The organism is Polaribacter sp. YIW18, from assembly GCF_057219325.1.
Map to the genome: position 1 here is coordinate 1 of NZ_JBXVVE010000001.1, position 115,343 is coordinate 115,343.

At 31.5% G+C, this 115,343-nt stretch carries 79 protein-coding genes (1 of these 79 running past the window's edge); 23 read left to right on the forward strand and 56 right to left on the reverse strand.

Annotated elements, in window-relative coordinates; all coding sequences use genetic code 11:
• The first annotated feature begins 359 nt into the window (after positions 1-359).
• The gene (locus AC2D6T_RS00005; protein ID WP_298945815.1) at positions 360-1,406 is read left to right on the forward strand and encodes a GntR family transcriptional regulator; all 1,047 of its coding nucleotides are present in this window, start codon (positions 360-362) and stop codon (positions 1,404-1,406) included.
• A 41-nt stretch (positions 1,407-1,447) separates the two neighbouring features.
• On the opposite strand, the gene AC2D6T_RS00010 is transcribed toward AC2D6T_RS00005, so the two are convergent.
• The 36 genes from AC2D6T_RS00010 to AC2D6T_RS00185 all read right to left on the reverse strand — a co-directional run bounded on the left by AC2D6T_RS00010 (position 1,448) and on the right by AC2D6T_RS00185 (position 69,160).
• Positions 1,448-3,928: an endo-acting ulvan lysase-like protein gene (locus AC2D6T_RS00010; protein ID WP_484680012.1), complete on the reverse strand. Its 2,481-nt coding sequence runs from the start codon at positions 3,926-3,928 to the stop codon at positions 1,448-1,450.
• A 3-nt stretch (positions 3,929-3,931) separates the two neighbouring features.
• The gene (locus tag AC2D6T_RS00015) at positions 3,932-4,978 is read right to left on the reverse strand and encodes an alkaline phosphatase family protein (RefSeq protein WP_484680013.1); all 1,047 of its coding nucleotides are present in this window, start codon (positions 4,976-4,978) and stop codon (positions 3,932-3,934) included.
• Between the two features lie 515 nt (positions 4,979-5,493).
• Positions 5,494-7,911 (reverse strand): glycoside hydrolase family 2 protein, encoded by a 2,418-nt coding sequence (locus tag AC2D6T_RS00020; RefSeq protein WP_484680014.1) that lies wholly within the window; start codon positions 7,909-7,911, stop codon positions 5,494-5,496.
• 9 nt (positions 7,912-7,920) lie between these two features.
• Positions 7,921-9,351: a sulfatase gene (locus AC2D6T_RS00025; RefSeq protein ID WP_484680015.1), complete on the reverse strand. Its 1,431-nt coding sequence runs from the start codon at positions 9,349-9,351 to the stop codon at positions 7,921-7,923.
• A 128-nt stretch (positions 9,352-9,479) separates the two neighbouring features.
• The gene (locus tag AC2D6T_RS00030) at positions 9,480-10,265 is read right to left on the reverse strand and encodes a DUF1961 family protein (RefSeq protein WP_484680016.1); all 786 of its coding nucleotides are present in this window, start codon (positions 10,263-10,265) and stop codon (positions 9,480-9,482) included.
• A 2-nt stretch (positions 10,266-10,267) separates the two neighbouring features.
• Positions 10,268-11,683, reverse strand: coding sequence for a sulfatase (locus AC2D6T_RS00035; protein ID WP_484680017.1), 1,416 nt, complete (start codon positions 11,681-11,683; stop codon positions 10,268-10,270).
• Complete coding sequence (locus AC2D6T_RS00040; protein ID WP_484680018.1) at positions 11,676-13,331, reverse strand: sulfatase-like hydrolase/transferase; 1,656 nt, start codon at positions 13,329-13,331, stop codon at positions 11,676-11,678. Before AC2D6T_RS00040 ends, AC2D6T_RS00035 begins: the two co-directional genes overlap by 8 nt.
• A 157-nt stretch (positions 13,332-13,488) precedes the next feature.
• Positions 13,489-14,814: a family 43 glycosylhydrolase gene (locus AC2D6T_RS00045; protein ID WP_484680019.1), complete on the reverse strand. Its 1,326-nt coding sequence runs from the start codon at positions 14,812-14,814 to the stop codon at positions 13,489-13,491.
• Between the two features lie 24 nt (positions 14,815-14,838).
• Entirely contained in the window at positions 14,839-16,335 is a 1,497-nt protein-coding gene (locus AC2D6T_RS00050; RefSeq protein ID WP_484680020.1) for a sulfatase, read from the reverse strand.
• An 11-nt stretch (positions 16,336-16,346) separates the two neighbouring features.
• The gene (locus AC2D6T_RS00055) at positions 16,347-18,170 is read right to left on the reverse strand and encodes a glycoside hydrolase family 2 protein (RefSeq protein ID WP_484680021.1); all 1,824 of its coding nucleotides are present in this window, start codon (positions 18,168-18,170) and stop codon (positions 16,347-16,349) included.
• 27 nt (positions 18,171-18,197) lie between these two features.
• Positions 18,198-20,114 carry an ulvan lysase-like protein gene (locus AC2D6T_RS00060; RefSeq protein WP_484680022.1) on the reverse strand — a complete coding sequence of 639 codons (1,917 nt, stop codon included), beginning with the start codon at positions 20,112-20,114 and terminating at the stop codon, positions 18,198-18,200.
• A 49-nt stretch (positions 20,115-20,163) separates the two neighbouring features.
• Complete coding sequence (locus AC2D6T_RS00065; RefSeq protein WP_484680023.1) at positions 20,164-21,492, reverse strand: sulfatase-like hydrolase/transferase; 1,329 nt, start codon at positions 21,490-21,492, stop codon at positions 20,164-20,166.
• Positions 21,493-21,518: 26 nt separating this feature from the next.
• Positions 21,519-24,671 (reverse strand): T9SS type A sorting domain-containing protein, encoded by a 3,153-nt coding sequence (locus tag AC2D6T_RS00070; RefSeq protein WP_484680024.1) that lies wholly within the window; start codon positions 24,669-24,671, stop codon positions 21,519-21,521.
• A 14-nt stretch (positions 24,672-24,685) separates the two neighbouring features.
• Complete coding sequence (locus tag AC2D6T_RS00075) at positions 24,686-26,002, reverse strand: BNR-4 repeat-containing protein (protein WP_484680025.1); 1,317 nt, start codon at positions 26,000-26,002, stop codon at positions 24,686-24,688.
• 101 nt (positions 26,003-26,103) lie between these two features.
• Positions 26,104-29,586, reverse strand: a complete 3,483-nt coding sequence (locus AC2D6T_RS00080) for a glycosyl hydrolase (RefSeq protein ID WP_484680026.1) — start codon at positions 29,584-29,586, stop codon at positions 26,104-26,106.
• Between the two features lie 6 nt (positions 29,587-29,592).
• The gene (locus AC2D6T_RS00085) at positions 29,593-32,976 is read right to left on the reverse strand and encodes a glycosyl hydrolase (RefSeq protein WP_484680027.1); all 3,384 of its coding nucleotides are present in this window, start codon (positions 32,974-32,976) and stop codon (positions 29,593-29,595) included.
• A gap of 13 nt (positions 32,977-32,989) precedes the next feature.
• On the reverse strand, positions 32,990-34,114 hold the full coding sequence (locus AC2D6T_RS00090; protein ID WP_484680028.1) for an alginate lyase family protein: 1,125 nt from the start codon (positions 34,112-34,114) through the stop codon (positions 32,990-32,992).
• Positions 34,115-34,223: 109 nt separating this feature from the next.
• Complete coding sequence (locus tag AC2D6T_RS00095; protein ID WP_484680029.1) at positions 34,224-37,253, reverse strand: glycoside hydrolase family 2 TIM barrel-domain containing protein; 3,030 nt, start codon at positions 37,251-37,253, stop codon at positions 34,224-34,226.
• Between the two features lie 90 nt (positions 37,254-37,343).
• Positions 37,344-41,390 (reverse strand): hybrid sensor histidine kinase/response regulator transcription factor, encoded by a 4,047-nt coding sequence (locus AC2D6T_RS00100; protein ID WP_484680030.1) that lies wholly within the window; start codon positions 41,388-41,390, stop codon positions 37,344-37,346.
• Positions 41,391-41,532: 142 nt separating this feature from the next.
• Positions 41,533-42,573, reverse strand: a complete 1,041-nt coding sequence (locus tag AC2D6T_RS00105) for a GntR family transcriptional regulator (protein WP_484680031.1) — start codon at positions 42,571-42,573, stop codon at positions 41,533-41,535.
• A 120-nt stretch (positions 42,574-42,693) separates the two neighbouring features.
• Entirely contained in the window at positions 42,694-44,139 is a 1,446-nt protein-coding gene (locus AC2D6T_RS00110) for a sulfatase (RefSeq protein ID WP_484680032.1), read from the reverse strand.
• A 12-nt stretch (positions 44,140-44,151) separates the two neighbouring features.
• Complete coding sequence (locus tag AC2D6T_RS00115; RefSeq protein WP_484680033.1) at positions 44,152-45,648, reverse strand: sulfatase family protein; 1,497 nt, start codon at positions 45,646-45,648, stop codon at positions 44,152-44,154.
• 23 nt (positions 45,649-45,671) lie between these two features.
• Positions 45,672-46,634 (reverse strand): family 43 glycosylhydrolase, encoded by a 963-nt coding sequence (locus AC2D6T_RS00120; protein ID WP_484680034.1) that lies wholly within the window; start codon positions 46,632-46,634, stop codon positions 45,672-45,674.
• Positions 46,635-46,638: 4 nt separating this feature from the next.
• A complete protein-coding gene (locus tag AC2D6T_RS00125; RefSeq protein WP_484680035.1) occupies positions 46,639-49,389 on the reverse strand; it encodes a family 78 glycoside hydrolase catalytic domain in 2,751 nt (916 codons plus the stop codon).
• A 4-nt stretch (positions 49,390-49,393) separates the two neighbouring features.
• Positions 49,394-52,114 (reverse strand): family 78 glycoside hydrolase catalytic domain, encoded by a 2,721-nt coding sequence (locus AC2D6T_RS00130; RefSeq protein ID WP_484680036.1) that lies wholly within the window; start codon positions 52,112-52,114, stop codon positions 49,394-49,396.
• A 129-nt stretch (positions 52,115-52,243) separates the two neighbouring features.
• Positions 52,244-54,889 carry a DUF4955 domain-containing protein gene (locus AC2D6T_RS00135; RefSeq protein ID WP_484680037.1) on the reverse strand — a complete coding sequence of 882 codons (2,646 nt, stop codon included), beginning with the start codon at positions 54,887-54,889 and terminating at the stop codon, positions 52,244-52,246.
• Positions 54,890-54,913: 24 nt separating this feature from the next.
• Complete coding sequence (locus AC2D6T_RS00140) at positions 54,914-55,624, reverse strand: fibronectin type III domain-containing protein (RefSeq protein ID WP_484680038.1); 711 nt, start codon at positions 55,622-55,624, stop codon at positions 54,914-54,916.
• A 1-nt stretch (position 55,625) separates the two neighbouring features.
• Positions 55,626-57,824 (reverse strand): BNR-4 repeat-containing protein, encoded by a 2,199-nt coding sequence (locus AC2D6T_RS00145; RefSeq protein WP_484680039.1) that lies wholly within the window; start codon positions 57,822-57,824, stop codon positions 55,626-55,628.
• Positions 57,825-57,878: 54 nt separating this feature from the next.
• A complete protein-coding gene (locus AC2D6T_RS00150; protein WP_484680040.1) occupies positions 57,879-60,350 on the reverse strand; it encodes a T9SS type A sorting domain-containing protein in 2,472 nt (823 codons plus the stop codon).
• Positions 60,351-60,470: 120 nt separating this feature from the next.
• Positions 60,471-60,785 carry an L-rhamnose mutarotase gene (gene rhaM / locus AC2D6T_RS00155; RefSeq protein WP_484680041.1) on the reverse strand — a complete coding sequence of 105 codons (315 nt, stop codon included), beginning with the start codon at positions 60,783-60,785 and terminating at the stop codon, positions 60,471-60,473.
• A 67-nt stretch (positions 60,786-60,852) separates the two neighbouring features.
• Positions 60,853-61,563, reverse strand: a complete 711-nt coding sequence (locus tag AC2D6T_RS00160; RefSeq protein WP_484680038.1) for a fibronectin type III domain-containing protein — start codon at positions 61,561-61,563, stop codon at positions 60,853-60,855.
• Position 61,564: 1 nt separating this feature from the next.
• Entirely contained in the window at positions 61,565-63,745 is a 2,181-nt protein-coding gene (locus AC2D6T_RS00165) for a BNR-4 repeat-containing protein (protein WP_484680042.1), read from the reverse strand.
• A gap of 385 nt (positions 63,746-64,130) precedes the next feature.
• A complete protein-coding gene (locus AC2D6T_RS00170) occupies positions 64,131-64,736 on the reverse strand; it encodes a T9SS type A sorting domain-containing protein (RefSeq protein WP_484680043.1) in 606 nt (201 codons plus the stop codon).
• A 17-nt stretch (positions 64,737-64,753) separates the two neighbouring features.
• Positions 64,754-64,990, reverse strand: a complete 237-nt coding sequence (locus AC2D6T_RS00175) for a hypothetical protein (protein WP_484680044.1) — start codon at positions 64,988-64,990, stop codon at positions 64,754-64,756.
• A 156-nt stretch (positions 64,991-65,146) separates the two neighbouring features.
• Positions 65,147-67,747, reverse strand: a complete 2,601-nt coding sequence (locus tag AC2D6T_RS00180; protein ID WP_484680045.1) for a glycoside hydrolase family 2 TIM barrel-domain containing protein — start codon at positions 67,745-67,747, stop codon at positions 65,147-65,149.
• Between the two features lie 18 nt (positions 67,748-67,765).
• On the reverse strand, positions 67,766-69,160 hold the full coding sequence (locus tag AC2D6T_RS00185; RefSeq protein ID WP_484680046.1) for a cellulase family glycosylhydrolase: 1,395 nt from the start codon (positions 69,158-69,160) through the stop codon (positions 67,766-67,768).
• A gap of 178 nt (positions 69,161-69,338) precedes the next feature.
• On the opposite strand from AC2D6T_RS00185, the gene AC2D6T_RS00190 reads away from it, so the two are divergent.
• The 3 genes from AC2D6T_RS00190 (at position 69,339) to AC2D6T_RS00200 (ending at position 73,810) form a co-directional block, all read left to right on the forward strand.
• Positions 69,339-70,829 carry a xylulokinase gene (locus AC2D6T_RS00190; protein WP_484680047.1) on the forward strand — a complete coding sequence of 497 codons (1,491 nt, stop codon included), beginning with the start codon at positions 69,339-69,341 and terminating at the stop codon, positions 70,827-70,829.
• An 8-nt stretch (positions 70,830-70,837) separates the two neighbouring features.
• On the forward strand, positions 70,838-72,154 hold the full coding sequence (gene xylA / locus AC2D6T_RS00195; protein WP_484680048.1) for a xylose isomerase: 1,317 nt from the start codon (positions 70,838-70,840) through the stop codon (positions 72,152-72,154).
• 69 nt (positions 72,155-72,223) lie between these two features.
• Entirely contained in the window at positions 72,224-73,810 is a 1,587-nt protein-coding gene (locus AC2D6T_RS00200) for a solute:sodium symporter family transporter (protein ID WP_484680049.1), read from the forward strand.
• A 440-nt stretch (positions 73,811-74,250) separates the two neighbouring features.
• Here the strand turns inward: AC2D6T_RS00200 and AC2D6T_RS00205 are convergent, their stop codons facing one another.
• From AC2D6T_RS00205 to tnpA, 3 genes are all read right to left on the reverse strand, one after another.
• Positions 74,251-75,825 carry a RagB/SusD family nutrient uptake outer membrane protein gene (locus AC2D6T_RS00205; protein ID WP_484680050.1) on the reverse strand — a complete coding sequence of 525 codons (1,575 nt, stop codon included), beginning with the start codon at positions 75,823-75,825 and terminating at the stop codon, positions 74,251-74,253.
• Positions 75,826-75,836: 11 nt separating this feature from the next.
• Positions 75,837-78,887: a SusC/RagA family TonB-linked outer membrane protein gene (locus tag AC2D6T_RS00210; RefSeq protein WP_298945883.1), complete on the reverse strand. Its 3,051-nt coding sequence runs from the start codon at positions 78,885-78,887 to the stop codon at positions 75,837-75,839.
• 156 nt (positions 78,888-79,043) lie between these two features.
• Positions 79,044-79,478, reverse strand: a complete 435-nt coding sequence (tnpA, locus tag AC2D6T_RS00215) for an IS200/IS605 family transposase (RefSeq protein ID WP_484680051.1) — start codon at positions 79,476-79,478, stop codon at positions 79,044-79,046.
• A 69-nt stretch (positions 79,479-79,547) separates the two neighbouring features.
• On the opposite strand from tnpA, the gene AC2D6T_RS00220 reads away from it, so the two are divergent.
• Positions 79,548-79,919: a response regulator gene (locus tag AC2D6T_RS00220; RefSeq protein ID WP_484680052.1), complete on the forward strand. Its 372-nt coding sequence runs from the start codon at positions 79,548-79,550 to the stop codon at positions 79,917-79,919.
• A gap of 118 nt (positions 79,920-80,037) precedes the next feature.
• On the opposite strand, the gene AC2D6T_RS00225 is transcribed toward AC2D6T_RS00220, so the two are convergent.
• Entirely contained in the window at positions 80,038-80,577 is a 540-nt protein-coding gene (locus AC2D6T_RS00225; protein WP_484680053.1) for a hypothetical protein, read from the reverse strand.
• 75 nt (positions 80,578-80,652) lie between these two features.
• Between AC2D6T_RS00225 and AC2D6T_RS00230 the strand changes: the two genes are divergently transcribed.
• Complete coding sequence (locus AC2D6T_RS00230) at positions 80,653-81,609, forward strand: L-threonylcarbamoyladenylate synthase (RefSeq protein WP_484680054.1); 957 nt, start codon at positions 80,653-80,655, stop codon at positions 81,607-81,609.
• A gap of 2 nt (positions 81,610-81,611) precedes the next feature.
• Here the strand turns inward: AC2D6T_RS00230 and AC2D6T_RS00235 are convergent, their stop codons facing one another.
• Positions 81,612-84,242, reverse strand: a complete 2,631-nt coding sequence (locus AC2D6T_RS00235; RefSeq protein ID WP_484680055.1) for a DUF5916 domain-containing protein — start codon at positions 84,240-84,242, stop codon at positions 81,612-81,614.
• A 243-nt stretch (positions 84,243-84,485) separates the two neighbouring features.
• On the opposite strand from AC2D6T_RS00235, the gene rplM reads away from it, so the two are divergent.
• The 10 genes from rplM (at position 84,486) to AC2D6T_RS00285 (ending at position 94,859) form a co-directional block, all read left to right on the forward strand.
• Positions 84,486-84,941: a 50S ribosomal protein L13 gene (rplM, locus tag AC2D6T_RS00240; RefSeq protein ID WP_298945892.1), complete on the forward strand. Its 456-nt coding sequence runs from the start codon at positions 84,486-84,488 to the stop codon at positions 84,939-84,941.
• Complete coding sequence (gene rpsI, locus AC2D6T_RS00245; protein ID WP_298945895.1) at positions 84,941-85,327, forward strand: 30S ribosomal protein S9; 387 nt, start codon at positions 84,941-84,943, stop codon at positions 85,325-85,327. Before rplM ends, rpsI begins: the two co-directional genes overlap by 1 nt.
• 156 nt (positions 85,328-85,483) lie before the next feature.
• The gene (gene rpsB / locus AC2D6T_RS00250) at positions 85,484-86,266 is read left to right on the forward strand and encodes a 30S ribosomal protein S2 (RefSeq protein WP_298945896.1); all 783 of its coding nucleotides are present in this window, start codon (positions 85,484-85,486) and stop codon (positions 86,264-86,266) included.
• A 46-nt stretch (positions 86,267-86,312) separates the two neighbouring features.
• Positions 86,313-87,278, forward strand: coding sequence for a translation elongation factor Ts (gene tsf, locus AC2D6T_RS00255; protein ID WP_484680056.1), 966 nt, complete (start codon positions 86,313-86,315; stop codon positions 87,276-87,278).
• A gap of 143 nt (positions 87,279-87,421) precedes the next feature.
• Entirely contained in the window at positions 87,422-88,132 is a 711-nt protein-coding gene (gene pyrH / locus AC2D6T_RS00260; RefSeq protein WP_484680057.1) for a UMP kinase, read from the forward strand.
• A gap of 24 nt (positions 88,133-88,156) precedes the next feature.
• Positions 88,157-88,711, forward strand: coding sequence for a ribosome recycling factor (frr, locus tag AC2D6T_RS00265; RefSeq protein WP_347186377.1), 555 nt, complete (start codon positions 88,157-88,159; stop codon positions 88,709-88,711).
• A 93-nt stretch (positions 88,712-88,804) separates the two neighbouring features.
• Entirely contained in the window at positions 88,805-91,177 is a 2,373-nt protein-coding gene (locus AC2D6T_RS00270) for an efflux RND transporter permease subunit (RefSeq protein ID WP_484680058.1), read from the forward strand.
• 106 nt (positions 91,178-91,283) lie between these two features.
• Positions 91,284-92,717 (forward strand): asparagine--tRNA ligase, encoded by a 1,434-nt coding sequence (gene asnS / locus AC2D6T_RS00275; RefSeq protein ID WP_298946343.1) that lies wholly within the window; start codon positions 91,284-91,286, stop codon positions 92,715-92,717.
• An 82-nt stretch (positions 92,718-92,799) separates the two neighbouring features.
• Positions 92,800-94,257, forward strand: coding sequence for an RNA polymerase factor sigma-54 (rpoN, locus tag AC2D6T_RS00280; protein ID WP_484680059.1), 1,458 nt, complete (start codon positions 92,800-92,802; stop codon positions 94,255-94,257).
• Positions 94,257-94,859 (forward strand): hypothetical protein, encoded by a 603-nt coding sequence (locus AC2D6T_RS00285; RefSeq protein WP_298945910.1) that lies wholly within the window; start codon positions 94,257-94,259, stop codon positions 94,857-94,859. The genes rpoN and AC2D6T_RS00285 overlap by 1 nt, the downstream gene beginning before the upstream one ends.
• Here the strand turns inward: AC2D6T_RS00285 and AC2D6T_RS00290 are convergent.
• The 6 genes from AC2D6T_RS00290 to AC2D6T_RS00315 all read right to left on the reverse strand — a co-directional run bounded on the left by AC2D6T_RS00290 (position 94,854) and on the right by AC2D6T_RS00315 (position 99,203).
• On the reverse strand, positions 94,854-95,531 hold the full coding sequence (locus AC2D6T_RS00290) for a porin family protein (protein ID WP_484680060.1): 678 nt from the start codon (positions 95,529-95,531) through the stop codon (positions 94,854-94,856). The two genes, AC2D6T_RS00285 and AC2D6T_RS00290, sit on opposite strands and share 6 nt — an antisense overlap.
• A 119-nt stretch (positions 95,532-95,650) precedes the next feature.
• Positions 95,651-96,115: an ExbD/TolR family protein gene (locus tag AC2D6T_RS00295; protein WP_298945914.1), complete on the reverse strand. Its 465-nt coding sequence runs from the start codon at positions 96,113-96,115 to the stop codon at positions 95,651-95,653.
• Between the two features lie 17 nt (positions 96,116-96,132).
• A complete protein-coding gene (locus tag AC2D6T_RS00300) occupies positions 96,133-96,759 on the reverse strand; it encodes an ExbD/TolR family protein (protein ID WP_298945916.1) in 627 nt (208 codons plus the stop codon).
• 4 nt (positions 96,760-96,763) lie between these two features.
• A complete protein-coding gene (locus tag AC2D6T_RS00305; protein WP_298945918.1) occupies positions 96,764-97,225 on the reverse strand; it encodes a hypothetical protein in 462 nt (153 codons plus the stop codon).
• Between the two features lie 9 nt (positions 97,226-97,234).
• On the reverse strand, positions 97,235-97,957 hold the full coding sequence (locus AC2D6T_RS00310; RefSeq protein WP_484680061.1) for a MotA/TolQ/ExbB proton channel family protein: 723 nt from the start codon (positions 97,955-97,957) through the stop codon (positions 97,235-97,237).
• A gap of 208 nt (positions 97,958-98,165) precedes the next feature.
• Positions 98,166-99,203, reverse strand: a complete 1,038-nt coding sequence (locus AC2D6T_RS00315) for an asparaginase (RefSeq protein WP_484680062.1) — start codon at positions 99,201-99,203, stop codon at positions 98,166-98,168.
• A gap of 147 nt (positions 99,204-99,350) precedes the next feature.
• Here AC2D6T_RS00315 and AC2D6T_RS00320 point away from each other — a divergent pair, with 147 nt between their 5' ends.
• From AC2D6T_RS00320 to AC2D6T_RS00335, 4 genes are all read left to right on the forward strand, one after another.
• Entirely contained in the window at positions 99,351-100,049 is a 699-nt protein-coding gene (locus tag AC2D6T_RS00320; protein WP_484680063.1) for a zinc metallopeptidase, read from the forward strand.
• Positions 100,050-100,171: 122 nt separating this feature from the next.
• Complete coding sequence (locus AC2D6T_RS00325; protein ID WP_298945925.1) at positions 100,172-100,534, forward strand: DUF2237 family protein; 363 nt, start codon at positions 100,172-100,174, stop codon at positions 100,532-100,534.
• Between the two features lie 4 nt (positions 100,535-100,538).
• Positions 100,539-100,961, forward strand: coding sequence for a hypothetical protein (locus AC2D6T_RS00330; protein WP_298945927.1), 423 nt, complete (start codon positions 100,539-100,541; stop codon positions 100,959-100,961).
• Positions 100,962-101,135: 174 nt separating this feature from the next.
• On the forward strand, positions 101,136-103,511 hold the full coding sequence (locus tag AC2D6T_RS00335) for a TonB-dependent receptor (protein WP_484680064.1): 2,376 nt from the start codon (positions 101,136-101,138) through the stop codon (positions 103,509-103,511).
• Positions 103,512-103,774: 263 nt separating this feature from the next.
• On the opposite strand, the gene lepA is transcribed toward AC2D6T_RS00335, so the two are convergent.
• From lepA to AC2D6T_RS00350, 3 genes are all read right to left on the reverse strand, one after another.
• Positions 103,775-105,571 (reverse strand): translation elongation factor 4, encoded by a 1,797-nt coding sequence (gene lepA, locus AC2D6T_RS00340; RefSeq protein WP_484680065.1) that lies wholly within the window; start codon positions 105,569-105,571, stop codon positions 103,775-103,777.
• A gap of 115 nt (positions 105,572-105,686) precedes the next feature.
• Positions 105,687-105,962: an EF-hand domain-containing protein gene (locus AC2D6T_RS00345; RefSeq protein ID WP_438989862.1), complete on the reverse strand. Its 276-nt coding sequence runs from the start codon at positions 105,960-105,962 to the stop codon at positions 105,687-105,689.
• Positions 105,963-106,006: 44 nt separating this feature from the next.
• Positions 106,007-107,104, reverse strand: coding sequence for a TolB family protein (locus AC2D6T_RS00350; protein ID WP_484680066.1), 1,098 nt, complete (start codon positions 107,102-107,104; stop codon positions 106,007-106,009).
• Positions 107,105-107,149: 45 nt separating this feature from the next.
• Here AC2D6T_RS00350 and AC2D6T_RS00355 point away from each other — a divergent pair, with 45 nt between their 5' ends.
• From AC2D6T_RS00355 to hpf, 3 genes are all read left to right on the forward strand, one after another.
• Entirely contained in the window at positions 107,150-108,373 is a 1,224-nt protein-coding gene (locus AC2D6T_RS00355; RefSeq protein WP_298945937.1) for a M28 family peptidase, read from the forward strand.
• A 9-nt stretch (positions 108,374-108,382) separates the two neighbouring features.
• Entirely contained in the window at positions 108,383-109,384 is a 1,002-nt protein-coding gene (gene dusB / locus AC2D6T_RS00360) for a tRNA dihydrouridine synthase DusB (RefSeq protein WP_484680067.1), read from the forward strand.
• A gap of 106 nt (positions 109,385-109,490) precedes the next feature.
• The gene (gene hpf / locus AC2D6T_RS00365; RefSeq protein ID WP_484680068.1) at positions 109,491-109,793 is read left to right on the forward strand and encodes a ribosome hibernation-promoting factor, HPF/YfiA family; all 303 of its coding nucleotides are present in this window, start codon (positions 109,491-109,493) and stop codon (positions 109,791-109,793) included.
• Between the two features lie 51 nt (positions 109,794-109,844).
• Here hpf and AC2D6T_RS00370 read toward each other — a convergent pair whose 3' ends face one another.
• From AC2D6T_RS00370 to kbl, 6 genes are all read right to left on the reverse strand, one after another.
• Positions 109,845-111,050 (reverse strand): ABC transporter permease, encoded by a 1,206-nt coding sequence (locus tag AC2D6T_RS00370; protein ID WP_484680069.1) that lies wholly within the window; start codon positions 111,048-111,050, stop codon positions 109,845-109,847.
• A gap of 26 nt (positions 111,051-111,076) precedes the next feature.
• Entirely contained in the window at positions 111,077-111,472 is a 396-nt protein-coding gene (rbfA, locus tag AC2D6T_RS00375; protein WP_298945946.1) for a 30S ribosome-binding factor RbfA, read from the reverse strand.
• Positions 111,473-111,742: 270 nt separating this feature from the next.
• A complete protein-coding gene (locus tag AC2D6T_RS00380; RefSeq protein ID WP_298945948.1) occupies positions 111,743-112,021 on the reverse strand; it encodes a hypothetical protein in 279 nt (92 codons plus the stop codon).
• 77 nt (positions 112,022-112,098) lie between these two features.
• Positions 112,099-113,607 (reverse strand): F0F1 ATP synthase subunit beta, encoded by a 1,509-nt coding sequence (gene atpD / locus AC2D6T_RS00385; RefSeq protein WP_347186329.1) that lies wholly within the window; start codon positions 113,605-113,607, stop codon positions 112,099-112,101.
• Between the two features lie 173 nt (positions 113,608-113,780).
• Entirely contained in the window at positions 113,781-115,148 is a 1,368-nt protein-coding gene (locus AC2D6T_RS00390; RefSeq protein ID WP_484680070.1) for an OmpA family protein, read from the reverse strand.
• A 114-nt stretch (positions 115,149-115,262) separates the two neighbouring features.
• Positions 115,263-115,343, reverse strand: partial view of a glycine C-acetyltransferase gene (gene kbl / locus AC2D6T_RS00395; protein WP_438989369.1) — the 3' end only. Its footprint extends 1,113 nt past the window's final position; 81 of the gene's 1,194 nt are visible here — the last part of the coding sequence; its start codon lies beyond the right edge, outside the window — the gene reads right to left on this strand; it ends in the stop codon at positions 115,263-115,265.

Below are 115,343 nucleotides of genomic sequence, written 5' to 3' on the forward strand. Positions count from 1 at the left end.
TTCCAAAATTCTTTCGTAATTTGCATTTAAGTTGTTCATATTTAATGATTTGTGGTTAAATCAATTTACTGATTTTCAGTAATATGAGCAACTTTTTTATCTTAAATCATAATGCACAACGGGTTCAGTAATAATATTTTTAAGTATTCTATATTTTGTAAAAATTTAAGGAAGTTTTAATCTTAAAAACTTAATAAATATAAGAATTTGTTTTTTTAGTCTTATAAACAGTTTTAAGGTGCACTTAACTACAAATTATTTTAATTTAAAAAAGTTCTTTTTGTAAATGATTGGTTTATTAATATCCCTTTTACTACTTTTGGTTTTTAATATTTATATATAAATAAAATTTATATTATATGCAACTGATAAAGCTTATAAAAATAGATGAAAATTCTAGAGTACCAAAATATCAACAAATTATAGATTCTATTATTCACAACATTTCACAAGGTAACCTTACAATGGATCAAAAGATACCTTCAATAAACATGTTTAGTGAAGAGTTTTATTTATCTAGAGATACTGTTGAAAAAGCATATAGTATTTTAAAAGAACGAAAAATAATTACTTCTATTAGAGGTAAAGGTTTTTACATTTCAAGAACAAAACTAATTTCTAAAGTAAATATTTTGTTTTTAGTTAATAAACTAAGCTCATATAAATTAAGGACTTACAATTATTTTATTGACAAAATAGGTGCTAACTCTCATACAGATCTAGATATTTATCATTGTGATGAAACTCTTTTTCTAAACTTATTAGAAAAAAACAAAGCGGCTTATGACTATTATGTAATTATGCCTCATTTTAAAACCGAAAATTCAAAACATGTAAGTTTACCTGATGACGTTTTAAAGGCATTACAAAAAATTCAAAAAGACAAATTAATTATTTTAGACAACATTAAAGAAAATATTGATAATTCAGCAATTCAGATTTATCAAGATTTCGAAAATGATATTTATCATGCTCTAAATCAAGGGATACAAAAAATTAAGAAGTACAAAAAAATAATATTAGTATATCCTGAAAAAGCTGTTTACCCCTATCCTAAAAGAATTCTTCATGGGTTTAGAAAATATTGTATTGAACATAAACTAGATTTTGAAATACTTGATAAAGTCTACGAAGATATGATTTTAAAAAAAGGCGATTTATTTGTTACTATTGAAGAGTCTGACTTAGTAAATTTAGTAAAACAAGCTAGAGAAGATGAGTTTATTTTAGGTAAAGATATTGGAATAATATCTTATAACGATACTCCTTTAAAAGAATTATTAGGTATTACAGTAATGTCTACAGATTTTAAATCTATGGGGGAAACTGCGGCAGAAATGATTCTAAATAAAACTAAAGGTAAAGTAAAAGTACCCTTTAATTTTATTGATAGAGAATCTCTTTAATTTACTGTTCTTTCAAATTACCTGTAAGGTATTTTAATTATTTAAAATTCTTTAAAATATGATTTTGAAGAATTTGTTGTAATAAGTTTATTCTCATAAATTAATTTATCTCCTTCTCCAATATAAATACTCTTTAAACCTTTATCTTTATGTAAAGTAATAACTGCATAAGAACCTTTAAAATAAATAGCATCATTTTTAAAAACTTGATTTTTAGACTGTGTAATTACATATTGTATTAACTCTTCTTTTGGTGTTTTACTTTTTATAATCAACCCTTTATAAATATCATCTTGTTCAATTTTAATAACCGATTGTATGGTTGGTTTTTCTGAACTATTATAAGGTTCAAAAACAACTACAAAAGGATTTTTCCAAGCTTCGCCTTTATTTCTGATTACTAAAGTTGGTGTAGTTTTATTATCATAAGGTTCTGGAGACTCAAAGGTTATTGGTGCTTTTACTTTAGTATAAGTTCTATTTTTAAATCCAGGAATATATAATTTCATGAACACGTTATTTCCTTTTAATTTTTTGATATTAAACCTAGCTTTTACATCTTTATTGTACGTTTTTGATGTTTTCACTTTCTTAAAAAAATGCCATCCAGGGTTTCTATATTTTTTATTATGAATCCATTCCTTATTTGCATTTTGCATGTATCTATTTGGAGTCTTTTTTAGTTTTAAATCATTATTTTCAAACACCAAATTATCGCCTATATTATGATATAAATAATCATGATATTCATTTGGTAATTTTGATTTTGAACGAAAAACATCTACATAATACCCTGTTGTTGGCGATGTTCTAATCAAACCTAAAGTTCGTTCTTGAATCGCTTCTGCTTTATCGCCTTTATCATCAACAAAACTCGTTTGACTAAATGAGTGATTTGGAGAAATTGCTTTAGCTCTAACGTTAGGCTCCATAGAAATGATCTCAACAGAATTGATACCTAAATTAACCCAACCACCTTCTCCTTGCGAACTTCCATTCACAATTACAGTATTGTGAGCTGCAAAAATTCTGGAGTAATTTTCGTGTAAATCTTTACCATATTTTTTTCTTCCATGATCTACTCCTAAAACCTGTCCTTCGCCATACAATTCAATATTCATGCCTTCTGCATGACCATGCACCATATGTGCACCACCAACAAAACCCATTAATCCATCTTTTGGATTATTTGTGCTACTTAAATTTCGTTGTAAAACAATACCTGCGTGGTAAACTCTGTCCGTTCTTGGTAGTTTTATGGTACTAGATTCTCCATAAATACCATCATCATACCAAAATAAGGCTTCAATATTATTCCTAGAATACGCTCCATTTTGCATTCCGTTTTTTAGAAGCGGAGCAAATTTTTCTTGTAAATACACTAAGCTATCCATTTTTGCCAAAACATACGCATTTTCATAAGCTTGGTAAGAACCATGTTGTCTTCTATGGCCATCTCCCCAACGTATAATTTCGTGATTTGGATACACTAAATCATCTAATCTTGGTAAGGCAAATAATATATTAGGATATTTAGCACCTAATTTTAATGATGGATTGTATCGATTAACAACCAATAGTAGTTTTGCTAAAATTGAAGTAGAATGATTTAAATACTGTGAGGTTTCTGGCCAAATATCACCTTGATTTTTATAATTTTTTGCCATTACTGGCAAAGCATCTTGATTTTGGGTACTTTCTGATAAAAAGTAAGACAACCATTTTTCGCGTTCTTTTTCATCATCCAACCCCAAAGCATTATACACCAAACTTGGTGCTTCTAACACAGGATGATTTGAGCCTGTTTGCCCATAATTTACAGTAATATTTGCATAGATTTTAAACACATTTTGAACTTCATCTATAGGAAAAGATACTTTTTGATTTTTAATGATATCAAAAGCTTTTCCATCTTCTTTAAGGTAAGTTGCTATAAAATCGTAGATTAAAGGAAGTCTGTAACCAATTACACGTACTTCTCTAAAACCATCATAAGGAAATAATAAACCACCTCTTCCTTTCCAATCAGATATTTTTGATTTCTGAACAGATTTTGTAAAAGAATACAAAATACTACTGGCTACATAGGCATATTTGTCTTCTTGAGTTAAATAGTATAGATAACCACAATCTAAAGCGATTTGTAAATTTTCAATTAATAATTCTGCTGGTTCCCATTCTTTGTCTGTGGCATTGTCTAGGTTTCTATGTTTACCATTTTCTACATGATCTGTTTTCAAAAAAGGAGGGAAGTCATTTTCTTCAGCTTTATTCCAATTAAAAGGCAAACGCCCTAGAAATTTTTTAGGATTTTGATAAAATCGATCAACGTGTATATCTGTGGTTTTTTTTAAAGCTACAAAAATTTTATTTGCCCAAGGTTTCGTTTTTATCTTATTTAAAATTTTAGTTCGTTCACTAGATTTTACTAGAATAAATGGGCGTTCTAATTCTTGACTACACAAATGATATTGATGTGCAAAAAACAAAACTATTATGATAAATAAGGTCTTAACGTTCATGCTTTATTTGTTTATATAATTAATCATTGCTTGTCTATAATGAAGATAATCATTAGGTGGAGAACTTGCATTTTTATCTAAATATCTTTTTATCCATTGTGGATGTTTTAAATTATCAGAATTACCTTCAAAAATATTCTTTAAAAAAACTCCTGTTGTGCTATTATTTTTAAGGTAATTTAATTTTGAAGTATATCCTTTTAAGGGTTTTAAACCCATAAAGTGGTTGGTCATTAAAGCTACATCTGGAGATTCTGCGTAAGGAATGGTTGCTCCTTTTTTAATTCCAGAGCCATAAAAATTCATATAAATTTGCCATGAAGACAATTGCTCTGAAAGATGATTGCTTTTTCTTAAAGTTCCCATGCCATGATCTGCAGAAATGATGAAATACGCTGTTTCCCATAGGCCTTCATTTTTTAAGAAGGTTACCAATTTACCTAACTGTGCATCTGCATTTAAAATAGCTTTAATGTATTTAGAATTGGGGTTAGTTTTTCCTGCTGGTCCTTTCCATGAACTTCTAATCTCTTGCAGATGCAAACGAACCAATCTTACACCATCTTCTTTAATATGTTTTATACCTAAGTCTAATACTTTTTTATCGGGCATTATTTCTGCATAATGAATATCTGCTGTTGTAAAAACATCATACAAGGTATGTCCACCAACGTAAACAGATTTTATTCCTTCTCTTTTGGCTGATAAAAAGATATCATCTAACTCTTGATTTTCAAAAACGTGGGTACCTGTATGCATTCCAATATTGGGTGGTGATGCTCCTCTCCAAGGTTCTGTTCCATCTGGTAATTTTACTCTCCCAACAGGACTATTAGAATATGCCTCTTCTACAACAACACCATTGTTTGCAAAATATTTTAGGTTTTCTGCACCAGCATTAATTGCTGTATTTACAGCGTCTTGCATTAATCCGTCAATTATAAATTGAATTACAATAGGTTGTTGATTATTTGTTTTTTTAGATTGTTTTAACTGACTACAGTTAGCAAGTACTAAAGCTGAAACAATTAAAATTATAAACTTTTTCATTAGATCGTATTATTTAATTAAAAAATCTGTATCCATTTTTCTCTTAATTCAATGGCAAGTGCTTTTACTTTTTCTTGATAATCAAGTTTTTATGCTAAGTTAGCTAATTCTAAGAAAATCTTTTTTATAGTCAAATAACATTATGAAATACACAATACTATCATCTTTATTTTGGTAAATCTTTCCATTCGAAATAATAGTGTACCTGGTTTGTTTTAAAGCTTGTTAGTGAAGTTCCATTGGTATAATCTTCATCCTTTTTCGTATAATAAAAAATAAATTTATTTGATATTGGTCTTACTTCTTTAAGTACACTCGTTATAGATGTACCATAAAAAGGAATATTAAAATAGACTCTATTAAACACCGAACTTTCACTAGTTAGTTCGTAAAAATTCGGGAGTTTTACATGTTTTTCTAGGTATAAATTGCGTTCTTCTGTACGTAAATCGTAAATCTTTAAAAGTTATAAATAAAGTGCATTTAAATTTAATTTTAAAGCCAAAAGTTAACGCTTAATTCTCAATTGTTAAATACGTTCCTTTAAAACTTTGATTTAGTACTACTAGTTTTATAGAAGTTTCATCTTTATTTGGAATAACTTCTATACTTGCTTTACCATTTGCCATTTCTATAATTTCGGAGCCAGTTGGTGTTCCTTGAGATTTCAATAATTCTCCACCTTCTAAACATTGAAAATACACTCGTTTTTCATAATCTAAACACCTTAAATCATTTTTATCGAGCGCTATTGCAGTTATTAAATAATTACCATTTTCTAATTTTTTAGAACTAAGTGTAAGTTTTTTGGCTGCCTCATTTTTAGTATACCTATAATTTACTGTTAGGGCATTTTCAACTTTAGGCCCATTGTTTGGTATTCCAACAGCTACCAATTTATTCTTACCTTTAGTAAAGTTCACATCCCAAGTTAGTCCAGATGCTGGAAACTTATTAATATCTCTTTCTTTTTCACCTAAAAATTTATCATTATGATAAAAAGCAACCTTGTTGCAATTACTATAAACACTTATTTTTCTAGGTTTATTTTTTGGTCCTTGACGTTCTGTCCAGGTTTGTGACTCTATGTATGTAAAAGGTACTTCACTCCAATAACTTTTAAACACATAGAATGCATCTTTAGGAATTCCGTTTCTATCAACTAAGCCCTTTTGATTCATATAAGGAATCGCATTTTCTGGTCTCAATGGAGTACCAAAATCTTTAAATGCCCATTGTATATTACCTACAAAAGTTGAATCTTGTTCTGAAATACGCAAATGCCAATCGAATAAATCAACTATATAATTCTCGCTCCAATCTCCTATTTTAGCAATATTAGCTACCCTAGTTTGCACTATTGATTCTTCCCACTCTTCAGATTTTATTTTACCCTCACCAGTTATTGGATTTTCGGTATGACGTCCTACATGACTTGACCCCCCATATTCTGCATGAAGAAAATGATTGTATTCATTTTTATATTTATCAATTGCGATTTTATAACTTTTGTAACTTCCTGAATACCAACCAGACCAAATTGATGGAGAGAATACATCTACAATATATGAACCTTCATAATACTTTCTAATGGCAGTTTTTCGAGAAGGATCCAATTTATGAGAAAGATTGTTTAATTCTGTTAAAAAGGAATTTATTTCATTTTTATCATCACCGTTTTCAAAATCTGGCAACCAATAAATTTCATTACCTAAAGACCAAATAATTATACTTGGATGATTATAATTTTGCGCAATCATTTCTTTGAGATGGTTTTTTGTATTCGTTTTCCAAACATCGTTTCCTACACCTCCTCTACACCAAGGGATTTCATCCCAGACCAATATACCAAGTTCATCACATGCCTTGTACACCTCTGGATCTTGTGGATAATGTGCCAAACGAACAAAATTTGCGCCCATATCTTTTATCAATTCCATATCTGCCCGATGTTGCTTATTGGTCATTGCAGCACCTACACCTGCGTGTTCTTCATGCCTATGCGTTCCTCTAAGTAATAAACGTTTTCCATTTAAGTAAAATGGACCGTTTTTTTCGAATTTAAACCATCGGAAACCTACTTTATCTTCTACTTTATCTTTAACAATTTCGTTTTCAATTAAAGAAACTGAAACGTTATAAAGATTAGGTGTTTTAGTGTCCCATAAATCAGGGTTTAGAATTTCATTGAAAATAATAGTTGATGTTGCTTTTGAAACTGATTTGCTTTGGCTTGCAACAATTTCACCTTTAGGGTCTTTTAAAATTGCCTTAATTTTTAAATTACTGGCAATATTTAAATTTTCAATATTAGCTTCAATCTTTAGTACCGCCTTTTCATTTGAAACAGTTGGCGTTGATATTTTTATATTATTTATATTTGTTTTCGGTTTTGTAACAAGCCAAACATCTCTTGTAATTCCTCCAAAAATAAAGAAATCACTTTTTTGAGACGGGACAACTTCTGGATCATATCCATTATCAACTCGAACTAAAATTTCGTTTTCCCCAGATTTAATATCATTTGTGATATCTACATTAAAGCCTAAATAACCTCCTATATGTCCACCAACTTTTTTACCATTGAGAAATACCTCACTTACAATATTTACACCTTCAAAATATAAAGAATAAATACTTTCATTACTAAATGAAGAGATTTCTATTGTTTTTTTATACCAGCTTGCACTTCTTCTATATCCAGGTTCTGTATCTGTAGCATCTAAACTATTCCAAGAATGAGGTATATTTATTTTTTTCCAATTAACATTATTTAATGCCTTTTTTATATCTTTTGTATTGTTTTCAAGATAAGACCAATCATTATTAATGTTTATTTGTTTTCTTTTAAAATTTTCTTTTGAATTAGCGTTACATGATGCAAAAATTAGTAAGCCTATTATAGCATATATAAATCTGTTTGTATTTATCATATTTATAAATTATTTACTTAAAAAATCTTTACCCCATTTTAGTCTTAATTCTAAAGAAAGATTTTGAACAAATTTAGCATATTCTTCCTTTTCAGCAAGGTTATTTAGTTCTAAAGAATCTGTTTTATGGTCAAATAACATGCGTGCATATGCTATGCCATCATCTTTAACCCATTCTGTGTAAAACAAATCGCCTTTAATTAAAGTTACAGCATCTTTAAATTTTGAAACCGCCCAGTCTTTTTTTGGTTTTTCGCCATTTAAAATGGGTATAAAACTTTTACCATCAACTGTGTTAGGAACTTCTAAACCTACCAATTCAGCCAAACTTGGGTAAATATCTATATATTCTGTAATAGCATCTGTTTTTGTCCCTTTAGTTTTCCCAGGTACTTTTATAACTAAAGGAGTTCTTAAGGCGGTTTCAAAAGTGATGTGTTTACACCACAATTTATGATCTCCTAAATTCCAACCATGATCTCCCCATAAAACGACTATGGTATCATCTTCTAAATCTAATCTTTTCAATTCATCTAAAACCAATCCTATTTGTGCATCAACATAGCTAACACAGGCATAATAACCGTGAATCATTTCTAAAGCCAATTCTTTAGGTACATCTCCTTTTTTAGGAATACCAGTATATTTACGCAGTTCACCAAAGTTATGAAAAGCTTGTTTAGGAGTCGATTTTGGTTGCACATAACTTTCTGGCAATTCAATTTTATTTCTATCATACAAATCCCAGTATTTTTTTGGCGCATTAAAAGGTAAATGCGGTTTCATAAAACCTAACGCTAAAAAGAAAGGCTGATTATTCTCTTTTAATTTTTGCAAATCTTCAATTCCCTTTTTAGCAATTTTTCCATCAAAATAGGCATCATCTTCAACAGCTATATTTTCAAAAGCTGGCCCATAACCTTTTTCAATTGCATGCTTTGCACTCTCAGCTAATTGATAATCTCTAACATTTCCTTTTGGGAACCATCTTTTATCCCAGGCAGCATTATCGTCTTTACCTCCATGATATATTTTACCACTCGATACTGTGGTATAGCCATTTTGTTTTAAAAGCATTGGCAATGAAACTGCTTCTGGATAATCATGGTCTTTTTCTGTACGCGCATCAATAAAACGATGACGTGTGGGTCTTGCCCCTGTTAGTAAACTTGCTCTAGAAGCACCACAAACAGGCACATTACAATAGGCACGATTGAATACCAAACTTTCAGTAGCCAATTTATCTAAATTTGGTGATACAATATGATTTGCTCCGTAGAAATTTAATTCTGGACGCAAATCATCTACAGCAATAAATAAAATATTTTTTGGTTTGTTTTGCTGAATTGCCTCTTTTTTTGGAGCTATATTTTTACATGAAGTTAATATTGCAAAGAATATTACAATTAAGGTTGATCTTTTATTAATTCTTATTTTCATTTTGCTAATGTTTAATTAAAGTGTATTCTTTTTATTTTATTGAATCAACTTTACGAATAATATAATAAAGTAATTACAATTTACAAATTATTGCTTGTGAGTCAAGTAATTTTCTTAAAATATCCTGATTACTTGGTGTAAATTTTAAAATCTTTATAAATTGCAGAACGCCTATACATATGACGAATTCCAATTTTACCTTCTTGTATTGGTTTTACTTGAGAAATATCCCATTGAAAAGTTTCTATTTTTCCATCATTTTCCATTTCGAATGACAACAAATTCTTGGTTTTTATGGTAGTAATATGATACTTTTTTCCTTTTTCAAAAAAGCCTTGTTTATCATAAGAAGGTTGCACTACAATGGAATTAAATGGTTGCCCTTTTGCTTTAGGATATCTTCTAGATCTAACATAATAAAACCCATCACCATTATTCCCAAAGGCAGCATAACTGATATGAAATACGTTCATATTTTCAAAATACTGTCTCATAGCAGGAACTTCACGCTTTTTTTGCCATTTTGAAATGTCTTTTTCATGAACTCCTTCTTCATCTCCAGTAGCTTGAATATATAGTATATTCACAAATCGATTTTCATCATCTGTTTTGATATAATCAAACTCAATTTTTATATCTCCTCTATAAGAATTTTTTGTCCATAAGACAGCATGATGCGCATCATTATAAGCTTCAGGCCCTGCTTTAAAATGCATACCTTCTTTCGAATTCTCAACTGTTGCAATTAAACCATCTAAAGTCCATTTTTTTGTCCAATCTTGTGTACAATCATCATTAAGAACTAAAGTCCAATTTTGTTTTATACTTGCATCTGAAGCATTAGTAGTTTTACTTATTTTACACGAAGAAAAACAGATAAAAATCAAAACAAAACCGAAAAAAGACCTCATCATAATTAGTTATTTAAGAAATTTTTACCCCATTTTTCTCTCAATTCTTTCGCTAAAACCTTTATTTTTTCTTGATATGCTGGTTTTTCTGCTAAGTTATTTAATTCTAAAGGATCTATTTTATGATCGAACAGCATTCTAGCATAAGCAACACCATCATCTTTTATCCATTCTGTGTAAAATAAATCGCCTTTAATTAAAGTTACAGCATCTTTAAATTTTGAAACCGCCCAGTCTTTTTGTGAAGTTTCTCCATTAATAATAGGAACAAAGCTTTGTCCTTCAACAGTTTCAGGACTATCCAAACCAACTAATTCAGCTAAACTTGGATAAATATCTATGTATTCAGTTATGGCATTTGTTTTTTGTCCACTTGTTTTACCTGGCACTTTTATGATAAGTGGTGTTCTTAAAGCTGTTTCAAAAGTAACGTGCTTGCACCACAATTTATGATCTCCTAAATTCCAACCATGGTCTCCCCATAAAATGACGATGGTATCGTCTTCTAACCCTAAACGCTTCAACTCATCCAAAACCAAACCAATTTGTGCATCTATATAACTTACACAAGCATAATAACCATGAATTAACTCTTTTGCTAATTCATCTGGCAAATGACCTTCTTTAGGAACATTCTCATAGTTTCTTAATTCGCCATATTTATGAAAAGCTTGCCTTGGTGTACTTTCTGGTTGTATATAACTTTTTGGTAATTCTATACTTTCTCTATCGTATAAATCCCAATACTTTTTTGGCGCTGTAAAAGGCAAATGTGGTTTCATTAAACCCATTGTTAAGAAAAAGGGCTGTTTACTTTGTTTCAATTTTTGCAAATCCTTTATGATTTTTAACGCCAACTTTCCATCTCTGTAAACAGAATCATGAACCTCTGCCATTTCTACTGGCAAGCCTTTACGGGTATTCTTTCTTATCTTTTGACTTTCAGGTAAAGCATAGCTCCACAAACCATCAGCCTGCCAAAGTTCATCCCATGCGTTTTTATCATCTGTCTTATGATGGTAAATTTTCCCATTAGAAATTGTGGTATAACCGTTTTGCTTTAAAAGTTTTGGTAATGAAACCACGTTTGGAGCATCTACATCCAATTGAGTTTTATGGTCTAAAAAGCGATGCCTTGTAGGACGCATACCTGAAAGCAAACTTGCTCTGGAAGCCCCACAAACAGGCACATTGCAATAGGCACGATTAAAGACCAAACTCTCACTAGCAAGTTTGTCTAAATTTGGAGATTTAATATGATTTGCGCCATAAAAATTCAATTCTGGACGCAAATCGTCAACTGCAATAAATAAGATGTTTTTGGGTTTGTTGTTTTGTGCATTTATAGCTTCTTTTTTTTGAGTTTTACAAGACAAAAAAATGATGGATAAACCAACTAAGTATTTTAAATTTTTATTCATTTATATATTTTTTTACTTCATTTAATTTAGGGTAAGGTACTTTTTCTCCATTTTTTACCCAAGTCCCTGTTGGAGCTTTATTTATTTTTAACCACGCTAACATATCTGCATTCATCTTTAAAGCAATTTCCATTTCTGCTGATGTTGGATTCTTTAAAATATTTCGCCGTTCAGAAATATCTTTAGTTATGTTATACATTTCAAATTCTTCTGATTCATAAAAATAAAAGAGTTTGTAATACTCATTTTCAATCCTTTTCTGAATTAATGTTGATGGCGAAAAACGACTATCCATATACCCTGGCAAATGCCAAAACAAATTTTCTCTTGAAATTCTTTTTGCTTCACCTGTTAGCACTTTTGCAAAAGAAGCACCATCATATTTAGGAGCGCTTCCATCTTTCTTTTTTAGTGTTGTAACATCTACACCTGTAAATTCTGCTAAGGTTGGTAAAAAATCTATACAATGAACTGCTTGATTGGTTACCGAATTTTCTTTTATCACATTTGGATATCTGAAAATTAAAGGCACTCTAAGACCACCTTCTGTTAAATTTCCTTTTCTACCTTTTAAAGGATTATTTTCTCTTAATCCTCCATTGTCAGAATAAAAAATAAAAATAGTATTTTGGGTTATATCATCAGAAAAATTACCATCTCCGTTTGGATCTTTTAATACGTTATTTATTTTTCCAACATTTTGGTCTAACAACTCAATCATAGATGCATATTCTGCTACTCTAGGTTTTAAACCTTGTTTTAAATACTTTTCGGTTAAATCTTTTCTACCAGTAACTTTAGTATGTACTGCATGAAATGGTACATATAAAAAAAATGGTTTTTCATCATTCGCTTTTTCTTTAATGTAATTTACCGAGAAGTCTCCAATAGCATCTGTAAGGTGTTTAGGAGTTCCTTTTAAAAGCGTTAGATCTCCTTGAGATGCATAAGGTTTTAAAATTGTATTGATATATTTATCATCATAAGGCTTTGCCAATTCATCAACAAATTCTGAATTAAACGTCCATCCTTTTTTGTCTGAATTTAAAGCTAAATAATACGATTTTGTTCTTTTTCCATTAATTGGAGCTGCTATAATATGATGAATATCTGCTGGTAAATCTATACCATAATCGCCTTGTAAAGGATGAGGCGTGCCATGACTTTTACCTACAAAGGCCGTTTGATAACCTTTTGTTTTTAGTACATCAAAAATATTAATTCCGTCTTCATTAATAACCTTTTTCTGCTTAAATGGCTCAATAAGAACATTAGGAAAACCTTTGGTTCTTTTATCTTGCCTTTTTAAAGAACCCACATTATACACCTGATTATCTACACCTGTGGCGTATTGCCCACTAATTAATGCAGCTCTTGATGGTGCGCAATTTTGGTTGGTATAGGCATTTGTAAAAGACATTCCTTGGGATGCCAACTTATCTATTACAGGAGTTTCATAAATTTTTGACCCATTGTTTCCATTTGTATTTCCTGTGCTTATATCTACCCAACCCAAATCATCAGCAAAAATAAGTACGATATTCGGCTTTTTTTGATTCGTCTCTTTTTTTGTTAATTTTGATGTGCTACAACCCCATAAAATGAGTATTAAAAAAAATATTTTTGATATTTGAGATACAACCTTCATTTTGTCGTTGTTTTTTATTTTAGCTTTATGTAATACAAGTTATTACTATTTATGAATAAATGTCCTGAAGTCTCCTGTGTTTAATTGATCAAATTAGTTTCAAATAAAAAAAAGTAATCACTTTGAATTTATAGTTGAGAATAACTACTTTTTTAGATTATCTAAATTTTATCCAATCTAACTGTAAAGTACTACTATCATCAGTTGATTTAAATACAAGATATATGTCTATTTTTCTTATTTTATTATTTATTTTAAATTCCATTTTCTGGAATACTTTAGATTGATTTTTGGATGTTAATTTAAACTTGCCAATACATTTTCCTTTAGGGCTTTTCGTTCTTATTTCTAAGGTTCCTTTTTTACCTTTAAAAATTAGATTTGATATTAATTTTTCATATTTCTTATCAAAAGTAACATTCGCAAACTTTATCCAATCTCCATTTTTGATATTCGTAAGTGCAAAACCTTTTTCTTTACTTCCTGTTTTAAGTATTTCTTCTGATGACTTTTCGTAAAACCATTCTGCCTCAATTTTTCCCCAAGAAGCATTATATTGCCCAACTCCATTGCTGAAATGTTGATCTAAAAAATTAGTATCTGTTACAATTTTTCCATCATCATCCATATGACAATAGGTAATAATCGATTCTCTAAATTTAAAACCTTTTTTGATATAATAACACCAAATATGATAAAACTGACCTTTCCATTTAAAAAAACTTCCGTGTGCGTACTCACTTAATTGATAACCATTTCCTACTGAACCTGAACATTCATAGGGACCGTAAATATTTTTAGAAATGGCATAATTTCTACCCCAACTTAAATAGTAAATATCTTTGTGCTTGAAAATGTAATTCTTATCCATCCAATGTGGTGCGTTTTCCCAAGCATTACCAATAATTTGTATTGGTTTCGGAGTTTCTGCAATAGAAACCATATCCTCATTTAATTTTGTGATGTGAAAACCACCACCTTCTTTATCACCATAAATTAAATAGGGAGTTTTATTAGCATCATCATCAATTAAAATGGTAGGATCATGCATTGGAGCTACTAATGGTTTCCCTAGTACGTCCTTAAAATTTCCTGTTGGAGACTTAGCTGACATTACTCCAACACCTCGTTTTCTATCGGAAAAGTAGAAATAATAGTTTCCATTTCTTGTTGCAGCATCACTTGCCCAACAATCAGTGCTATTATCGTCCATATAATTATCATTGGGGCTTATGGTAGTTTGAAGCGACCAGTTTAATAAATCTATAGATGAAAAAACTCGCCAATCTTTCATTACCCAAGTTTTATCATTAGGATTTGCATCATGACCAGAATACAAAAAAATAGTGTCATTAAATACCCTAACATGTGGATCTGAAACACCCAATCCTTTTAAAATTGGGTTTTGAGAAAAAAGAGTATTACACAAAAAAACACATAAAATAATGAGATGTTTTTTTATGTGTTTTTGTTTGATAAACATTCTATTTGTAGAATTTATATGCTTTTATTTTTCTGCATTAACTCTTGCCTTTTGCTCTACAAAATAAGGCTGAAAGGTATATTTAGATTTTTCATCCCACTTGGCATTTTTAGTAGGCAATAACTTATTGAACTCTTCTATAGTTTCTTTGTATTCTGAATTACCAGCTAAATTTGTCCATTCATTAGGGTCTGTACTATGGTTGTACAATTCTTGGCTACCATCTTCATACTGAATATATCTATACTGATGTGTTCTTACTGCATGATTGTTCATACCATACGTAGTTAACGCATAAGATTCATCAACACCTTTATCTTCAGTCATCATTGACACTAAACTTTTACCTTCATTTCTGGAGTAAGCAGGTAATCCACTTAGCTCTAATAATGTTGGATAAATTGATAAGAATTCTACAGGTGCATCAATTTTCTTACCTTTTGGTAAGTTAGGTGCAGCAAACATTAAAGGTGCTTTTGTAGCAGTTTCCCAAAGACCGTGTTTTGCAAACGTTTCTTTTTCGCCCAAACGATACCCGTGATCAGACCATAAAACAATTATAGTATTTTCTGCATATTCGCTATTCTCTAAAGCATCTAAAACACGACCTAGTTGGTGATCTACAAAACTAACACAGGCCAAATAAGCTTGTACAATTTTTTTCCAATTTTTGGTTTCTTTTGCCCATTGTGTAGTTGGCATCATTGGTAAATCGTTAATCTGCAAACCAACATTTGGAATATCATTTAAATCATCTGCTTTATAAGGTGGAGTTTGAATGTCTTCTAAAGGATACAAATCGAACCATTTCTGTGGCACATATAAAGGAACGTGCACACGCAAAAAACCAACGCCTAAAAAGAATGGTTTCTCATAATCTCTTTGTAAACGTTCTATAGCCCAATTTGCAGAAGCATAATCTGGCATTAAGCTATCATTTTCTGGAAAAGCTCCCCAATCCGTACTCGTTCTGCCATGAACACCTTTGATACCTTTTCCGTAGCCATCCCAAACAAAACGTTTTTTAGGCAACGGTCCAAATCCTCTAACACGTCCTCCAGATTCGTGAAATACACTATCGGGAGCGTGATTATGAAACAACTTGCCAATCCCCATAGTATGGTATCCATTCTCACCGAAATATTCTGGTAAAAAGGTAATATCTTTCGTTGCTGGGTTTCCATTTCTTCTTACATCATTATCATGCGCCATACCGTAGATACCGGTATTTGATGGTCTTAACCCAGTCATAATAGATGCTCTTGATGGCCCACACAATGGCGCTTGTACATGTGCATTGGTAAAAGTTACGCCCATTTTAGCTAATCTATCAAAATTTGGCGTTTTTATGTTTGAAAAATTATCTATTGGGCCAATCATATTGTTTAAATCATCTACGGCTATAAACAATACGTTGGGTTTGGTATTGTCTACTTTGCTTACTTGCCCTTGTGTTGATTTATTTTTACAAGAGCTAATTAACAAACTAAAAACAGCTATTATATAAACGATTCTTCTCATGGTTGTGTTTTTTATTTGTTGATGTTTTTATAAAACGATTGTAAGGTATAAAATGCTTTTTTCTTATTCCCTGTTTCTGAAATTAAGCCTTTTCTGTTCCATCCATCTTGGTAAGGAATTAACATTCTTCTTGGAGATCTAAAATCGACTAAAGTCCAAGGCGTGATGCCACTTATCCCAGGGATTTTAGCTAAAGTTGGTAAGGTTTCTTCGTATAACAATTCTTGAAATTCTTCACTCCAACGTGTCATTTTATCAGCATTGTAGCCTTGCAATGCTCCTGCTCCAAATTCTGAAATGATTACTGGTTTGTCAATATCAATTTCCCATCGAATATTTTTGATGTTATCAATTTTACCACCATACCAACCATAGTATTGGTTAAAGCTTAATACATCTACTACTTTTGCAAATTCGTCTTCAACAATCATGATGTTTTTGTCCTCTTTTTTACCATGATCTTCTAAGGCTGCACTAATCAAACGAGTGTCGTCTAATTTTCTTGCAGTAGTTGCTAAGTTTGTTAAGAATGTTAAACGTTCTTGAGAAGTTGGTGTTTCGTTTGCCATAGACCAAATAATCGAACAAGCCCTATTTTTATCACGACTTATCAATTCTTTCAACTGTGTTTCTGCTTTTTTGTACGTTTCAGGGTTTGTCCATTGTATAGTCCAATACACAGGTATTTCTTCCCAAACTAAGATCCCCATTTGCTCTGCAACACGAATCATGTTTTCGTTGTGAGGATAGTGTGCCAAACGCACATAATTACAGCCCAATTCTTTTGCCCAGCCTAACAACACTTTTGCATCTTCTATAGACCAAGCTCTACCACCTCGCATTACATTTTCTTCGTGAATGGAAATTCCTTTTAAAAATATTTTTTCACCATTTAATAAAATTTCTTTGCCTTTTGTTTCAATTGTTCTAAAGCCAATTTTATCATTTACTTCATCTTTTGCAATAGCAATGTTTACTTCATATAATTTTGGATTGGTGTCACTCCAATATTTTACGCGTTTTACAGGAAACTTCACTTGAACAAATCCGTTTGCATCTGTTGTAAAGGTTTTGTTTACTTTCAATTCTGGAATGGTAAGGTTTACTTTTTGAGCTCCTTTATTTTCCCCATTCAATTGAATGTATCCTGAAACTTCTTTGTTGTTGTTTTTTGTTAATTGAATTTTATAATCTTCAATAAATGTTTGATCTAATTCGTAAACAGTTACATCTCTGGTAATACCTCCATAATTCCACCAATCTGTACTTAATGTTGGTACCTCGTCTGCAGCACGTTTGTTATCTACCTTTATAATTAAAAAGTTATCTTTTTCCTTTAAAAGATGAGTCATTTCAAAATTGAAAGGCGTAAATCCACCTACATGCACTCCCAGTTTTTTACCATTTAAATACACATCTGCTCTGTAATTCACTGCCCCAAAATGTACATAGTAACGTTTGGATGCATCGTAATTTTCTACATTAAACGATTTTTTATACCAAACTGTACCTTCATAATAAAACAGTTTTTCTTTTTGTGAGTTCCAATCTCCAGGCACAACCATAGTGGGTGCAGCATCAAAATCGTACTCTACTCTATCTGTTTTGTTTTTAGGTTTTTTGTTTAGAAAATAAGCACTTGAACCAGGATTTTCTGTACCATCATGTGGTTCCATTCTGTAATTATAATATCCAGTTTCGTAAACATCTACAATGTAGTGCCATCTACCATTTAAACTCTGACCTTTTCTTAAATAACTATTTTGTAATAATGGTTCATTTGCAAATGTTAGTATGGAAATGAATAGTAGACTTAGATTGATAATTTGTTTCATAATGAAGTGATACTTATTTTCTCTTATTTATATAATTTCAATGGTTAAAGTTACTTGTTTCTTTTTTAAAGAAGCAATTATTGGTACTGCTTCTACGCCAGGTACCATATTAAACAACCTTTCTTTTGGTGTTTCTTTTATTTTTAAAGTTGTAGTTGATGAAATTTTAACAGTCCCCTCTGGTTTTTTGATAGTGATTTCATATTCTGAAACTTGGGTTACTTTTTCTCCTGTTGGAGATACGATAGGCAAAACAAAAACAGTTGGTGTTTTTATAGCCTCATTTGTAGTTGCAATAATTTCTAACTTTTCAGTAGTGGCCTTATAATTTAAATTGAAATTTGAAGCCGTTTCAGTTACTTCTTCAAACTCTTCATTTTTAAGCTGCACTTTAGCATGATACTCCAAACGATCTGTTTTATCTTTTGATGTAAAAGTGGCTTCTAAATCAAATAAATTTGTATGCCAAACATCATCCTTAACTGTCTCTATTCTTGGAGTTAGCGCAAAATCTTCTCCAGGTTGTTCCTGTTGGTTATGCGCCTCTAACAACTTATACTTTGCCAAACTTGTGGTGCAAAGTAAGCCCACTTTCATGTGATATAATGTACATAATGATGCACCTGTTGCTTGTCTTACATCATTTCTAGTACTGTAAATGGAATCGTAAGCAGATATCGTTCCTCTCCAATCACCTTTCCCAAATAAAGAAACATCTAATTCTTTAAAATAGGTTTCTCCATTAGCTACTGCTCTTGGAAGTGGTGCAGTCTTATTGATTTTAGGAAGATGCTCCCAATGATCTAAAATGGTTGCTAAAGGTTTAGCGTGGGCAAAGGTATGATGTACACTAGCCTCAATGCCATGAGAAACATAATGTAACCCACCATAAAGCAAACCCTCTTTGGTACATTGTTGCAACAATTCTGTATTTTTAAATGTTGCAGTTCCTAATGCAGGATTATGACCAGCCATAAAAGAAAAAGCAGGTTGCATACCATCACTTGTTCTACTACCCCAATAGGTCCATTTAAACATTCGGTTTCCAAAACTATTATCTATTCCACCATCAGGTAGTATAAATTGTAAATGAGCATCTAAAGACTTTTTTAGAATTTGTAAAAGTTCATCATCTTTAGCTTCTATGGCATACATTACCAAATTATTTAGAGATTCTTCTATATTGTACCCTAAATCTATACCCGGAAGTCCTTTTGGACTGAGCGCTTTTTTGTTCTTATTTTGAATTTCACCAAAAAGCAAAGCATTGGGTTCAGAAAAATGACTTTTAATCTGATTTGCCATTTCCTTACTTCTTTCTAGATACTTGTTATTGTTAAGCATGGTACCAACTAAATGTAAGGCATAAATTGTGGTAGCACTGTAATTAATATTAGAATTCCCTACAACATAAAACCTATTATACACAAACTCCATAGCCTGTTCCAAACGCTTATACCAACGTTTTTTTCTAGTCTCATCAATTAAATCGCCATGAAATTTTAAAGTGTCTGCCAGTGCAATAGCTGCAAAAACAGTTGTTCCATCCCAAGATTTTGGATCTACATCATTTGTCCAAGCGCCATTCGGTTTGGTTACATTTTTACCCCATTCAAAAACAGCAATACCAGCATCTATATATTTTTGTTCGCCAGTAATTTTTGCCATACAAAAAAATGGATACACAGCATCAATAACACGACCATGCATCCATCCTGTTGGACATTTAAACTGTCCATGTATTGTTGGATCTGATGGATTTATGATTTGAATTTCAATCATCCCATCACACCATTCTTTTAATAAATTAAAAACTAGTTTTTTATATTCTGAAGAGTGTTCTGCGATTGGAGCAGTTTTACAGCTACTTAAAAGACCTGAAGCTGATAAAGATATTCCTAAACCTGTTAGGGTAGACAATTGAATAAAGTCTCTTCTTTTCATATTCTAAAATATTAAAACTAGTTTTTGATATACCTATGTAATGCTTGTTCTATTTTGATCTAAAAGCGGCTATCTTTTCTTGTAACTCCTTTACAATTTCTGGATTTTCTGCAGCTACATTATTCTTTTCAAACGGATCTTCATCAATATTAAATAACTGTACTACCTCTTTTTTCTTTCTTACAGGATCTGGAACGATAATTTTATATGGAGGAAAAATTGCCATATTATAAAACATACTATTTTCTATAGTATCAAAATCATGTGCATATACCTCTCCAAAAATTCCTTTACGAGCTTCTATTGCTTTTTTGTCTAAAACACTTACTCCTGATAAATTTGCTGGTTTTTCAATTCCTAAAATATCTAATACAGTAGGTACCATATCTATACTACTTGTTATGGTTGTTTTGTTCATTTCTGGTTTTATCTTACCTGCCCATTTATACATGATTGGTGTACGGATTCCCATATCGTAAGGTGCACGTTTAGAGTCTGACAAGTAACCACTTTTCTTAGGGTTTTGTCTCCAACCATTATCACAAACATACACAAAAAGAGTATTTTCAGTTAAGCCTTTATCATCAATTAAATCGAATAGTTGTCCACAAGTTTCATCAAACCACTCTATCATTGCCCAATATTTCGCCAAATGCTCAGAATCTGTTTTCTTTTTATACTTTTCGAACAAACGCGCTGGTGGATTATGTGGTCTATGGGGTAAAAAAGGAGCGTACCATAAAAAGAAAGGTTTCTTTTCTTTTAGTGCTAAATCTACATAACTATTAATAGTATCTAAACCGTCTCTTCCAATTTTTAATCCATAATCTCCATGTCTGCCGCCTCTTTTAGGATCTCCATGCGTCATGCCATCATCAAAACCACCTACTTTATGGTTACCATGCCACCATTTTCCAGTTTGAAATGATAGATAGCCTTTTTCTTTTAACATATCTGGCAGAGTAGTTTGCTTTTCAAAAGCAGCTATAACTGGTTTATAGGCTTCTGCTCTATTTGCCATACTTGTTTTACGATCTCCTCTTATTTTTTCGTAAACCTTATCATTCCCTAAAATTCCATGATCTTTTGGATACAAACCTGTAATGATTGTAGCTAGAGAAGGCGAACATAAAGGTGTTGGCACATAGCTTCTTGTAAACGTTAAACTCTCTTTTACAAATTGATCTATTCTTGGTGTTTCAATGTTTTCATCACCCATAAAACTGTAATCTGTCCAAGATTGGTCATCAGATAAGATGAAAACGATATTTGGTTGATTTTCAGCTTTTACTAAACCTGTTTCTGTTTCTTTTTTAGTTCCTTTTCCGCAGGAAATTAAAATGCTTAATGCAATTAATACTAAATATTTATTTTTCATTTTTAAATGTTTTATTAGTTTAATTATTATTTAATTATTAATTTTTGTGAGTACTGTTTCCCTTTATCATCGCTAATCACTATAAAATATAATCCACTTGACATTTTGTAATCTTTGGCATTGATGGTCAACTTGTTTTGAACGGTGTTATTTGAATACACTTTTACACCTAATGTGTTATAAATGGTTAAGTTTCTCCAAAAAGCATTGCCTGATTGTATTGTAAATGAATTCTTTGTAGGGTTTGGATAAGCTTTAATATCCGATAGAAAATCTATTTTTGAGAACATAGATCCTTGACATTCTATTTTTGTCTTTACTTCTATTTCATCTCCTTGAGTTACATCTATTAAAAACTGATTTGCATTGGTCTCTAAAACCAATTTTCCATTTTTAAATACTTTGTATGGTGCCATTCCTTTATCTACTGTAATAGCTACTTTACCATTATTTATGTTAACTTTACCAGAAAGTTTAATAGCCTCTTCAATAATTACTTGATAACATTGTTTATAATCTGAATCCTTAATAGTAATACAAAAATCATAGGTTCCTGGAGCTAAATCTTCAATTGTAATTTCATCAGTAAAATTGAAATCTACACCGTTAATTGTAACTTGATAATTAAACTTTTCTAAGGCGTTGATGGTTATTTTACCATTATTCTTTTCTTGACAAGTTTCACCAACTGTCTCAATGGTAAAGTTATTATTTGCTATATCAGAAAAATATTCAAAGTCTAATGTGTACTCTTTATATGCTTTTCCATCTGCATCTCCTACTATCGTTTCATTAAGAAATTGTAAAGAACTTCCCTTTCCTAGATACAAAGAAACATTAGTTTTTCCATCCTTTAATTCTGTACGCACAATTCCAAATTCACCTGTAAAATCTATATCAAGATGAGAAACAGAGGTATTGGAATCGTTAGAAAATATATAATCTATTATTTTAGAACCATTCACTTCTGAAACCACTTTTGCTCCAGCAATAACATCACCATTCATAATATGTGAAACCGATTTAACACTAGTATTCGTAGATTTTGAAGGTTCAAAAATATACACATAAGGTTTATCCCAAGCTTCTCCTTGTTGTCTTACAGCAACAATTTGTGTTTTCTTATTTACATATCCGTTTAATGCTTCTCGAGTTGCAGGACCTAATGCCTTTGTATATTCTCGAGTAACTCCAGCAGGTGCAAACATATTCATATAAGAATTGGTTGCATCTAAATCGAAACGAATGTACAAAGCATCACTGGTTGGTTCTGTTACTTTGGTATTTTCAAAAAAGCGCCAACCAGGAGATTCTACTGGATCTCCAATATCATTTTGATAACGGTTTGTTGTTGAAACAGGAAGGGTTGAACCATCTATGGTTTTAATTGTTGTAGCATCGCCTATATTATGATAAATATAGTCATGAAAATTATTTGTATTTAATGACTTTGAACGAAACATATCAAAATAATAAGCCGTTGTTGGACTGGTTCTAATCGCGCTTAACGTCCGTTGTTGGTCGCTATTATTTATGTTATCATCTAAAAACTGAGTTGCGAAACTAAAATTTGGACTTAATGGATCTTCAAGATGTGCTGGTTCTGAAGAAATATTGACAGTAGTATTTTGCCATACATAAGAATTGCTTGCCCAAGACCCTTGCTGTCTTCCTTTAGAAGTACCATTCACAATTACAGTGTTGTTCCCAGCATAAAGCCTAAAATAATTGGTGTGCATTGGTATTTTACGTTCTGCAACGGTTTTAGGCATACCTCCATTAGGCGCCATAATATCACCTAATCCATACAACTCCATTGTTATACCTGTTGCATGTGAATGGACATAATGTGCGCCACCAATAATACCACACAAACCGTATAACTCGTTATTATTTTCTGTATAGTTTCGTTGAAGTGCTACACCAGCATGTTTTACGATAACAGTAGGTTTATAATCAAATTCCTGAGTTGAATTCAATGGAAATTCTTCTCCCCAAAATAAACCAAGATGATCTAGACCACCAAAGGCTGATGTACCAAAAGCTTGATTTCGTCCACCTTCGGCATTGTAATATTGTGCTAATGCTGTTTCTGCTTTATCTTGTAAATCCGTTAATCCTTTTCTTTTAGCAATACTTAATACATATCTATATAAAGATTTAGAACCATCGTTATAACGTTTTGAGTCGCCATAACGAACATAAGATCTATTTGGATGACGAAGGTTTTCAAACAAAAACACACCATCTAAAACATTTCTGTATTTCGTAATAACGTCTAATTCCGGCTTAATTCGATCTACCATATTTAACACCAATTGAATTCGAGACATAAAGCTATAGCTTGTAGACTCAGGCCAAATACCTTGCTCTCCAAAGATTGGCATTACAGTTTTGGTGAAAGAATTTTGTCTTCTTGTACCTGTATTCCAAAACACATTAAATAAACGCTCTCGTTCTGTATCATCATCAATACATAAAATTGCTGCTAAAGCTCCAGGAGCTGTAAGAATTGGGTGATTGGAAACCAATTTACCATATTTAGTATCTCTCCCTCCAGATTCTAACAATGCATTTCCTACAACGTTTTTCATCGCTTTTTGAGCTGTTTCATTATTGTAAGGTATACGTTTTCCTGCAGTTTTATCGTAAACTTGCCTACCTTGTGTATTCAAAAAATTATAAATAAAATCATAGGCATATGCCAAATGAGGATACGTACTTCTAGGATCGTAAAAGTAGTTACCACAAATTGCTGTAGTTTCTGGAGTTCTAGGTGCTAATTCTTGAAAATAATGCCAAATTATATCAGCTGCATATTGAGCATAATCTTCATCTTCTGTTAAATAATAAAGCATCCCTGCATTTGCTGCTGAACTCAATACTTTAAAATGGGCTGAATTTGCACTACTAGTTTGAGATTCACTTAAATTATCATCATTTGCCAAAGCAATAATTGCATTTATGGTTTGTGCTGGATTTGATTTATGAGCAGCAACCTTAGCATCTACATTTTTCTTTAGTTCATTCTGTGCAAATTGAGCCCAACCATATTTACTTATTTTATCTAGTAGCTCTGTACGTTCATCAGTAGTTATGTGAATGATAGGGTGTTGTAAAGATTGTGCTGACAAGAACAAAACTTTGAACAAAACTATTCCTACAAGTATTTTTTTCATTTTTTTTATTTTTTTTATTTTTTAATTTTACCAAAGTTCTTCTTAACTCTTTTAATTGGTCCATTATCTCCTAACAAATACATTTTTCTAAAATCTGAACCTTTTTCTTTTTCTCCTACAATGATTCTAGCATCAGGGTGAGGGTTATCAATCAAAGCAGATATCACAAAGCCAGAGTTTTCTATTTGTAAAAAAACCTTGTTCTTTTTAAAAGTATCACCACAATCAAAACTATCCCACCTAGCAATTTCTCCAACATCATTATTGGTTTCACTCTCTAAATAAATACTAACTTCTTTTGCTGATGTTACTTCTATATCTCCATTTCCTCTTGGAAGGTTAGTATTCTTACTTTGTAACCACTCTTTTCCATTCCACCTAAAATGTTGCATGCGCTTTGGTCCGCTTCTTTTTGCTCCAATATCTGGACCAACTAAGACACCTACATGTGGATTTCCATTTGGATCTACATCAGTGATTGCTTGAAAAGTCCAATCATCAGGTATTTTTTTAACCAGAGTTTTTTCATCTGCCATTTCTTTGGTTAAAGGTATTTCTAAAAGTTCATTTTTAACATTTTTCCATTCGCCTGTCTTGGTGTCAAAAAGCATATAATACAAATTGTGACGTTCTGGAATGTGCCCACGTGTATCTTGAGGGTTATTTTTGTCTCTACAAATATGGTAATCGAATGCAACAATAATATCACCTCCATTACCTCTACTCACCCAAGGATACCATGAATCTTCGGCTTCTATATCTGTTCTGCGTTTGTGTTTTAAAAAGGAAACCGGTTCTCCAAATGTTTTTCCATTATCAGTTGACTTTTGATACACCCAATCACTTCTATGAGCTCCATGGCGATAAAAAAAGTAGATGTCTCCATTGTCCATTTTTACAAACTGGCTATAGGTCCCAAACAATGAAACATTATCCAAGGTTTCCCAACTAGAAATATCTAAAGGTTTTTTAGAAACTGCATGTAAATTTTTACCATAACCATGGTTTCCTAAGGGATTTTCTCCATGTTTACGCATACCTCCATGACCTCCAAAAGTAATATGAATATAGCCTTCATTGTCAATAAGTAATGCAGGTTTACCATGATTATCTATTTTCTTTTTACGATTCGGGTCTTTACCCATTTCACTAATACCGGCTTTAAAAGGACCTTTCCATTCTTTGGTTTTATGATTGTACGATACTACATAAGGATCTTCTAAAGGACCTTGATACGCCACATACGTAATTCCTTTGTGATACACTCCTGAAGGGTGTTGCACAATAGCCACTGTATTCCCAAAACCATTATCAGCAAAATAATCTACCATTATGTCTTTATTCTTCTCTTCTGAAGTTACTTTTTTACTGCCATTACATCCCACTAGGAAAAAGCAAAAACAGATACTGAGAATTATTATTTTTTTTATCATTATTTTATGGGTATTATTTTTGAAACTCTTAATTTAACTGGACCAAGAAGACCTGAGGTAAGTAATTCATCGTTTTTTCTCCAATGTCTCCAAGATGAAAATGTGGTTCGTTTTGATGGTCGTTTTGTGTTATTTAACAACCAATCTGGTAGTTTTTTTAGTTTATCTCCTCTTCGTTCATAATCTAAAGGCAAACCTTCATCACCAATTAGTTTGTTTGGCCATAAATTGGTTACTTTAATTTTTATAGTGTTTGTTCCTTTTTTTACAAAGCCATCAATAGTAACTCTAAAAGGTGCTTTCCATAAAGTACTTACCTTTTTTTCGTTGATAAATACTTCTGCAATTACAGCTACGCTTCCTAGATCGAGTTCTAAACTTTTATCTGATTGCAATAAATCATCAGAAATCGTAAATTCTTTTTTGTAAGATGCAGTTCCAGAAAAGTGCTGAATATTTTCGTCTTTATGATTTGACCACGATATTAGTTCCTTAAATTTTACGTTTTCTGGAACACCTGAGTTTGATGGAAAATCAACCTGCCAAGAATTTGACAAATCAATGGGTTCTGGTATTGCACTTACTGCTGCAGTTTTTGTTTTTCCTGATGCATTGGTATAAGTAATTTTACCTGTATTTAGTGTTATCCAATTTATAGCATCTTCACTATACATTAACTCAGGTTTTGATGTGTCTTTTGATAGTTTTAGAATTTGTCCTTTAGGAATAAACATAGTGCGTTCTTCACCATCAGTTTTGTAAGTAATTTTTAAGGTGGTTTTATTACCTTCTGGAATTTGATTATCTATCAATGTATCAGAAATCAGAATATCAAAAGTATTGTTTGCAACTAGTTCTTTAATTTTATTTGTAACCTCATAGGTTTTATAATTTTGAGGAATACCCTTGGTTTCCGCTTTAAACTTCCCGAATACAGCTTTTAACACTTTTAAAGTTTTACCTTCTGCATCAATTTCTATATGCTCGCGTTCCTCTGCATAAATTTGATGAATAGATTCTCCTATTTGGTATTCCATTCTAAACTCTTTTTTATAGCCCATTGCAGGATCGCAATCGCAAAACGCTCGAGACATTTTAAAGTCTAATTTGCCATCTTTTATGGCATCATTTACTTTATCTGTAATATCTATTAAACCTTCTTGAAGAAACGTACCATATTCAGCTTTTATGATTTCTAAATTCGAAAGAGCCTCCGATTTTGGTTGTTCTAATTCCATTTTAACGGATGTTAAATGGTTTGCTTTTATAGGCTTTTTAAATACTATAAAAACCGATTCTTCCACACCTAAAGATAACGGAACTGTAGTTGTGCCATCTTTGTTCTCTTTAAAAACCACCAAATCTTTCATAGTGCCTTTTTCCGAATTCCAAAGTTCTGGTTGTTTTCCTGAAACTCGAAAACGCGCTACAATATCTCTTGCCTCTTTTCTAGCATTGGCGATAAAATAAATATCAGCATTAGCTGTTTTTCTGTGGATGAAACTTAGATCTGAGTTATCGCTAGTTTCTAATTTAAAATCTGGTATTTGATTGCTTAACACAGCTTCAATTGAATTCTCCTTTACCAAATCTTTTCCCCATAATTCATCAACATAATTTTCAACAACTTTATCATTATTTGGATAACCAGTTAAACTTGGCGATTGTGTTGGTTTTTTACCAATAACTATTGCTCCACCTTCAGCCAATTCCTTTACTTTTTGTAAGGTTTCTGGTTTTATAAAACTAGATTCTGGCAATACCAAAATTTTATAAGCATTTCCAACTGAAGAGTAAATTATTCCATCTTTAACAGTTAAGTCTTTCAATTTATTGGCGCCAATCAAATCATAATCAAAACCCATTTTTTTAATTTCTGGTTTTAGAAAAGCCGTATTTGGTGATGATTCTCCAGTAAACACTAAAACATCGGCTACATTTTTTCCTTGTTGTAATAAAAATTGAGATCGTGCTATATAATCTAAAAATCCTTTTCCTTGATTCCACCAAGTATTATTTCTATTAAAATCAAATCCGTGATAACTTAATGCCAAACCAGGTGCAACATCCCAAGGTTGATGTACATAAGAATGAAAAATAAAACGTGTAATGCCTTGTGCCCAAGCTTGATCTCCAATTGATTTTATGTCTGCTGGGTGTTTGTCCCAACCACCAATTCCTGTAAATGCTTCTGCACCAACAATAGCACTTCCATTTAAATGTGCAATTGAAGAAACAAATTTTGCCGAATCAAAAAACGGATATCCTCCACTCCAAAATTCACACATTACAATATCTCCTGTTGCACCTACTTGCATATTATCAAAAGGTCCCCAATAAGGTTCAACAGAGAATTTCATTCCGTTTTTATGGCATAATTCTGCAAAATGTGCGTAGTAATTTTCAGCAATTAAATCGCCAATAGTTCTTCTAAAGTCCCACAGAAAACGTTCGGATACTTCACCACTTTCTATATAATAGCCTGCTAAAGTTGGTAAAAAGGATTTTAAATCGTAACCTCTTAAGTTTTCAAATTGTGTTTCAAAACCAGTTGTCCAATTGGTGGTTTCTACCTCATAACTATCAATTAAACATTTGTTAACGGTGGTTCCTATTAAATCTCCCAGTTTATCAATGATAGGTTGTACGCCACCTGCCCAATAGGCATCTACTGCTGTTTTACTCATTTTATCCACTTCCAAACCTTTGGCTTCTGGTGGTGCAGGACGATTTGTAGTTCCAATGGGTGTGTGTCCAAATCTTAAAATAACGAATTCTCCAACTGGAGCTTTCCATTCTAAGATTCCTTGTTCAGATACTTTAGAAGTTACATCGATAACAGTTTCTTTTGAAATAATTGATTCTTGTGGAATCGTTTTGGTATCTGGTAATAGATGATTACGTATACGCTCAGATAATATTTTATAATCTAATCCGTCTATCTTTTTCGTTGCTTTAGGTTTTGGAAAAGCCAAAACTGCAATGTCTTTATAATACTCAAACTTCGTTTTTGGTTTTGGTAGTTGTGTTTTAATTTGTTTTCCGCCTTCAATTGTAAGCTCACTAAAAACGACTGTTTGCATCGCATTTTCTTCGGTAACCCAAGGACCACCAGAAGACGACCAACCTGCGCTGTTGTGAAATGCCAATTCTAAATCCAAACGTTTGGCTTCTTCTGCAGAAAACTTGAATAACTCTAGCCATTCTTCACTTAAATATTTCACAGGTCCTTTTGGAAACCCTAGATGCACATTAAACAACTGTGCTTCTTGGATACCAACTGCTTTCATTGCTTCCAAATCTTTTGTGATTCCTGATTTAGAAACGTTACCACTAATCCAATGCCACCAAGTTCTTGCTTTGGCTTCGTTTGGTGGGTTTTTAAATCCGTCTTCTAAGGTTAGAGCTTGCGCCATTTTTTCTGAAGATGGACTACATCCAAAACCTAAAAATAGTAGAACTAAAATGGCTAAATTCTTCATTGTATATTATTGTCTTTTTATAATTTTTGAAGTCGATATTGTAACAGGTCCTAACAATCCTGAAGGTAATAATTCGTCCGTTGCTTTTTGGAATGAATAGGCACTAAAGGTTTTGCGTGGTCCTTCTGGAAGTGGTTGATTATTTATGTACCAATCTGGCATTTTTTTGTATTTGCCTCTATAATCTTCAGAGCCAAAACCTTTTTTACTTCTTCTTACATCATATTCCGTTTGGTTGGGTAATTTTTCATCGCCAATTAAACGATTCGTCCATTGATTGGTTACTTGAATTTCTAACGCGTTTTCTCCTTCTACTAAAGCATTTGTCACATTAAACGTATGCGGCGCTATCCAGCTTACATCAACATCTTTTCCGTTTAAAAGTACTTTTGCAATCACATTAACTTTGCCTAAATCAATTTTAAATTGTCTATCGGGTTGCAACATTCCTTTTTCTATATTGAATGTTGTTGTATAAATTGCGGTTCCTGAATAGTGTTTTATTTCTTCTACTTTACTTATCGTCCAATCAAACAATTTATCTGTTTTTATTGAGGCTTCATAAAAGTCTTCTGCTCTAAAATTGATTTCCCAATTGCCTATTATTTCAATTTCACTTGGAAAATCACTTACATTCATAGTCCAATTTTCAGAATCGTTTACAAGTGCTGTATAGTTTCCGTTTGCATAAACTTCAGCTTGTAATTTATTATTTTCATCTAGACTAAATGTTGGTTTAGCCACATTGTTAACTGGTGTAAAAGTAACTTTAGGTTGAGTTGTTTCAGATTCTTTAAAAAGCACAAAAACCGATTCTTGCGGATGCATTGGAATAGAAATATCGGTTCGTCCGTTTTTGGTGGTATACTCCACTAATTTGGTAATCTCTCCAGTTTCTGCATTCCATAATTCTGGTACTTTTCCTTCCACTAAAAAGCTACATTTTAGGGTTTCGGATTTATCTAAATTATGATTATACACAAAATAAATATCTTCATTTTCAGTACGTCTGTGGTAGAAGTTAAAGTCTGGTTGTCCTTCTACAATTAAATCTTTTTGAATTGAATTTTCCTCTAAAATTTGTCCCCATTCGCCTGTACTGTATGTTTTTTTACTCGACCAAATATCGTTGACTAATTTATCAAATTCAGCTTGCATGGCTTCAGTTACTTTATAACCACCAAGTTTCTTTGGTTTCTTTCCAACAATTAAAGCGCCTTGTTGCGAGAGTTTATGAATTCCTCTTAAGGTTTCTATATTGATAATATCATTTCTCTGCAAAGACAAGGCACTATAGGTAATGCCATTAGGTAATTTTAATTTTCCGTTTTCTACCGTTAGTCGATTTACAATTACATCGGCATTTACACAATCGTATTTATAAGCTGCAGGAAGTTTAGGACGTATTTGATTAGAGTGAATAACATGACTTGGTGCTCTATCGCCCACAAAAACCAACACATCTAACACAGGATTTCCTTGACGTAACATATATGAACCTCTTGCCAAATAATTGAACCATTCTGGACCTGCATTGTCCCACCAAGTTTGTGTACGATCTATATGAGATCCTACAAAACTCATACTCATTCCTGGTTTTACGTGCGTATTGGATTGATGCGCAAAACGATGAAACATATATTCATTAATTCCATTAGTCCATTCGTAATCTCCTTTTTGTTTGGCTAAAGCCGGATGAAATCCCCAGTTTAATTTGGTACTTGTAAAAGCTTCTGCAGAAATTACATTTTTACCATAAATATGACCAGAGGAAACTGGTGCGCGTTTGTGTTTATTTCCTCTACCTAACCAAAACTCTCCCATAGGAATATCAGCTTTTCTACCAGCATCTAAACTATTAAATGGCCCCACAAATCCGTAAGGTTCGATGTAGGATATCAAACCATCTTGATGGCATAATTCTGTAAAATAATCGAAATAATTGATAACCATTAAATCACTTACCAATTGTTTCATATCCCAAAAAACGGCTTCAACAGTTTCATTATTTTCTATGCTTTTACCAGCATACATCAATAAAAACGGAGTGAAATCGTAACCAAAACGTTCTTTGAATAGCTTTTCCATCTTGTCTGTCCAGTTTTGCGGGCCAACTTCGTAACTATCTATTTCTACATATTGCAAGGCATTTGGAGCATCAATTTTTGCTTGCTCTACCAGTTTGCCAACAAAAGCATCGTAATGTACTTTTAATGCCTTTTTACTAAATTTATCGACTTCTAATCCTTTCCCTTCAACTGATGAGGGTTCGTTTGTTGCGCCTGATGCTGTAAATCCAAAACGCATGATTGTCCAATTTCCTTCTGGTAATGTTGTTTTTAACATTCCATTAGCATCCATTTTATCACTTAAAATAAGAATGTCTTCTTTTTTAATAAATGCTTCTGATGCAGTATTTCTAATAGGACGTCTATTTTTTCTATACGACGTGTATTCCATAATATTTCCTAAAACAGGACTTGCAGAAAGTTGCATTTCATAGAAACCAGCATCCATTTCAGTTTCTATCCTAAAATAACGTGCTGTAACAGGTTTAAAACTTTCATAGAAATAACACTCGTCTTTACCAATACGTTCTTCTCTAGGTTTGTGAGCAACTGTAAAATGAACGCCATCGTCTGATTTTAATAAAGTTAATCGTCCTTTTCGTTTATTAATAAAAACGTTTATAGATTGAATCTTGTGTGGTTTTCCATAATCATATTGCACCCAACCCTTTGCCTTTAAATCCGCATGTGTGTTGGTTTGTTTGTCAGTTGCTAAAGCTACATTAAAGGCTTTATCTGAAGATGTGATTATAGGTTTTGCACTGTCATCAATTAACTCGGTTGCTAAAGTTGGATATGCCACCACAGCAATGTCTTTATAATAATTATGTCTTGCTGGAGGTTGTGGTAGTTGAATATTTACTTCCTTTCCACCTTCTGCAATGACTTGACTATTTACTACAACTTTCATCGCATTTTCTGGGGTTACCCAAGGCCCTCCACTAGAGGTCCAACCATCACAATTATGCACCCCAAAACTCAAACCTAATTTTTCACATTCTTTGGCTGCATGGGTTAAAATATCGCGATGTTCTTGCGAGTTGTATTTTACATCACCTTCTGGCAAACCCATTGATACGTTAAACACTAAAACACCACCAATTCCAGCTTCTTTTATAGCTTTTAAATCTTTGGTAAATCCTTCTTTTGAAGCGTTTCCGCTGTTAATATGATACCAAGTTCTTGGTTTGGTTTCTTGTGGTGGATTTATAAAACCTTCTTCTAGACTGACTTTATTTTCTGGACCATTAGAAATCTTGGAATTCTGACAGGATATTAAAATCGTAAGGGTAAAAATTAGTGAGAGTATTACTTTCTTCATTTTTATTGAATGATTAATTGTTGTTGTTTTTCTGATTTAATTGCTCAAGTACGTCATCAAAAGAGGTATCCTTTAAGTTTTTACTGATGTATTTTAAATCAGTAATTAATTTTTCTTCAGAAGACCTTCTACTCTTTATTTGTTTGTATGGCCATTTTTTTTCTTTTAGTAGATATGGCACTAAAAATTGATACCCCTTTTTTATACTGCTACCATCGTTAGAAATGAATTCCCAAAGGTTAACATCTACTTTTTTTCCTAGTCTAACCAATTCTAAAAATCCGTGTAAATTCATTACTGAATAAGAAAACGATTTTGTTCTTGCCAATTCTAGTGGCTGACTTCCATCAGGTTCTATTTGGCTAAAAATTCTAGCTTTTGTTGTGGTTGATAGATAATTTTTGACTTCTTCAATTTGATTTAGGTAGATTAAAATACTTAGCAATTGCACATCGTAATGCGTACCATGGTTATTTTTCCTTATGGCTTCTTCCATACCAAGCTTGCTGTTTTTTAACCAATTGCTGTATTCAGTAAACCAAATGTGCATACACTTTTCTGTTTCTGAATCAAGAAAATTATTCGCTTTTGCGATTTCTAAAAATTGCAATACTGCTGTTAGTCCTCCAAATTCAATAATACCAAAACACCGTCCTTCAGAGTCACCAGGTAAATATTGCCCAAAATTCACATTTGGATTCATTTTGGTTTCATCATTTAAAAACCAAGCTTTAATAAGTACTATATTTTTATTGGCGTATTTCTTTTTATTACTTATAGTATAAGCTTTTTTTAATGTTTTTACAGCTGAAAAGAAGTTGCTTTTTTCGACAAAATCGGTATGATTATTTCTTGTTTCAGGATTTATTTCTCCATCTTTCCTAATGTATGGTAAACCATCTGGTGTATCTGGATTTGGCCACCAATATGGACCAATGCTCATATAATCGTGTTTGTCTTCACTTGGTGGTAATACTTTTTTATTGACTACTGAAAATGGTTTTATAGTTAATAATGAATCGGCTTTATGAAGCAGTTGCTTATCTTCTTTAATATTACTTTGGGAATTCGTACAACTGTATATGCTTATTAGAAGTATAAGAACTGTTAGTTTATAAAATACCGATAGTTTCATCATTAAACTTTTTTTGAGTAGTAATTAAAATTAGTTCTCTGTTTATTTAAGCAGACCTTTCAGGTTTTAAAACCTGAAAGGTCTGATAAAAGAATATTTCTTTTAAAATAACTTAATCTATAAACAACTCATCAATATAAGGACCACTTTTTCCTGTGGTTTCAATTCTTATGCTATTTGCACCTGCTTTTAATCTTAAAATAGCTGGTACAAACTTCCATTCTTTTTCCCAACCACCTGTTGGTTTAAACTCTAACATCCTTACAAATTCGTCATTTAAAAATAATTTCATAGGATGCAATTCTCCTTTATTATTGTGCATATATCTAAAGCGCATGCTGTAATCGCCCTCTTCACCATCATTTTCTTGATAAAATTCTACAGAGCCTTCTCCACCTTTAAAATCTACAAAACCAGACCCTTTAAAACGTCTTGCGTTTCTACTTGCAGTTGCAGTTCCTTTTAAAATACCATCTTCAGCAGAAATATTAATTCCTCTTCCAATCCACATATCTTTAGAGTGTTCATCACCCCAAAATAAGCCTTCATTTTTACCAAAAGTTTCTTTTAGAGTTAACACTACTTTTCCGTTTTGTTTTACTATAGCTTTAACTGTTGTTCCATCTTTAACCGTAAAAGGTTTTGTGTAGTTAATTCCAGAGGTTTTTGGATCTTCTCCATTTATGGTATATGCTATTTCTAAATTAGATGCACCACTATTTCCAAAAAGAGTTACCAGTTCTGCATCAATTGAAATCTCATTAGAAATATACAAGGCTTTGTCTCCTAAAATTGAAGCAGTAACAATTGTACCGTTTTTAGCATTTGGTTTTTCTCTTAAAAACAATCTGTTTTTACCAAAAAACAATTCCCTAAAATCTGATTTTGTTCTACTTGTAGGATCAATAGGATTTCCATTTTCCATAGAAATCTTTTTTAGATCTCCTTGAATGTTATAGTAGATTTTATTTTCTCCATAAGGATACAAATTATCATTTTCATCTAGACTTTCTGAGGTAATGATGTAACTTGTTGTAAAAGAACCTTCAGCCTCTAATTTTTGAATGTTGGTTTTTAATTTTGATGGTTGTTTACTTGTGCTAAATGAAGTTCTTTTCACTTCTTTTCCATCAATGTACGCAATTGCTTCCAATTTTCCTTCTTGGTAAGGCACCATCCACTCACATTGCATTTCGTTCCAAACCTTACCTGGTTTGTCTTTTCCTAACGATTTTCCGTTTAAAAATAATTCAACTTCATCAGCATTAGAATACACCCAAACTGGAATAACAGTTCCTTTTTTCATTCTTGGATGCGACCAGTGTGGCAACATATGAATCATAGGTTCTTTAGTCCATTGACTTTGGTAGAAATAAAATAAATCCTTTTTAAAACCAGCTACATCTAAAGCTCCTCCCATAAATAAGTTGAAAGGTAAACCTCCGTGCACCAAACCAGCTTCTCCATAATAATCGAAACCTGTCCATCTAAAATGACCACTATGCCAAGGATTGTCTCGCATTACTTCCCAATATTTTCTAGCAGAAACTCTTACAGTTGCATTGTCATAGGAAGAATTGAAACTTTGTTTTCTATTTCTCCAGTTTTTAGGATTGATGCCTTCGTAAAAAAAGATTTCTTTTTCTGTTAAATTTGGTAACGGATATGTACCAGGTAATTCATTATCTCTCCACCACGTTTGGGTTCTGTAATATCCACGTGTTTGCCATGTATGTGGCGCTTCTGTAGAAATAAATGGTTTGTCAAAAGTTTTACTTTCTATAAACGATTTGGTTTCAGAACCTCCATTTACACCTTGAATATCCATATCTTCTGGATTTCCTGCTCCAGATGTAAATAATCGTGTTGGGTCTAAACTTTTTCCGAATTTTACCAATTCTGGTCCAATTGGGCTGTGGGTTTCGTTACCCAAACTCCACACAAAAATACTAGGGTGATTTCTATCTCTTGTTATCCATTCTGTGACATCACGTTGCCACCATTCATTAAAAGCTTGTTTTCCATAATCTTGTGGTGCTTTTTTGTGCCAACCGTCAAAAATTTCATCCATTACTAACAAACCAATTTCATCACAAATGTCGTAAAACATGGGTGGAGTAGGGTTATGAGAAGGACGAATGGCATTGATACCCATATCTTTTAAACTCTGTAATTTCCAACGTAACATGGGTTTTGTCCAAGCGCCACCAACAGGGCCACCTTCCCAATGTTCACAAACACCTTTTAACTTTACGTTTTCTCCATTTAACCAAAAGCCTGTATCAGTTTTCCATTCTACAGTTTTGAATCCGAATGTGGTTTCAATTTCATCAATAACTTTTTTTCCTTTTAAAATTTGAGTTACCGCTTTGTATAGAGTAGGGGTTTCTGGGCTCCATAATTGTGGTGTATTTACTTCAAATTGATATGTTGGATTTCTTTTTGATAATTTCTCACATTTACTCGTCAATTCTTTTCCTTCTGGAGAAAATAATTTTACTTCATATTTTAATCCTTTTAATTTTCCATTGATTTCTGCATCAATTGCAACTGTTGCTTTTTTATCAGTAATAGATGGGGTTTTTATAAAAATAGAATTGGGTTTAAAATGAGTAGGGTTTACTTCAATTAATTTTACTTGTGCGTAAATTCCACATGGGTGATACCAACGTGCAGAAGGTTCTAAAGAATTATCAACTCTAACAGCTATTGTGTTTTTTCCTTCTTTTAAATATTTTGAAATATTATATCTAAAACTGATATAGCCATAAGGTCTTTTACCTAAATGATTGCCATTTACCCAAACCTCAGAATTCATATACACCCCATCAAAATTGATGTAGGTAATTTTTGAAAGACTTTCTTTATTTACGTTGAATTGTTTTCTGTACCAGCCAATTCCACCATCGTGATAACCACCACCTTGACCTTGGTCACCACCTTTTCTTACGCCTTTTTCAAAAGACCAATCATGAGGTACATTAAGACTTTTCCATCCTTTAGTATCAAAAGTTTCTTTTGAGAATGAAGGATTATCTTCTAGAATAAAATTCCAATTATTATTGAAGTTGGTTTCTGCACGTTGTGCATTATATTGAATAGTATAAATCAATAAAAAGAGCGACAGGAATGTTTTTTTCATTTTGTGTTTTAATTTTTAGTAATAAAAATCAAACATAATCTTAAAAAATCAAAAAATAATCCTGTGGTGTTATGGCTGAGGAAAACTTTTTTAAATATTGTTACTATTAAATTTATCGGAAAATTCTGAGGGTGTTAATCCGTATTTTTTCTTAAAACATTGACTAAAATATTTTGGTCTTTTAAAGCCTACTTGATAACTTACTTCTGAAATGTTTAGTTCATTAATTTCCAGTAGTTTTGCTGCGTGATTTAAACGTATTTCTTGAATAAATTCATTAGGTGTTGCATTTGCCCAAGCTTTTATCTTTGTAAATAACATTGAACGACTTACGCCTAAATCTTCAGCAAATTGTGCAATATTAAATTCTTGATTTGCAATATTTTCTTTTACTATTTTAAACGCTTTATCTAATAATTTTTGATCTATAGATGTTAAAGAAATATCTAAAGATTCAAAGCTACTATCAGAAATAAATTTGTTTTTTAAATTTTGTTTAGAATCCAAAATATTTTTAATCTTTAATTTGAATTCTTTTAGAACAAAAGGTTTGGTGATATAATCATCAGCTCCACTTTCTAAACCTTCGAACTTATAGATTAATGAAGATCTAGAGGTTAATAATATTACAGGTATATGGCTAGTAGTTATGTTGGTTTTTATTTTTGAACACAATTCGGTACCCACCATTTTTGGCATTACTACATCACTTACAATTAAATCTGGCATATGTTTAATTGCCTTATCTAATGCAACTTGGCCATTTTCAGCAACAAGAATATTGTATTTTTCTTTTAAGATTTCTTTCATAAAAGACCTAAGCACCACATTATCTTCAACAATAAGAATGGTATACTTTTTTTCTTTTAATATTAAATCTTCTACTTGTTTATTTTCACATTCTGGTAAATTTATTTGAGTAACATATTGAGATACATCATCACTTTTCTTAAAATCTTTTATAATTTCTTTTTCTGATAAATGTTTTACACCAAGTTTAAGTGCTACAGAAAATCTTGCTCCATGTGGCTTTAGATTAACAACAGTTATTTCTCCATGATGCAGTTCTACAATATTTTTTGCGATCGATAATCCAATACCTGTACCTTTTAGATGATTTTCATCAGTTTGCTTATGCACAGCAACTTCAAAAAAACGATCAAATATTTTATCTAAAAATTCATCAGCAATACCAACTCCAGAATCTTCAACCTCAATAATTACTTGTTCATTTTCTTGTTTTAATTTTACCAAAATGGTTCCTCCTTTTTCTGTATATCTAAAGGCATTTGATATTAAATTGTAGAAAACACGCTCTAATTTGTAGCGATCATAATACACTAAGATTTCATCTTCTAAGGGTATAAATTGGTAGTTGTAATTACCATCTTTAGCATGTTCTGTAAACGATAAAAAAATCTCTTGTAAAAACTTAACAATATTTCCTTCAGCAGCTTCTAATTGGAATTGATTGCTCTCTAGTTTTCTAAAATCCATTAATCTATTGATTAATCGTAAAAGGTGATTGGTACTACTTTCAATAATTTTTAATTTTTTATGTATTTCACTAGAGCCTTTATAGTTGTTTAAAATATTTTGAAGAGGACCAATAATCAGGGTTAATGGAGTTCTAAATTCGTGAGATATATTTGTAAAAAACTGAAGCTTTACTTGGTTTAATTCTTCGTTTTTTTTGTTAGCTATATATTCTAATTCTAACTTATCTTTTAATCTAGATTTGGATTGTACAAACCAACTAAATCCATAAAAAATAGCAAAAAGCAACAAGAAATATATGGTATAAGCCCACCAAGTTTTCCATGGAGCAGGACCAATTATTATCTTAATTTTGGTTGGGTTATTATTCCAAACATAATCATGATTTGCTGCTTTAACTTGAAACTCATAAGTACCCGCACTTTGAAGCGTAAAAAAAGCTTCTGTTTGTTTGGTAAACGTCCAAGAGTCATCTAACCCTTTTAAACGATATGCATATCTGTTTTCTGTTGGGTTTATAAAATTTGGAAGCGCGTAACTTATTGAAAAATTAGAATTATTATGCGTTAGTTTTATATGATCCGCAAAATTTAAACCATTAGCTAAGATACTATCAGTTCCTTTTATAGTAACAATTTCATTTTTAATTTTTAATTCTGATAATACTACTTTTGGTACTTTATTGACTTTGATAAGCTTTTTAGAATTAAAACTAGTAACCCCATACAAATGACCAAAATAGATTTGGTTGTCAACTTTTAATGCTGAGTTTTGTCTAAAATCGTTGTTTCCTATAATATTATTTTGATTGTATATAAAACTTTTATCTGATTTTGAATTGTATTTGACAATTCCTTTGTCAGTACTTAACCATAAAATTCCATCATCATCTTCTATGATTGAATTGACCATAGAAAACGTGTTTTTTTTGGAAAATCTTACTTTTCTAAAAACATTTCCTACTAACTTATACAACCCTCGAGTGTTAGAACCAGCCCAAACTTCATTATTATTATCTTTATAGATATAGTTTATATTAAAGGTTTTGAAAGGTTTGTTTCTAAAGAAGTTTTTTCTTGAAAGTTTTCCTTGATTATTAAATTTTATTGCTGTTGCGCCTCCAATACCAGCAACCCACAAATTATCATTTTTATCAATATAGATTGTCTTTAAATACGTAATTGTTATGTGACTTTTACTAAAAACACGTAATCTTTTACTACTTAAGTTATACTTAACCAACCCTTTACCAAAAGTAGCTAGATATAAATTATCTTTGGAATCTATTTTTATATCGTAAATGGCAGTGGTAGCGATATAGTTTTTAAGCTCTTCGGAAACAACATCATCACGTTTTTTCTTCGTATTTACATCATATACTATTAGTCCTTTATTTAAGGTTCCAACAAATAATAAATTGGGGTTTTGAAAGTATAAAGAACGAATTGGATGATTGATATTTTTATCTAAACTTTCTACTTTAAACAAAGTAGAAAGTTCTTTTTGTTTATTAAACGTATTAACAACACCACCTTCTGTAGCCACATAAATAGTAGCATCTTTACCTGCTACAATACTATTTGTAATATTGTTAGATAGCTTGTAATTTTTGTGGTGCAAAAAATTTTGATATGATTTATCCCAAGTAAGTACTCCCCCATTTTCTGTTCCTAACCACATCATCCCATTTTTATCTTTATAAATAGTTTTAATAAAATTTTGAATTATACCGTTACTATTTACTTGATTTTCTTTTAAATAAATTGTTTCTTTTGATGGAGTTATAATGTAAAGCCCACTTGTTGTAGCCAGCCAAATATTATTGTCATCATCAATCTCCATATCTCTTACATCTATATTTACAGGAAGATTGATTTCTTTTGGTCTACTAAATTCTTTTGTAGTTGTATTAAAGTACAAGAAACCATTATTTCTAGTAGCAACACCGATAACTCCTGGAGTTATTTCGAGAAGGCTATTAACAACAAAATTATTTTTTTCTGTTGTTAAGCTGTAATCATTAATCGTAAACCTTTTACCTCTTTCAACATTTACAATTCCTTTATTTGTGGCTAACCAAACATTTTTTTTATGATCTAGAATCATGTTGTTTATAGATCTAATACCTTTTTTTGGATCGCGTTGTAAAAACTTTAGAAACCTATTTTTCTTTTTTTCATAGATAGAAACACCGTTTTCTGTTCCGAACCATATATTTCCACCCGGCATTTCTAAACTACACCTCACTAAACTATGACTTAAAGAATATTTAATAGTAGGACGTTTATAGAATCTTTTAAAGGTATTTGTTTTAGGGTCAAACCTATTTAACCCGTTAAAGGTACCTATCCAAATATAGCCTTCTTTATCTGATAAAACATTTATGGTTTCACTACTACTAATACTATTACTCTTACCTGGAGTATTTCTGTAAATAGTAAATTCTTTACCATTGTATTTGTTTAATCCATTGCTTGTTCCAATCCAAATTTGCCCAAATTTATCTTCGGTTATTGAAGAAATAGTATTGTTAGATAATCCGTCTGAAATATTAATATTTCTAAAGTTAAAGTTGCTTATTTGTGCAAACAGAAAATTAGTAGCGAATATGAATAATAATAAAAATAGTTTCTGTTTCATAAAAAAACCCATTTAAAGTTTTGAGCTAAAATAGTTGTTCTAAAATAAAAAATACATTTTAATTGGTAGCATAGTTCTTATAAAAAAAAGGAAACCTAAACTAGGCTCCCTTTTTTAAAAAAAAATAATTCAAATATAGTTGTTATAGTGATGTTCTCTCGATAAAATTAATTGGAATTTTTACAATTTCTTTTTTCTTTTGCAATATCATATTTGCTGCCTGTTCTCCCATTGAGGAGAAATTGGTAGTGATTACAGAAATGCCTAACAGTTGTTTTAATGGACTATCATTGTAAGAAATTACACCAATATCTTTACCTAACTCATATGTACTGCTTTTTATTTTATTTACAACCTTTACCAAATCATCATCTTCTAAGGTTATAAATATATTTTTTGGAGTAATTTTTGTTTGCTCTGTAACCTCCTCAATAATTTTAAATTCCAAATTATTTTGAACACTATATTTTTTAAATCCATCTAAAATACTTTTAGGATAAGGATAAAAAGAGGTCTTTGGGTATACAATTGTTAATTGATGGTATTTTGATATACTTTCTGAACCTTTACTTAATGCTGTATGGATATCATTTTCATAATCCTGATACACTTCATTAAAATTACCTTCTATTTTATGTTCGCCATTATCTAATAATATCAAATTTTCTTTTGGTATTTTACTGATAACTTTTGTTACTTTTTCAGTAGTACTAATGTGTGCCAAATTTTTGGTTCTAAAGTGTGGCATAATCACAAAGTAATCGTATAACGATTTATATTTTTGCATCAATTCTAGAAACAAACTTTCATCGCAATGATAGCTTTGTAAATCTACTCTTGAACTATTGTCTATTGTTTTTAAAAATGAGTTATAGGTTTTCATTTTGTAAGGACTCAACTCATTAACAAAAAAAAGAATTTTAGGTTTAGATATAGATTCTGTTTCTACGATATAAGTTCCTTTTCCATGAACAGAAACGACAACCTTTTGTTTTTTTAAAATACTGTAGGCTCTTTCTACAGTATCTCTTGATAGGTAAATATCTTTACTCAGTTTATTAATTGATGGCATTTTATCACCAATTTTAATATTACCCACAGAAATATTATGCAATATTGCATCAATAATCTGTAAATATTTTGGAACAACAGAGTTGGGATCTAATTTAATTAAGTCTACCATATTACGTTCTTTTTACCATGGTAAAATTAATTTACTATTAGAAATAAAAAATCTGAAATAGGGTAACTAAAAGTTTTTTAACACTCTTCTATTCTATATTGATAGTTTTAATAGAGTTATCTATTTTCTTGGTTGATCGTTTTGTAAAAAAGGAGTATTTCTTGGAAATTGATTTTCTAAGAGTGTCTTCATACGTTGTTCTACTTTCTCATATTTTTTATTTCCAGAAAGATTTACAAAAGACAATAAGCTATTTTTATGTTCATACAATTCTGCTTGTAAAATTTCATGGGTTACAGAATTTCTCCATTCTGTATATCTCCATTTACCATCTGTAGCGGTAACCCCCATAATATTTTTACCTCTAGCATAAACGCTAGTAGCAATTTTATCTCCTTTTTTGTTGGGCTTGTTTATGATTGGCAAAATACTTTTACCATCAGATTTTGGTCCTTCTAAGCCACACAACTCTACTAAAGTTGGAAAAATATCTACATTTTCTACCAAAGCATTTGAAGTTTTACCCGTTTTTCTTTTCTTATAATTGGTTTCTCTACTAATAACTAAAGGTACTCTCACATCAATTTCTACGTTGGAATGTTTACACCAAGCACCATATTCGCCAATTTTATACCCATGATCACTCATAAAAATAACAATGGTGTTTTTACGTAAATCTAACGCCTCTAAAGTCTGCATTACTTTACCCACTTGAGCATCAATAAAACTTACAGAAGCATGGTAACCGTGAATTAGCTTTCGAGTTAACTCATCATCTAGATCTCCTTTTTTAGGAATACCATGATAGCCTTTTAACTCGCCCCATTTACTTAATGCCAAGCGATACATACCATCTGGTTTTTCTCTCGAAGGAATTTTAAATTTACTTTTATCATGTAAATCCCAGTATTTTTTAGGTGCGTTAAAAGGTAAATGAGGTTTACTTAAACCCACAAACATTAAAAATTTATCGTTTTTAATTTTCTTTAAGGTTTCGATAGCATATTTTGATACTCTTCCATCTTTATAAGCCTCATCTGTAACATCGGCATCTTCAAAAGCAGGCCCTTTTAATGGTTTTTTACCTTCTGCTTTTAAACGTTTCATTAACTCTATGCTTTCTGGCTTTACATAACTATTGGCTTCTTTTGCAAAATAATTTGTCCATTCTTTTTTATCATCTACACTATGATGATATACTTTACCAATACTAACTGTTTTGTAACCATTTTTTTTAAATAATTGAGGCATAGAAACTACCTTTTTATGTATTTTTCGAAGTGGTGTAAAAATACTGTAAATACCTAGTGTTTCTGGTCGTAAACCTGTTAAGGTACTCATTCTAGAAGGCGCACAAATGGCTTGTTGCGTATAGGCTTTATCAAATAAAACTCCATCTTTAGCCAATTTATCAATATTTGGAGTTATTGCTGTTTTACTTCCATAACAACCTAATTCTGCCCTCAAATCATCAACATAAAAAATTAATACGTTGGGTTTTTCTTCTTGAGAAAAAGAGATTGATGCGCAAAAGGTTAAATAAAATAATACTAGTAATTTTCTCATTTTAAATTTATTTTAAAGTTTTTTTGGTGTCTGTACTGTACCAGTTCCTGTTTTCCAATCCCACCAATTAATAGCTCTTCTGCTATCGTCAAATTTGTAGCCCCATTTTTTCATATAATACGCTCTTGGTCTTACTTGATCTCCGATTTTTTGAAGTTCTTTCTTTAATTTACCATCTAAATCTTGTTGAATTTCGGCAAATTCTGACTTTCCTAATAAATTATTTTGTTGGTAAGGATCTTTAACATTGTCATAAAACATACTTGGTCCTTTTGGAGTAACCACGTACGTATATTGTTTGGTTCTAATTCCGCGATAAGGTTGATCTTTATAATTGGCTCCAAAAGGTGCCACATTCATTACCAAAGCAGCTCTATCTGCATTTGGATCTGGGTTTTTAATTAATTCCGTTAAATTTTCTCCTTCAATTTCTTTTGGAATTTTGATGTTTGTTAACCCCAATAAAGATGGTAAGATATCTGGCGTTGTTAAAGGCGCATTTACAACTTTCCCTTTATTACCTTTAATTTTTGGGTATCTAATTAAAAAAGGAACGCGAACAGCTTCGTCCCAAGCCAATTGTTTTACAAAAGGTTTTACGCCATGAGCACCCATCATTTCTCCATGATCTGCAGAAAACACAATAATGGTATTTTCTAGTAAACCCAATTCTTTTATTTTATCAATCACATTTCCAATAGCTTCATCAGTTGCTGTTGCGTGTGCATAATAGCCTTGTAATTCTTTACGTGCTCTTTCTTTGAATTTATCTGAAATATTAGGATTTAATGTCAAGGATTCTGGTGGATACATAGCCTTATATTTTTTAGGCGCAGTGCCATGTGGGTAATGTGGCGTGGCAATAGATATCACGGCTAAAAACGGATTTTTATCTTTAGCATGAGCTTCTAAATATTGGTTCGCATCTTCTGTAATTGCAAATGGAGAATATTTTTTCCAATGTTTTATTTTAGGATCATCATTATCATAATAAGCCATTTTGGTGTAATTGTGAGAGCATTCTAATCCTCTCCAAAAATCGAAACCTTGTCGTCTTTCTTTTGGAATATATGTTGATCTCCCATGACCATCTAAATGCCATTTTCCCCAATAAGCAGTGCTATAGCCTTCCTTTTTAAAGATTTCTGCCATGGTTTCTTCTTCTGCAGGTAAATAAATATCATTTAAAAACATTCCTGTTGTAGTAGGAAATCTACCTGTAAACAAAGCCGCTCTATGAGGTGTGCAAACTGGTGTAACTGAAACGGTATTTATAAAATTTACAGCTTCTTTAGCAAAAGCATCTAAATTAGGCGTTTTTACATCTGGGTTGCCTGCATACCCTAAAGCAGAACCTCTCCATTGATCTGTAAGAATGTAAACAATGTTTGGTTTTTTAGATGTAGATTTTGTGTTTTCTGCAACTATTTCTGATTTAGTTCCTTTTTTGCAACTTGACAATGACAATAATGCCACTAATACTAAGCTAGAAAATAATTTGACTCTCATTTTTTGGTTTGATTGTGTATTTGTTACTTTATTTTTTGAACGCCTTCTTTTGTGGCATAAATTTCTTTTATGGTTCCATCTTCATTATAATACAAATATTCTATACAGGTATTTCTGCTAAACTTAGAACCTCCATTCCAATTTTGCCAATGGTAAAAGAAATAATCTTGCCCTTTATAATTTACTATTGAATGATGATCTTGTCTTTGTTTCGGGTTTAATCCTCCTTTGTATTCAAAGGGTCCATAAGGATTATCTCCCATCGCATAAAATCCGCCTAAACCTGCGTTGTAAGAAAAATAATATTTTCCATTGTATTTGTGCATATAACTCGCTTCAAAAAAGTTTTTATACCCATAATCTATAGTTCTCGGTTTTTCTGCCAATGCTAACAAATTGTCTTTTAGTAAAGCGACTTTTGGTTCTCTAACACCCCAATATAAATAGGTTTTTCCATCATCATCTGTAAAAACACAGGGATCTAGCCATTGGCCTTCCACACCATCAATCCAACCCATATCTTTAAAAGGACCTTCTGGAACATCACTTACTGCAACTCCACATCGCATATCGTCTTTATTACCTTTTACAGAATGTGGATATAATAAATAATACTTGTTATTTTTATAAATGGCTGTTGGTGCCCACATCCATCCAGGAACACCCCAAGAAATATCTTTTGAATGCAAAACTTCTCCGTGATCTTTCCAATTGACCATATCTGTTGATGAAAATGCTCTATAGCCATCCATAGTGTTATAATTCACAGCACCTTCCTTATCTCCAGAAGTGTACATCCATACTTTACCATCTTTCCAAACATGGGCAGATGGATCTGCTGTTCTTACATGACGAATGACAGGGTTATTCTCCAAAACTTCTGTAACCTCTTCTTTAGAATTTTCTTCTGTTTTGGTTTCTTTTTTATTGGTTATACAACTTAAACAAACAGTTAGAACACAAACTAAAATATATTTAATTTTCATACGATTATAATTTTGATGTAAATTTATAGGTACCTGGTTGCACTAAAAACTCCTTACTTTCTTTGGTTTCGTTTAGTTGTTCAATACTCTCCTTTTCATCAGCATTAACATTTACTCCAGGTACAAGCACTTTTGCTGTAGTATTTGGTGGAATTGTAATGCTAAGTGTAAATTGTCTTTCATTAATTTTCCAAGCAGAAGCTACTTTTCCATAAGGTGTGTTTAATTCTGCTGCTGCAGATGTTAACGGAATTCTAGGTTTTGGTGCGATTCTAATTTTTTTATAACCTGGTTCTAAAGGGGCAATTGCTCCAATTCGCTCATATATCCACTCACCAATAGCTCCATAAGCATAATGGTTTAAACTATTCATGTTTTGAGGATTGAACCCTTCTGCTTTACTATAACTATTCCAACGTTCCCAGATAGTAGTTGCTCCTTGATTTATAGAATAGAACCAAGATGGATAAGTTTCTTTAAATAGCAAAGTATACATTAAGTCTATTTCTCCTGTCTCGTCTAAAACTTCCGATAATAATGGCGTTCCTAAAAAACCTGTTCTTAAATGAGTATCGGCTTCTGCAATCTTTTTTAACAATTGTTCTTTTGCTCCTTTTTGCTTTTGCTCTGGCAACATATTGAATGCTAAAGCCAACAAATACGTTGTTTGGGTTTCTGTAGCATTTTTTACCTTTCCATTTTCATCAAAAAATTGATTCGCAAAGCTTTTTGATACTTTTTTATATAAATCATAGTATTTTTGATATTCTTTTTCTTTTCCTAAAACTTTTGCGGTTTTTGCGGTTAACTTTGCAGAGTGTGCAAAAAATGCTGTACCAATTACACTTTGTTTAGTATCTCCTCTATTGTTTCCATTTTCTGGATACGGTTGTAACCAATCTCCAAAAAAGCCCATTTTAGAAATCATATTTTTTGAATTTTTTTGATGATAAGCCACCCAACCCTTCATCATTTCAAAATTTTCTTCTAAAATGTTTTTATCTCCAGTTCTTTGGTAAATTTTCCAAGGAATAATAGTACACACATCTCCCCAACCTGCACTTACTTTATTATTAAACAATACATCTGGCACAACCCAAGGTACTCCTCCATCTTTAAATTGCGATTCTCTTACACTTTGCATCCAGCTTGCCCAAAATTTATAAACATCTGCATTAAACATAGATGTTGGTCCAAATACTTGTGCATCTCCTGTCCATCCCATTCTTTCATCACGCTGAGGACAATCTGTAGGAATATCGAAAAAATTACCTCGTAAACCCCAAACAATATTACTTTGCAGTTGATTTAGTTTTTCATTTGATGAAGTAAATGTTCCGTTTTTTTCAAAATCTGAATATTGAACCAAACCATTAACCCAATCTTTTGAAGGTTCTTTTGAAGTATCAAAACCACTCAATTCTACATATCGAAATCCGTGAAATGTAAATTTTGGTATATACTCAATAATTCCATCCTCTGATGCTGTATAATAATTGGTAGACTTTGCAGATCTATAATTTTCGGTATAAAAAGTACCATCTGGTGATAACATTTCTGAGAATCTAACTTTTAATGTTTGCCCTTTTTTCATTGGCACTTTTACTAGTGGAACACCTACCATGTTTTGCTCTAAATCAAAAATTACAGCACCATCTTTTTTAATAATTTCTTTGGTTGCTAATTTTATTTTTGACTTTACTGTAGTATGTCTTTTAGGTTCTAAACGAATAGCATTAGTAACAGGAAATGTATTTACTGATTTCCAATTGTTGTCATTAAAATTATTGGTCGTCCAATTTGGCATTTCTAAATTGGCATCATAGGTTTCTCCATCATAAATTTCTGAAAGACGAATTGGACCATTTGTTGTTCCTTTCCAACTATCATCAGAGAGAATCATTTCTTTTGAGCCGTCTTTCATTTGCAACTCTAATTGAGCTAAAACTTTAGGTGTTTCAGTATCAAGCCAATAGGTTTTCATCCAACCCAAACGTCCTGAATGCCAACCTGCAGCAACTTCAATTCCTATTGTATTTGCGCCAGATTCTATAAAGTTACTCACATCATAGGTAATGGTTTCTAGTCTTTCTTTGTAAGGCGTATAACCAGGAGGCATTACATCATCGCTAACATCTTCGCCATTTATGGCTACATCAAAAACACCTTTTGCAGTGATGTATAATCTTGCGGATGAAACATCGTTAGACAACTCGAAATCTTTTCTTAAATATTGAGGTCTATGAAGAATATTCTCTTGGCTTCCAATAACTTTTTCGGCTTTGGTATCTAAACCTATCCATTTTGCTTGCCAATCAGAATTGTTTAATAATCCTAATTCAAAATGATTGATTTCACTCCATGAAGAAACCTCCATATCTTGATTCCAATACTTGACTTGCCAATACACTTTTTGTCTCGATTGTAAGGCTTTTCCTTCGTATTTTACCCAAGCAGACTGGTCTGATTCTTGTTTTTTAGAATCCCATAAATCAGCATTATTAGGTAACAAATCAGCACTACTTGCAACAATAATTCGATAAGCAAATTGACTTTTATTATTTTTTAAAGTAGGTAATTTCCAAGAAAATGTTGGTGTTGCATCATAAAAACCTAACGGGTTTTTGAATCCTTCAGATATCGTTAAATCATTTGCTTTTTCTAAAGTTTCTTTTTGTTCACAAGAAGTTATACTAAAAAAAACAAGACATAAAAGTGATAGTAAAAATATCTTTTGTTTCTGTTTATTATTCATTAAATTATATTTTAATTAGATATGTATACGTCCCAGCATTTACAATTTTCACATCATTTTTATTATTCTTAGATGTTTTTGGAAGATGAATTTCTGCGGTTGTATTTGGTGGAATAGTTGCCTCTAAATAAAACACATTATTTTCAATTTTCCAAGAAGAAGATGTTTTACCAAAAGGTGTATTTACACTTGCTTCTGCAGATGTTAGTTGTTGGCTTGGTATGGGTGCAATTCTTATTTTTTTGTAACCTGGCTCTAAGGAAGACAATCCTGCAATACGTTCGTACATCCATTGCCCTACAGCACCATAAGCGTAATGATTTAAACTATTCATACTTTGTGGATTGTAACCGTCTTTTTTACTATAACTATTCCAACGTTCCCACATCGTTGTTGCACCTTGATTTATAGAATAAAACCAAGATGGATACGTTTCTTTAAACAGAATTTCATACATCAAATCTATCTCGCCCATATCATCTAAAACCTTTGGTAAAATTGGAGTACCTAAAAAACCTGTACCTAAGTGATTATCTGCATTTTTAATAGTTTCCAATAGGTGTTTTTGCGCTTTTACTTTAGTTTCTGGTTGTAATAAATCAAAATAAATAGCAAGTAAATATGCGGTTTGAGTTTGTATCTTGTTTTTATATTTTCCGTTCTTATCAAAAAACTTGTTTTCAAAAGCTAAAGCGATTTCTTTATATAAGTTTTTGTATTTCTTTTCATCATCAACATTACCTAAAACTCCTGCAATTTTAGATACCAAATGCGCTGAATGCGCAAAGTAAGCAGCATTTACAAAACTTCCTGGTGTGTCACCTCTATTTCCCATTTTCCCACCTTTTGTGGGATAGGGTTGCAACCAATCTCTAAAAGAATGTATAGTGGGTATATAATTTTTTGACTTAGATTGGTAATAACCCACCCATTTTTTAGCCATTTCGTAGTTTTCTTCTAAAACTGTTTTATCACCAGTAATACTATAAATATCCCAAGGAATTACAACGCAGGCATCTCCCCAACCAGAACTAGCGCTGTTATTTTGAAGTACATCTGGTATGATAAAAGGTACCAAACCATTTTCGTGCTCAGATTGCGTTTCGCGCATACTTTGCAACCAAGCTGTCCAAAAAGCGTGCATTTTAAAATTATACATTGCTGTTGGCGATATAACTTGTGCGTCTCCTGTCCAACCTAAACGTTCGTCTCTTTGTGGGCAATCTGTAGGAATATCTAGCAAATTATCTCGTAAACCCCAAGTAATATTGCTTTGTAATTGATTTAATTTATCGTGAGAAGAGCTAAATGTTCCGTTTTTATAAAAATTTGAATGTTGAACCAACCCTTTTACCCAACTTGTATTTGGTGTTTCATAATTATCAAAACCTGATAATTCTACATATTGAAAACCGTGAAAGGTAAATTTTGGAGTATATTCGATAACACCATCTTTTGCAGCAATATAATAATCTGTAGATTTTGCAGAACGATAATTTTTGGTGTAAAAAGTACCATCAGACAATAACATTTCTGAAAAACGAATTTTTAAAGTATCTCCTTTTTTCATAGGTACCGTTACTTTTGGTACACCCACCATATTTTGTTTTAGATCAAAAATTACGGAAGATTTTGTTTTGGATACCATTGCTACATCCTCTAAAACGGCCATTGTTTTAACAGGAGTATGGCGTTTTGGTGCTAATTTTACACTATCAGCAATTTCTTCTACTTCTGTATTTATCCAAAAGGAATCCTTAAAAGTTGGGGTTTTCCAATTTGGAATTTCTAGATTGGCATCATATACTTCTCCATCGTACAAACTTGCCAATCGAATTGGTCCGTTGGTTATTCCTTTCCAAGTTTCATCAGATATTATTGTTTTTTTAGAACCATCTTTTAAAGTAACTTCTAATTGACATAAAACTTTAGGTGAAGCAAAATTTTCGTAGACTGCTTTTCCTCTACTAATTCTTCCTGAATGCCAACCTGAAGCTAGTTCTACTGAAATGGCATTTTTTCCTTGAGATAGAAGGGAGGTGACATCATAGGTTAGTGTTTCAATTCTTTTATTATAAGGTGTCCAACCTGGAGTTAATTCATCATTACTAACGTCTGTTCCATTTAAATGCACATCAAAAACACCTTTTGAGGTGATGTATAATCTTGCTGATTTTATGTCTGATGGCAAGTCAAATCCTTTTCGTAAATATTGTGGTCTGTGCATTAAAAATTTTCGAACTCCTTTGATACTATCTTTTGCAGTATCTAATCCTGTCCATTTTGCTTTCCAATCTGAGTTTTTTAATAAACCTAATTCAAAGTGATTGACATTACTCCATGCAGAAACATTGTTGTCTTGGTTCCAAAAACGTACTTGCCAAAATACTTTTTGACGAGATTGCAATGCTTTACCCTTATAATTCACAAAAGTAGACTGAGAACTTTTTTGCTTTTCAGAATCCCATAAATCAGCATTATTTGGTAATAATTCTTCTGATGATGCTACTACAATTTGATAAGCAGCTTGTGATGCTATGCCTTCTGAAACTGGCAATTTCCAAGAAAAAGTTGGTTTAGGGTTGTAAAAACCAATAGGATTTTTAAAACCTTCTGAAATGGTTAATTGTATTGGTTTTTGGATAAGTTCTTCATTTTTTGTTGCACAACTAAACACCCAAAAAACAGAAAAAAGGAAAGTAAAAATATAGTTATACTTCTTCATAAGATAATAATATACAACGCACCTAATATCTATCTTTTTTTGAGTTTAACTATCCTGAGGTATCTGACAAAAAAACCAGAAAAAATAAAAATTTTTTCTGGTTTAAAAAGTTATTAAAATGACCTTGAACTATTTCTTTACTAACTTAATAAAGACCGGCCTTTTAAAATTTAACTTTAAAAAGTAAACACCATTTGGTTTATTTTCTAGGTTTACATGTATTTTATCTGAATTTTCTTTTTTATAAATTACGTTTAACAATTGAGAACGAATATTATATACTTCTGCTTTAAGTGGTTCTTTGGTGCTTGGCATATAAACTTCAAAACTACCATTAGATGGATTTGGATAAGCTGTTATGTTTTCCAATAAATCAACCTTCTTCTCCATTTCTCCTTGACATGCATTCTTACTTTTCACCTGAATAATATCTCCATCACTAATATTGATAGAAAAATTTCTTAGATATGTTTGAAATAGTTCTTGACCATTTTTAAACACTGTATAAGGTGCTGTTCCAGAATTTATTGACACCTCTACCGATTTTTTTGAAACAGCTATTTTACCTAATAAACTAACTCCTTTCTCAATATTTACATTATAACATTGTTTAAAATCCTCACCATCTACAGTGATGCATAATTCATAGTTTCCAGGTAATAAATTTTCTATTGTTGTGGTTTGTGTAAAATTATACGAAGTACCATTTATTGTAGCTATGTAATTGTAAACAGCCTCTGCACTTATAATTACTTTACCATTGTTTTTATCTAAACATGTTTCTCCAACACCTTGAATTGAAAAATTATCTGCAGCCAATTGTAATGGCCCTCTATCTATTTTAAACTCTGAAATAGAAGCTGGATTATTCTCTTGACCAGCAAGCATACTCTCTATCTTTAAACGTAGTTTTCTTGCTGAAATCGTATTAAAAGAAACTTTCTTTTCTGAACCGATTTCTAGGCCAGATGCTGCTTCTTTCCATTCATTTTCACTCCAGTATTCGATTTTCCAATCTTTAATACTTGAATTTTGTTCTCTTAGAATAATATCGCTTATAGAGGTTGAAATACCTAAATCTAACATTAACCATTCTCCTGTACCTGCTCCATTAGATTCCCAAAATGTAGCGGTTTTTTTATCGTTTGCAAGTACTGCTTTTGCATTATCTTTTGATGAAGATGCAGACATGAATCCTTTATATAAACGTAACTGTAGTTGCGCATCGAATAAAGAATTAGGATAAACTTGCTCTCCTCTCAATTCATCAACACCCTCATTTTTAAATCTTATATTATTCTCTCCAGGACCAGGCTGAAAACCAATAAATAATGGATTAGGAAACGTATGGGTTCTTCTTTCTGTTGTATTAGATATAAACCAAAAATCGTAGAGTCTACTGGTAAAGTTAGCATCATGTTTAAAATTCCAAAATGTTAAATAAGGCCCACTATTTGGATAGGATGTCTCTGCTCCTCCATTTCCTAAAAGCTTTCCACCTTGAATATTATCTAACAAATTGGCATAAGGATGAGAACCATGAGCATCTATAGATTGATCTGGTTGCATTGGACAATTTAAAAAAACTGAACTTGTAGTACTCCAACGCATACCTGGACCATGCAACATACCTTTTCTACCGTTGACAAGGCCTTGATCTGCATTATCAAAACAATTCTCGAACAGCACCCCATAACTGTATCTAGAAAAATAACTAGTATGCCCTCTCTTACCAGAAATGTCGATATTCTTAACAGTTACCGCCATACTTCTATCAATAAAAATATCTTCGTTCCAATCTTTAAAATGACAGTCTTTAATCCATCCATTTACAACATTTGTAAAGAATACAGCTTGCCATGCATAATCTACAATATCATTGGCATGATGTACAAAATTTTCGGGATAATCTTTCCAACCACTTGTAAATAAAATATCTTGAACTCCAACTTCTTCTATAGTTTGAAAAGTTTTTAGGACAGTTGTCGAAGAAAATGGCATATTTAGCTGTACAGGATTCTTAAAGGTAACTGTATTACCAGATATTTTGGTTATAATATGTTTTTCAAACGGACGAATACCATCTCTATTAATGATAGTCCATCTTGTATTAGGCGTTAATCCAGGCATATTAGCCTCTAAATTATCTGTTGTTTTTTGAAACAAATCTACATATTGCCCAACTGATAGGTTTGCTGTACTTGCTACTTGAACTTCAAAGTCACCCTTTTTTATTTCTGCAGTTACCTGAGTAATGTCATTTGAATCTGTATTGGTTGGTTTAAACATAAATCGATAATGAGTAGAGCCGCTACCAAATTTACTTTCATTGAATTTATCTGCATAAATTTCAGTGCCTCCATCTCCTTTACCTGCTCCTTTTAAAACAATATGGCTACCACTAATAGTAATTGGTTGTGTTTTTGTGGTCTCACTTGAAACCCAGTACTTACCTGCAGGAAAATAAACAACTGTAGGTTGACCACTTGCCTCTGCAGCATTTATAGCAGCTTGAATTGCATTATCATCGAAGGTGGTATCATTTGGGGTAGCCCCAAAATCTGTTACACTTATCGTATTCCAGTTTGAAACATCAGGGATTTCTTTTTCCGAAAAATGATACCCTGTAAATGAAAAATCATTTAAGGTTGCAGTTGCCAAGTTTCCTGTTAGTTTTTTCTCTGCAAAATCGACCCATGAAGGGGCTTCTTTCTGTTGCCCATTTAAAGTTGCAAAGGCAACCATAAAAAATACAACTACTATATTACTTTTCATAAATTAGATTTTATTAACACACTACTATTTAGTCGTAAAACTCCAGACTTGACCTATACTTGATGCACCTTTGTCATCTTTAACTACTATCTTAAAATAGTATCTCGTTGTTGCTGATAAACCTGATGCTGTGTAGGTTGTTGCTGTCTGATTCTCTGATACTAATGTAGTTGGATTTTCATTCGTGTCGAAATAAACATCAAACGTCAATGAATCACCATCTACATCTGAGGCTGTCCAACTTAATTCTGCACTAGTTCCATCTACCTCTGAATCTTGAGCTGGTGATACCAAAGTTGGTGGAAAAGGTACATGATTCGAAACTCCTTCTCCTTCTGTTACAAATTGCATCGCTGGTGAAAATTCACTCTCTGCATTTCTACTATCTACTGCTTTTATGCGCCAATAATAGGCCTTTCCTTTCTCTAAACTTATCAATCTTGACTCTGAAAAACTTGTCTCTGATTTTGTTAGTGGTGAAAATGAACTGTTCTCTGAAATCTCAATGGTATACGTAATTCTATTACCTTCTTCATCTGTTGAAGCATTCCATTCAAATATGACATTGTTATCTGTACAAATGGTATTGTTTAATGGAAATACTTGACTAGGAACAGTTGGAGCTGTATTAAGGTTTTCCTCTTCTTCTTCTCCTCCTGGTTCACTTCCTCCTCCTCCACATGACAGCATCGTGAACATTACGATTAATAGTGTAAATAAATATGGCTTCTTCATCTTAATTCTTTATTAATTTAACAAATACTGGATTCTTTGAATTGATCTTCGCAAAATAGACTCCACTTGGTTTATCCTTTATATCTATGGCTACTCTTCCCTTAGTTACTTTATATATTTTTGAGACGATTAATCTAGATTGTATATCGTATAATTCTAATCCTATTTCTTCTATATCATTTGGTATAAAGAACTCGAAAGCTCCATTTGAAGGATTGGGATATGCTCTTACATCTTCTAATAAGTTGATGGTCTTTGACATCTCTCCTTGACAGGCTTCTTTACTCTTTACTGCTATTTGGTCTCCATGATCAACAGCTATATTAAAACTGGTTAAGTAAGTTTCTAAAACTACTTCTCCATTTTTATAAACTGTGTATGGGGCTGTCCCTGAGTCTACAGACACTGCTGCTGACTTCTTACTTACACTTATTTTTGCTGATAAGTTTTCTGCCTCTGGTATCACTACTTCATAACATGTCGTAAAATCCATACCTACAACAGAGATACATAAAGTATAGGTTCCTGGATTTAAATCTTCTATAGTTGTATTTTTTGTAAAACTATAATCTGTTCCGTTTACTGTAGCTACATAATCATTTACGGCTGCACTTTCTATAATCAAGCGTCCATTGTTCTTGTCTTGACACGTTTCTCCAATGGTTTGAACTGTGAAATTGTTGGGTAATGTTGGATCTGTAGGAGGTAAATCTAAATCAATAATTTGTAAATACAAGGGCATTGCACTACCTGAAGTATCTTCCATTAGATAATAATAAGCTTTTCCATTATAAATATGGACAACTCCATGGTCGAATTGCTTACCACCAGTCTGTTGGTAAACACGTTCGAAATTATTGGTTCCACCTTCTGCTTTTTCTACATAAACACGACCATTATTTAAGCCTATTATAAAAATGCTGTTACCAGAAGTATAAATCGTAGACCCACCTGCAAAATCATCTGTTGTTATAAAATCTGTTTCACCTGCTGGTCTATAGGTATGTAGATTCTTTCTTACATTATTTTCAGCATCTCTAACACTACTAATAAAATGTTCATCACCTCTATCTGTAACTGTAAAATCGAGTCCACCTGTAATTTGTACTTGATCTTTTTTTGTAGTTTGCACAAAATCGCCAGGTTCCGCTATTTTTATTAAGTCAGAATCATAAATAGGAACAGAGATTGGTTCTCCCTTGTGGTTTTTCCAACTATCAGAACCATCTTGATTATCTGAATAGGCATAATAAATACCATTTTGATGACTGAATTTATCATCTCTATTTTCAGATCGACGCTGATAGGCAACCCTTATTTTGCCAGCTGCATATTTAATATCACCATACAATCCCCAATTGTAAGTAATACCTGGTTGACTTTTTGCGTTTAATCTGTTAAAATCTGTGAAGTTTGTCCAATTACCAGTATTAGCTTCATATTTGGTAAACTTATACATTCCATTTCTATCACCTCCTTCTCTCATTTTCATCAACAAATCTCCTTGATCATTTAAGAAAAACGAAGGATAAGTTAATCCGTGAAATTCAGTTTGATTGATGTTACCTGTTAACTTTAAATGTTTGTATCGACCTTTATTATCTTGCACAAACTTATCTAAAGTAAATTCTGAGTCTGGTAAAATGGCTGCATTTTTAACAGAATAGGCATATCTAAAATAATCATCTGAAAGACTACCACCTGCAGTTGTAGGTCTATAACCATGCATATCAAATAATAGATGTATTGTTCCATCTAAAGGACTAATACCAACTGCAATGGTATTATGAGATTCTCCTAACCACCATTTGTTTAGATAACCAGTATGCCTATGAAGAAACTCTATGGTTGCTAAGGTTCCTGTTTCAGTGTTGTAACGAGATAACATCATATGTCTGTCTAATTTACCTCCTCTATACCAAGTCATAAACACATATTTTCCATAGGCCTTTACTGCATCTCCATGTGCTGAAATATTACGTCCAAAAATATAGTCATAAGAATCTGGATTTCCATTATCTGGTATATTTGTATTTCGATCGTTAAATTTACGTTCTCCATTAAAATGTAGACCTAAGTCCGTAATCTTTACTTCTTTTTCAAGGGTAACTTGAGCGTTTGTAACTGTTGTTAAAAAATACAAAAAGAAAAAACTATAAAGAATTTTCTTACCAAACTTAAAAACATGTTCTTTATTCATAATTTAACCTTTATTATTTACTTGAATTGTAATAACTAAACTTAAATTAAGAACTTAGTTTATTATTAATTTTTTATGATATACATTATTAAAACCATCAACAACTCTAACTAAATAAACACCAGTTTTAAAACGATTATCTATTTCAATTAAGCTTTTATTTGATGAAATATCTTGGCTAAAAACAACTTTTCCAAGAACATCATTAATCATAATTGTTGCCTTTTGAAATCCGTTTAAACTAACCGTAAAATTATTTAATGCTGGATTAGGATAGATGCTTATACTTTGATTATTTATTTCAGAATCATCAACACCAAGCACCCCAGTTTCTAAAATCCATTTTGATCTGTTGTTATTTTCATCAGCAATAAGATTATAAAAACCGCCATTATCTGCATTGTATAAAAAACGATTAGACGCTCTAGCTTCAAATCTATAGGTTCCTTCTTGTTCATTAAAGTGCACTTTCCAAACTTTATCTGAATCTTGATTTGGTGGTTCTGCTCCAGAAGATATTACTGCATATTTTGTAGAAAAGTTAGCACCTGTAGCTCTTAATACTCCTCTTTTTTTTGGATCTATACTGTAGTACTCTTTACCATCAAAAGTCGTTTTTACAAATTGAAATTCGAAATCTTCCAAACCTGCAACATATTCGCTCTCTTGCAATGCACTCTGACCTCCCGAAGCTTTTAGGTACTTTCCTGTTTCAACATTTTTTAATCTGTAAAACACACCTGTTATATCATTAGGGTCTTGAACGGTTATAGATACACTTCTATCTAAAGAAGAAACGGATTCGTTATTTTCATCATAAGCAATTGCTTGAATGCTAAAAGTACCTTCTGCTGTTGGATTCCATTCTAATGCATAAGGTGAAGTTGTATCTTCACCCAAGACTTCTCCATTTAATTTAAATACTACCTTTGAAATTGAACCTTCTGTATTTATGGCATTTGCAGCAATATTAACTGTTTCTCCAATGTTAAAATTTTGTCCACTGAATGGAGTTGATAATGACACTCTAAATGGAGTAATATCGATATCTAAATCTATAATTTGAAGATATAAAGGTTGTGCATTACCAGATTTATCTTCCATTAGATAATAGTATACTTTACCATCTTTTATATGCACTACACCATGATCGAATCTTCTACCACTTGTTGCTTGATATACTCTTGAAAAGTTATTGGTTCCTCCTTCTGCTTTTTCTATATAAACACGTCCATTACTTAATCCAATTAAAAAAACATCACCTCCTGATGTGTATAGCGCAGAACCTCCTGAAAAATCTTCTGAAGTTATAAATTCTGTTGCACCTGAAGGTTTATAGGTGTGTAAGTATTTTGTTTTATTAAATTGATTATCTCTTACTCTGCTTATTATATGAACATCTTCGTTTTCTGTAACTGTCCATGCAAAATTTCCTGTAATATGTACTTTGTTTTTTTGAGTTGTTTGCACATAATCACCTGGTTCCATGACTTTTATAAAATCTGGATCGTTTAAAGGTACAGAAAAGGGTTCACCTTTATAATTTTTCCAGCCTGTGGCTCCACTTGGGTCATCAGAATAGGCATAATACACCCCATTTTGGTATTGGTATTTATCATTATTGTTTTGAGACCTTCTTTGAAAACCAATACGTATTTTTCCATTGGCGTATTTAATGCTTCCATACAATCCCCAATTAAAATTAATACCAGGTTGATTTCTTGCTCCCAATCTATTAAAATCGGTAAAATTATTCCAAGTCCCTGTAGTAGCATCGTACTTACTAAATTTGTACATACCATTATTGTTTCCTCCTTCACGCATTTTAAACAGCAAATCACCTTGATTGTTCAGAAAGAAACTAGGATAGGTTAATGCTATAAACTCACGTTGAGGAATGTTTCCTGGTAAACGTAAATGTGTATAATCTCCTGATAATCCGTTATCTAAAATGAATTTATCTAAGGTAAATTCTTCATCAGGTAATGTAGCTGCATTCTTTACAGAATAAGAATATCTGAAATAATCGTTTGCCAAACTACCATTTGAAGGTTTTGAGGCACTATAGGCATGCATATCGTACAACAAGTGAATTGTACCATCTAAAGGACTGATACCAACTGCAATGGTATTATGAGATTCTCCAATCCAATATTGATTTTGAAAACCTGTATGCCTATGTGGAAATTCTATTGTTGCTAATGTATTTGTAACAGTGTTATAACGTGTTAACATCATATGACGATCAGATTTCCCACCTCGATACCAAGTCATAAACACATAATCTCCATAGGCTTGAACTGCATCTCCATGAGCAGATATATTTCTTCCAAAATAATAATCATAGGGCGTATTATCTCCTATGTTTGGAGTTCCATTTGATACTTTACTCCCATCAAAATGCAAACCAAAATCAGTAATTTTTATTTCCTTCTCAAGCTTAACTTGAGCATAAGAAGAACGGCATAATAAGATTATTAAGGCACATAAAACAGGTAATTTATATATACTTTTAACTTGATTCATTTATTATTTTGAGATTGGCATAAATTTAGGTTCTAATAGTTCTTAAACCATCTTGAGGTATCCTGCTATGTTGTAAATATTTTTAATGATATGCATAAGATAAATTTATAATTTTGATTCCTAAGGAAGATAAAACACCTCTTCAAGAACCTTAGTAACAGGTGAATTATCTGGATTGACTTCCATAACATCTGCCATAAAATTCCACCACTTTTTTACGATTTCATTAGAAGATAGATCTTGCGAACCTTTTGACCCCTCAACCTTTTGAAAAGCAAAAAGAGTACTTGTTTCTTCATCTAAAAAAATTGAGTATTCACTAACGCCATTCTGCTTTAACAACTCTTTTAATTCAGGCCAAATTTCATCATGTCTTTTTTTATAAACTTCCTTTTGCCCTGAATTTAACTTCATTTTAAAAGCCAATCTTTTCATGTTAAACTTGTATAATGTTATTGCATTAATTGTTGCTAGAATTCAACCTTGAAATTAAAAGTATTTATTACTTAGTCGTAAAACTCCAGACTTGGCCTATACTTGATGCACCTTTATCATCTTTAACCACTATCTTAAAATAGTATCTCGTTGTTGCTGATAAACCTGATGCTGTGTAGGTTGTTGCTGTCTGATTCTCTGATACTAATGTAGTTGGATTTTCATTCGTGTCGAAATAAACATCAAACGTCAATGAATCACCATCTACATCTGAGGCTGTCCAACTTAATTCTGCACTAGTTCCATCTACCTCTGAATCTTGAGCTGGTGATACCAAAGTTGGTGGAAAAGGTACATGATTCGAAACTCCTTCTCCTTCTGTTACAAATTGCATCGCTGGTGAAAATTCACTCTCTGCATTTCTACTATCTACTGCTTTTATGCGCCAATAATAGGCCTTTCCTTTCTCTAAACTTATCAATCTTGACTCTGAAAAACTTGTCTCTGATTTTGTTAGTGGTGAAAATGAACTGTTCTCTGAAATCTCAATGGTATACGTAATTCTATTACCTTCTTCATCTGTTGAAGCATTCCATTCAAATATGACATTGTTATCTGTACAAATGGTATTGTTTAATGGAAATACTTGACTAGGAACAGTTGGAGCTGTATTAAGGTTTTCCTCTTCTTCTTCTCCTCCTGGTTCACTTCCTCCTCCTCCACATGACAGCATCGTGAACATTACGATTAATAGTGTAAATAAATATGGCTTCTTCATCTTAATTCTTTATTAATTTAACAAATACTGGATTCTTTGAATTGATCTTCGCAAAATAGACTCCACTTGGTTTATCCTTTATATCTATGGCTACTCTTCCCTTAGTTACTTTATATATTTTTGAGACGATTAATCTAGATTGTATATCGTATAATTCTAATCCTATTTCTTCTATATCATTTGGTATAAAGAACTCGAAAGCTCCATTTGAAGGATTGGGATATGCTCTTACATCTTCTAATAAGTTGATGGTCTTTGACATCTCTCCTTGACAGGCTTCTTTACTCTTTACTGCTATTTGGTCTCCATGATCAACAGCTATATTAAAACTGGTTAAGTAAGTTTCTAAAACTACTTCTCCATTTTTATAAACTGTGTATGGGGCTGTCCCTGAGTCTACAGACACTGCTGCTGACTTCTTACTTACACTTATTTTTGCTGATAAGTTTTCTGCCTCTGGTATCACTACTTCATAACATGTCGTAAAATCCATACCTACAACAGAGATACATAAAGTATAGGTTCCTGGATTTAAATCTTCTATAGTTGTATTTTTTGTAAAACTATAATCTGTTCCGTTTACTGTAGCTACATAATCATTTACGGCTGCACTTTCTATAATCAAGCGTCCATTGTTCTTGTCTTGACACGTTTCTCCAATGGTTTGAACTGTGAAATTGTTGGGTAATGTTGGATCTGTAGGAGGTAAATCTAAATCAATAATTTGTAAATACAAGGGCATTGCACTACCTGAAGTATCTTCCATTAGATAATAATAAGCTTTTCCATTATAAATATGGACAACTCCATGGTCGAATTGCTTACCACCAGTCTGTTGGTAAACACGTTCGAAATTATGAGTTCCTCCAGCTGTTTTATCTACAAAAACGCGTCCATTATTCAAACCTATTAGATAAACATCGTTCCCTGAAGTATACAAAGCTGTACCTCCAGCAAAATCTTCTGAAGTTGTAAAATCAGAAGCACCTGATGGCTTATAAGTATGTAAAAATTTGGTTACATTATTCTCATTATCTTTTACTCTACTAATAAAATGAATGTCTTCATTTGCAGTAACAGTCCAATCAAAATTACCCACAATATGCACTTTATTTGCTTGTGTTGTTGCTACATAATCTCCTGGTTCCATTACTTTTATATCGTCTGCATCTAATAGTGGTAAGTTAATCGATTCTCCTTTATAATTTTTCCATTGAGTAGCCCCACTTGGATCATCTGAATAAGCATAATAAATACCATTTTGGTATTGGTACTTATCATTATTATTTGATAATCTTCTTTGAAACCCTATTCTTATTTTTCCGTTCACATATTTAATATCACCATATAATCCCCAATTATAGGTTATACCTGCTTGACTTCTTGCATTCAACCTATTAAAATCTGTAAAATTCTGCCATTCTCCTTTGCTGGCATCATATTTACTGAATTTATACATTCCGTTGTTGTTACCTCCTTCACGCATAAAAAACAATAAATCTCCTTGATCATTTAAAAAGAATGTAGGGTATGTTAAGGCCACAAACTCTGATTGAGGAACATTACCTGGTGTACGTAAATGCTTATAATCTCCTGCAACTCCATTATCTAAAACAAACTTATCTATTGTAAATTCTGAGTCTGGCAATGTTGCAGCATTTTTAACAGAATAGGAATATCGAAAATAGTCGTTTGCCAAACTACCATTAGAAGGTTTAGAGGCACTATAGGCGTGCATGTCGTACAACAAATGAACAGTCCCATCCAAAGGACTGATACCTACAGCGATTGTATTATGTGATTCACCTATCCAATAGCGATTTTGATAACCTGTGTGACTATGAGGAAACTCTATTGTAGCAACAACTCTTGTTGTTTTATTATACCTAGACAACATCATATGACGATCTCCTTTTCCACCACGATACCAAGTCATAAAAACAAAATTTCCAAATGCCTTTACTGCATCTCCATGTGCTGAAATATTTCGTCCAAAGAAATAATCATAAGGTGCATTATCTCCAGTATTTGATGCTCCACTTGACACTTTACTTCCATTAAAATGCAAGCCCAAATCAGAGATTTTTACTTCTGTTTCTAAGGTTACTTGGGCATTTACAGATAACGTAAACACTAGTAAAAATAAGACGCTATTTACTAATACAATTCTTGATTTATTCATGTATTTATGTTTATTATAAGTTACACATATTTATTAGACCCATATTCATCCAAATAGTTTGGTTTTGAATTCAAACAACAAAAAATAAATAAGTTCGTAAAAATACCTTTTTATCATTGAACAACTATCTTGTAATGTCTGCCTTGAAATAACTAAAGTATTGGTCAATTTTTGACTACAATTTTAGGCTAAACAATAAAGATTACTTTATTGTTTCATCTAAAATTTTCACAAGAGATTCTAGTTCATCTTAAAACTTTAGGTTAGCCTTAGAATCTCATCAGTGCTAGTTTAATAAAAAGTCGCAAAATATATACCATACTATCAAAAAAATCACTCTATTTTTAAAAATAGAGTGATTTATAATTTAATTAAACTTTTAAATTTACTCTTTAATTATTTTCTTAGAGAAAGCTCCTTGTGATCCTTCTAATTTTACGATATACATTCCAGCATTTAAACCGCTAACATTTAAGTTTACAGAAGTTTCTTTATTTAACTTTTTAGATAACACTTTACTACCTAAAAGATTATATACAGTTAATTTATTTATATCCTCATTAAGACCTTGAACTCTTAACTCGTTGTTTACTGGATTAGCAATGATTATAGAACTTGTTTGGAAGTTTTTAGTACTTAACAATGTGTCTGTAGCTTCAGAAAGCACCCAGTAGCTCGCATCTGTAGCATTTCCCATGTCTGCCTCTGTAATATTAGACATAGTACCAGTTACATCATCAAATAAATACCTTGTACTAGTAGCACCAGATACAAGTGCAGCAAATCTAAATAAAGTCATACCATTTGACTCTATTGTTGTAGCAACCCATCTCTTATCTGTTTTATGACCACCATTAGCATTCCATATATTATATTTAAAATTTGTATGCACAAGAGCAGTATTATCAGACCTCATAATACCTCTAGTATCATTACCAATGTTCCAATCATCTGTGTAATTGTGCACTACATCATCATCAGTTCCTACCACACCATCACCTCCTGGGTCTATGGTGTTATTGTGGTTAAAGAAAAAATAAAGGTTACCTCACCATCCACAAGAGCACCAACAGTAGTATATGTAGATTTTCCATCTACGCTTGCAGCTTGTAAATATTTACCTGTACCAACATTTCGAAGGTTATATTTAGTACCTTCAACTATTTCTGTTACTTGTGCATGTCCATTAAAAGCGACCATTGCAAAAAGCAAAAATGCACTAATTTTAAATGTAATTTTTTTCATAAATATTGTTTTAATAATTCGTTGAAAAATATACAAATAAGAATTCTTGAAACTATCCTGCACTTTCATGTGACGTTAAAAAGTGTTATTTTACTCGAGTAGAATAAAATAACACTTTTTTAGGGTTAAGAAAAATTACAAAAAGGTAATTATTCTTTAATTCACTTTTCTCAACTTGATTCCACTTAATCTGGTTTTACCTTCTAAAGCTTTAAAGTCGATGGTAATTCCGTTTTCATTATCAACAGAAACTAAAAAACGTTTGGTTACACCTCTGTCTTTTCCATACTGTTTTTTAAGATTTAGATTTTCCCAAACTTTCTTACCATTTACTAAAATGTTCATCACATTTTCCCCTCTAGATTTTAATTCTGCCATGAATAAAGACAACTCATACGTTCCTTTTGGCACATCAAATTTGTAGGCTTCTAAATCAATTACTTGAGTTTGATAAATCGGGTCGTTTTCGGTTCCTTTTAAACTAACATCCACGCCAACATTATTTCTTCGTCTGGTTTTAGTTCTCAATAAATCTCCACCAACATAACCATAACTTCCTTTTTTATAAACTTGATCTGGCATCCATAAATAATCTACATTATGGGTTTCTATAAAATAGCAGTAAGAACCAACGTTTATGGCAATTTCTTTAAAAGGATTAATTTCACTTTTTAAGTTTTTAGGTTGAAGCGTAAACTCTATGTTGGCGAAGTCTTTTAAAACTTTACCCTCTTTTTTTGAAACTACTTCAATTAAGTTTTGACCTTGCTGGAATGGTACATTAAAGGTGGTAGTTGCAAAATCAAACGTTTGTTTACCCAATGATTTCCCATTGATAAACAATTCTACTTCATCAGCATTTCCTACAATTGTTATGCGTTGGGTAGCTACTTTTCCATCAATTTTATCTGCTATTCCTGCTCTTTTCGTCCATCCTTTAGAAGCTATTGCTAAAAACGGTGTTTTTTTCAATAAAGCTTGATACAAATAATACGTATCTTTCTTTTTTCTATCCGCAGAAACTATTCCTTTACTATTGATATGCGGTACTGCATCTTTTCTATGTTCCACTTGAAAATCAGCAAAATTCCAAACATTGGCACCCACAATTTCAGGTATTTCTAAAATAGCTTTCATGTACGCTTTATGTAATAAAAACTGATACTCTACACTAAAATCAAATCGAGTTGGATTGTAAGAACGGATTCTTGGATCTGCTCCACCACCATATTCACTTAAAATAAAAGGCTTATCTGGATCTAACTCTAATGATTTATCTACTAATTTTCTTAAATTTTTATCAATATCTTCTAATTCTTCAATATACCATCCAAAGTATTTGTTGTAACCCACCAATTCAGTAAAACGGATTCCCAATTTGTTTTGGTAATTAGGGTTTCTAAAAAACACTGAATATGAATAACGAGTCTCGTCTTCTTCTTTTATGGTCTTAGCCAACACCTCATGTGTGCTTACAAAATGTTTTATGTACGCTTCGCCAAATGTATCAGGAGCTTTCATTGTTGTTTCGTTTCCTAAATTCCAAGCAACAATAGATGGATGATTGTAATTGAAACGAATAGCTTCTTTTAGCATGTTAACCGTATTTTGTTTACCTACTTCATTAGCTGCTGCCTTGTTTACAAAAGGGATTTCTAACGTAGCTACCAAGCCTAATTTATCACACATTTCTAATATTGCTGGATCTTGTGGATAATGCGCAATACGTAAAAAATTAGAACCCATATCCTTTAATAGCTTGATGTCGTTTCTATGAATTTCATCGCTTACTGCATTAGCTTTTCCTAAAAAATCTTGATGGCGATTGGTACCAATTAACTTGGTTGGTTTCCCGTTGATGAAAAATCCTTTTTTTGCATCAAAACTAAACCATCTTAAACCTAAAGGATTTTCTACTCTATCGTAAATATTTCCTTTTTTATCAACAATTTCAGTAACTACTTTGTATAAATATGGATTTTCTGGCGACCATAATTTAGGCGATTGCACAGAAAAAGAACTAAAAACATCTTTATGAAATTTTGATTTTGTTTTTACTTCTTTTACTAAATTGTTATTGGCATCAAACAAAGATTGTTTTACATAATACCTTCCTTTTTTGGGTCTTACCAACTTCGATTGTACAGTAACTTTAGCTGAAGTTTCTGAAACTTCTGGTGTTCTTATAAATACAGCATTAGCTCCTAAATTAGCCACTTCAAAATGCACTGGTTTGGTAATAATTAATTGGATATCTCTATAAATACCTCCATAAAATGAAAAATCTGCAGAATGTGGTACAATTTCATCATTGTGCGAATTATCTACTTTTACGGCAATTTCATTTGCTCCTTTTTTCAAAGCTGAGGTAATGTCTCTTGCAAATGTGGTATATCCTCCTATGTGATCTTCTCCCACAGGCTTTCCGTTAACATATAATGAAGCAACTTGGTTAGCTGCTTCAAATACTAAAAACACTTGCTGATTTTCGTGAATTTGAGGAATCGTCATTGTTTTTTTGTACCAGGCTTCTCCTCTATAATAGCCTTTTTCATCATCTAAAATATCTTCGGTATTCCAAGAATGAGGTATGGTTACTTTTTCCCAAGAACGAGAAGCGTCATTAGAAAAAGGATGTTCGATTTTCCCTTTATAAAAATGCCACGCATCGTTTATAGTTTCTATGTGTCTTACTTGTTGCGCATTTGCTAAAAATGCAACACTTAAAAAAAGTAATATTAAATTCTTTTTGATCATTGTTAATTTTATATAAATTTAAAAATTTCGAAGTCCGGGTACTATTTTAATTTTATAATTTGTATTGTCTTTACCCCATTTTAAGACAATTAGTTTTTGGGTTTTAGTATCCCAAATAAAATCTGCAGGATTAGAGTTTTTAGTTATTTTATAAACTTCTAATCCAACATTTTTTTGTGGATTGTAATACATTATAAATTCATCATTTACAATAATAGAAAAACCATCTGGATAATGTCGGTTTGCTCCAATAAAAATTATAGAAGCGCCTTTACTGTTATCCGATTTGATGTGTAAATTTAATTCTCTTTTTGCAAAATTAAATAGAAAATATTGAATATCTCCTGCAATTGCTTGTGGAAAAGGTCTTGAAATGACATCTGTAATGTATTTACGTTCAACTGTACCTGCATCTGTTTTATCACTAAAAATAGACCAAGTTGATGGTCCTCCTGGTAAAAAATTTTGCATAGTTCTGTTTCCTAAAAACCAAGCTTTTATAGAACCTACACCCATTTTATCAAAAACCTCTGCTGTTTTGATATATAACTTTCTATATTCTAATTGACCTAATTTACCAACAATTGTAGTATCTGTTTTTGCAAAAGTTGGGAAACCCCATTCTCCAATTAAAATTGGTGCTTTTAACATATCTGATTCTTTATCAAAACGATCCATATTTTTTTGAATATAATTAATGTTGTTTTGATAAATGTGTGGCGCAAAAACAATGTTTTTTCGATTTATAGCTGATGTAATTTCAGCATATTGATTGTTGTCTATCTTTTCCCCTTTATTCATAAAAATAGACTGGAATAAAATCTTTTTGTCTGGATTTATTTTCTGGCTTTCATCAATAATTCTTTGATACAAAGGCACCAAATATTTATCGGTTAAATCTTTGTAAGAAATATCCATCTCTAGCTTTCTAGGTTCATTTACAACATCGTAACCAACTACATAGGGTTCTTTTGCAAAACGTTTCCAAATTACTTTCCAAGCATTGATGTAAGTCGTGTATTGTTTGTCTTTTTTATTGTCCCAAAACTCTTGCCAAACAAATTTATCAACCCCATAAACCGTCATTTTAAAAACTGTTTTTATGTCGTGATTTTTCCCTAAAGCAACCAACTCATCCAGTTTTTGTAAATACTTTTGTTCTACTTGTCCTCCAGGAAATTCGCTAACTCTACCTAGTTCTAAACGGATAACTTGGTAATTCGCTCCCATTCTAACCTGTCTCGCATAATCATCACTATTAAAAAAGACTTCTCCTTTATGATCGTTGGTATTAATAACAAAACCTCTTGGAATAATGTGTCTACCTTGTTCGTCTCTTAAAGCGTGTTTAATTTGAGAAAAACTTGTTATTGTAAAAGTTAAGAACAGTAAGTTAAAAAGAAAATTCTTCATAATACATCATAATTTTTGATAAAAATACAATGATCAGCTACCTTAAGTATCCTGCACACTACTGTGTGGCTTAAGAATTCACCCACAAAAACAACTCGTAATTTTCGATAAAATTATCATGACAGTACAGGATATAAATTTTCATAAAAAAAATGAAATTAGCAAATTAAAAAATAAAATGAATTATTATCTAGGGTTAGATATTGGAAGTTCTTCTATAAAAGTAGCTTTAGTAGAAACCAAAACAGGTAAAAGCTTAGGCGTTGTTCAAGAACCAAAAGAAGAAATGAGCATGTTTGCTCAAAAAAACGGATGGGCAGAACAAGAATCGAACGATTGGTGGTTGCATATATGCAATGCCATTACAAAACTAAAAAAAGAATATAATATTAGCAAAAGTCAAATAAAAGGAATTGGTATATCATACCAAATGCATGGTTTAGTTTTGGTTGACAAACAAGGTAATCCTTTACGTAAAAGTATTATTTGGTGCGATAGTAGAGCAGTTTCGATTGGTAATAATGCTTTTAAACAAATTGGAGAAGAAAAATGTGCTAATCAATTATTAAATTCACCAGCAAATTTTACAGCATCAAAAATAAAATGGGTAAAAGACAATGAACCTGCTATTTACAAACAGATATATAAGTTTATGTTACCTGGAGATTATATCGCCTATAAATTTTCAAACAAAATAAACACTACAATTTCTGGTTTATCAGAAGGGATTTTTTGGGATTTTAAAAAAGATACCATTGCAGATTTTTTATTAGAATATTATGGGATAGATAAATCGCTAGTTCCAGACATCGTGGAAACCTTCGGAATTCAATCTGTTGTCGATAAAAAAGGAGAGGCAGAAAGTGGCATTGCAGCAGGTACACCAATTTATTACAGAGCAGGAGATCAGCCAAATAATGCATTATCCTTAAATGTTTTTAATTCTAGAGAAGTAGCTGTAACTGGAGGTACTTCTGGAGTTGTATATGCAGTTACTGATAATTTATCTGTCAAAGAAAGTGCTAAAGTAAACAACTTTGCACATGTAAATTATAAGAAAGGAATATCAACAAAAATAGGAAAGTTGTTGTGTATCAATGGTGCAGGAATCCAATACAGATGGTTATTAAATAATTTAGATGTATCATCTTATGAAGAAATGAATAATTTAGCAGCGAATATTCCTATTGGATCAGATGGGGTATGCATAATTCCTTTTGGTAATGGTGCAGAACGAATGCTAAATAATAAAGAAATTGGTACAAGAATCGTAAATATGAATCTTAATAATCATCATAAAGGACACCTTTGTAGAGCTGCTTTAGAAGGGATTGCGTTTTCTTTTTATTACGGAATGGAGATTTTAAAGTCAGATGGCATTAACCCAAAAGTAATCAGGGCAGGAAACGACAACTTATTTCGCTCCGAAATTTTCTCAAATACAGTGGCAACTTTAATTCAACAAGAAATAGAAATCTATAATACTACTGGAGCTATTGGAGCTGCAAGAGCAGCCAATTTACATACTGGTGATTTTACTTCTTTTGGCAAAACAATAATGGATAACGACCATGTTATGACGTTTATGCCTTCTAAAGACAAACAACCTTATTTAAAAGCGTACAAAGATTGGAAAAAAGAATTAGAAATTATACTTAACACAAAATAAAAAAAGAAATGGCAAATAAGGAATATTTTAAAGAAATTGATAAAATTGAATTTGAAGGAAAGGAATCAGACAATCCACTAGCGTTTAAGTACTATAATCCTGAGCAAGTTGTTGCAGGAAGAAAAATGAAAGATTGGTTTAAATTTTCAATTGCATACTGGCATACATTCTGTGGTCAAGGTTCAGATCCTTTTGGACCAGGAACGCAAAACTTTACTTGGGATAAATCTTCAGACCCAATTCAAGCAGCAAAAGATAAAGCAGATGCAGCTTTTGAGTTCATCCACAAAATGGGCTTTGAGTATTTCTGTTTTCATGATTATGATTTAGTACAAGAAGGTGCAACTTTTGCTGAATCTGAATCTAGATTAAATTCTATTACAGATTACATTAAAGAAAAACAAGTAGAAAGTGGTGTGAAACTGTTATGGGGCACAGCAAACTGTTTTTCAAACCCACGTTACATGAATGGTGCTGCTACAAATCCAGATTTTGATGTAGTTGCTAGAGCTGGAGGACAAGTAAAATTGGCTTTAGATGCGACAATTAAATTAGGTGGTGAAAACTATGTGTTTTGGGGAGGAAGAGAAGGTTACATGTCTTTATTAAACACAGATATGGGACGTGAATTAGATCACATGGGTCAATTCCTTACAATGGCAAGAGATTATGCAAGAGCACAAGGTTTTAAAGGGTCTTTCTTTATAGAGCCAAAACCAATGGAGCCAATGAAGCATCAGTATGATTTTGATTCAGCTACTGCAATTGGTTTCTTAAAAGAATATGGTTTAGACAAAGATTTCAAAATGAATATTGAGGTAAACCATGCAACTTTAGCACAACATACAATGCAACACGAACTAGCAGTTGCAGCAAAAGCAGGAATGTTAGGAAGTATTGATGCTAATAGAGGAGATTATCAAAATGGTTGGGATACAGACCAGTTTCCAAATAATATTCAAGAAACCACAGAAGCTATGTTGGTTTTCTTGGAGGCAGGTGGATTACAAGGTGGTGGTGTTAATTTTGATGCAAAAATCAGAAGAAACTCTACAGATTTAGAAGATGTTTTCTTAGCACATATTGGTGGAGCAGACACATTTGCAAGAGCACTAATTACTGCAGATAAAATTATGACATCTTCTTCTTATAAGGCACTTCGAGAAAAAAGGTACAGCTCTTTTGATTCAGGTAAAGGAAAGGATTTTGAAGCTGGTAAATTAGAGCTTAAAGACTTATATAACATTGCTCAAGAAAATGGAGAATTGAGTTTACAAAGTGGAAAACAGGAATTGTTTGAAAATATCATTAACCAATATATATAGTAATATTTTATAAAATAAATTAGTTAAATTTGAAGGTTTTCAATTCTAATTTAAAAACCAAAACACACTATGCTAGGAATTTTTTCATTTGTTGGCTTTACTTTACTTGTGGCAATTATCGCCTTTTTATCAACCAGAAAAACAGATGAAAGTACATCTGATGGGTATTTTTTAGGAGGTCGTAGTTTAACTGCAACAGTAATTGCAGGGTCTTTATTATTAACGAATCTTTCTACAGAGCAAATAGTTGGACTTAATGGTAATGCCTATGCAGATGGTATTTTGGTTATGGCTTGGGAAACCTTAGCTGCAATTGCTATGGTAATTACCGCTATTTATTTATTACCAAGATATTTAAGAGGTGGTATTTCAACAATTCCTACGTATTTAGAACGTCGTTTTGATACTACAACAAAAGCTATGACTTCTGGTTTATTTCTCTCTGGATATGCAATAGTTTTATTACCTATAGTTCTTTATTCTGGTTCATTAGGTATTAGTGGTATGTTTAATTTACCAGAGTTATTAGGGGTAACAGAATGGCAATCTATTTGGATTTGTGTAATTAGCATAGGTGTTATCGGTTCTATTTATGCCATTTTTGGTGGTTTAAAAGCAGTAGCAGTATCAGATACTATTAATGCAGTTGGATTATTAATTGGAGGCTTATTAATTCCTTTTTTCGGATTAATTTCAATTAGTGACGACAATACTTTTTTTGGTGGTATTTCTAAACTAACCAGTCAATATCCTGAGAAATTAAATGCGATTGGTAGCGCAGATTCATCAATACCTTTTGCAACTATTTTTACAGGCATGATGTTAGTTCAGTTATTTTATTGGGGTACCAATCAACAAATTATTCAACGAGCATTGGGTGCTAAAAATTTATCAGAAGGTCAAAAAGGTTTAACATTGGCTGCTTTTATTAAAATATTAGGACCAATAATAGTGGTACTTCCTGGTATTATTGCATACCATAAATGGGGAGGAGAAGTTTTAACAAACAACGATATTGCTTACCCTAGATTGGTTGCAGAAGTTTTGCCTACATATTTAATTGGTTTTTTTGCAGCAGTCATGTTTGGTGCCATCTTAAGTTCATTTAATTCTGCTTTAAATAGTTGTGTTACTTTATTTGGTGTAGATATTTACAAGCAATACATTAATAAAGAAGCAAAAGAGAAAAAAGTAGTTACAGTTGGTAAAAGTTTTGGTATTTTTTTAGCGATATTTTCTATGTTTGTAGCGCCCTTTTTATACTATGCTTCAGATGGTCTTTTTGGATATTTACAAACTGTAAATGGTGCTTATAGTGTACCTATTTTAACAGTTATAATTGTTGGAGTTTTAACAAAAAGAGTTCCTGCTATTGCTGCAAAAGCAGGTATTATATTTGCATTTGTATTTTATGTAACCTACATTATTTTATCGAAAGGTTTCGAAATGGATTTACCACATTTTCTGCATTTTCAATTTGCGGCATTTGTATTAACTATAATTTTAATGTTAGTGATAACAAAAATAAAACCAAGAAAAACAGATTATGTTCAAGAATATACTAGGCAAGTAGATGTAACTCCTTGGAAACATGTAAAAGTTGTAGGTGTAGTAATTTGTATAGTGGTAATATCAACTTATTTTATTTTCAGTTAATTTACTATAAAAGTTACCAGTATGTTTTAAACACCTAATCACAAAGTATTTGACGTTCTTAATTAGGATGAAAAACAGACCAAAAAAGTGGGATGTAGATAGAACTTAGAGGTCTAAATTTATATTGTTTATCGTTGTTATTTTTTCCAAACCCTATCACACAAATTTATCTAAAGATAACAATCATTCTTAAATCCTCTTTTATTATATCATGAATTCTACTTAATGATACTAGTTTTGCATACCTTATGCAATTAGGGATATCACTTAATTTGTCTAATTCCAATTAAATTCCTTAATTGTTAATTCTTACTCTAATTTGTATTGCTTAATAGTTAACATTAAAAACCGACTAAACTTATCCTATATTAGATTGAATAAAAAAACCGAAAGAAAAATTTCTTTCGGTTTTAATCCAAATAAATCAATTCAAACTAATTCTATCTGTATCCATTATTTGTTGGATCTGACTCCAATAACGCTGGGTTTAATTCTAATTCTTGTAAAGGAATAGGTAATTTAACGTGATAAGGTTTAATATTTACATTTGGCTGCCAGAAACGGTATTCTAAATTTTGTACCACATCTAACAGAATTCCCCATCTAATCAAATCGTATCTTCTATGACATTCAGCAGCTAATTCCCATTTACGTTCATCATACATCGCTTCTCTAAACTCTTGTTGATTTACACCAGTAATATCCCAATCAGCTTGATCATCATAAGCTCTCTTCCTAATAGCATGCATATAATTTAAAGCTTTTGCAGTTGGCCCATTTAATTCATTTTCACATTCTGCAGCCATTAAATACACATCCCCTAAACGGAAAACCATTCTATTATCTGAGTGATTAAAACGAGGTGAACGATCTAATTCTAAGTTCCAAAATTTAGCCATATATGGAAAAACCAAATCAAAGCCTAAATAATTATCTACAATATTTAATTCTCTTCTCTTATCGTTTAAAGGAAACTTCGCTGCAAAATCTTTTGACGCTACTTGCAAACCAGTTCCATTAAAAGCTTCACCTCTTGCTGCTAAAGCTGCTCCTAAAGCATCTCTCTCATCAGAGTTTTTAGGTTCATCTCTTAAACGAGGGTTAAACATACTTGGTCTCCAACTATTATTTCCTGCAAAAGATCGTCCTGGGAAAGCTGGATCAAATATTCCTTCTATATCTTTAGCAAAATCTAAAGACCAGATAATTTCTGCATTGTACTCATTAAAAGGGTCAAAAACATCATTATAATTAGCCAATAAAGTATGAGGTGATTGATTTATTATTTCTTCACACTTCGTTAAACCTAATTGCCACTGTTTTTGCTTCATATAAATTTTTGCCATTATTATAGCTGCAGCCCATTTTGAAGCTCTACCACTTTGATCACCTGAATAAGAATTCTGTAAGTTATCTTGTGCAAATTGTAAATCTTCTAAAATACCCGTAATTATAGTAGCTTCATCAGTTCTACCCAATTTACTAATCTCTTCTAGAGTAAGAACTTCTGTATAATAAGGTGCAGCTCCCCAAAGGTTTGTAATATGCCAATAACATAATCCTCTGATAAATCTAGTTTCTGCAATAATCTCTGTTCTCACTGCTTGTACACCTATATTTTCATTACCTGTAACTCTATCTATAATTACATTTGCATTTAAAATCGTTCTGTAAAGATCTTTCCAAGTATCAGAGACACTCATTTTTTGTACAGACACATCTGCTAAAGCCTCATTTAAAGTGTAATTCCCAATAGGTTGCACAAAATTTGCAGCACGATTTGGTTCAATAATATCAGCTCCATTATCGTAAAAATGATCTAAACCTACTTGCCCATAAATGGAGTTGTTTTTTAATATAGCATACATCCCTTGGACAGCTTGTCTTGCATCGTTTTCTGAGGCAAAAAAGGTGTCAGGAGATATTAATGACTTAGGATCTTCTTCTAAAAAGCTTTCACAACTTATACTTGTGAAAACGATGAAGATATATAAGAATATTTTATTTGTTTTCATATCTATGTTTTTTAAAAAGTTATATTTAATCCAAATGTTACAACTCTTGGATTTGGGTATTGAGCACTTAAATAACCTTGTGCTATGTTTCCTAGTCCTGTTCTACCAAAATTACTTGCTTCTGGATCAATTAATCTAGTTTTTGAGAATAACAATAAGTTAGAACCTGACATATAAAAAGTTGCATTTTTTACTCCTTTTAAAAAGTCCATTTCATCAACTGGGAAATTGTAAGCTAATCTTACTGTTTTAAGACGTAAATGAGATCCATCTTCTACATATTGTGAGTTTGGTGGTGTATTTGTTACAGAATCTGCACCTGCTCTTGGGATATCTGATGAAGGATTGCTTACTGTCCAACGATCACGTAAATCACCAAATTTCACAGATTCACCACGATTAAAATAATTATTACGCATATTTAAGTTAAATACTTCATTTCCTAAAGTACCCTGAAAGTAAAATGAAAAATCCCAGTTCTTATATGAAAATGAGTTTTCAAATCCAAAAATTAAATCTGGAAAAGGACTTCCTAAAACTACATTATCTTCAGTTGAAATAATTTTATCTCCATTACGATCTTCAAATCTTGACCCTCCAACTACTTGAGCTGTTAATCCAGATGCATCAATTTCTGCTTGATTTTTCCATGTTCCTAAGTAGTTAACTCCAGTATATACTGGAACTGATTCTCCTACAATTAAACGAGTATTACCAGATCCAATAATTGGATCTACAACAACATCAATAAAGTCTACACCTCCAAGATCTAAAATTTCATTTTTATTTGAAGACAATGTTACAGTAGAATTCCAATTAAAATTATCTGTTCTAACATTTTTAGTATTCACTAAAAGTTCCCAACCTTTATTTTGAAGAGACCCTACATTTTGCAATTGACTTGAAAAACCAGTCTGTCTTGGTATAGTAACATCTAATAATAAATCATCAGTTTTCTTATAGTAATAGTTAAATTCTGTAAAAATTCTACCTTCAAATAAAGATGCTTCTAATGCAATGTCAAATGAGTTTGTAGTTTCCCATTTTAAATTTGGATTTGAAGGTCTACCTAATGTTACACCAGGAACCTCTACACCATTAAGGGTAGTATTTGCTTCTGTTAAAAGACCAAATGTTCTATAAGGTCCTATTGCTTGATTTCCTGATCTACCCCAACTCGCTCGTAACTTTAAATCTTTAACAACATCTTGGTTTTCCATAAATTCTTCTTCAGAAATCTTCCAAGCTGCTGCTACAGAAGGGTAAAATTCATATTTGTTCCCTGGAGAAAAACGGGAACTACCATCAGTTCTTCCTACTAAAGTAAACAAGTACTTGTCTTTGTAAGTGTAGTTTAATCTTCCAAAAAATGAAGCAATTTGAAAACCAGAGAATGAACTACTTACCACAGATCTTGTAGGGTTAGAGAAACCTAGGTTATTAAACCCTGTAACGTCACTAGTTATCCCAGCAGCTTCTGCTAGTACAATTTCTGTAGAGGCCTTTTGAAAAGAAGCTCCCACAAGCGCTGTAATACTATGATCATCATTTATTTCTGTATTATACTGAATTGTATTTTCATTATTCCAACCAGTGGTGGCCACAGACCTTACACTAGCAGAACCTCCATCAGGCACATTATCTGCAAGAAAACCTGGTAGTTGACTAGATGTAAATCTATTTTGCTTAGTATTGTTAAATTCTGGACTAAATGTTGAACGAATTATCCAGTTTTCTGCTGGTTTATACTCTAAGAAAGCAGTAGCTAATAAGTTATTCGTAAAAGTTTCATTAGTATTTAATGCTATGGCTGCTAAAGGATTACCAAAAGGAGCCCCTACAACCTCATCACGTCCATTAAATGACCCATCAGCATTATAAGCTGGTTGCGTTCTAAGAATACCAAATGCTGCTTGACTGTAGCTAGCCAAAGCATTATCTTGTTCTAATCTAGAATAGTTTATTCTAAATCCAGCTTTTACTTTATCAGATATTTTAATATCTAAATTTGATCTAAAAATATATTTTTCTAAACCAGAGCTCTTTACAATACCTTCTTGATTAAAATAATTAAAAGAGTTGTAATAATTAACATTTTCTGATGCTCCAGAAACAGAAATATCAGCATTATAAATTAATGCAGGTCCTAATACTAAATCAACCCAATCATTATCAGGATAGGTAGAAGGATCGTTAGGAAATGGAATTGCAGCAGATCTAAAAGCAGCACTTTCATTTGTAAACGCAATTTGTTCTGCTTGACTTAATCTGTCTGGTAATTCAGGTAAAAATTGAATACTGTTGTATAAGTTTAAGGTAATTTGGGGTTTTCCACTACCAGTACTTTTCCCACTTTTTGTAGTTACTAATACAACACCGTTTGCCCCTCTAGAACCATAAATTGCAATAGAAGATGCATCTTTTAAAACCTCAATAGATTTAATATCATTGCTGTTAATATTATTCAAGTTAAAGTTGGTTCCAACCACAATACCGTCTATGACCCATAAAGGTTCATTGCTACCAGTAATAGAATTACCTCCACGAACCCTAATAACTGTACCTGCACCTGGAGCACCACTTACTTGTGTTACTTGCACCCCAGAAGCTCTACCTTGAAGCGCTTGATCTACACGCGCAACAGGTGTTTGAGTTATACTTTCTGCTTTAATAGTAGAAACTGATCCTGTTAAATCTGATTTTCGTTGAGTACCATACCCTATAACAACAATTTCATCCAATTGATTATCAGGCTCTAAACTAATATTTATTATTTTTTGATTACCTACAAGAACTTCTTTAGCAGCATAACCTACATAAGAAAAAACTAGTGTTGCTCCTGAGCTTACATTAATTGAATATTTTCCGTCAAAATCTGTAGTTGAACCCTTTGATGTTCCTTTAACCGAAACAGAAGCACCAGGTAGTGGAACTCCTTCTGCTGAAACTGTTCCTGTAATTGTCTGCGCATTTACCATAGCTATTGAAAAGAAACTTACAATAGCGATAAAAAATACACCCTTTAAATTAGGTGGTATTTTTAGTTTAATTTTTAAATCCATAATTTATAATATATTTTATTAAATAAAATGCAAATTATTTATTAAAATACTATATACTATCCTGTACAATTATGTTTTTTTTAAGAAATCAAAAATAAACCACTATGGATTTGAAATCCATAGTTTTAAACAAAAGAATGAAATTCTTTCATAACATTACTCTAATATCCAGTTGCCTTTTTCTGAATTGGGCTTATCCTTATGATGTTCAAGATATTCCTGAACCATTTCATCAGTTATCTTACCAGTACTCCAAGCTCCATAACCAACAGCCCAAAAATGCCTACCCCAATAATGCTTATTTAAATTGGGAAATTCCTGCTGTAACATTCTTGATGAGCGACCTTTCAGCTTCTTTACCAAAACACTTATACTCAAAGATGGAGGAAACTCAACATGCATATGGACATGATCCTTGCTTACAACTCCTTTTAATATATGAACATTTTCAGAATTACATATTTGGATTAGTAAATCGCGACATCGATTTTGAACATCGCCTCGCAAAACAGCATATCGGTATTTTGTTGCCCATACAATATGGCAACTCAAATTGGTTATCGAATGTGAATTCCTACGATAGTTTGGCATTCTACAAAACTAAAACATTTATAGAAACTAAAGTAACTGCAATAAAATTGCAGGGTTTTAACCTTTAACTTGATAATAAAGAAATTAAACATATTAGTTGTTGAAGATGACAATATCAGTTCATTGATTCTGTTAAAAATATTAGAAGGCAGTGCTAAAACAATACAAACAGTCAAAAATGGATTAGAAGCTGTTGAAGTTTGCAAGAATAACTCAAATTTCGATCTCATATTAATGGATATTAAACTACCTGGCCTCAATGGTATAGAAGTGATAAAAAGAATAAGACAATTTAATACAGAGGTAAAAATAATAATACAAACAGCACATGCCTTTGGAAGCTATAAAGAAAAAGCATTTAAAGCCGGTTGTGATGATTATATTTCTAAACCGATAAAGAAAGAGTTGCTATTTGAAAAAATACAGCAGTGTTTTAGGTAAAAATTATTTACTATCGAGGATACGTATAAAACGCCCATACTTGTAGCTCACTCAAAATACATAAGAGTTTAATCAGAAATCTGAAAATACTCACAAAATTAAAGGTTAGCAAAAATTTCTAAAAAAACGAAAATCCTAAGCCAAAAGAAACGCTATCTAATCGATTATTTTCAAAACCTGCAATCCCTTTTCTATGAAAATCGATTCTAACAATGGTATTCCATCGTTTTTCTCCTGCAATTTGAAAACCTAAACCTAAACCATAATAATTACCATCTGGATAACGTGAAGAAGGTGTCCACATTTTTCCATATCTAACTTCTGTAAAAAAAGCATCATCATCTTTTTCTACAATATTAAACCTTAAACCACCATAAGTAGGAAAAGCATCTACAGCATAATTAAAATGAAAATCATAGCCAGCATTAAAACTTATGGCAACTCTTTTTTTAAACTCGTACCCAAAGCCTATTCTAAAAAAAAGTGCAGCTGGTTCTAAGAGTCCTTCTCCATCATCTGTATCAAAAAGAGTATAGTTTTCGTTAATTCCCAGAGTAAAATTAAAATCTCCTGTAATAAAGGGTTTTCCTAATTTTTCTTGAGAAACAAAATTTTGTAAAGTGCAAAAAAGAATAATAGTAATGGTAATATTTTTCATGAGTTCATATTTTTAATGCAATTAACCAAAAACTATTCCATTTATTTAAAATAATTGTAATTTCGCATCTAAGTTATGAGCATTATTTCTAAAGACATACAAAAAGCTGTTCAATTATTAACTAACGAGCAGTTGGTTGCAATACCCACAGAAACTGTGTATGGTTTAGCAGGAAATATTTTTAGCGAAAAAGCCATCAACAGCATTTTTTCAACTAAAAAAAGGCCTTTTTTCAATCCGTTAATTGTACATATTCCTTCTGTAGAATTTTTAGAAAATGTGGTTACACACATTCCTAAAAAAGCAAAATTATTAGCAGATGCTTTTTGGCCTGGTTCTATGACTTTGGTTTTAAAGAAGAACCGTAAAATACCTGATTTAATTACAGCTGGCAAAGATACTGTTGCTGTTCGTGTACCAAATCATCCTGTAACTTTATCACTTTTACGACAGTTATCTTTTCCTTTAGCTGCACCAAGTGCAAATCCTTTTGGTAGTATTAGCCCTACAAAACCAAGTCATGTAGAAAATTATTTTAAAAATAACATTCAAATGGTTTTAGATGGCGGTGCTTGTAAAAACGGAATTGAATCTACCATTATTGGTTTCGAAAATGAGGAACCTATTATTTATAGGTTAGGTGCTTTACCTCTAGAAGATATAGAAGCAGTAGTTGGCAAAATAGCTATCAAAAATAAAAAGGAACAAAACCCTGAAGCTCCTGGAATGTTAGCCAGACATTATGCTCCAAAAACCAAAACTTTTTTGGTAAATGATGTTTTGAGTGAACTTAAAAAACATCCGAATAAAAAAATTGGTGTATTGGTTTTTAAAGATTCTATTAACAATGATAGTGTAACCGAAATTATTTTATCTGAAAAAGGCGTTATGCAAGAGGCAGCCTCTAATTTATATAATTCTTTACACTTATTAGACACTTATCATTTAGATGTAATTATAGCAGAACGTTTTCCAGAAAATGGTCTAGGAACTTCTATAAACGATCGTTTGCAACGTGCTACTTTTGCTTAAAATTATCGTACAAATCTATAGGTAGCTTTTATTAAAAAGGTATCTTGTGCTGATGCATCAAAAATTTGTTTATTAATACTTTCTGTTAAAGAATCGTTTACGTTTTGTAAGCCAGAAGAGCCTCTTGCCCAAACTAAAAACAATTCAGAACCTGGTATATATTCCCATCTTACAACTAAATTAGTTTGTAATTGTGTAAATGAAAAATCTGGATTACTAAAAGTGTAATCTGTAGTATTATCTGTATTTTCATCAACTAAAAAACTTTCTGAGGTTTGGTTATAAGAAATTTGATTGTTGCTATACAAATTCACTCTGTCGTTAAAAGAGGCTGCTACTGGGTTGTTTACAAAGTTTAAATCAGAATAACGACCTCTAGAAATAAATGGTTGCCCATAAAATTGTATAGAAAAATTAGGGTTGATACTGTATGTAAATCTTAAAGTTGATGAAAATTCATCATTTGTAATTTTACCTAAAATATATCTAGCTTGGTTACCAAAACTAGTTTCTGTTACATATTGAGATTTATCTTTTGTAATTTCTAATTCATTTTCAAAAGAAATATTTAAAGCATCTGTAGGTTGATACACAAAACCAATCGTATACCTATTTCTGCTCAAAACATTTTCATCAGAATGTACATTTAAATATCTAAAATTATAGCTAAACAGTTTACTTCTATCAGAACTAAAAGAAGCAAAAACATACCTACTATTTGCTGTTCTCCATCTTGGACCTCCTCTTAAAAAGGAGTTAGAAAAACGTTTAAAATTAGCTCCTATACCTATTCTTGTATCTGCATTATTTATCCAATTTATATTTGCTGACCCTTCAAAACGAATTCTGTTTAAATTTCCTTGAAAATCATATTCTGTTAATTCCTCTGCACTTACACGCATATTCCTATACGTTTCTGTAGGAACCTGCCATAAATAACTTAGGTTTGCAAACTGAATCATTTCATCTGTATTTCTTAAAAAACCAACATCATTTAATTCTAATTCTGGAGATCGCCATATAAAACCTGTATTATAGCGCCAATCTCCTCCCCCTGCTTTTCCTAACTCTATTCTACCACCTGTACCTGTTAGTGAGGTTCTTGTTGGATCTACAGAAACGTGTGTAGCATCAGTTCTTTGAAACAAACGTGTTATAGAACGTTGTGTATCTTCTATAGCTTCTTTACTACCTGTTACATGACTTAAAATTACATTACCATCTAAATAATATTCTCTATTTTTCCAGTTATGATTAAAATCTAGGCCACCTGTATATGCTGCTTTATGTAGTTCGTTAAAATTACCATCTAAATTTCTGTTTGTGGCAGTAAACATTGCACCAATAAAAGAATTTCTTTCGTTAAAATCTTTTTGAATTCTACCTACAAAATAATTGGTTAATGGTTCTACGATTTCTTTTCTAGTTGTACCATCTGTCTGTCTAATTTCCGAAAACTCGTTCGCAGTAACACTTTCTAAAACTCCAATAGACCAACCTTCTTTTGTTTTTCCAGAAAATTTTGCAGCACCTAAAATTCTAGAATTTAAAGGCTCTTTTGCAAACTCTCCATCTACTAAATTTGCACTTCTATGTGGGTTTCTACCAATTCGTCTACTATAAAATAAATTGTCTCTTCCGTTTGCAAACTCAAAATCGAAAATATTTCTATTTTCTACAAAAAAGGGTCTTTGTTCTCTAAAAAATATTTGAAACCCATCCAAAGCAATAGCTCCTGGATCTGCTTCTACTTGACCAAAATCTGGGTTTACAGTTAAATCTAAAGTTAAATCGTTGGTAATTCCAATTTTTGCGTCTAAACCACCATTCACTTTAAAATCATTACCATCTCTATAAGGGTTTCCAGTTTCAGGCTCATAAGTATCATATTGCACCACTGCAAAAGGTTGTATTTCTAATTGTTTTTGTGGTTTTAGGTTGATAAGTCCATGCAATTCGCCAGCTTCACTAATAAAACCTGCTTGGTCATTAGGTATTCTTTGCCATAAAGAACGTTCTTGCAATCTAAAAATAGTTCTGTTAATATTAAAACCCCAAATTTGTTCTTTTGCTTTCCCAAAGCGTAGCTGACTAAAGGGTATTTTCATTTCTGCAGTCCAACCCTTATCATCTACATGAGCATCTGTATACCAAATGGGGTTCCAGCTATCATCCCAACTACCACCATTTTGCGATGAAAATTCTTCTCCTTTTACACCAGCTGCAGTTGTGGTAAAAACAAAAGCTGTTCTTTTATCATGGTAGCTATCAATAATTACATTTACTCGATCTCCAGCAAAACCATCTCTTCTACTTAATCTTTGCTGTATCAACTCTGGATCATCATCAAAAGCTCTAATAGCAATGTATAAAAACTTTGCATCATACATTACTTTAAACATTGTTTGATATGCTGGTGGTGTTCCTTCGTCTGGATTTTTCTCAACAAAATCAGAAGACCATTCCACTACACCCCATGCATCTTCATTAATTTTACCATCTATTATTGGTTTTTTAACCAATCTTTTAGTGGTGTAAATCCTTTTCTTAATTTTATTTAAAGTTTGGCCTTGTCCATAAACAGAAAAAACCATGAATAGGGTAAAAAAGGTTAGTAAAGTAAAAGTTTTCATTGATTTTTTTTGGGTTGTTTTAATCATTGAAAAAAGAGATTACAGGCATTTTTATATAGACGTGCAAAATTAACTTTCTATTCTCTTAACAATATGTTAATTATTTACCAAAAAAGAAAAGCTAGTATTTTTATAAAAATATTTCTAAAAGTCTATTTGTCAATAAAATAAATAATGGTACATTTGCACTCCTTTTTTAAGGAAAATGAAATTATTAATTGAACAAAAACTAATAGTGTAATTATGAACACATTAAGTTACAAAACAGTATCAGCAAACAGCGCTACCGTAAACAAGGAGTGGGTTTTAGTTGATGCGGACGGGCAAACGTTGGGTCGTCTAGCTTCTAAAATAGCAAAGCTAATTAGAGGTAAATACAAGCCAAATTATACTCCTCACGTAGATTGTGGAGACAACGTGGTTATTATCAACGCAGAAAAAATTGTTTTAACTGGTAACAAATGGAGAGACAAATCTTACATTCGTCACACAGGGTATCCAGGAGGACAAAGATCGTTAACTGCAACAGAAATGTTTGAGAAAGATCCTACAAGATTAATCGAAAAAGCAGTAAAAGGAATGTTACCAAAAAACACTTTAGGTAGCGCTTTATTTAGAAACTTGTATGTATATGCAGGTACAGAGCACAAACAAGCAGGTCAAGAACCTAAAGCTATTAACCTTAACGATTATAAATAATGGATACAGTACACAAAATCGGTAGAAGAAAAACAGCAGTAGCTCGTATTTATCTTTCGGAAGGTAAAGGAAACATTACTGTTAATAAGAAAGATTTTAAAGATTATTTTCCAACAGGAACTTTACAATACAAAGTACAACAACCATTAATGTTAACAGAAAACTTAACATCTTATGATGTAAAAGTAAATGTTTTTGGCGGTGGTGTAACTGGTCAAGCAGAAGCAATTCGTTTGGCAATTACAAGAGCTTTAGTTTCTATTAACGAAGAGCACAGAGCAGTATTAAAACCAGAAGGTTTATTAACTCGTGATCCAAGAATGGTAGAACGTAAAAAATTCGGTCAGAAAAAAGCACGTAAAAAATTCCAATTCTCGAAACGTTAATATATACACTGAACTTGTTTCAGTATACATTACAATTGAGAACTGTTATTATTACAATACATTAATATTAAACAGTTTAGTATCTAAATATACAAGACCTTAACAAAAAGCTACTTGTATATTGATTTCGAAAACAGAAAGTAAACACATTTAAAAATGGCAAACGTAAACATTCAAGATTTATTAGACAATGGTGTACACTTTGGTCACTTAACAAGAAAGTGGAATCCAAATATGGCACCTTACATTTATACAGAACGTAATGGTGTACACATCATCGATTTGTATAAAACTGCAGCTAAAATAGAAGAAACATCAGAAGCATTAAAGAAAATTGCTAATTCTGGTAGAAAAATTTTATTTGTAGCTACAAAAAAGCAAGCTAAAGACATTGTTGCAGACAAAGCAAAAGCAGTAAACATGCCTTACATTACAGAAAGATGGCCTGGTGGAATGCTAACTAACTTTGTTACTATTAGAAAAGCTGTGAAAAAAATGGCTTCTATTGATAGAATGAAAACAGATGGTTCTTTTGACGCTTTGTCTAAAAGAGAAAAATTACAAATTAACAGACAAAGAGAAAAATTAGAAAAGAATTTAGGTTCTATTTCTGATATGACTCGTTTACCTGGTGCATTATTTGTAATAGATATTAAAAAAGAGCACATTGCTGTAGCAGAAGCTCAAAAATTAAATATCCCAATTTTTGCAATGGTAGATACAAACTCTGATCCAAGACAAGTAGACTACGTAATTCCAGCAAACGATGACGCGTCTAAATCGATAGACAAAGTATTAGGTTTTGTTACAGAAGCAATTGCAGAAGGTTTATCTGATAGAAAAGCAGACAAAGAAAAAGTAAAAGAAGCTAAAGAAGCTCCAAAAAAGGAAGCTGCTAAAGCAGAAGTTACTGAAACTGCAACAGAAGAAAAAAAATAATTAATATCAATTTAGAAACAATCGTTTCATAAAAAAAGGAAGTGACATGGTAAAAGTAAGTGCTGCTGACGTTAAAAAATTAAGAGAAGCAACTGGAGCTGGTATGATGGACTGTAAAAAGGCATTAGTAGAAGCAGAAGGTAATTTTGACGAAGCAATAAATATTTTACGTAAAAAAGGTCAAAAAATTGCTGCAAAAAGAGCTGATAGAGAATCTACAGAAGGTGTTGCAGTAACTAAAATTAACGACGATAAAACAGAAGGTGTAGCAATTGTATTAGCTTGTGAAACTGATTTTGTTGGTAAAAACGAAAAATTTGTAGCATTAGCTGGCGAATTTGCAGACATTGCCTTAAACTATGATAGCAAAGAAGATTTCTTAGCTGCAGATTTTAATGGAATGACAGTTGCCGATAAATTAGTGGAACAAACTGGTGTTATTGGAGAAAAGTTAGACATCACTGCTTTTGAAAAAGTAAAAGCTGCTTATGTTGGTGCTTACACACACATTGGTAAAATTGCTGCTTTAGTAGGATTATCTGCAGTGGTAGATAATGCTGAAACTTTAGCAAAAGACGTTGCAATGCAAGTTGCATCTATGGGAGCTACAACTCTATCTTACAAAGATTTTGATCCTGCTTATGTTGCTGCAGAAACCGAAGCAAGAATTGCTGTGATTGAAAAAGATAATATTGAGTTAGGTAGATTGGGTAAAACATTAAAAAATGTTCCTCAATACATCTCTATGTCTCAAATTACTGATGAAGTTTTAGCAAAGGCAGAAGCAGATGCTAAAGCAGAATTAGCTGCAGAAGGTAAACCAGAAAAAATCTGGGATAGAATTTTACCAGGTAAAATGGAAAGATTCATTTCTGACAATACAACTTTAGATATGGAGCAGTGTCTTTTAGACCAAACTTTTATTAAAGATGAAAAGAAAAATGTTGCTGAATATGTAAAAACATATGGTGATGTTGAAGTATCTTCTTTTAAAAGAGTAACTTTAGGATAAGACAAAACTGTTACTCCTGTAAAAACAGGAATCTATAAATTTTAAACCTTGCATTCTATTTTAGAAATGCAAGGTTTTTTATTTTCTAACAAAAAAGAAAATCAAAAAAAAAACGTAATTTTGCGCAACATTTAAAATAAACTATGCAATACAAAAGAATTCTTTTAAAACTTAGTGGAGAAGCTTTAATGGGAGAAAGACAATATGGAATAGACCCTAAAAGACTCTCAGAATACGCAAAAGAAATAAAACAAGTAGTAGTAAAAGGAGTTGAAGTAGCCATAGTTATTGGTGGTGGAAACATTTTTAGGGGTGTGGCTGGTGCTGCAAATGGTATGGATCGTGTGCAAGGAGATCACATGGGTATGTTAGCAACCTGTATAAATGGTTTAGCCCTACAAAGTGCACTAGAAGAAGAAGGGGTTTATACACGTTTACAAACCGCGCTAGAAATTAAAGAAGTTGCAGAACCTTATATAAAAAGAAAAGCTATACGTCATTTAGAAAAAGGACGTGTAGTAATTTTTGGTGCAGGCACAGGAAACCCATACTTTACCACAGACACAGCAGCCGTTTTAAGAGCTATTGAAATTGATGCAGATGCCATTTTAAAAGGAACACGTGTAGATGGAATTTATAATACAGATCCAGAAAAAGATAAAAATGCTATAAAATTTGAAACAATTACCTTTAAAGATGTAATTACAAAAGGTTTAAAAGTAATGGATATGACTGCATTTACTTTGAGTGAAGAAAATAAATTACCTATTATTGTATTTGATATGAATACTAACGGAAATTTACTAAAATTAGTTTCTGGAGAAAAAATTGGTACTGTTGTTGATAATCAATAATTAAAAACTAAAACTTACAAGAAGATGAACGAAGAAATAGAATTTATATTAGACACGGCTAAAGAGGCAATGAACAAAGCAATTGCCCATTTAGAAAAAGAGTTGGTTTCTATTAGAGCAGGTAGAGCAACACCTGCAATGCTAAGTACAGTTATGGTAGATTACTATGGGGCTCAAACCCCATTAGGACAAGTTGCCAATGTAAATACACCAGATGCAAGAACACTAAGCATACAACCTTGGGAAAAAAGCATGTTGCAAGAAATTGAAAAAGCAATACAGATAGCAAACTTAGGTTTTAACCCAATGAACAATGGTGATATTATTATGATTAATGTACCACCGTTAACAGAAGAAAGAAGAAAAGGGTTAGCTAAACAAGCCAAAGCAGAAGCAGAAGACGCAAAAGTAGGTGTTAGAAATGCTAGAAAAGAAGCTAATAACGAAATTAAAAAAGTAGACATCTCTGACGATATGAAAAAAATTGCAGAAGATGACATACAAAAATTAACAGATAGTTTTGTAAAACAAATAGATGAAAAACTAGCTGTAAAAGAAGAAGAAATAATGACAGTTTAAAACTGAAAAATAAAAAAAAGGGCGTTTTTAAAACGCCCTTTTTTTTATTTTAAGAACTATGTAATTTAGTTACCTTTGTATAAAATTTTCTCTATGAATTTCTGGACAAAAGCTGCTGGTATTATATTGCGAAACCGTTATTTGGTACTACTTTTTATTGCAATAATAACTAGCTTACTTGCTTCGCAAATGAAATATATGAAATTTTCATATACAGAAGCCAACCTCTTACCAGAAGACCACGAAGCAAATATAGACTACAACAAATTTTTAGACATCTTTGGTGAAGAAGGAAATCTTGTAATACTCGGTATTAAAGATTCAACTGTTTTTACACCACAAAAATTTAATGCTTGGAATAAATTAACAGAACAATTTGATGATAGAGATGAAATAGATTTTACCATTTCAATATCAGATGTACAAAAATTAAAAGCAGATAGGAAAAAACGAAAGTTTATTTTAGAACCACTTTACGAGAAAGAACCAACAACATCAGCAGAAGTAAATGCTATAAAAAAACAGCTTTTTGAAAAACTTCCTTTTTACGATAACCTACTTTATAACAAAGAAACAGAAACCTTACAGACAGCTATTTATATAAAAAAAGAAATTATAAATACACCAAAACGTAGAGATTTTATATTTGATGTATTAATTCCAAGAATAGAAAAGTTTGAAAAAGAAAACAATGTAAACGTTCGTGTTTCTGGTATGCCTTACATACGAACGCTAAACGCACAAAACATACAAGATGAAATTGTACTATTTGTAGGAGGTGCATTATTAATAACAGCCGTAATTTTCTTTTTCTTTTTCCGTTCTTACAGAGCTACCTTTATTACACTTTTAGTGGTAATTATTGGGGTTGTTTGGGCATTTGGTTTTATTGGTTTATTTAGGTATGAAATTACTGTTTTATCTGCTTTAATACCTCCTTTAATTATTGTAATTGGGGTGCCAAATGCTGTATTTCTCATTAATAAATATCAACAAGAAATAAAAAAACACGGTAACCAAGCTAAATCTTTACAAAGGGTAATTGCCAAAATTGGGAATGCTACTTTAATGACCAATATTACTACAGCCTCTGGTTTTGCAACTTTTGTTTTTGTAAAAAGTAATTTATTACGAGAATTTGGAATTTTAGCCTCTGTAAACATTATCAGTATTTTTATTCTGGCACTATTAATAATTCCTATTATTTATAGTTTTATGCCTCTTCCAAAGAAGAAACATTTAAATCACTTAGAAAAAAGGTGGATAGAAAATGTGGTAGATTGGATGGAAAAAACGGTAAAAAATAAAAGAATTACCATTTATTTTGCCACTGTAACCGTAATTATTTTAGGTATTATTGGGGTCTATATGATTAGAGTTTCTGGTAGTTTAATAGAAGACATGCCTAAAAGTCTTCCTTTTTACAAAGACATAAAATTCTTTGAAAAAGAGTTTGGTGGTATTATGCCTTTAGAAATTTTAATTGATACTAAAAAGGAAAAAGGTGTCATGAAACTTTCCACTTTAAAAAAGATGGAAAAATTAAATGAAGCTATTGAAACTTTTCCAGAATTATCGAAACCAATTTCTGTAACCAATATCGTAAAATACTCTAAACAAGCCTATTATAAAGGAAATCCAAAATATTATCAACTACCAACCAATCAAGAGCAAAGCTACATTTTTTCGTATACCAAAAACTCTAATAGCGATGCCAGTATGTTAAAAACGTTTGTAGATTCTACTGGTCGATATGCAAGAATTACTACGTTTATGAAAGATATTGGTACAGACAAAATGCAGGTAATTCAAGAACGACTAAAAGCTGTTATAACCAAAGAATTTCCAGCTAATAGATATGAAGTTTCTTTAACAGGTAAAGCTTTGGTTTTTATAAAAGGCACTAATTATTTAATTAAAAACTTAGTAATTTCTTTGTCATTGGCTATTTTGTTAATCGCCATTTTTATGGCGTGGATGTTTAGGTCGCCACAAATGATTTTTATATCCTTAATCCCAAACATGCTTCCTTTACTAATTACAGCTGGTTTAATGGGCTTTTTAAGCATCCCTATAAAACCATCTACCATTTTAGTTTTTAGCATTGCATTTGGTATTTCTGTAGATGATACCATTCACTTTTTAGCAAAATATAGACAAGAATTAATGGCAAATAATTGGAATATAAAGCCATCTGTTTACGCCGCTTTAAGAGAAACTGGTGTAAGTATGTTTTATACTTCTATCGTGTTATTTTTCGGATTTTTAGTATTTACACTCTCTAGTTTTGGTGGCACTATTGCTTTAGGTGGTTTGGTTTCTGTAACCCTTTTATTAGCCATGGTTTCTAACTTATTATTGCTACCATCTCTTCTATTGACTTTCGAAAAGAAAATAGCTAATAAAAAAGTATTTAAAGAACCTAAAATGAAGATTTTTCCTCCAAATGAGGATAAAACAATTTAACTTTTAAGAGGATATAGCATTTTGTTAGATTGTTTAATCCCTAACAATAAAGTATCTTTACTCTTTTAATAAAAGCCTATTTTAAAATATAATATTTACACTAATGATGATGAAAAGCAACGTTGATGAAATCTTAAAATCAGGAACAATTTTACAAGAAGTAGCCTTAAAAGGTTGGGTTAGAACTTTTAGAAGCAATCGTTTTATTGCTTTAAATGACGGTTCTACCATTAAAAATATACAATGTGTTATCGATTTTGAAAACACACCAGAAGAAACTTTAAAAAGAATTACAACAGGAGCTGCAATTTCTATAAAAGGAACTTTAGCAGAAAGCCAAGGAAAAGGACAATCTGTAGAAATTCAAGTTTCAGAAATAGCAATTTTAGGAGATTCTAATCCAGATGAATACCCTATACAACCCAAAAAACATAGTTTTGAATTTTTAAGAGAGAACGCACATTTACGTGTTAGAACCAATACATTTAGTGCTGTTATGAGAGTCCGTTCCAAACTATCTTTTGCGGTGCATAAGTATTTTCAAGATAATGGATTTAATTATGTAAACACACCTATTGTTACTGGTTCAGATGCAGAAGGAGCAGGAGAAATGTTTAGAGTAACTTCTTTTGAAGACAACAAAGCACCTGTTACAGAAGATGGAAAAATTGATTATGCTAAAGATTTTTTTGGTAAAGAAACCAACTTAACAGTTTCTGGTCAATTAGAAGCAGAAACTTATGCAATGGCTTTGGGTAAAGTATACACATTTGGCCCAACTTTTAGAGCAGAAAACTCTAATACCACAAGACATTTAGCAGAATTTTGGATGATAGAACCAGAAGTTGCTTTTATGGATTTAGATGGTAATATGGATTTGGCAGAAGATTTTATTAAAGAAGTTTTAAGCTATGTGTTAGAAAACTGTAAAGACGATTTAGAATTTTTAGACCAACGATTTAATCAAGAAGAAAAAACAAAACCACAAGCGCAAAGAAGTGAAATGAGCTTGTTAGAAAAGCTAAAATTTGTAACAGAAAATAACTTTAAACGTGTTTCTTACACAGAAGCTTTTGATATTTTAAGAAACTCTAAACCTAATAAAAAGAAAAAATTTCAGTTTCCTGTAAACGAATGGGGTGTAGATTTACAATCTGAACACGAACGTTATTTGGTAGAAAAACACTTTAAATGTCCAGTAATTTTATTTGATTACCCAGCAAATATCAAAGCATTTTACATGCGTTTAAATGATGATGGTAAAACAGTTAGAGCTATGGATGTTTTGTTTCCTGGCATTGGAGAAATGGTTGGTGGTGCACAACGTGAAGAACGTTATGATGTATTATTAGAAAAAATGAAAACCATGAATATTGACGAAAAAGAACTTTGGTGGTATTTAGACTTACGTAAGTTTGGTACAGCGGTTCATTCTGGCTTTGGTTTAGGTTTTGAAAGGTTAGTGCAGTTTACTACAGGAATGGGCAACATTAGAGATGTGATTCCTTTCCCAAGAACACCTCAAAATGCAGAATTTTAAAAAATAGTTGAATTTTTATTCAATCGTCATTCCCCTAAAAGAATGACGATTTTATTTTAACCTATTTGTTATATTTGTATATATGCTAAAACAAAGCTTACAATACAAGTTACTTCAAAAATTATCTCCACAACAAATACAGTTGATGAAGCTAATTCAATTGCCTACACAAGCTTTCGAAGAGCGTTTAAAACAAGAGATAGAAGAAAACCCGGCTTTAGATATTGGTAAAGATCAAAGCGATTCTTTTGACGAAGATTTATCAAATGAATTTGATGAAACTGGAACAGAAAAAATTGAGGCTGAAGACATTAATATAGATGAGTATTTAAGTGATGATGAAATACCTAACTACAAAACACAAGCCAATAATTATTCTGCTGATGATGAAGAAAAAAACCTACCCTATGCAGCTGGTACTAGTTTTCATCAATCTTTAAAAAACCAATTAAATACCTTTCGTTTAAATGAAGAAGAATTTGCTATTGCAGAGTTTTTAGTAGGCAGTATAGATGATAGTGGCTACATTAGAAGAGAAATTATAGACCTTGTAGACGATTTGGCTTTTACTGCAAATGTGTTTACAACGGAAGAAAAAGTAATCTCGGTTTTAAAAAAAGCTGTACACAATTTAGACCCTTTAGGGGTTGGTGCTAGAGATTTAAAAGAGTGTTTAACTATACAATTAAAAGCAAAAGATAAAACTAAAATTAGAAGTTTAGCGATAAATATTTTAGAAACTGCTTTTGATCATTTTGTAAAAAAACATTACAATAAATTACAAGAAAAATTTCATATATCTAAAGAAGAATTAAAAGAGGTAAATGTAGAAATCTCTAAATTAAATCCAAAACCTGGTAGTTCTTACGCTGGAAATAATAAAATAGCAGAACAAATTGTACCCGATTTTTCTGTTAAAATTATAGATGGCGAATTAGATTTAACCTTGAACTCTAGAAACGCACCAGAATTGCGTGTTTCTAGTGAATATAACAACATGTTAAAGGGGTATAAAGAATCTAATATAAAAACCAAATCTCAAAAAGATGCAGTATTTTTCATCAAACAAAAATTAGATGCAGCAAAGTGGTTTATAGATGCTATAAAACAACGTCAGCAAACCCTTTTAGTAACTATGAACACAATTATGCACTACCAATATGATTATTTTTTAACAGGTGATGAGCGCAAGTTAAAACCAATGATTTTAAAAGATATTGCAGATAAGATTAATATGGATATTTCTACGGTTTCTAGAGTAGCCAATAGTAAATATGTAGCTACACCATATGGAACAAAGTTAATTAAAGAGTTCTTTTCTGAATCTATGAAAAATGATCAAGGTGAAGATGTATCTACTAGAGAAATTAAAAAAATATTAGAAACTGTAATCGCAGAAGAAAATAAAAAGAAACCTTTAACAGACGAAAAACTAGCGGGTATTTTAAAAGAAAAAGGATACCCAATTGCTAGAAGAACTATTGCTAAATATAGAGAACAATTAGACTTGCCTGTTGCTAGGCTAAGAAAAGAAATCTAGTGGAAAAATTCTACAAAACAATATCTGTAGTTTTACACCCAATAGTCATACCAACTATTGGTGTATTTCTATACTTTTTTTTAACGCCAAATAATTTAGAAAGCCAACAAAAACTAGCTATTTTAAGTTTGGTTTTTATAACTACTTATTTAATACCCTTGTTAATTCTAATTATTTTTAAAAAAATAAAACTAGTAAAAAGTTTTAAAACAAAAAGTATAAGAGAAAGAAAATTACCCATAGCAATAATGATTATATTATTCTATCTCTTAGGAAATACCATTGTTAATATTTCTCAAATAAGAGATTTAGGGATACTTTTTTACGCTTCTAGTTTTGGTTTAATTCTAATCTATTTTCTTTTTGGTTTTAATTTAAAAACAAGTATACATTTAATGTCTATTGGCATAGCTACCAGTTTCTTCTTAATTTTAGGAGAGGTTTATCCTATTAATTACGTACCAATAATTGTAATAGGTTTTTTATTTGCAGGATTATTGGGTAATGCAAGATTGTATTTAAACGCTCACACAACAACAGAAGTTTATTTAGGTTTCTTTACTGGTTTTATAGCACCAATTAGTGTTTACTTATTTCTATAGCAAATAATAAATAAGACCAAATTTTAAAATCTTGGTATTTATAGCTTCTATGTTGATAGTTGCATCTTTAAAAATTGGTGATAAACCATAAAAAAGGTGCACATTAAACTCATCATAACCTGCAGAAAACGTTAAGCCATATTGCAAATTATTATAGGCATTTAAATTCTTATACTTAAAATTTTGTTGATTGGCATCCGTATACGAAAAAGTATTCTGTAGATTATATATAAACTTTACCCCTGTGTAAACTCTCCAAAAATTATATTTTTTTGCATTAGAAGTTCTCCATCTAAACTCTAAAGGAAATTCTAAATTGTAAGTTTTAAATATATTATTATTAATCGTATTATCGCTACTAAAGGTTGTAGATGTATTTACTTCATCAACTTTTAGTTTGTGATTAAAATAATCGTAACCAAAACCAACACCAGCAGCAAAAGAAACGCTACCTTGTTTGTTTAGAATGATATCTTTAAGGAACCCAGCAGATAATGCATAAGAGAAATTACTTTTGCTTATAAGTGAAGGTTGCTCATTTAGTTGGCTATATGATATAGAAATATATAATTGATCTTCTGCGTACCTATCTCCCAATTGCAAAGTGTCTTTTTGAGCAAAAGAATTGACTACTGTGAATAGTAAACATAAAAAAGCAACTTTGATTTTCATAATAAATGTAACGTAGTATAAAGATACAATATTTCAAAAATATGTTATAATTAAAATAAAAAGCAAAAAAAAAGGGATAATTCTAAGAATTATCCCTTTTCTAAATACTGTATATAAAATTAATTACCACCTCCTTTAGAAGCAGAATAACTAATTTTAAGTGCATTCACATCTCTTAACTTTAATCTAATATCTGTAATTGTACCTACATTAGATTCTTTATCAGCCTTAATAGAAGTTGTCATAAAAGGTATTTCAGCTTCAGAAACTTTTTCTCTAGAGTTCATAATAAAAGCAGGTACATCATCTGCAGATGCTATTTTATCATTTAATTGAATTTTATTATACCCTACACCATATTTAGAGTCTTTAGCTTTACTTACATAAATAGTAGTAACTAAGCTTTTGTGCTCTAACTTTTTAACTTCTGTTGCAGAAGGTAACCTAGGAGCTTCTAATTTTAAATCTGTTTCTCTCATAGTAGTAGTTACCATAAAGAAAAATAATAACATAAATACAATGTCTGGTAATGCCGCTGTATTTACTGCTGGCATTCCTTTTTTCTTCTTTCTAAACTTAGACATATTATTATATTTTTAAATTAATTAGCAGACGTTGGTTCAGCATCAGAAATAATTTGAGGATATGCTAATTTTATATCTTCAACTTTTTTCTTTAAAGACTCGTCAGTTCTTGCTTTCTTATATGCTTCTTCTAACTCATCAAAAGATATGCCATAACGCTCCATTGCCAACCTATTACGTAATTCTGTATAAGCTTTTAAAAGTTCATTTTGTACTTTTAAGTAGGTACCATAATCAGTACCTCTATCACTCTGTACAGAAATAATTGCTTTGTTGGGATGATCGGAAGATGATTCACTCTTTTCTCCTTTACAATACGTACAAGGACCAGTTGCTATACCATTTTCTACTTTTCCTTCACCTCCACCATTATCTATAAAAGCTTTTGCAGCTTCTTTTAATTCTTTAATTTCCATACGAGCGTCTTCTACAAGAAGTTCGTTATTTCTATTAATATTTACTTCGAAGATGTTTTTCTCCTTAATAATTGGAGGTACATAATCTGGTGGTGGTTTTTCTGATAACTTTTTAGAAATACCAGAATCTACATTCATAGTGGTAGTTACTAAAAAGAAAATTAATAGCAAGAAAGCAATATCTGCCATAGAACCTGCATTAATTTCTGGATTCTCTCTTCTTGCCATAATTTTATGATTTTATTAATCCTTTAACTAAATCGTATACAAAAAATAGCGATGCTATTCCACCAAGTATAATACTGTATAGAATACCTGTACCAACCCATTTATTAGTTGTAGATCCTTCTTCTCCTCCTTCTAATACAACACCTTGTGTATCTAAAACTGCTTGAGTATCAGACATCACGTAAGCTATTATTAAAACAACAGCTAAAACACCAATACCAAGTAAAGTTTTTTTAAGGTTTTGCGGATTTCTTATCAAACTCCATAGAGATAATAATACTGCTATTACTACTGCTGCATAGAACAAGAAAGTAGAGAAATAAATTATTGGACTAATTACTTTATTTTGCAAGTCACCATCTTCTTTTAAAAGATCAGCATCCTCCATAAATATTCTTATGAAAAGAAATGCTCCTATAATGGCGATGACTGCAATTAAAATATTTAAAATTTTATTGCTTTTCATCTTGTCTTATTATTTTTTATATTTTACTAATAAATCTATTAATTGAATTGAAGCATCCTCCATATTGTTTACAATGCTATCGATTTTAGCAACGATATAGTTGTAAAAAATCTGTAAAATAATTGCAACAATTAAACCAAATACTGTAGTTAATAATGCGATTTTAATACCACCTGCTACTACTGCTGGAGAAATATCATTTGCAACTGCAATTCTATCAAAGGCATCAATCATACCAATTACAGTTCCCATGAAACCTAACATTGGTGCTAATGCAATAAATAATGATAACCAAGATACATTTTTCTCTAAAAGTCCCATTTGAACTCCTCCATAAGAAACTACTGCTTTTTCAGCTGCATCTACACCTTCATCTACTCTATCTAAACCTTGATAAAAAATAGATGCTACAGGCCCTTTAGAATTTCTACAGATTTCTTTTGCAGCTTCTACACCACCAGAACTTAAAGCATCATCTACGTTTGCTACTAATTTCTTAGTATTTGTAGTTGCCATGTTTAAATAAATAATTCTTTCTATTGCTATGGCTAAACCTAATATTAAGGCTACTAATACAATTCCCATAAATTGTGGGTCACCCTCAATAAAACGAAGTTTTAACTCTTGGTGGAAAGTTCTTGATTCTTCAGTTGCTTCTTGTGCGAAAGTTGATTGAATAGCTCCAAAAAACATTAATCCTGTTACAGATAGGACATTTACTACTTTTTTCATCTTTGTTATAATTAATTTTTAATAGTTAACGGGTTAAATATATAAATTTTCATTTCAAATTAAATAAAAAATATATCAATTTAATTTTATTTTTTTTTCTTTGAAATGGAGTGGCAAGTAACAAAAAAAATGTTGTCCCTCAAAAAAATTTAATCTATTTTATGTAAAAATAATGTTTTTTTTTCTAGATGTATAATTTTAATAAAAACTATTTTTTAGTAATTTCTCCTCTTAATGATTTTTGAAAGTGGTATTTAAACATTTCTAAAGATAAATCTTCATTTAACAAGTACATTAATTTTGCAACCGCAGATTCTGTTGTTATATCTAAACCACTAATTACACCTATTTTTTTTAATTTTACACTAGTATCATAATGACCTAAAATTACACTGCCTCCAGAACATTGGGTTACGTTTACAACTTTAATTTCTTTTGCTATGGCTTTTTTAAGTAAGTTGATAAACCAGGTTTCATTAGGTGCATTACCAGAACCATAACTCTCTAAAATAACCCCTTTTAAATTTTGTATGCTTAAAATTGCCTCTACAGTTGCTTTTGTAATTCCAGGAAATAATTTTAAAATTACCACATCTGATATCAAATTTTTTCTAACAATTAGAGGTTTGTCTTTTTCTGTTGGTTTGAATAATAACGCTTCATTAAACTTTAAATGCACCCCGCTTTCTGCTAGTGCAGGGTAATTCATCGATGCAAAAGCTTCAAAGTGTTCTGCACTAATTTTTGTTGTTCTATTAGCTCTATATAATTTATACTCAAAATATAAACATACTTCTTTAATTAAAGGTTGATGTTGTTTTCTAACAGAGGCAATTGCTATAGAGGTAATTAAATTCTCTTTTGCGTCTGTTCTTATATCTCCAATGGGTAATTGAGAACCGGTAAAAATGATAGGTTTTTGTAAGTTTTCTAACATAAAACTTACCGCAGAAGATATATAAGACATGGTATCTGAACCTGTAAGGATAACAAAACCATCAAACTTTGTGTAATTAGACTCTATTATCTCTACAATATCAATATAATATTGTGTATTCATATTAGAAGAATCTATAGGTTCTTTAAAAGAAATACTCTTTATATTACAGTTTAATTGCTGTAATTCTGGTATATTTTGTACAATCTCACTAAAATCAAAAGCTTTTAAAGCATTTGTTTTATAGTCTTTAACCATACCAATGGTACCTCCTGTATATATGATGAGTATGTTGGGCTTGTTTGTCATTTTGTCATTAAATTCTAAATATTCTATTAAATTTTAATGTTTCAGCAGAAAAAACATCAAAAAAAAGCATTTATAAATAAAATGGAATACTTTATGTTGTAAATTTATCAAACAAAAAACGAAATACAATTTAAAAATTTATAAATTATGATAGGTTTCTATATTTTAATTGGTGTTATCTCTTTAATGAGCATGCTGGTTAGCAATCAACTTAAAAGTAAATTTAAAAAATACTCTCAAACTCAGTTAAGAAACGGAATGTCTGGTGCAGAAATTGCTCAAAAAATGTTGGCAGACAATGGTATTTTTGATGTAAAAGTAATTTCTACTCCTGGTAAATTAACAGACCACTACAACCCAAAAGACAAAACTGTAAATTTAAGTGAAGCTGTTTACAACCAAAGAAATGCAGCAGCAGCTGCTGTGGCTGCGCACGAAGTTGGGCATGCTGTTCAACATGCAAAAGCCTATAGTTATTTAAGTATGCGTTCTCAATTAGTACCTATTGTAAGTGTTACTTCTAAATTTTCTCAATGGTTAGTAATTGGTGGATTAATTTTAGGTGCTGCTTCTGGCGCTACTAGCATTGGTTTTTATATAGCTATTGCTGGTTTGGTTTGTATGGGTTTTGCAACATTATTTAGTTTTATAACCTTGCCTGTAGAATATGACGCAAGTAACAGGGCTTTGGCTTGGTTAAAAAACAAAAACATGGTATCTCAAGAAGAATATGCTAGTTCTAAAGATGCTCTTAAATGGGCCGCAAGAACCTACTTGGTAGCTGCTTTAGGTTCTTTAGCAATGCTTTTATATTGGGGATTGCAAATTTTAAGTGGTAGAGATTAATATTTTTTAGATTAGTAAATAATAAATTTTTAGTGTACAAAATACTGCAATTTTAATTGGAGTATTTTCTCTTTTTAAAAAGGTGATACATTTTGTACCTTTACCGATATAATGATTACTAATTGGATTTAAACGTACTAAATACATCATTACAAAGTTGCTGTTACCAACCATTAACGGGTTATTTTAGAGATGGATTTTGTAAAACAACCGCAGATGATTATGGTACACACACTGTTTGTGCTATAGTTACTAAAGAGTTTTTAGAGTATTCTGCCTCCAGAGGAAATAACCTAATGACCCCAATGCCGCATTGGAATTTTCCAGGACTACAACCTGGAGACAAATGGTGTTTATGTATTTCTAGATGGTTAGAAGCAGAAAAAGCAGGCAAAGCTCCTTTTATAATTTTAGAAGCAACACACAAAAAATCTTTACAATATACTTCTTTAGAAATGCTAAAAAAATATGCTTTTAAAGAATAATTAAATGGAAAACTATTGGGATAAAATAGAATTAATAGCTCTTTTAATAGATGCTGGTTTGGTTATTTTAATTTGGATGGTGCAATTAATAGTGTATCCTAGTTTTTTATTTTTTAACAAAGACAACTTATTTTTATGGCATAAAAAATACACCCATAGCATTGCAATTATTGTTATTCCTTTAATGACAAGTCAGTTAGCATTTGCTTTTTTAGCTTTATTTTACAAATCACTATCTTTTAGTTTACCGTATTTTAGTATCGTTTTATTTTTGTGGATTTTTACTTTTTGGGGCTTTGCTCCGCTACATTTTAAAATTTCAGAAGAAAAAATAACACAAAACACTTTACAACTTCTTGTGAATAGAAATTGGCTACGTACCTTATTATGGTCTCTTTTATTCATTTTTCATCTTTTCTTTTTTTAATAAAAACTTCAGTTTTAATTCTTTTCAGTAAACCTTTTTAGGTTTTTAAGCGTCTGTACTTTGTAAGAAAAAAAAGTTTATTCGTCGGTAAAATATCCCAGTTCGTCAGATTTTAATTTTTTTCTTGTAACAAACAAGGCACTTTTACAGTGTATTATTAAAACATCAACCAAAATGAAATTTTTAACAACATTACTATTGATCTTTTTTATTAACGTTTTAACAATAAATGCACAGCATACTATTTCTTGTAAAATAATAGATACAGAAAATAATCCTTTAACTTTTGCAAATGTTGTTTTGTATAAAATTGGTAGTAAAGCAACCCCAAAAGGAACTGTTTCTACTGATACTGGTTTTTACGAAATTAAAAACCTTGCTTCAGGAAAGTATCAACTAGAAATTTCTATGTTGGGTTTCGAAACTCAAAAAGTAAAAGAGTTTGATTTAAGTAGCAATAAAACCTTCAACTTTACTTTAAAAGAAGAAAGCCAGACGCTTAATGAAGTAGTAATTAAAAGTAAAAGACCCGTAATTAAACAAACTGCAGAAAAACTAATTGTAGATTTAGAAAAATCGGAAATGATTAACACCAATCTGCAAGATGTAATGCGAAAAATACCAGGTGTTTTAGTAACTAATAATGGCATTTCAATTGCTGGTAATAGTGGTGTAAGAATCCTTATAAATGGTAAAACTACAGAATATATGGATGTTGAAACGCTTTTAAGAGATTTTCCTGCAGATAATATTTCTAAAATAGAAGTAGTAGAACAACCTGGTGCAGAATATGAAGCTTCTGGTGCAGGTGCTATCATCAACATTATATTAAAGAAAAATGTGCGTTTAGGTACACATGGCGCTGTAAACTCTTGGATTGGTGAGGACCAAGGTTTTGAGTGGGGATCTGGTTTTTCTATTGCCAGTTATAAAAACAAATTAAATTGGCAAACAAGCGTAAATTACTCGCAACCAACTTGGAGAGACGATTTATTTTTAATGAGAACAGTAGGAAGAGAAACTTACAATCAAGCTACAAGAGAACCTTACGATCCAGATAATTTTAGCATTGCTGGTAGTTTAGATTATTACATAGCAAAAAACCATTCTATAGGTATTGGAGGTAGATTAAACACCAGAAAATCTACAAGAACTTCAAAAAGCGAAACCATTATTTCTGATGTAAATACTACAAATACATTGTTTTCTGAAAACTATTTTAATAGAGATCGAGAAACTTTTAATATCAACCCATATTACGAATACAAAACAGAAAAAGATAAATTAGTTTTAGATTTTAATTATGTTGATTTTACTAATGATAACACAAATACATTATATGATGTTGCTGGAAGTACAATTTCTTTTGTAGACAGAAGATATATACAAGATGGAACTTATAATATAAAAACATATAGGGCAGATTATACAAAAACCATTTCAGACAATTTAAAAATAAGCGCAGGTTCTAGGTTTGCAGATGTAAAAACAGACAACGACTTACAAACTTTTGAAGAAAACAACTCTGGGAATTTTGACAAAGTTAACGAAGCAAGTAGTCGCTTTGTAATAGATGAGACCATATTGGCTTTTTATGGAAAAATAAATGCAAAAATGGGAAAATGGTCTTTTTCTAGTGGTTTGCGTTACGAAGATAGTAACACAGATGGAACTTCAACCTTTTTAGAGAACGGAGTTTTAAAAACTGTAGTTCAGAAAAGACCCATTAAAAAACTATTTCCAAGCGCTTCTTTAAGTAGAGAATTAACAGAGGTTTTAGGCGCAAGTATTTCTTATAGTTACAGAATACAAAGACCTTCTTACAACAGTTTAAACTCTTTTCAACAATTTTTAGACCCGTTTTCTGCAGGTGAAGGAAATCCCAATTTAACACCTTCTTACACAAATAATTATCAATTTAATTTAACCTACGAAGGACAACCTTTTTTTACAGTAGGTTATAGCAAAACAGACGATGTTATTTTTCAATTGATAAAACAAGATAATTCTACAGCACAAATACGACAGCAAGAAGTAAATGTAGAAAATAATGCTAATTGGAACTTTAGACTATTTGCACCCGTAAATTTTGTAAAAGGATTGGAAGGTTACACTGGTATTATTGTTACCAATACCGATTTTAAGTCTTCTACATATAATGTAGATTTAAATAAATGGAACTTAATTTGGTTTTTACAAGCAAGTTATCAATTGCCTTGGGATGTGAATTTTGAAGTAAGTGGAAATTATGGTACAGGTGCTTTAGAAGGACAAATTGAGGTAGATTGGTTAACAGAATTAGATTTTTCTTTTGGAAAAAAGTTTTTAGATGATAAGTTAAAAGTAAATTTAGGTTTTAATAAAATGCTTAACAGAGGTTTTGTAGGTAATATAGATTATGGTAATGGTATTGCTGCAGTAGAAAGTAATGGCTCTAGACAAAATATTCAATTAAGAATGGTGTATAGTTTTGGTTCTAAGTTTGGTAAGAAAAAATCTAAACGTAATAGGAATAGAGATGAAGAAAACAGAATTAATGACAGTAATTAATATATTTGTTTAATGAACATGAAATTTTAGAAAATGGCTAGAGGGTTAGTTTTTTTTATAAAAAACACTTATGTTTCTAAAAAAATTGAGCTAACAAACAAATTTAGCCCTGATTGAAATGGCATCCTTTTTATGCTGAACTCGTTTCTGTATAAAAAGATATAATGGAAAGCAGGAAATAGCTTCAAAAAAAACCTTCTTGATTGCTCAAAAAGGTTTTAAATTATATATTTTATCTTAATTCTAAAATCTTGATTATTTTTCTAATCATTCAATTTTAAAACCGCCATAAATGCTTCTTGTGGTATTTCTACATTACCTACTTGACGCATTCTTTTCTTACCTTTTTTCTGTTTTTCTAACAGTTTACGTTTTCTAGAAATATCTCCACCATAACATTTTGCAGTTACGTCTTTACGTAAGGCTTTGGTTGTTTCTCTAGCAATAATTTTTGCACCAATTGCTGCCTGAATTGGAATATCAAACTGCTGTCTTGGAATTAAAGTCTTTAATTTTTCTACAATTTTTTTACCAATGGTATAGGCATTATCTGTATGTAATAATGCAGAAAGTGCATCTACAGTATCTCCATTTAATAAAATATCTACACGTACTAATTTAGATTCTTTCATACCAATTGGATGATAATCGAAAGAAGCATAACCCTTAGAAACGGTTTTTAATCGGTCGTAAAAATCGAATACAATTTCTGCCAAAGGCATTTCAAAAATTAACTCTACACGTTCTGTAGTTAAGTAGGTTTGGTTTATAATTTGCCCACGTTTTTCGATACACAAACTCATAACCTGCCCAACAAAATCAGATTTTGTTACAATAGAAGCTTTTATAAAAGGCTCTTCTACTCTATTTAATTTACTTGGTTCTGGTAAATCTGATGGATTGTTTACAATTATTGCTTCGTCTGGGTTTTTATTGGTGTACGCATAATAAGACACGTTAGGTACTGTAGTAATTACAGTCATGTTAAACTCTCGCTCTAAACGTTCTTGTATAATTTCCATGTGCAACATGCCTAAGAAACCACATCTAAAACCAAAACCTAGCGCTGCAGAACTTTCTGGTTGAAACACCAAAGAAGCATCATTTAATTGTAGTTTTTCCATAGAACTACGCAATTCTTCGTAATCCTCTGTATCTACCGGATAAATACCTGCAAAAACCATTGGTTTTACATCTTCAAAACCATCTATTAAATCTGAAGTTGGCTTTTCAAAATCGGTAATAGTATCTCCTACTTTTACTTCTTTTGCTGTTTTAATACCTGTAATTAAGTAACCAACATCTCCAGTTTTTATTTCTTTTTTAACAACTTGTTCTAGTTTAAGAGTACCTACTTCATCTGCATTGTACTCTTTGTTGGTAGCCATAAATTTTATTTGCTGATTCTTTTTGATAGAACCATCAATAACTCTAAAATAGGTTTCTATACCTCTGTAAGAATTGTAAACAGAATCAAAAATTAAGGCTTTTAAAGGTGCATCAGGGTTTCCCTTAGGTGCAGGAACTCTTTCTATAATTGCTTTTAAAATATTATCTACACCAAAACCTGTTTTACCACTTGCGTGAATAACTTCTTCTGGATCGCAACCTAATAAATCTACAATATCATCTGTTACTTCTTCTGGGTTTGCACTTGGTAAATCTACCTTGTTTAAAACAGGAATAATTTCTAAATCATTCTCTAAAGCCAAGTATAAGTTAGAAATGGTTTGTGCTTGTATACTTTGAGCCGCATCTACAATTAGCAAAGCGCCTTCACAAGCTGCAATAGAACGTGAAACTTCATAAGAAAAATCTACGTGACCTGGAGTGTCTATTAAATTAAGAATATATTTTTCTCCATCCAACTCATAATCCATTTGAATGGCGTGCGATTTTATGGTAATGCCACGTTCGCGCTCCAAATCCATATTATCTAATAACTGATTTTGCTTTTCTCGTTCAGTTACAGAACCTGTATAATCTAACAATCTGTCTGCCAAAGTACTTTTACCATGGTCTATATGTGCGATTATACAAAAGTTTCTAATGTTTTTCATACTTCGTTTTCTAACTACTTTCAATTCGCAAAGATATGGTATTTACCACCCTTTACAAACAAAAAAAGTACAATGGATTTCATTGTACTTTTTGGTATCTATTTTTAATAAAAACTTATAAATCTCTTTCTAGTTCTGCAATAGCAACTTTAAATTCTTCCCAATTTATGGTGTCATCACTATTTGTATCATGGCCTTTTAATAATTCATTTGCTACAAAACCAGAGATAAAACCATTTATTTCTGCTGCTCTTAGCATTTTTTTAATTTCAAATTTGTTTAATCTGGCATCTTCATCAGAATCAAAAAAACGAAAAGCTTCTTCTGGTGAATCAAATTGATTGGTAATTAAAATTCTAATTTTTCTTAAAATATCTACTTTTACGCTCATATGTACTTTTTTTTTGGTTGATGGCTTAAGTTAAGTAATTAAAATTAATCTTGCCATTCTGCGATAAATAAATTTGTATCACGCCCACCACCATTATTTCTGTTTGACGAAAAAGCCAACTTTTTGCCATCATTAGAAAATACAGGGAAAGCATCAAACGTTTCTCCATGTGTTACTCTTTCTAAATTTTTCCCATCAATATCTATCAAATATAAATTAAAAGGAAAGCCTCTTTCTGCTTCAAAATTAGAGGAAAATAATATTTTTTTTCCTGAAGGATGAAAAAACGGACTCCAATTGGCATTGCCTAAATCTGTTAATTGACGTAATTCTGAACCATCTGCATTACAGATATACAATTCCATTTCTGTAGGTTCTACCAAACCTTCTGCTAACAAATCTTTGTAAGCTTTAATTTCTTCTTTGGTTTTTGGTCTAGAAGAACGAAAGATAATTTTTGTACCATCTGGGGAGAAAAATGCACCACCATCATAACCCAACTCATCTGTAATTTGTTTTACATCTGTACCATCAATGTTCATGGTATACAATTCTAAATCTCCACTTCTGGTTGATGTAAATACAATTTTATCGCCTTTTGGAGACACTGTCGGTTCAGCATCATAGCCTTTTTCATTGGTTAATTGTTTTACAATATTCCCTTCTAAATCTGCTACAAAAATGTCGAAACTATCATATACAGGCCAAATATATTTCCCGTTTTTACGCAAAGGTACTTCTGGGCAATTCTCATCTACCAAATGTGTAGATGCATAAATAATATGTTTGTTGTCTGGTAAAAAATACGCACAAGTTGTACGTCCTTTTCCTGTAGAAATCATAGGTGGCATTTTGTCTTTAAAGTTCTCATCTGCATTCATTAAAAACATTTGATCGCAACTAACATTCCAGTTTTTATAATTCGATTGAAATACCAATTGTTTATCATCAAAACTCCAATATGCCTCTGCATTATCGCCCCCAAAAGTTACCTGACGTAAGCTTTTAAAGTGTGTTTCTTCTGGATAAATTAAAGGGTTTTTGTTTACAAGCTTTTCTGTAATATTGGTTTCAGTTGATTTTTTATTGTTTTTACAAGAAAGTAATAAAAAGGCGATTAGTAGTGTAGAAAGAATTCTCATTTTCTGTTTTTATTAATTAACTTTGTAAAAATAATATTTATCGTTATGAGAAACATTCTATTTCTAGTTTTTTTATCAATTTTATTTTCTTGTAAATCAACTATTAACCAAGAAGAACGCATTAAAGAAGATGTTTCTTTTTTAGCTTCTGATGCTTTAGAAGGAAGACAGACAGGAACTGAAGGAGAAAAAAAAGCAGCCCACTATATTTCTAATCGTTTTATAGAACTAGAATTACAACCTAAGGGAACAAAAAAATACTTACAACCCTTTACATTTAAGCCAAAAACAAATCCACATGATGATGTTAAATTTGATGTAAATGGAGACGGAACCATTACAGGAAATAATGTAATTGGTTTTTTAAATAACAATGCAGAAAATACGGTAATTATTGGCGCACATTATGATCATTTAGGTTTTGGTGGCGAAGGTTCTTTATACAGAGATTCTATTAAAGCAGTACACAATGGTGCAGATGATAATGCATCTGGTGTTGCTATTCTGCTAAATTTAGCTGCCAAATTAAGAAAGAAAAATACTAGTAACAATTACTTATTTATGGCTTTTTCTGGAGAAGAAATGGGACTTTTAGGTTCTAATTACTTTGTAAAAAACCCAACAATAGATACCAAAAAAGTATCCTATATGATTAATATGGATATGGTTGGTAGGTTAAAAAAAGATAGTACTTTGGCTGTATACGGTACAGGAACTTCGCCCATTTTTAAACAGGTTTTAAAATCGCACAACAATAATTTTAAATTAATTCAGCAAGAATCTGGTGTGGGCCCAAGTGATCATACTAGTTTTTATTTAGCAGACATCCCTGTGTTGCACTTTTTTACGGGTCAGCATGAAGATTACCACAAGCCTAGTGACGATTCTGAAAAACTAAATTATAAAGGAATGGAAACCATTAGCAAATACATTTTTAACGTAATTACAGATTTGGATGATAATGGAAAACTTACTTTTAGAAAAACAAAAAACGAAAGTGAAGAAACTCCGCGTTTTAAAGTTGGTTTGGGGGTAATACCAGATTATTTATTTGATGGTCAGGGTATGAGAATTGATGGCATTTCTGAAGACAAACCTGCACAAAAAGCGGGTTTACAAAAAGGTGATATTGTAATACAGTTAGGAGATAGTATAGTAACCAATATGATGAGTTACATGCGTGCTCTATCTGTTTTTGAAAAAGGAGACAAAACAAAAGCGGTAGTTAAAAGAGGTTCTGAAACTTTAGAAAAAGAAATTAACTTTTAAAAAAATATTTTGGCAAAAATAGGCAATATCCAACTTCCAGAATTTCCATTATTATTAGCACCTATGGAAGACGTCTCTGACCCACCTTTTAGAGCTTTGTGCAAAGAAAATGGTGCAGATGTTGTGTATACAGAATTTATTTCTTCTGAAGGTTTGATTAGAGATGCTGCCAAAAGTGTGATCAAATTAGACATTTACGAAAAAGAGCGTCCTGTTGGCATTCAAATTTTTGGGGCTAATTTAGATTCGATGCTAAAAACAATTGAGATTGTTGAGAAATCGAATCCAGATATAATTGACATTAATTTTGGTTGTCCTGTAAAAAAAGTAGTTTCTAAAGGTGCTGGTGCAGGTATTTTAAAAGATATCGATTTAATGGTTTCTCTTACAGAAGCTATGGTAAAACATACCAATTTGCCAATTACCGTAAAAACGCGTTTGGGTTGGGACCACGATTCTATAAGAATTGTAGAAGTTGCAGAACGTTTGCAAGATGTGGGTTGTAAAGCCATTTCGATTCATGGTAGAACACGTGCACAAATGTACAAAGGTGATGCCGATTGGAAACCTATTGCTGCTGTAAAAAACAATCCAAGAATGCACATTCCTGTTTTTGGTAATGGAGACGTTACCACACCAGAAAGAGCCATGGAAATGCGCGATAAATATGGTTTAGATGGTGCTATGATAGGTAGAGCTGCTATTGGATATCCTTGGTTTTTTAACGAAGTAAAACACTTTTTTAAAACAGGAGAACATTTGGCAAAACCAACCATTGCAGAAAGAACAGCTGTTGCCAGAAGACATTTACAAATGGCTATTGATTGGAAGGGAGAACATTTAGGTGTAGTAGAAACTAGAAGACATTATACCAATTACTTTAAAGGAATTCCTCATTTTAAAGAATATAGATTAAAAATGGTAACTTCTGATGATCCAAAAGATGTTTTTAGCGCTTTTGATGAAGTAGAAGCTAAATTTGGAAATGCTACCCTACCTGAAATTGGGTGATTTATTTTTCTAAAATATTCAGTTTTCTCTAAAAGGCTGATATTTATCATTTCTTTAGGCTCGAATATTAACTACTTTTAAATGTATAATTTAAAAATCGAGAATTATGAAAGTAGCTATTCAATTTGTAAACATATCAACTAGTGAATCTTTAGAAACTTACACCCAAGGAAAATTGGAAAATTTAGAAAAAAAATACGAAGACATTATTAATGTTACTGTACTTTTTAAAAGAGAAAATTCACCTAAAAAATTAGGCAGAATTTGCGAAATGGAATTAAGTCTTGCTGGTCCTAGAATTTTTGCATCATCTAACGAAAAAAATTACGAATTAGCTGTAAAACATACCATTAGCGATTTAGAAAAACAATTGAAAAAAAGAAAAGGCGTTCTAAAGCCTTATATGTAATGATGAATAGTTGTATCAATTCTGTATTGAAATTTCAATACAGAATTGGTATTACTTTTCTACAAAACTTTTAGAAATTCTACTACTGGCAATTTTAGCTGCCATATATCCTAATAAAGTAATTGTAAAAAACACGATTAAAAAATTGGTAAATTTTAACTCTACTGGATAGGCTAAATCTGGTACAATCATAAACAAACTAAATTTTTGTTGTAATAGTACTAAAACTATCCCTAGAAATAAACCTATACACATACCAATAAAAGTTAGTAGAAAACCTTGTAAGACAAATATTTTTTTAACCTCTTTTATGGTAGCTCCTAAGTTATAGAGTGTTTTTAGGTTGTGTTTTTTATCGATTATCATCATAATAATGGCACCAATTACATTGAATAATGCTATAATGACAATAAGTGTAAATATTAAATAAGAAACAAAATTTTCGGTATTAATTACCTTGTAAAAAACTTCGTTTAACTGTGCTTTGGTTTGTACTTTGTAACTATCACCTAACTCTTTTGATAATTGTTCTGCTACCTGGTTTGCTTTGGAAATATCTTTTAATTTTACCTCTATAGCAGTAACTTGATTATTTTTAAAACGGAGTAATTTTTTAGCTTCCACTAGAGATGTAAACACAAATTTACCCTCAAAATCTTCTGTACCAGAATAAATACCTACAATTTGTACGTTTATTTTATAAAACGGATTTCGAAGGTTTATAAAACCTTTACCAGGTTTTGGAACCATTATTTTTAAAGGCTCTCCATAATTAAGGGTTCCTAAAGATAGTTTATTAGAAATGCCTCTACCAATGACAGCTGTATTGCTAAAATCTTGATACAACCACGAACCTACATACAGTGCAGAATCTAATTTAGAGATTTGTGTATAATTATCTTCAACACCTTTTATGTAAGCAATTTCTGTTTTTTCTTTGTATTCTAAAAAAACACGTTCTTCAATAACTTTTGTGGTTTCTTGTATAGAAGTATTGCTTAAAAGTATCTCAGAAAGTGCTTGAGTAATAAAAAAAGATTTTCCTTTTTGTGATGTAATTTTAATATCTGGGTCAGAAACATCTAATAAATTGTAACTAAAAGTTCTTAAACCAGAAAAACCAGATAGAATAATAAACAAGGCTAAAGAGCCTACAATGACACCAAAAGAAGCAATAATTGTTATAATATTGATGGCATTATTGCTAGTTTTAGAAAACAAGTATCTTTTAGCAATGTAAAAGGGAAAACTCTTCATATTGTTTTCTTTAGATACTTATAAAACTATCTTTTTTGACGTTTTGGTAATACCTCTGGGTTTTTAATTGGGTCTGCGTCTTTACCTTTTAAAGATTGATCTATTTCTTCGATATAATCTAACGTATCATCGCCAAAAAATAATAACTCTGGCATTCTACGTAATTGGTTTTTGGTTCTTTTTGCCATTTCATGACGTATTAAAGGCGTATTTGATTGTACTCCTGTAATAATTTCGTCTCTTTTTTCTGATGGAAAAATGCTTAAATATACTTTTGCAACTCCTAAATCTGAGGTTACATGTACTTTAGAAACAGAGATAATTACTCCTTTCATTCCATCTTGTGCTGCTTTTTGCAACACATCTACCAAGTCTTTTTGTAAAACTCCTGCAATTTTACGCTGTCTGTTTGTTTCTTCCATGGTACAAATTTACAATATTTTTACGGAGTATATATCTTATTTTTAATAGGCATACATCACCAAAGTTACGTTGTTTTTTTATTTAAGTTAGTAAATAAAACATCTCAATAACCATCTATTTTTTTTGGGATATGAATTATTTAGTTTAGTATTCAATAAGGAAAGTCAAATAATACTTTCTAAAAGTAAAATATTTTTCTTGAAACTAAAAAACCTCAAAACAAATTGTTTTGAGGTTTTTTAGTTATTGAATGCTTTGTTAGCTAGGTATTAGTCAGCTAGTATCATTGCTTTATTATCATTTAATTCTAGAGTACCAGAGTTAATTTTTATAACTAATTTATCACTCATAGTTTCAAACTTTTCTTTAAACTTATCATCTAAAACAACGTTAGCTGCTTTTATAGCAATACGACCTTCAGTTAAATTAGCAACAATAGGTGCGTGATTATTTAATATTTGAAACTCTCCATTAGTACCAGGAGCAGTAAAAGAATCTACCTCTGATGAAAATAATATAGCTTCTGGTGTAACTATTTCTAAAAACATATTTATTTAGTTTTTAGTTTTTAGCTTTTAGTCTTTCGTTATTATTTATAACTTGAAACTTAAAACTTAAAACTTGTTTATGCTTCTGCTAACATTTTTTCTCCAGCATCAATTGCATCTTGAATTGATCCTCTTAGGTTAAATGCTGCTTCAGGATATTTATCTAATTCACCATCCATAATCATATTAAAGCCTTTAATAGTATCTTTAATATCTACTAGAACACCAGGTATACCTGTAAATTGTTCTGCTACGTGGAATGGTTGAGATAAGAAACGTTGTACACGTCTTGCTCTATGTACTACTAATTTATCTTCTTCAGATAATTCTTCCATACCTAAAATAGCAATAATATCTTGTAATTCTTTATAACGTTGTAAAATTTCTTTTACTCTTTGTGCACAGTTGTAGTGCTCATCACCTAAAATATCTGCAGTTAAAATTCTAGAAGTAGAATCTAATGGATCTACTGCTGGATAAATACCTAATTCTGCAATTTTACGAGACAATACTGTTGTTGCGTCTAAGTGAGCAAATGTTGTTGCTGGGGCAGGGTCAGTTAAATCATCTGCAGGAACATATACTGCTTGTACAGAAGTAATAGAACCTTTTTTAGTTGATGTAATACGCTCTTGCATTGCACCCATTTCTGTTGCTAAAGTTGGTTGATAACCTACTGCAGAAGGCATACGCCCTAATAAGGCAGACACCTCAGAACCAGCTTGAGTAAATCTAAAGATATTATCTACGAAAAATAATACATCTTTACCTTGAGCGTCTCCTGCTCCATCTCTAAAATATTCTGCAATTGTTAAACCAGATAATGCAACTCTTGCACGTGCTCCAGGAGGTTCGTTCATTTGACCAAAAACAAATGTTGCTTTAGAGTCTTTCATACCAGGTTTGTCTACTTTAGACAAGTCCCATCCACCTTCTTCCATAGAATGCATAAAATCATCTCCGTATTTTATAATACCAGATTCTAACATTTCACGAAGTAAGTCATTTCCTTCACGAGTTCTTTCTCCAACACCTGCAAAAACTGATAAACCACCATGTCCTTTTGCAATGTTGTTAATTAATTCTTGTATTAAAACTGTTTTACCTACTCCTGCTCCACCAAATAAACCAATTTTACCACCTTTTGCATATGGTTCAATTAAGTCAATTACTTTAATACCTGTAAATAAAACTTCTGTAGAAACAGATAAATCTTCAAATTTTGGCGCAGATCTATGAATTGGTAAACCATCTTTACCTTCTTTTTTTAAGTTTCCTAAACCATCAATTGCATCTCCAGTTACATTAAATAAACGACCATAAATATCGTTTCCTATTGGCATTTGAATAGGAGTCCCTGTAGCAATTACTTCTACTCCTCTACTAAGACCGTCAGTAGCATCCATAGAAATGGTTCTTACTGTATCTTCTCCAATATGTTGTTGTACTTCTAATACTAATGTAGAACCGTCAGCTTTTTTAATTTCTAATGAATCATAGATTTTAGGAAGCTCATTTTCTGTATTGAATTCAACATCAATTACTGGGCCAATAATTTGAGAAACTTTTCCTGTTGTTGTAGACATCTGTATCTAATTATAATTATTATTTGTATTTTGAGATTTAGCATCTCATTTTCAGCTTGCAAAGTTAATTCTTTTGATTGAATTTAAAAAAGTTTTTTTTATATAAACTGTAATATAAATTCATAAAAAAACCTCACCGAATTGGTGAGGTTTTATTTAATATATTATTAAAACTATTTCTTGTTAGATACTTTAATAACAGCTCTTCTATTTTGAGCTCTACCAGCTCTAAATTTATTATCTGCAATTGGTTGTCCTTCTCCGTAACCAATAGCTTCTAATCTTGTAGCATCTACTCCTTTTTTAACTAAATAATCTCTTACAGCAATTGCTCTTTTTTCTGAGATTCTTAAGTTTAATGGTGCAGAACCTAAACTATCAGTATGGCCTTCTATTACAAATGTAGCATTAGGGTTGTTATTCATTACTTTACTTATTTCATCTAATTTTGAAGTAACCCCTGGTTTGAAAGAAGTTTTATCTAAATTAAATAAAATTGCTTTAGAATAATTTTCTAAAGATGCTTCAGCTTCCTTAGTAATAACTGGTGCAGGACATCCGTTGTTAGATGCAACTCCTGCTTCGTTAACGCATTTATCATCTTTGTCTAATACTCCATCACCATCAGTATCTGGCCATGGGCACCCTCCATTTGCAACTGGACCTGCTTCGTTAGTACATTTATCATTTTTATTAATTACTCCATCTCCGTCTGAATCTGGACAACCTTTGTTAGCTTTAGTTCCTTTTTCATTTGGACACATGTCATCTTTATCAGCAATACCGTCTCCATCAGCATCTGGACAACCGTTCATAGCGGCTAAACCTGCAACATTAGGACAAGCATCATCAGAATCTTTGATTCCATCGCCATCAGCATCTGGACAACCATTGAATTCTTCTAATCCTGCAACCTCTGGACAAGCATCAAATTTATCGTATATTCCATCTCCATCAGTATCTTTTCCACCAAATTTTATAACTAAACCTAATGAGTGTTGCCAATGATCTTGAACTATGTCATCAAAACCATGTCTAGCTCCTGTATGAAAATTTAAACCTAAATTTTCGTTAAACCAAAAATTAGCACCTGCTCCAAAAGTTAGCATTCCTGCTCCTTCAGAGTCAACAGAAACATAAGCTCCTCCTAAATGAACATAAGGATCGAACCAAGCTGTCTCACCAATTAATCTGTTTACATCATATTTAACTGATGCATCCAAAGCCCAGTATAAAAAATCTGAATCATTTACATTTCTAACTGTTTCAATTTTGTTTAAAGATCCTGCAAGTTGTAAAGAAAAACCTTTTTCTAAGTATTTCTCAGCAGAGATTCTAGAAATAGAAGGTAATACATTCCAGTCTTCATCAGATCCTAGTAAATCCTTAAAGTGGTCTCCCTCTGTAACAGAAGTAAAAATAAAGTCCACAGCATTAACACCAAAGCCTACAGCGAATGGGTTGTTTTCATCTTGTGCATTTACGTTGCTAATTGTTACCAAAGCAAACAAAGCTATCACAGCTAATTTTAATTGTTTCATTATCAAATTTTTAAATTAAAAGTTTGTTATTTTAAAGGCAAAAGTAAGTTGTTAAAACTTATCTGCAAAATCAAATCTACAAAAAGTTAAAAAAAAACACAAATTTTACGGTTCTTATATTATTTTTAATTCTTTTCCTACTTTGATAAAAGCGTTTATAGCTTTATCTAAATGTGCTTTATTATGTGCTGCAGA

Excerpts from the sequence above, each read along its gene's own strand:
- rpsI (WP_298945895.1), top strand. The coding sequence starts at position 84,941 with ATGGATACAGTACACAAAATCGGTAGAAGAAAAACAGCAGTAGCTCGT.
- AC2D6T_RS00225 (WP_484680053.1), bottom strand. The coding sequence starts at position 80,577 with ATGAAAAATATTACCATTACTATTATTCTTTTTTGCACTTTACAAAAT.
- AC2D6T_RS00290 (WP_484680060.1), bottom strand. The coding sequence starts at position 95,531 with ATGAAAATCAAAGTTGCTTTTTTATGTTTACTATTCACAGTAGTCAAT.
- AC2D6T_RS00070 (WP_484680024.1), bottom strand. The coding sequence starts at position 24,671 with ATGAAAAAAATACTTGTAGGAATAGTTTTGTTCAAAGTTTTGTTCTTG.
- AC2D6T_RS00175 (WP_484680044.1), bottom strand. The coding sequence starts at position 64,990 with ATGAAAAAAATTACATTTAAAATTAGTGCATTTTTGCTTTTTGCAATG.
- AC2D6T_RS00160 (WP_484680038.1), bottom strand. The coding sequence starts at position 61,563 with ATGAAGAAGCCATATTTATTTACACTATTAATCGTAATGTTCACGATG.
- AC2D6T_RS00210 (WP_298945883.1), bottom strand. The coding sequence starts at position 78,887 with ATGGATTTAAAAATTAAACTAAAAATACCACCTAATTTAAAGGGTGTA.
- AC2D6T_RS00100 (WP_484680030.1), bottom strand. The coding sequence starts at position 41,390 with ATGAAACAGAAACTATTTTTATTATTATTCATATTCGCTACTAATTTT.
- AC2D6T_RS00075 (WP_484680025.1), bottom strand. The coding sequence starts at position 26,002 with ATGGTAGATTATTTTGCTGATAATGGTTTTGGGAATACAGTGGCTATT.
- AC2D6T_RS00355 (WP_298945937.1), top strand. The coding sequence starts at position 107,150 with ATGAGAAACATTCTATTTCTAGTTTTTTTATCAATTTTATTTTCTTGT.
- AC2D6T_RS00085 (WP_484680027.1), bottom strand. The coding sequence starts at position 32,976 with ATGAAGAAAGTAATACTCTCACTAATTTTTACCCTTACGATTTTAATA.
- AC2D6T_RS00330 (WP_298945927.1), top strand. The coding sequence starts at position 100,539 with ATGGAAAACTATTGGGATAAAATAGAATTAATAGCTCTTTTAATAGAT.
- AC2D6T_RS00310 (WP_484680061.1), bottom strand. The coding sequence starts at position 97,957 with ATGAAAAAAGTAGTAAATGTCCTATCTGTAACAGGATTAATGTTTTTT.
- AC2D6T_RS00130 (WP_484680036.1), bottom strand. The coding sequence starts at position 52,114 with ATGAAGAAGTATAACTATATTTTTACTTTCCTTTTTTCTGTTTTTTGG.
- AC2D6T_RS00125 (WP_484680035.1), bottom strand. The coding sequence starts at position 49,389 with ATGAATAATAAACAGAAACAAAAGATATTTTTACTATCACTTTTATGT.
- AC2D6T_RS00065 (WP_484680023.1), bottom strand. The coding sequence starts at position 21,492 with ATGAAAAATAAATATTTAGTATTAATTGCATTAAGCATTTTAATTTCC.
- AC2D6T_RS00165 (WP_484680042.1), bottom strand. The coding sequence starts at position 63,745 with ATGAATAAATCAAGAATTGTATTAGTAAATAGCGTCTTATTTTTACTA.
- rplM (WP_298945892.1), top strand. The coding sequence starts at position 84,486 with ATGAACACATTAAGTTACAAAACAGTATCAGCAAACAGCGCTACCGTA.
- AC2D6T_RS00230 (WP_484680054.1), top strand. The coding sequence starts at position 80,653 with ATGAGCATTATTTCTAAAGACATACAAAAAGCTGTTCAATTATTAACT.
- AC2D6T_RS00140 (WP_484680038.1), bottom strand. The coding sequence starts at position 55,624 with ATGAAGAAGCCATATTTATTTACACTATTAATCGTAATGTTCACGATG.
- AC2D6T_RS00305 (WP_298945918.1), bottom strand. The coding sequence starts at position 97,225 with ATGAAAAGCAATAAAATTTTAAATATTTTAATTGCAGTCATCGCCATT.
- AC2D6T_RS00295 (WP_298945914.1), bottom strand. The coding sequence starts at position 96,115 with ATGTCTAAGTTTAGAAAGAAGAAAAAAGGAATGCCAGCAGTAAATACA.
- AC2D6T_RS00390 (WP_484680070.1), bottom strand. The coding sequence starts at position 115,148 with ATGAAACAATTAAAATTAGCTGTGATAGCTTTGTTTGCTTTGGTAACA.
- AC2D6T_RS00005 (WP_298945815.1), top strand. The coding sequence starts at position 360 with ATGCAACTGATAAAGCTTATAAAAATAGATGAAAATTCTAGAGTACCA.
- AC2D6T_RS00380 (WP_298945948.1), bottom strand. The coding sequence starts at position 112,021 with ATGTTTTTAGAAATAGTTACACCAGAAGCTATATTATTTTCATCAGAG.
- AC2D6T_RS00040 (WP_484680018.1), bottom strand. The coding sequence starts at position 13,331 with ATGAAGGTTGTATCTCAAATATCAAAAATATTTTTTTTAATACTCATT.
- AC2D6T_RS00105 (WP_484680031.1), bottom strand. The coding sequence starts at position 42,573 with ATGGTAGACTTAATTAAATTAGATCCCAACTCTGTTGTTCCAAAATAT.
- AC2D6T_RS00110 (WP_484680032.1), bottom strand. The coding sequence starts at position 44,139 with ATGAGAAAATTACTAGTATTATTTTATTTAACCTTTTGCGCATCAATC.
- rhaM (WP_484680041.1), bottom strand. The coding sequence starts at position 60,785 with ATGAAAAGATTGGCTTTTAAAATGAAGTTAAATTCAGGGCAAAAGGAA.
- AC2D6T_RS00185 (WP_484680046.1), bottom strand. The coding sequence starts at position 69,160 with ATGAAGAATTTTCTTTTTAACTTACTGTTCTTAACTTTTACAATAACA.
- AC2D6T_RS00055 (WP_484680021.1), bottom strand. The coding sequence starts at position 18,170 with ATGAAACAAATTATCAATCTAAGTCTACTATTCATTTCCATACTAACA.
- tsf (WP_484680056.1), top strand. The coding sequence starts at position 86,313 with ATGGTAAAAGTAAGTGCTGCTGACGTTAAAAAATTAAGAGAAGCAACT.
- AC2D6T_RS00270 (WP_484680058.1), top strand. The coding sequence starts at position 88,805 with ATGAATTTCTGGACAAAAGCTGCTGGTATTATATTGCGAAACCGTTAT.
- AC2D6T_RS00115 (WP_484680033.1), bottom strand. The coding sequence starts at position 45,648 with ATGAGAGTCAAATTATTTTCTAGCTTAGTATTAGTGGCATTATTGTCA.
- xylA (WP_484680048.1), top strand. The coding sequence starts at position 70,838 with ATGGCAAATAAGGAATATTTTAAAGAAATTGATAAAATTGAATTTGAA.
- AC2D6T_RS00350 (WP_484680066.1), bottom strand. The coding sequence starts at position 107,104 with ATGAGAATTCTTTCTACACTACTAATCGCCTTTTTATTACTTTCTTGT.
- lepA (WP_484680065.1), bottom strand. The coding sequence starts at position 105,571 with ATGAAAAACATTAGAAACTTTTGTATAATCGCACATATAGACCATGGT.
- rpsB (WP_298945896.1), top strand. The coding sequence starts at position 85,484 with ATGGCAAACGTAAACATTCAAGATTTATTAGACAATGGTGTACACTTT.
- AC2D6T_RS00020 (WP_484680014.1), bottom strand. The coding sequence starts at position 7,911 with ATGATAAATACAAACAGATTTATATATGCTATAATAGGCTTACTAATT.
- AC2D6T_RS00200 (WP_484680049.1), top strand. The coding sequence starts at position 72,224 with ATGCTAGGAATTTTTTCATTTGTTGGCTTTACTTTACTTGTGGCAATT.
- AC2D6T_RS00135 (WP_484680037.1), bottom strand. The coding sequence starts at position 54,889 with ATGAAAAGTAATATAGTAGTTGTATTTTTTATGGTTGCCTTTGCAACT.
- frr (WP_347186377.1), top strand. The coding sequence starts at position 88,157 with ATGAACGAAGAAATAGAATTTATATTAGACACGGCTAAAGAGGCAATG.
- AC2D6T_RS00025 (WP_484680015.1), bottom strand. The coding sequence starts at position 9,351 with ATGAAAATAAGAATTAATAAAAGATCAACCTTAATTGTAATATTCTTT.
- pyrH (WP_484680057.1), top strand. The coding sequence starts at position 87,422 with ATGCAATACAAAAGAATTCTTTTAAAACTTAGTGGAGAAGCTTTAATG.
- AC2D6T_RS00145 (WP_484680039.1), bottom strand. The coding sequence starts at position 57,824 with ATGAATAAAGAACATGTTTTTAAGTTTGGTAAGAAAATTCTTTATAGT.
- rpoN (WP_484680059.1), top strand. The coding sequence starts at position 92,800 with ATGCTAAAACAAAGCTTACAATACAAGTTACTTCAAAAATTATCTCCA.
- AC2D6T_RS00030 (WP_484680016.1), bottom strand. The coding sequence starts at position 10,265 with ATGATGAGGTCTTTTTTCGGTTTTGTTTTGATTTTTATCTGTTTTTCT.
- AC2D6T_RS00080 (WP_484680026.1), bottom strand. The coding sequence starts at position 29,586 with ATGAAGAATTTAGCCATTTTAGTTCTACTATTTTTAGGTTTTGGATGT.
- rbfA (WP_298945946.1), bottom strand. The coding sequence starts at position 111,472 with ATGGAAGAAACAAACAGACAGCGTAAAATTGCAGGAGTTTTACAAAAA.
- AC2D6T_RS00205 (WP_484680050.1), bottom strand. The coding sequence starts at position 75,825 with ATGAAAACAAATAAAATATTCTTATATATCTTCATCGTTTTCACAAGT.
- AC2D6T_RS00015 (WP_484680013.1), bottom strand. The coding sequence starts at position 4,978 with ATGAAAAAGTTTATAATTTTAATTGTTTCAGCTTTAGTACTTGCTAAC.
- AC2D6T_RS00190 (WP_484680047.1), top strand. The coding sequence starts at position 69,339 with ATGAATTATTATCTAGGGTTAGATATTGGAAGTTCTTCTATAAAAGTA.
- hpf (WP_484680068.1), top strand. The coding sequence starts at position 109,491 with ATGAAAGTAGCTATTCAATTTGTAAACATATCAACTAGTGAATCTTTA.
- AC2D6T_RS00050 (WP_484680020.1), bottom strand. The coding sequence starts at position 16,335 with ATGAGAAGAATCGTTTATATAATAGCTGTTTTTAGTTTGTTAATTAGC.
- atpD (WP_347186329.1), bottom strand. The coding sequence starts at position 113,607 with ATGTCTACAACAACAGGAAAAGTTTCTCAAATTATTGGCCCAGTAATT.
- AC2D6T_RS00320 (WP_484680063.1), top strand. The coding sequence starts at position 99,351 with ATGATAGGTTTCTATATTTTAATTGGTGTTATCTCTTTAATGAGCATG.
- AC2D6T_RS00235 (WP_484680055.1), bottom strand. The coding sequence starts at position 84,242 with ATGAAAACTTTTACTTTACTAACCTTTTTTACCCTATTCATGGTTTTT.
- AC2D6T_RS00315 (WP_484680062.1), bottom strand. The coding sequence starts at position 99,203 with ATGACAAACAAGCCCAACATACTCATCATATATACAGGAGGTACCATT.
- AC2D6T_RS00060 (WP_484680022.1), bottom strand. The coding sequence starts at position 20,114 with ATGAAAAGAAGAGACTTTATTCAATTGTCTACCCTAACAGGTTTAGGA.
- AC2D6T_RS00370 (WP_484680069.1), bottom strand. The coding sequence starts at position 111,050 with ATGAAGAGTTTTCCCTTTTACATTGCTAAAAGATACTTGTTTTCTAAA.
- AC2D6T_RS00335 (WP_484680064.1), top strand. The coding sequence starts at position 101,136 with ATGAAATTTTTAACAACATTACTATTGATCTTTTTTATTAACGTTTTA.
- AC2D6T_RS00035 (WP_484680017.1), bottom strand. The coding sequence starts at position 11,683 with ATGAATAAAAATTTAAAATACTTAGTTGGTTTATCCATCATTTTTTTG.
- AC2D6T_RS00300 (WP_298945916.1), bottom strand. The coding sequence starts at position 96,759 with ATGGCAAGAAGAGAGAATCCAGAAATTAATGCAGGTTCTATGGCAGAT.
- AC2D6T_RS00120 (WP_484680034.1), bottom strand. The coding sequence starts at position 46,634 with ATGAAAATTAAATATATTTTAGTTTGTGTTCTAACTGTTTGTTTAAGT.
- AC2D6T_RS00010 (WP_484680012.1), bottom strand. The coding sequence starts at position 3,928 with ATGAACGTTAAGACCTTATTTATCATAATAGTTTTGTTTTTTGCACAT.
- AC2D6T_RS00095 (WP_484680029.1), bottom strand. The coding sequence starts at position 37,253 with ATGAAAAAAACATTCCTGTCGCTCTTTTTATTGATTTATACTATTCAA.
- AC2D6T_RS00345 (WP_438989862.1), bottom strand. The coding sequence starts at position 105,962 with ATGAGCGTAAAAGTAGATATTTTAAGAAAAATTAGAATTTTAATTACC.
- AC2D6T_RS00090 (WP_484680028.1), bottom strand. The coding sequence starts at position 34,114 with ATGATGAAACTATCGGTATTTTATAAACTAACAGTTCTTATACTTCTA.
- AC2D6T_RS00180 (WP_484680045.1), bottom strand. The coding sequence starts at position 67,747 with ATGATCAAAAAGAATTTAATATTACTTTTTTTAAGTGTTGCATTTTTA.
- asnS (WP_298946343.1), top strand. The coding sequence starts at position 91,284 with ATGATGAAAAGCAACGTTGATGAAATCTTAAAATCAGGAACAATTTTA.
- AC2D6T_RS00045 (WP_484680019.1), bottom strand. The coding sequence starts at position 14,814 with ATGTTTATCAAACAAAAACACATAAAAAAACATCTCATTATTTTATGT.
- AC2D6T_RS00150 (WP_484680040.1), bottom strand. The coding sequence starts at position 60,350 with ATGAATCAAGTTAAAAGTATATATAAATTACCTGTTTTATGTGCCTTA.
- tnpA (WP_484680051.1), bottom strand. The coding sequence starts at position 79,478 with ATGCCAAACTATCGTAGGAATTCACATTCGATAACCAATTTGAGTTGC.